The following is a 115343-nucleotide window of genomic DNA, read 5'->3' on the forward strand; positions in this document are numbered from 1 at the left end:
CACAAGATGAGATTTCTTTAAAGGGTCGTTGGAGATGACAACGTTGATAGGCTATAGGTGCAAGTGCAGTAATGCAGGTAGCCGAGTAGTACTAATTACCCGTAAGCTTATGTACTGATTCTTTTTCTTTTGTTGCTAAAACTTATAATTTTTATCTCAATATGTTACCTTATTAGAGTTGGCTACAAGTCAATCAAAGACTTAAGGTGGTTACAGCGGTGGGGCTCACCTCTTCCCATTCCGAACAGAGCAGTTAAGCCCACCAGCGCAGATGGTACTACGAAAGTGGGAGAGTATGTCGCCGCCTTCTTTTAGAAAACCCTTTATCACTACGATAAAGGGTTTTTTTATACCCGAAATCTAGCGATTACCCAGAGATCTTTTTAAATTGCACGGAAAGAACTGTGCCAATGAAACTTCACATCAATCTTTTCTTTATCCTTTTAACTGGTAGCTTAGGATTTGCTCAGGATCATTCTAAAGAATTAGTCTATAATACTCCAAATAGTCAGGGTCTTGATAGCGCCTATATTTATCATAAAGTAGATTCTATAATGACCAGGGGAATACATGAAAGAGCATTTCCGGGTGCCCAGCTCCTTGTCGCTAAAAACAATGCCATTATTTATCATGAAGCTTTTGGTTATCATACCTATGATAGTCTTCATGCAGTATCTAAAAAGGATCTGTACGATTTAGCTTCTGTTACCAAAATAGCCGGACCGCTACCTGTTTTAATGCAGCTTCACGATCAGGGAAAATTGGATTTAGATCAAAATTTTAGTTACTATTGGAAACCCTGGCGGCATAGAAAGGATAAAAAGGAGTTAACTGTACGTGAGGTTTTGGCTCATCAGGCAGGGTTAGAGCCCTATATTGTTTTTGCCTCGAAATTGATACGTAAAAATGGAAAATTGAAAAGAAGATTTGTCCGTCATCACTACAGCCACATATTTTCAGTTAAAATATATGATTCATTATACCTTCATAATAGATTCTATAGAAAAATGAAACGTATCATAAACAGATCAAATGTTTCTGATGAAAAGAAGTATAAGTATTCCGGATTGAGTTTTCTTTTGTACCCTGAAATTATTAAAAATATAACAGGTGTTGACTATGAAGATTATGTTACCGATAGTATCTACAGACCTATGGGAGCTAACACCCTAATGTTCAATCCTACAGGGAAGTATCCTGATAGCCTAATCGTGCCAACAGAGATTGATAACATATTTAGAAATAAAACGGTGCATGGATGGGTTCATGATGAAAATGCGGGTTTAATGGGAGGAGTATCCGGGAATGCTGGTTTGTTTGGCACAGCCCTGGATTTGGCTAAACTCATATATATGTACCAAAATATGGGAGTTTATGGTAACAAGCGCTATATTTCCGAGGCCACAATGAAAGAATTTACGAAAGCACAATATGCAGAGAATGATAATAAAAGGGCATTGGGATTTGATAAACCGTTATTGAACAATAGTGAATTGAGTATCTCCCAGGCATCCCCGGCACCCGAGGTAAGTCCTAATAGTTTTGGACATGGAGGCTTTACAGGAACTTATGTATGGGCAGATCCCGATAATAACTTGCTATTTATATTTCTAAGCAACCGGGTTTATCCCAACAGATCACATCGGGCTTTGTATAACTTGAATATTCGCCCCTCTCTACAGCAGGTATTTTATCGTGCCGATGAACATGAATGATGTATCTTTGTATCATGGATCAGACAAGAAAAGAGGAGTTTTGGAACGCGATGTCACATGGAGTAGGGATTATTTTAGGTATCATTGGCCTGGTCTTTTTACTCCTTACAGATTCTGATAAAACACCGTATAGTACACTCAGTATAATTTTATATGCGATTTCAGTTATCGTTTTGTTTTCTGCATCAACTATCTATCATGCGGTGGAAGATTTAGAGCTCAAACAAATGTGGCGGAAAGCAGATCACATCAGTATTTATTTTTTGATAGCAGGTACTTATACCCCTGTTTCCCTGATAACCCTTGAGAACGGATCGGGATGGTTGATATTCGGTGTGGTATGGGCAGTGGCCATATTAGGTACGGTTCTAAAGGTTTTTTTTACTGGTAAGTATGAAATCTTTTCTTTGTTATTATATCTCTTCATGGGATGGCTAATTATTTTCGATATACAGGATTTGATTGCAAATGTTTCCCAACTGGGTTTAAATCTATTAATGTTAGGTGGAGCCTTTTATACCCTCGGCACAGTGTTTTATGCCATAAAAAAAATACCATATAATCATGTTATATGGCATTTCTTTGTCTTGGGAGGTGCAGTGTCGCACTACTTCTTTATTTTACTTGAGGTTATTTAAAAATTGAAAAAGAAATCTTCAATATCTCTGCTGCCACACGAATCCTTTCGTGTGGTAGATTAAGCTAAAAAACCACGAAACATTTTCATTATATTTAGAGTATGAGCAGGAATTATAAATTTCATAATCCCGAAGGCTTATATTTTGTAAGTTTCGCGGTAGTAGGTTGGTTAGACGTTTTTACCCGTAATGAATACAAAAATATTTTATTGGATAGTTTGTCATTTTGCCAACAAAATAAGGGAATGGAAATTATAGCATGGTGCATCATGTCAATTCATGTACATTTAGTGTTTAGAAGTATAAATGGAGAAAAACCAGAACAGATATTAGGTGACTTTAAGCGCTTTACAAGCAAGACATTTGTTGAAGTTATTAAGGATAATATTCAGGAAAGCAGAAAAGAGTTTTTGATAAATGAATTCAAGAAAGTAGCAAAAAGGTCATCTAATGTTAAGAATTATCAATTTTGGAGACATGACAACAAACCTATTGAACTATGGAGTAACAAGGTTGTCAAACAAAAGATGAATTACATTCATCAAAACCCTGTAGAGGCTGGATTGGTATTTAGACCAGAAGATTATGTCTATAGCAGTGCGGTGGATTATGCGGGAGAAAAAGGTTTAATAGAAAATGTAGTTGTCTTTAAATCTTATGATTAAATTATAATTCAGCCCACACGAAAGGATTCGTGCGGTAGCGAGGAGGTATATATCCCATGTTAACAGTTATAAATAAAATTATGTTAAAGAAATTATTTAAGAAAAAACCTAAGACAATTAGAGAGTATTTAATTTTAGTAGAAAAGAAGCCAGCTTTAAATTTTCAATTAGATATTATTCGAAATAATTTAGTCGAAATTCAAATTACAAGGCAGAGGATGTTGAATAAGTTTGGTTTGAGTGAACAAATTTCTAATGGAATTGGAATTTCTATAGCATTTACTGATGATAGAAATCAAGATTTAGAAAGGTTTCAGAGGTCAGATTTAATGAAAAAAACTATTCATTTAAAAGAATTTCCTAGAGCTTATTTTTTCATGTGTGATAATGATTCTCAAAAGGTTATAAATTTATTAAGTGAAATTCAGAAAAAAGTGTATGGATATACAGATAAAACAATTTATGGATATAGATTTATAAGGCATTAATTTTCGGCCTCTATATCATTATGCGAAGTCTCCTGACTTAGCGGAGATTCGTGCGGTAGCGGAGTGGATTATGCGGGAGAAAAAGGTTTAATAGAGAATGTAGTTGTCTTTACACCTTATGATTAAGGTTTAATTCAGACCACACGAAAGGATTCGTGCGGTAGCGAGGAAGTGCTTAAAATTAAAAATAAAAAAGCAATTAGAAGGGTAATTCTTTTAGTCATACATTAGAACGATTAGTTTGCTCTAATATAGTACATTTTCGTTAAGATTTTATAAAGTCCTCAAAATCAGTATAGAATTCTTCGAATTTTTGCATGGTTTCATTTAAGAAAACCATAGTTTCCTGCCAGGTATTTTTATTATGTATACAGACATTATCTAACTGCACGTAGACTCTCGAAATTTCTTTGCCATTTTCTAAAAAATAAATGTCTTCATAAATGGCTTTTGGAAGGTAATTCTCGGTTAATACTTTTTTTAAAGATTCTAATTTTTCATAATATTTAATCCTGTTCTCAAGATTGTCATCTTCAATGTCAAGGGAAACGATTGCTTTTTTGGTATCGAAATGAAATTTAAATGAAAAGTCTTTGATTTTGGTATTATATAGAATCCATTTTCTGGGAAAGGATTTGCCAAATGAAATCCAGAACTCTTGTCTTATTTTTTTTGATTGTTCTCTGCTAAACATTGCCCCTAAATAATGTATGCTGTTAATATACCAATAATAATGACCACAAGTTTATTGGCATTGAACTTATGTCCTTCCGAACTTTCAAAAAGAATGATAGTTGATATATGAAAAAAGATACCTATAACCACTGCTGAGATCTGAGTATAATAGGTTTTAAAGAATGGTACTATCTCCGATAAAAAGGTTCCTATAGGGGTCATTAATGAAAATAATATTAGAAAGCCCGCTACCTTACCCTTTGATATCTGGGCTTCCAAAAAGAAGGTCGTTAAAATAATGGCAATCGGTAATTTGTGAACGATAATACCATATACCAAACTGTCATGACTATGTATAGGGAACCCTTCCAGAATGGCATGAATACTTAAACTGATAAATAATAACCAGGGAAAATGCAGCTTTTCACTCTGATGGTGCATATGTCCATGCTCAGCTCCCTTCGAAAAGAATTCCAGAAATATCTGGAGTAAAATCCCTGCCATAATGCAAATTCCAATCGTTTTTGCATTACCATGATGATAAACCTCGGGAAGGAGGTCAAATACTGTTAATGAAAGTAAAAATGCACCACTGAAGGCTAATAATAGTTTTAATGATTGTTTTAATTGAGGTTTAACTAATATTACAAAAGCAAAACCCGCAAGAACAGTAACGATCGGTAATATGTAATTCATTATATCGATAAGCTTCAGATGTGTAAGCAGTGTTTATTTATAAATGGAAAAACTAAACTATTTTAGAAGAACTAAAATAAGCAGCTAAATTAATGTATTTTTGCCTTTTTACAGACGATATTTATGAGTAATAATTATAAAATGGTAGCCAAAACACTTTTTGGCTTTGAAGAATTACTAGCCAAGGAATTGCGTAACCTTGGAGCGCTAAATGTAACCAAGGGGGTTAGAAGTGTGTACTTTGAAGGAGACAAAGGGTTTATGTACAAGGCAAATTTAAGTTTAAGAACAGCGCTTAAAATTTTAAAGCCCATAAAGAGTTTCAAAGTTTTTAATGAAAAGGATTTATATAATAAGGTGCAAAGTATAAACTGGAGCGAATACCTCTCTGCTCAAAATACCTTTGCTGTAAATGCTTCTGTTAATTCTAAGGCGTTTACACATTCTCATTATGTGGCACTAAAGGCCAAAGATGCTATCGTAGATAAATTCAGAGAACAGGAGGGAGTAAGACCTAGTATAGATCTCAAACATCCGGACTTAAGAATAAATGTACATATCCAGGAAAAAGAATGTACCATATCTCTTGACAGTTCGGGCACCTCATTACACCAAAGAGGTTACAGACTGGCTACTAATATGGCACCTATCAGTGAAGTTTTGGCAGCTGGAATGATCTTGATGAGTGGATGGGATGGGCAATCTGACTTTTTTGATCCGATGTGTGGTAGTGGTACATTGGCGATCGAAGCTGCAATGATAGCTTGTAATATACCTGCCAATATTAATAGAAGAGAATTTGGGTTTGAAAAATGGAGGGATTATGATGAGGAATTGTTTGAAAAAATCACAGAGAGTTGCCTGAATAAAACACGAGAGTTTCACTATAAGATATATGCCTCTGATAGCTCAGCAGCCACCTTGCTCAAAGCGAAAGCGAATGCCAAAAATGCTAACCTAAATGAATATATAACATTTGACAGGAAAGACTTTTTCAATTCTGAAAAGCCGACAGAAGAAAAGTTGCATATTGTATTTAATCCACCGTATGATGAACGTCTTGATGTAGATATTGAAACGTTTTATAAAAGTATTGGCGACACGCTTAAGCAAAATTACTCAAATACTGATGCCTGGTTTATTACCGGGAATATCGAAGCATTAAAACATGTAGGGTTGAGACCTTCTAAAAAGATTAAGTTGTTTAATGGTAAGCTGGAAAGTCGCTTGGTTAAGTACGAGATCTACGAAGGAAGTAAAAAAGCAAAGTATAATAAGTAATAGAAATAAGCAGTATGAAACTTAAAAATAAAGCACTCTTATACAACTTTATCGGATTTTTAATTTTCTTTTTGATCATACGATTTTCATTGCATGCATTTACCAGTATAAACTATATAGTTATAGCGCTGGTAGCTGGTTTTGGGGCTATTTTTTTAGCACCCAAATTTGCGGTGGTATACCATGGGAAAAAGGAAAAATTAATGATGAAATGGATTTTTATGAAAGGGGTAAAAGAGATTGAATAAATACTACTTTTTACCCTCTTTATCTTCTTTTTTACTTTTTTTCGCTTTTTTGAATATAGGAACGAAATAAGTCAAAGAATAGTTGTATCCGATTCCGAAATTACTACCATCCGTAACTTTGTTGAAACCCGGAATGTATAGGTTTGGGAATTGAGTTGCTTCGGTTTGGTTAACAAGGTAATTTAATCGTACGCTGGCTCCCAGATAAACATTCTTTAATACCTCGGCCTTAACACCAAATACAAGTTCAGCCCACTGGGCGGTTAAACCATCATATTCCCCAAGGAGGTTCTCACCTGAAGTGGTTCCTTCATTCCAGTATTGATCAACATTGTAGATTCTGTAATCTAATAATTCCTGGGTAAAGGTACTAACCCCAACTCGAAAACCTGTATAAATTAGATTTTGCATTCCATACCAGTTCTCATAGGTGTTATAATCTATTCCTGCTTTAATATATGAACCTGTGGTGTTGAAATTATAAAGGTCCTCTTCAGTAAACTTCTCTTCAGAGCCGATTTCAGCAGCAAGGTATAGCTTTCTTGAAATTCGGAAGTCTCCTACCAGTTCGAGGCCTTTATAATTATCATCAAGCATTGCTCGTACTGGTTTACTTAAATCTATTCCAACCCGAAGTCCATATTTATCTTTATGAACAACAGAATCTTTTTGAATTAATTTTTCTTCCTGAGCAGAAAGCAGGACACAACACAATAGAAAAGAAATATTAATGAAATATCTGTACATGCGCTTGATTTTGATTTTCTATATCTGTTGAAATAATACGAAGGCGAGAAACCCAGCCTTCAGTGCCACTGTCAGGTGTGTACCCTAAATTATTGTAATATGATACGTAGCCACAACCTCTTGAAATAAATACTTCTTCAGTCCCATAATTGAAAGTTAAGGTATCGATGACTCCGGTTTCACTACCTGTTTCATCAATCGCTGAATCCTTAATAAAGACAAACGAAGTACTGTTGGCAAAGGACTTCAAAGGAAGAACTACCGAGTCTGTTGTACTTAATGGCCAAGCATCAGTTTCTTGTCCAACTCCTATAATTCTTATATTGTTAACCAGTTTAGTTTCCTGAGGGTTGTCAGCATCGTAAAAGCGAATAACCAAGTTTGGTGTTATCGCTGAGTCAGGAGGACAAATATCATCTTTTTCACAACTTAGAACCCCAATAAAAATTAGAAGGATAATAAATGCAGGAAGGAAAATTTTCTTCATTTAAACACTTTTATATATTCTGCCTTTTTTCCAAAAGTACAACATTTTCTACATGATGTGTTTGTGGGAACATATCTACTGCCTGCACTTTAGTTACTTTATACATTTCATCCATTAGAGCCAGGTCTCTGGCTTGTGTAGCACTGTTACAACTCACATAAACCACTTTGTCAGGAGCTATATTTAAAATCTGTTGCACCACATCTTTATGCATCCCATCCCTTGGAGGATCGGTAATAATGACATCCGGCAATCCATGTGTATTTATAAACGCTTCGTTAAACACATTCTTCATGTCTCCCACAAAGAAATCAACGTTTTCGATACCATTTAATTGTGCATTAGCTTTGGCATCTTCGATGGCTTCCGGTACAGCTTCAACACCAATTACCTTCTTAGCATTTTTAGCTACGAATTGTGCAATGGTTCCAGTCCCGGTATACAGATCATATACCAACTCGTTACCTGAAAGGTCTGCAAAATTGCGAGCTACCTTGTATAGTTCATATGCCTGATCTGAATTGGTTTGGTAAAACGATTTTGCGTTTATTTTAAATCTCAGGCCTTCCATTTCTTCATAAATATGATCACGACCATGGTAAAGCACTACTTCTTGATCGTAAATGGTATCGTTGGCTTTCTGGTTAATAATGTATTGTAGGGAGGTTATTTCCGGAAATTCTTGTTTTAAATAATCCAGAAGCAGCTCTCTTTGATCTTTATTATCATCATAAAACTGGATCACGACCATGATTTCTCCGGTAGAAACAATCCGAAGCATTAATGAACGGAGTAGTCCGGCATGTTCTCTCGGATTAAAAAACGTCAGGTCATTTTCGTTTGCAAAATGTTTGACGATCAATCTAATAGCATTTGAGGGGTCTTCCTGTAAATGACATTTCTTCACATCGAGAATCTTATCCCAAGCTCCAGGAATATGAAAGCCTAAGGCATTCCTACTATCGATTTCATCTCCACTTTCAATTTCCTCTCGGGTAAGCCATCGCGCATTACTAAACGCAAATTCCATTTTGTTTCTGTAAAAATATTGCTTTTCAGAACCTAGAATAGGAGAAACTTCCGGGAGCTCTATATGTCCCAAACGCTTTAAATTATTCTCAACTTCTTTTTGTTTGAAGAATAGTTGATGCTCATATCCCATATGTTGCCATTTACATCCTCCACAAACACCGAAGTGTTCGCAAACAGGTTCTGTCCTTCTATCGGATAGAGAATGAAAATTAATGGCTTCCCCTTCTAAAAATCCACGACGTTTTTTGAAGATTTTAACATCTACTATATCACCTGGAACAGCATTTTTTATAAAAATAACGCGTCCCTCATCCGTTCGTGCAACTGCTTTTCCTTTTGCACCTGCATCAATCACTTCTATTTGTTCGAAAACAACGTTTTTATTTTTCTTTCTACTCATGCCGCAAAAATAGCAAAGTTTGAATGATAATCAGAGATAGTTAATAGAGCTTTTTCCGATTAAAGCGGTCTATATAATTTATATCTTTGAATTACTATGAACCGATTTGATCGCATTACTGCTATTTTAATTCAATTGCAGTCTAAAAAAATTATAAAAGCTCAAGACCTTGCAGAACGATTTGAGGTTAGCCTGCGTACCATTTACAGAGATATTAGAACTCTGGAAGAGGCAGGTGTTCCACTTTATGGAGAGGCAGGGATGGGCTATTCTATTGTGGAGGGGTATCGATTGCCTCCTGTTATGTTTAGTAAAGAAGAGGCAACCGCCTTTGTGGCTGCTGAGAAGTTGATGGAAAAGTTTTCTGATCATGCCATAAGAAGACATTTTCAATCGGCGATGTTTAAGGTGAAATCTGTTTTAAGAGGTACTGAGAAAGATTTGGTGCAAAGTTTGGAAGATCACATTCTTGTTAAACAGCGTAGAGAACAAAAGCCATCGGTTGATAATGTTCTTGAATTGCTGTTTAAAGCCATTGCGGAAACCAAGGTGTTGGAGATCTCATATGCCGGATTTGCCAAAGAACATATTGTAAATAGGGTTATAGAGCCTGTTGGGGTTTATCATGAGAATGAATATTGGTATACGTTAGCCTATTGCCAATTAAGGAATGACTACAGAAACTTTAGAATTGACAGGGTTAGAGATATAAGCATGTCTGAAATAAACAGGGTGTCAAAACAAATAACACTGGAAGAATATCAGGAAGCATACGCAAAGAAAAATCAAAAAAAGGATGTTCAAAAGGTAATTATTAGGGTTGAGAAATCGGCTGTTCCTTATATTCAAGATCAAAGGTGCTTTTATGGATATACTTCAGAGCGAGATTTGGGAGAAATGGTGGAGATGACTTTTTTTACACCCTGGGTGAAACAAGGTTTTCTGCGATGGTTTTTAATGTTTGCAGACCACGCGGAAATTGTTGAACCTCATTCATTAAAAGAAGATCTGAGTGTTACCATAGACAAGATTTCAGAAAAATTGAAAGCGTGTTAGTTAAATCTTAAAGGTGTTCTAAATTTGAAGTACAGACTATGGTGTTTCGAATAAGATTTACTAATTTGCACCCACTACAAAGGATGATTTCTCTCCAGAAGAAGGAATTGCTAAAGTATCACATTAAAAAATCAAGTAATGGCAGTAATGGAAAAATTAACCTCTCAAGATGCAATTGCTTTAGAAAATCAGTATGGAGCACATAATTATCACCCTTTACCAGTGGTGTTAAGTCGCGGTGAAGGCGTATTTATGTGGGATGTTGAAGGAAAAAAATATTATGACTTCTTATCTGCTTACTCAGCAGTAAATCAAGGGCATTGTAACCCAAGAATTGTCGGAGCTATGGTGGAACAGGCAAAAAAATTAACCTTGACTTCCAGAGCTTTCTATAACGACATGTTAGGTGTATTTGAAAAGTACGCCTCAGAATACTTTGGGTTTGACAAATTGTTGCCAATGAACACGGGTGCCGAAGGTGTTGAGACGGCTATTAAAATTTGTAGAAAATGGGCCTACGAAAAGAAAGGGATTCCGGAGCAAGAGGCTAAGATTATTGTTTGTGAGAACAATTTTCATGGAAGGACAACAACGATAATTTCTTTTTCAAATGACGAGGATGCCAGAAAGAACTTCGGACCCTATACACCTGGATTTATTAAAATACCTTATAATGATATAGAGGCTTTAAAAACAGCCCTTAAGAGCGAGAAGAACATAGCCGGATTTTTAGTTGAACCGATTCAAGGGGAAGCAGGAGTAAACGTTCCTGATGAAGGATTCTTAACAAAGGCTAAAGAAGCATGTACAGCGCATGAAGTGTTGTTTATTGCGGATGAAATCCAGACTGGAATAGCACGTACCGGGAAATTATTGGCAGTCGACCATGAAAATGTAAAACCTGATATGCTTATTCTCGGAAAGGCATTGAGTGGTGGCGTTTATCCTGTGAGTGCAGTATTGGCCGATGATGATATCATGAATGTGATTAAGCCCGGGCAACATGGAAGTACCTTTGGTGGAAACCCGGTGGCTGCTGCAGTAGCTATGGAAGCTCTAGAAGTCGTTAAAGATGAAAATTTGGCTGAGAGAGCAGAAACACTCGGGCAGCTCTTCAGAGAAGAACTTAATAACTACATAGAAAATAGTACTATTGTTAAACTCGTGAGAGGTAAAGGTCTCTTAAATGCTATTATTATTAACGACTCACCTGAAAGCTCGACTGCCTGGGATATTTGTATGGCGTTAAAAGAAAATGGATTGTTGGCAAAACCGACTCATGGGAATATTATACGATTTGCACCTCCTTTGGTAATGACCAAGGACCAGCTTCTCGATTGTGTTAATATTATTACCACGACATTAAAAACATTTGAAAAATAAGATTCATAACCGCCGAAAGGCGGTTTTTTTATGGAGCTAAATAATGAAATGGAGCCACTGGAATATTTCTAAATACCCAAAAAGAAAGAACAATAATTAATATAATTAGTGAAAACTTCGGGTGATCAAGAAGGTTTCTCTGAGGAGCTTTTTTATTTATTAGCTTAAAAAGGGATACATAAAAGTGATAGAGTAAAACAAAAGCTACCACAGGGATTAAAAGATTGTGTTTTAATCCATTCACCACGTTACCATTTAAATAATCATGAATAGCTCTTTGTGATCCGCAGCCAGGGCAATGGAGGCTGGTTAATGAATGAAACGGACATTTAGGAAAGAAGTCAATTTGACTCAAACTCGGATCGTAATAAAAATATAGGGATAACCCGCCAAGGCAGATAATCCCTATTAAACAATATATAACTATTCTTAGATTAGTAGTTGCCATTGGCCATAGCAGCAAAGAATGCGAATCCAAAAATTGCAATGTACAATACCCAGAATAACGCAGCAACGGCTATTGAAACGATAGCCCAGGTTTTGGCATTTTTAGAAGCGTTTGCAGCGCGATCGTATTCGCCCATAGCATAAGCAGAGTCAACTTTGGTTGCATAAACAATACTAACAATGCCAGCAGGCAAGCAACACAAAATGGTACTAATAATAGATAACGCTAGGTAATTTTTTGGTTTTTCAGGCTTATTTTCCATAAAATTGGTTTGTGTTTGTAAATACTCACGCAATATTAAGAATATTATTCTTAAAACTGTAGCATAATAAGTTTAAATGATAGTATGGAATGGTGGTAAATGCAGATGAGTTTGGGGAAGTGACTGGTAATCATAACGAAACTCAGTTCTCTTTGCTTTATGGGCAGAAGGACCTAAAAGTTTCTTTTAAATAGGAAATACTAGTTAATTTTAATCAGTATATTTATCATATGCAACACTTAGGTTTTTATATCATATTCGTTTTAGCAATGTTGAATTTCCCGACTGAGGAAAAGGTGTCTTTTGAGGTACTTCACCGAGATAAATCTATCGGTGTTCTTGAAGCTGTAAAGGAGACCTTTCATAAAGAAGTTGTGTATAATAATCATACCAGTATTGATACCCGAATTATTACAAAAATAGAGGTGAATTACGGCTACAATGTAACCTATGACAATAATGGATTGGTAGAGGCATCGGCTCAAATAAAATTTAATGGAAAAGAGCGTACCAATGCTCTTACAGAGAGAAAAGGGAAGAATTATTTATTCTTTAAAGATAATAATGAGCCGGAAAAGTTAGATCAGGAAATCGATTACAGTACAGTTAAACTCATTTTTGAGGAGCCAAAAAATGTGAATCGTGTATATGCAGAGGAACACGGTGAATTTCATTCTATAAAAAGAATTGCCTCAAACACCTATCTTAAGACGAGTCCTGATGGTAAAGAGAACACGTATTATTACAAAAACGGAATTCTGGAGAAGGCAGAAATTGACGGAGGTGTTATTAAATTTGTCATTAAGAGATTTCCCGATAGTTAGTCTTTAATATTCATTTTAGCTTGATGCAAGGGATCTGCACTTCGTGGTCCATTTCAACTCTTATTGTATACTATATTTATTTAAGTGATAATCAAGGTTACCGCGTTTATTACTTTGTTATTTTTTTGAGTTCGAATAAATCCGTTCTACGATCTTTTAAGTTACGCACGCTACCAAATTGATTTAACTCTCTTAGTAGATCAATATCTACATCGGCAATGAGTATCATCTCAGTATTAGGTGTGGCTTCGGCTTTTATTCCATTCGTAGGGAAGGCAAAATCACAAGGGGTAAATACCATAGATTGGGCGAATTGTATATCCATATTATGAACTTTTGGGAGATTCCCCACACTTCCGGCTATGGCAACATAACATTCATTTTCTATAGCTCTTGCCTGAGCGCAATGCCTTACCCTTGAAAAACCATTTTGTGTGTCGGTTAAGAATGGAACGAATAAAATGTCCATGCCTTCGTCAGCTAAAATTCTGCTTAGTTCCGGAAACTCAGAATCATAACAAATTAAAATTCCTATTTTCCCACAGTCAGTGTCAAAAGTTTTAATCTCAGATCCCCCTTGCATTCCCCATACTTTTTCTTCGTCTGGAGTAACATGTATTTTTTCATATCGTTCAATGGTTCCATCCCGTTTACATAAATAACCAACATTATAAAGTCTGTTGTTTTTAATTTCAGGCATGCTGCCGGAAATTATGTTGATGTTATAGCTTATGGATAATTCAGAAAACTTTTGAATAATGGTTTGGGTATGTTTAGCAAGCTCTCTTATGGCATCAGGTTCAGATAAATGATTGTTTTCGGCCATTAACGGAGCGTTGAAAAATTCTGGGAATAAGGCAAAGTCTGAACGATATCCTGAAACAGCATCTATAAAGTATTCTGCCTGCTGCATCAGCTCGTCAAGATTTTTATAAGGACGCATTTGCCATTGTATTAATCCCAACCGTACCACTTTTTTCCTTGTGGCCGCCTTTTTAGAGGGCTTTTCATAATAGATGTTATCCCATTCCAATAAAACGGCAAATTCATTCGACGCTTCATCTCCTTCTAAGTAGCCTTTCAATACTTTAGTCGGGTGAAAGTCATTTGAAATTTGAAAGTTCAGAACGGGGTCATGAATCTCTTTTCTTTTTACCTTTTCTATATATTCTTTTGGGGTCAGCTCCTCCTGGTATTTATGGTAATTTGGAATTCGCCCTCCGAAAGCAATACTTTTTAAATTTAACTTTTCACAAAGTTCTTTTCGGTAATCATAGAGTCGTCTACCCAGACGCATGCCCCGATATTCAGGTTTGATAAAAACATCGATACCATATAAAGTGTCTCCTTCAGCTGTATGGGTGTCAAAGGTGTAGTTCTTAGTGATATCTCTATAGGTGTGATTTTCGTCTAACTTATCTGAATCTATGATGATAGATAATGCGCAACCTGCTAGTTCACCATTGATTTTGATGACTACTTGTCCATCGGGAAACTTTTCAATTAAAGACTTAATATGGTGCTCTTTCCAATATGAGTCAGGCATTGTTTTATATGCCTCGATCATGGCCTCTTTGAGTTCCTGGTAATCTGAAAGACTTAAGTATTTTAGTTCAATATTTTCAATATCCTGCATTTTCATAACGCTATGTACTTACTTGAAGTGAACTTTAAAAATACGTAAATTTTGTCTCCAATCTACAGGCTCGATATAGCAAATATGAAACGTTCAGCATCTTTTTTTGTCTTGCCATGAATGAATGTAAAAAGAGCGTTATTTCTTTTTTGTTTTGCAGGTATTAATACCGAAGGGAAGATACAACGGGCATAAACTACAAAAGCTGGTCAGGACAAATATCCCAGCAAGAATCAATAGAATAATGCCAAGGGTACCGGTTATATATCCATTAAAATATAGTAAAGCAATAGCAATTGCTATTAATACTCTGATTAGCTTGTCAGTATTACCCATATTTCGTTTCATAATAAAATTATTGGTTAGATCTTTACAATTTAATGAAATTCAATTAAATAGTGTATTAAGGATGATCAATGATATTTCTAAACGTTAAATTTACTCTTGGTGTGAATTGTTTTTTAGTTGGAGGTAACCTGTGAAGCCAATGCTTTTGAGTAGTTCCTTTCATGAGCAATAGGCTTCCATGTTCTAAAATGATTGAAACTTTGTTGTTTTTTACTTTATGTTTAAATGAAAACCTCCTTTCTGCTCCAAAGCTTAACGAAGCGATAGCACCGTTCACTTTTAGTTCTTTTTCATTATCGCTATGCCAGGCCATTCCTTCACTACCATCATGATATAAGTTGGCGAGGCAGGAGTTATAGCTTTCACCTGTGATTTGTTCTGTTAGTTCTTTTATCTCCATCAAGACTTCATTCCAGGGGAGTGCTAATTTAGTGTTATTGGAGTAGGTGTATTTATATGGTCTATCCCCATACCAAGCTACTTTACGCTTTGTTTCTATTCGCTTTCCAAACATGACAACCAAATCGCGTTTCCAGGCAAGATGCTGGAGGAGCTTATCATAATACCTGTTTGCTTCGTCAAATGGGATGCAAACCCCATAATAATTTACGATGCCATCAAAGGGTAATATATTTTCTTTTTCATCCCTTATTTCAGAAAATAGATTCATGAATCGTGTAATTTGTGAAATGCTTAATTCTAAAATACAATAAAAAAAGCCCATCTAAAAAGATGGGCTTAGAAACATTATTTTTGTTTTTATTGTAATTGTTCTAACTGTTCCATGTATTGTTCCATTAATTCTTCATACATACCAGTGGACTTGGCGTAGATGTAAAAAGCAATGGCTAAAACACTCAAGACGATACCGATTATGGACAAAACTCTTCCAGTTTTAAGTTGCCCGTAGTTCGAATAGTTTTCTGGGTTTTCCCTATAGAGTTTTTCGTCCTTTTTGGCCAAGAATAAGCCAATACCACCAAGAACTAATCCCGCAAAACCATTTGTACAGCAGCATCCTATAAAGGATAAAATTCCGAGTACAAGGACAATGGTTGCGTTAGGTAATTTAGTCTGTTCCATAAATTAAAGGTTTATTAAGGTTATTAGATGAATTTTAAAATATAATTAGTGATAATAATGATAGCATTTATAATGGCTAAGGGGATTATAATTTTGGAAAAGTCTTTCTTTTTAGCCAGAATGTCTAAACCAATAAGTGTAAACATTAAAATTAAAGTGTAAATGGCAGGATACATTTTAAGAGCACCCAATAAATCACCTTCAAAAATTAATGAAACTGATCTTTGGATTCCGCATCCAGGACATTCAATGCCAAATAGTTTCTTGTTTAAACAAGGAAGCATGAATTCTTCAGGTGCTAAAAATATTAAGTTCATTCCCTTAACAATAATGATATTAATCAGGCTAAAGTTACTACTTTAATAAGAAAATTAGGCATGAAGGATTACAAATATAGGAGAGATGTTTAAATTTGGGATTTGAAAACAGCTCTTAAATTAATAAGGTTTTATGAAGTTTGAAGTTGGTGATTTAGTGGAGGTATTGGATGACGCTATTAAAGGAAAAGTGATAGCCGTACAAAATGACAATATTACAATAGAGACGGACGAGGGATTTGAAATAAGTCTAAAGGCAGGTGAGCTTATAAAGTTGAGTGAAGATTCTTATACCGTTTCCAATATTGAGGCTTTTCGGGCTCTGAACGAAAAGGAAGTTCAAAAAAGGAAACCTGTGAGGGTAAATAAAAGAGAAAAGCAACAACCTCCCATGGAGGTAGATCTTCATATTCATCAATTAACTTCTTCTACCAAGGGACTTACCAATCACGATATGTTGACCCTGCAGTTGGAAACTGCCAAACGACAATTAGAATTTGCCATCAGGAAGCGCATTCAGCGCATTGTTTTCATTCATGGGGTAGGTGAAGGAGTTCTTCGTACGGAGTTAGCTTATTTATTTGGCAGGTATAATAATATCAGTTATTATGATGCTGATTACCAAAAATACGGATTAGGAGCTACAGAAGTTTATATCTTCCAGAACACTACGGATTAAATGTGGGTGTGAATTCATCTACTTTTTCCCAACTTCCTCCATAGGTGCCATACAAATAGTTATCTACATCAAACTTAATCTCCTGGTTTTGATTTTCTAATTTAAAACCGTCGATCAAACTAATTTGATTGGTATATCTAAAGGAATAATCGTGAGGTCTGTATTGATTAATAACATTTTCTATAGCTGACTCTGTGGTTAAATAGGCAGGTACTTCTTCACCGTTTATTAATACTACATCATTTCCAGGTGCTAAATCTCCATTAGCATCCTCATTTCTTGTTAATACACCATCGCCATCGTCATCAGGATCTAAATAGTCAGGAGTGCCATCACCGTCAGTATCACGATATACATCACCTACTTTTACTGCTTCCGTACTTGTTAAAACATTATCACCATCATCATCAATATCCTTATAATCAGGAATACCGTCACCATCTGTGTCTGTTGATAATTCAGGATTTGAGACATCAAACCCTTCTTCTTCTGCACTTATTCCATCTTCGTCGTCTTCTTCAAGGGTATTCTGAATTTGTATAGTACCTGATGGGGCAGTCCATTCCTCAATAACCGTAGGTTCAATTGGGGGAATGGAGTTACAGAAATAATTTGATCCGGACACGCTGTTATTAAAAATTCGATAAACAACTCTGTTCGAAGTATTATTTATAGTGAATTCTTGAACTTGATCTGTGTTCGTTAAAATATCTTCATCAGTATCTATTTCTATGATCAAGGCTTCCTTGTTTTGATTTGCCAACTCATAAAAAACGTAATTGTTACATAATTGAACGGTTGAATCATCAAAATTTATGTCTTCTGTAATGAATTCGCCATCACTACAAGAGGTTATTACGATTCCTGTTAATATAGAAAAAATAGCAATGGCCAGAGGGAATCTAAGTGTCATAGTATAGTTGTTCAGAATTTTCATCAGCAACAAAAGTAACATTTTAAGGAATATTTATAACGTAATTGATTGCTAATAATTTTGTAATAATTAATTTTGGCCACTATGGAAAAGGTATATTTAGATAGTGCAGCAACCACTCAAGTGAGAGATGAAGTGATTGCTAAAATACAAGACTGTCTCGTTAACTGTTACGGGAATCCTTCTTCAACCCATAGTTTTGGAAGGGCAGCTAAGACTCGTGTAGAACAAGCACGAAAAACCATAGCCAAGCAACTAAATGCTAAACCGTCTGAAATTATTTTCACCTCTGGAGGAACAGAGGCAGATAATATGATTTTAAGATGTGCTGTAAGGGATTTAGGGATTCAAAAGCTGATTACTTCAAAAATAGAGCACCATGCTGTATTACATACTGCTGAGGAAATTGCCAGGGAGTATGGATTAATTTTACAGTTTGTTGAACTTGATGAAGAAGGTTCGCCAAGATTGGATCATTTAGAGGCGTTGCTTAAGGCAGATGATTCTAAGAAACTTGTGAGTTTGATGCATGTGAATAACGAAATCGGTAATATGATAGATATCGATGCGTTTGCTCAGGTGTGTAAAGATCATGGAGCGGTATTTCATTCAGACACAGTTCAATCTGTTGGTCATTGGGAATGGGATGTTCAGAAAACTCAGATTGATTTCTTAACGGCCGCGGCACACAAATTCCATGGGCCGAAAGGTGTTGGTTTTGCCTACATTAGAAAAGACTCAGGTTTGAGACCTTTTATTTTTGGTGGTGGTCAGGAGCGAGGTTCACGTGCAGGAACGGAATCTCTTCATAATATCGTTGGACTTGAAGAAGCTTTTACCCTGGCATATGAACATCTTGAGGAAGAGCGTAAATATGTTTCTGAATTAAAATCTCATTTTATTAAGAGGTTAAAGGAAGCATTGCCAGATGTTAAGTTTAATGGAAATTCAGCTGTTGAAGGTAAAAGTACCTATACTCTGGTGAATACCTGTTTACCTTTTTCAGCGGAGAAGGCGCAGCTATTATTGTTTCAATTAGACATGAAAGGGATAGCATGTTCTAAAGGAAGCGCTTGTCAGAGTGGTAGCAGTGCGGGCTCGCATGTACTTAGAGAAGTTCTTTCTGAAGAGGATCTACAAAAACCTTCGCTACGTTTTTCATTTTCTATGTTCAATACCAAAGAGGAGCTGGATTATGTTGTTGAGGTATTGAAAGAGTATGCGCATAGCTAGTCAATAAATTTAATAATATAAAAAATCGCAGAGCGAAGACGAATGTCTTCGCTTTTTGTTTTTAAGAGCGCTGGTGTTTTAGGGTGTTCCGTCAACCGGCTATGATGACCCTTTTAATTGATTTTAGGAGTTATGATGATCAAGAAGGGTATTATTAGCTGTTTTATCCATACACTATTCATACATTATCCATACTCTATCTATACTTTATCCATACTTTAGCACCGGGCCTAGACATCTTTTGGTATGGAGTAACTGTAATGTATTTACTCTGAGGGATTCCTCTTCAAATGGACAAGGGAAGTATGATTTTCAGGCTTACGCAGAGACACCATGATTCGCATAGACAGGCGTAACTTTTGTTATTTAAAAGTGCTAACAGGCTAGAAGGGAATAGAAATTAGTTCTTGAGTTAAACTGATGAAATCGCTTTGATTAGTTTATTTTGAACCTCAGAGGCTATTTCTTCCAGCTTGTCATTTTTTACAGCACTCATTGATTCGATAGGGTTGACCACTGCAACTTCAATATTTTTATTGTCTTGATCAATTATGATGACATTGCACGGAAGTAGTACCCCGATTTTATCTTCATTTTGAATGGCTTTATGAGCAAAATTTGGGTTGCAAGCCCCAAGGATTTTGTATTTTTTAAAATCAACGTCAAGTTTCTTTTTAAAAGTTTCTTTAACATCGATTTCAGTTAAAATTCCGAATCCTTCATTTTTTAATGCTTCTGTAACCAGGTCGATTACTTCATCGAATTCTTTTCCTTTTACTATGGTATTTGTGTAGTATCCCATAATCCAAATTTAAATTGTCAATTAAAAACAAGCTTGGTAAGGAATCGAGTGGGGGCACAATGATAGCTGATATCACTGTGGTGTAAAAGTATTAATAAATAGGCTATCAAATAAAGGATTTTAGATAAAGCCTAAAAATGTCCTGTGAACTACATCTGTATTTGACCTGGTTCATTAGGTATGAATAAAAAAAAGATTCTAATGTCTGTCGTAAGGGAACTTTCTGGCAGCTTTTTTCATCATAGTCTCAATAATAGCGATGGTGTTTTTACCAGATTTCCGTGTTATGGTATTTTCATATTTCCAGATAAGTTTACCTGTTGCTCCATCACTTACTTTGATTGCTATTTTGCCATAATCTGACTTTCCGGTAATAAAGGACATAAAATCATATGAAGTAGACACGCCTTCGGAAATAAGGGCACTTATTCTAAGATTACCATTGATAATACCATCCACCCCTAATATTTCAGCTAGTTCTTTAGTAGTGTAGATGTCGAGATTTTCATAGGTTATCCCGTTTTTTTCAAGAATTGCATTGGTGTTTTTTACGTTTTGGAAGCTAACACTAAAGTTCTTTCGCTTTTTACGTTTTAGAAAATAAGTTTCTAATGCATTTTGCACTGCGTAGGCTTCTTTTTCTTTAAGGCTAGCTGACTCTTCTGGTGTTAAATCATCGAAGTCAGTTATTTCTAAAAGGGTATCAAAGGGCAAGATTGCAAGAACTTTGTGGTCTTTGCTCAGATTTTCAAAAGTAGCACTCTGATATATCGTTTTTTGAGCACACACCGTTGTAGAAATTACAAAAATAAATACGTAAAAAAATGTTTTCAAGAGTTCTATTGTTTTTAAAAGTCTGCAATTCAGGCAGCGAAGCTACTATATCTTTTTATTAAATCCTGTTAATTAGCTATTAAATTTTAGTCATCATTCTTTTCTGAAGAAGGTGCCCTCCAGTGTGGTCGAATTTCCGGCATTATCGGTAACTTCAATAACCAGTTCATGTTTTGTTCCTTCAAGTTTCAGGTCGCTGAAATCGTAGGTAAGCAAGTTTTTCTTGTATTCGTATTCTGTTAAAATCCATTTTCCATCAATACTTGCTTTATAGTCTTTTATTCCGCTAAGATCATCGTAGATTTTGATTTTCAGGTACCGATAATTGGAAAGCCATTGTCCTTCTTTAAAATTATTGGGAATGATTCTGGGTGCAAGGCTGTCTCTAACCACTTTAAATTTACCCAGGTTTCGTGTTCTTGTACTTAACGTATTGCCCTTTCGATAGGTTGTTTGATAACCAGGCTGTCCATTTTTATCGAGATTTACGATAATTAAATCACTTTTATCTGCATCCGGATGATTGCTGATGTCAAAACTTAGGGTATATGTTTTTCGCACCGGAATCTGGTCATTGTGAATGGAGATAATGCCATTTTCTTCTTGTAAGTCAATAAAGAAGTTGTTGTAAAATGTATTTTGAGGAAAGAAAGCTTTGGCTTGTCCAATTTCATAGATATTATCTCTTCCGGCGATCAGGTAATGATCTGTTTGACTGTTTTCTGACTTATCTAAAACTTCCTGGTTTTTTCCTTCAATTGGGATCTTAATAAGGCTAATATTATTCTTGAAGTCTTTTACGGCTATTTCAACCATATAGTTCATTCCTTCTTTCACTTCGATGATGCCGTTATTAACCTTTTCATTGAAAATGCTTAACCTGGTATAAGGTTTTAAGAAGCATTGCTGTACTCTTTGTCCGTGAGTTGCATATCGCTCATAATCAATAAATGTATTGATATAGCGTGTTTCACTGAAAGAAAAGGTTTCGAAATCGTAACTGAAGTATGGGTTGCCATTAACTGTTAGATCGACGGCAAATACTCCATTCTTGTTATAGGTTTTATTTTGTCTGTCGTATGCGTTAAATCCAAACCCTATATTTCCGTGAGCACTTATTTTATCAGCTAAAAAACTACCATCCGGTTGTTTTGTGTAATTTAACTTGATAGGGTTGTTGGATTGATTGATGTTGCTTTTGTTGTCTAATGCATATCCGAAAAGTCCCAGGATTGTCGGTGGTTGATTATCTTCGACTTCCATTCCGAAATACATAGGGTTTATTGGCTTTTGTGAGGCGTCTCTTATTTCAAAGTGTAAATGTGGGCCTCCGCTACTACCTGAGTTACCACTATATCCAATTAATTCACCTTTATCTAATCTTAATTCTGAGGGTCTGGGAAAGGCTTCTACCTCATAAGATTGTTGGTTGTATTGAAGTTTTTTTACATAGGCTTCAATTTCGGGGGAGAATTTTTGCATATGCGCATAAACGGATGTGTAACCGTTAGGATGTTGTATGTATACCGCTTTACCATATCCATAATGTTGTATTTTTATTCTTGAAATATAACCTTCCCCAATAGCATGAACTGTTAATCCTTCTCGCCCCTGGGTTTTAATGTCTAATCCTGAATGAAAATGGTTGGATCGTAATTCTCCAAATGTCCCTGATAACAGGATGGGTATATCCAATGGGGACCTGAAGTAGCTTACAGGGTATTGGCGTTGGGCGAATAGAAATTGAGAAAATAATACAAATAGGGTAAGTGTTAAGCGCATAAGGTTTATTATTAGGCAGCTAATTTAATTAAATGGGTGAATTCAAAAAAAACGAACGTGTTAAAACCTTAATTAGTTTATTTTAGTTAATAAAAAATTAGATTCTTATTGCGAAGTATCAACAGGTATGTTAACTTTGTAAAGTTGTGTATTGAAATTTGTGTGCATGAGTGAGCTTATCGAAATAGTTGATTCTCTTGAAAATAAGGTCAGTAAACTGCTCCATAAAATGGATGTTTTAAAGCAGGAAAATCAGTCTTTAAAAGAGGAATTGGCCATAGCAGAGAAATCGAAACACTCCCTACAGAGAACCATAATTGAGTGGGAGGAAAAATATAATTCGCTCAAAGTCGCAAGTTCAATGCTTGGCAGTAATGAACATAAAACTGAAACGAAACTTAAAATAAATACTTTAATTCGGGAAATAGATCATTGTATTGCTCAGCTTTCCGAATAACGTTCTAAGCATAATGGATCAAAAACTTAAAATTAAGTTGACTATAGCAGACAGAGTGTATCCTCTAACGATAGATCCAAGCCAGGAAGAAGGTTTGAGAAAGGCTGCAAAGAATATAGAAGACTTAATTAAAAAGTTTGAAAAGAATTATGCCGTGCGTGACAAGCAAGATGTACTCGCCATGTGTGCATTACAATTTGCTTCTCAGCTGGAACAACAAAGTATCGATGAGGATAATGATAATGTTGAAGCTATAGATCGTTTAAAATCGCTAAATCAAATATTACTTCAGCATTTCAATTCATAAAAATGTTCTTTTAAATAAAAAGTATTGTTACTGCCTACATTGGAGATAATTTTTTTGACGAACTCAACACTATACAATTAAAAAAGGTGAGTTTCTGTTGTAAAAGCATGCCGTCCTAGTAACGGATCCTTGATCAGCGGGGTAGCCTTAAACCTGTTTTTCAGGAGTTTGTACAAAAACATTCCGATGTAGGCTTTTTTTTTAAACCAAAATTAAAGATGGATAGCACGTTAACACTCGCAATTATAGGCGTAGTAGGACTAGTATTAGGATTTGTAGTGGCAAAGATGATGGAGAAGAGCAATGCTTCAAAAACACTAAGCAATGCTAAAAAAGAGGCAAATACTATTATTAAGGAAGCCACTACGGAAGGAGAAAGTATTAAAAAAGATAAAATACTTCAGGCCAAAGAAAAGTTTCTGGAATTAAAATCCGAGCATGAGAAAGTAATTATTTCCAAGGATAAAAAAATAGCAGAGGCGGAAAAGAGGGTCAGAGATAAAGAATCACAGGTGTCTAATGAGATCGCTAAGAATAAGAAGTTATCTGATGAGTTACAGCAGAAGTCAAATGATTATGATTACAGATTAAATCTTCTTGATAAAAGACAGGCTGAGGTAGAAAAGTTACATAAAAGTCAAGTAGAACAGCTAGAGGTAATCTCAGGTCTTTCTGCAGAGGATGCCAAGTCGCAATTAATGGAGTCTTTAAAATCAGAAGCTAAGAGCGATGCGATGACTTTCATTCAGAACACCATGGAGGAGGCGAAGCTTACTGCTCAGCAAGAGGCTAAAAAAATTGTTGTAAATACGATACAACGTGTTGGGACGGAAGAAGCAATAGAAAATTGTGTTTCTGTATTCAACCTTGAGTCTGATGATGTTAAGGGAAGAATTATCGGTAGAGAGGGAAGAAATATCCGAGCCTTAGAATCTGCCACCGGTGTTGAGATTATAGTAGATGATACACCAGAAGCCATAATCCTTTCTTGTTTTGATTCTGTTAGAAGAGAGGTGGCGAGATTATCATTGCACCGATTGGTTACGGATGGACGTATACATCCTGCGAGAATTGAAGAAGTTGTTAATAAAGTATCTAAACAAATCGAAGAAGAAATTATAGAGGTTGGTAAACGTACTGTAATTGATCTTGGAATTCACGGATTGCATCCTGAATTAATCAAGGCCGTGGGTCGTATGAGATACCGTTCTTCTTATGGTCAAAACTTGTTGCAACACTCCAGAGAGGTTGCGAAGTTATGTGGTACTATGGCAGCGGAGCTTGGACTAAACCCTAAACTAGCGAAGAGAGCTGGTTTATTACACGACATAGGTAAGGTTCCGGAAAATGAAACTGAGGTGCCTCACGCTATTTTAGGTATGGAATGGGCTGAGAAATATGGAGAGAAACCTGACGTGTGTAATGCTATCGGAGCCCACCATGATGAGATCGAAATGAAATCATTGATAGCTCCTATTGTTCAGGTTTGTGATGCTATTAGCGGAGCACGACCTGGTGCCAGAAGACAGATTTTAGATTCATATATTCAACGTTTAAAAGAACTGGAGGAGACGGCCTTTGCTTTTAACGGTGTTAAAAAGGCCTATGCAATACAAGCAGGTAGGGAATTAAGAGTTATTGTAGAGAGTGAGAAGGTGTCTGATGATAAAGCTGCAGAACTTTCGTTTGAAATATCTCAAAAGATTCAAACTGATATGACCTATCCAGGACAAGTAAAAGTAACGGTTATCAGAGAAACCAGAGCTGTGAATATAGCTAAATAACAAGAGGGTTTTTATTTATAACCATTAAAAAAATAACGGAAAAAGCATCGAATCATCGATGCTTTTTTTTGTATAATATCTTTCCTATAACCTTTTTTGATATCAAAACAATGGCTGGATTTTAAGTGTCGAGCTATTTTTTAAATACAGCTTATCTAATAGTTGTTTATCAATGATTATTGGTTTGTGTATTTTCTTTATCAACCAGTAAGTAAATATTTTTTTAAAGCGATGGTGTACGTTAGTTGTTCGTATTGATATTGGTAGATTCGTTTGTAATAATTAAAAAATTTAGTTAAAAGAATAACAAATGCTAAGTATTTGGTATATTCGTGTGTACTTATTATGGTGCTAATAGGATCAGTGTGAGAAAAAGAATATTAGACATTAATAACCAAAACTTTATTAATTTACTCAAGGAAGGAGATATTGAAGCTCATGAACTTTTATATCGCCTATACTACGAGAGATTGCTGTATGTCGCTAATTCTTATCTCAATAATAAAGAAGACTCAGAGGAAATAATTAATGATGTATTTGTAAAGCTTTGGAAGCGAAAAAATAAGCTTTCTATTAAATCTTCTTTAAACGCTTATCTATACAGAATGACTAAAAACTTTTGTTTAGATCATTTGAGAAAGCATAAAAAAAGACTTTCCAAGACAGATAATACCTTGCAATTAGAGGCATTTGTGCATTTTGAGGCACTTTCTGATACTGCCTCAACGAAGTTTATTGAAGAAGAGTTAGGTCAACAAATTCAGTTAGCCATTGCAGCTCTGCCTGAAAAATGTCGTGAGGTTTTCACCAAGAGTAAAGTTCAGGGGTTACGATATAAAGAAATATCAGAAGAATTAGATATTTCAATCAAAACTGTAGAAAATCACATGTCTAAAGCTCTTAAGCATATGCGACTTTATTTAAGAGAGTATATGCCTTTTCTTTAAAAAAATTAATTAGCAATAGGGGTAAATTATTATTTGTACGTCTTATGGGTAAAAAGACGTATCAAATGCATAACAAGCTATTGGATCGATTTATTAAAGGAGCTGTCACAGAGGATGAACGAAAAAGTGTATTAGAGTGGCTCCGTCAACATCCAGATAATCAAAAGAAATTCAACAGGCTGAAGGCCTCACATGTTGCTTCAGGAATAGATAAAACTGAAACACTATCTGCTTTTCAGGCTGAAGGTAGTGGTTTCAAGCAACGATTAGAGCAGCTAGATAAGAAAAAAAGCAATCGCTCCGTAGCATTAAGAGCCATGGCCATAGTTATTCCAATTGTTATTTCGTTTATGGTTTTTCAGCTGGGCGGTAATGAATTGTCTTCTGATCCCGCTTCCATTGTTAAGGAACAAACCGTGGTAGGAGAGAAGAAGGAAATTATATTACCGGACGGTTCAAAAGTAATATTAAATTCAGATAGCCATATCAGGTATCCTGATCAATTTCGAGGGGATAAAAGGTTAGTCTATCTGGAGGGGGAGGCTTTGTTTGACGTAACACATGATGAGACTAAGCCATTTATTGTGAAAACAAATGGTATTGATATTAAGGTATTGGGAACTTCCTTCAATGTGAAGTCTTATGAGGAAGATGAAAATATTGAAACTACCTTGATTACGGGGAAAGTTGAAATTTTAGAAGAAGATCAAGAGGAGTCAATCTTTTTAAAACCATCACAAAAAGCCACCTTTAATAAGGTATCTACCGAATTAGTTGTTGCAGAAGTTAAATCAGATGAGATTATAGCATGGCAGAAGGGGGTGTTGGTGTTTAATGAGACGCCTATGAAGCAAGTAATTTCAGATCTGGAAAGGAAGTATGATGTGGTTTTTGAAATTGGTTCACCATCACTTTTGGAATATAAATATACTGGTACATTTAATAACCTGACTATAGAAGAAGTCGTTAAACTTTTAAAATATTCTTCTCCGGTCAATTATGATATGAAAGGCAACCAAATACTATTATCTATGGAAAAATAAACTTAAAACTAACTTAAAAACTATTAAACTATTAAACAAAAAAGAGCGTGCTCCACACACGCTCCAATTTTAACGATTCCTTAAAAAAGTTAAAAACCATTAAACTATGTAAAATTATGAAAAAAAACAGTTCCATTGGATCTTTATCCAAAATCCCAATCATTAGGATTATGAAAATATATACAGTCCTTCTGTGTTTTACTATGGTGAAGATTTTTGCATTAGATGCTAATGCCCAAAATATCTCTTTAGACCTTAAAAATGCGGAATTAAAGAATGTTCTTCTTGAGATTGAAAGCAAAAGTGAATTCAATTTCTTTTATAACAATAGCCTTATAGATGTTTCAAAAAAAGTGTCTGTAAGAGCAAATAATGAAAATATAAATAATGTTTTAAAAGCTATTCTGAGTAATACAGAAATAGATTTTAGGGTAATAAAAAAGCATGTAGTGCTATTCCCTAAAAATCAAAAATCTGCTTATAAGGAACTCAAAAACTTATTAAGAGAAGAAGAAGAGGAGCGAAATAAAACGTCTATGATAGCAACCGCTTCTTCCAGGGATTTACAAGAGGCATTTGCTTCTATTATTCAGGAAACGGTTAGTGGTACCGTTGTAGATGAAGATGGAATTCCATTACCAGGTGTAGCTGTTCTGATTAAAGGAACCTCCACTGGGACACAAACAGATTTTGATGGTAAATATTCTATAGAAGCAAGTGTAGGGGAAACACTTGTATTTTCTTATGTAGGTCAGAAGACTGTTGAAAGAGCTGTGGGATCTTCCCGTGTTATTAATGTTCAAATGGTTACAGATGCTCAAGCTCTTGAAGAGGTTATTGTTACTGCTTATGGTCAAACCACCAAGGAAGCTTTTACGGGATCTGCTGATGTTGTTGGTTCTGAGGATTTAGCATTACGTGTGGCCACTTCACCTATTTCTGCAATTGAAGGTACTGCAACGGGTGTTCAGGTGATATCTGCATCTGGTCAACCAGGCTCTTCTCCGGAAATTATTATTAGAGGTGTGGGAACCTTGAATGGATCAACAGATCCACTTTATATAGTTGACGGGATTCAGTTTGAGGGAGGATTGAATAGTATTAATCAGGATGATATTGAGTCTATGACCATTCTAAAAGATGCGGCATCGACTTCATTATATGGATCCAGGGCTGCAAATGGTGTTGTTTTAATTACAACGAAGACAGGGAAGAAAGGATCGCCAGCAAGAATTAACGTAACCTCTCAGTATGGTATTGTGACTAAGGCTGTTGAGGAATATAAGGCAGTTAATCCGGGTCAATATTATGAATTGATGTGGGAAGCGTACAAGAATTCCTTAAGTGGTGCTGATGCTGCGACTGAGGCGTCTGCTACTATTTTTAACCGTCTTGGGTATAATCCTTTTAATGTGCCCAATGATCAAATTGTTGGAACTGATGGGCGTTTAAACCCAAATGCAGGTGTTATATACAAGGGATTAAGCTGGTATGACGCTTTAGAGCGGACTGGTCAAAGGATAAATCACTCTATGAGTGTTACTGGTGGTGGAGAAGACCATCAGGTGTTTTTTTCAGCCTCTTATTTGAAAGAAGATGGTTATGTGATCGAAAGTGATTATGACCGAATTACGTCTCGTTTAAATGGAGATTTCGATCTTACGGACTGGTTGTCTGTTGGAGGTAGCGTTAACTTATCATTATCAGACTCTCATGGTCCGACCGGGGTTGGAGAGAGTAGCATTGTGAATCCGTTCAACTGGGCAAAAGATGTAGGTTCTATTTATCCGGTTTATGTAGTTGATAACGATGGGAACTTTGCGTTGAATGCTGCAGGTGAACGTCAGTTTGATTATGGTGAAGGATATCCGGAATTTGGTATACAGTCAAGACCTTATAGTCCGGGTCGTCATGGTATTGCTGAAGCAATATTTAATGAAGAGCTTACTAAAATTAATAATTATGGATTCAGATACTATGCAGAGTTCACTTTATTGGAAGGTTTAAATCTAAAATTTAATTACGGTCAGGATATTCAGGATTACATAAATAAGAGTTATGAAAATAATATCGTAGGTGATGGAGCTCCAACCGGAAGGTATGGTGAAACGCGTTTTAGAAGAACTGTTGAGAACTTCAACCAAATTTTAACCTACAATAATACATTCAATGATGTTCATAATTTGGATGTTACCCTGGGTCATGAGAGTTTTGACAGAAACTATTCGGAAAATGATGGTTTAGCGACAACTCAGACTGCCGAGGGGATATATGAGTTTGATAACTTTTCGACGCCTGTTAGGTTAGGAGGTTATAGCTCAGATAAAAGAACTGAGGGGTATTTTGCCAGAGTGAATTATAACTTTGACAATAGGTATTATTTAAGTGCATCTGCAAGGAGAGACGGTTCTTCTGTATTTAATTCGGATGTTCGCTGGGGTAATTTTTATTCTATAGGCGGATCCTGGAGAATTGACCAGGAGAGTTTCATGGATAATGTTTCATTTATTGACCGTTTGAAATTAAGAGCGTCATATGGGGAAGTAGGTAATGATAACTTACTAGATTTTTACATATCTCAACCTAGATATTCTCTTACCTCTAATGCTGGAGACCCTGCTATTTACTGGTCTGATTTGGGTAATAATGCACTTACATGGGAAACAGTAGAGAGTTGGGATATTGCGTTAGAATTTGGATTGTTTAATAACTTCCTTGATGGTTCAGTCGAATACTATAAGAAAAATTCGTCTGATTTACTTTACAATTTGCCGATTGCATTGTCGAATGGTTTGGATGAAAAACCGGATAATATAGGAACCATGTTTAATGAAGGGTTTGAAGTTGCTCTTACAGGGCATTTAATTGACAATGGTGATGTTAAATGGGATTTAACACTACAGGCTTCGACCTTAAACAATGAAATTACTGATCTTCCTGCACCATTTGTAAATGGATCTAAACGTTGGGATGTGGGACGTTCACGATATGATTTTTATATCTATGATTACGCTGGTGTTGATCCGGATAATGGAGATGCTTTGTATTATAAGTATGAAGGGGATATTAATGCCGGAGAAAGACAGGCTGTTTTGAATCCTGATGGAACTCATGCCACGACTAATGATTGGGATGATGCCGGTAGAGCATATGTAGGAGAGAGTTCGATTCCTGATTTAATTGGATCTGTTCAAAATAGATTTAGCTATAAAGGGTTGGCTTTTGATTTTATGTTTACTTTTTCACAAGGTGGAAAAATTTTAGATAATGGTTATTCTGCAATGATGCATACTGGAGACTATGGAGAGTCGTTACATGAAGATGCTTTGAATGCATGGAGAGTACCAGGGGATGTAACCAGTGTTCCAAGGTTAGAAAATGGGAACTCAAATCAGGTTCAAAGGCAATCTACTCGATTTTTAACAGATGCTTCTTATATAGCACTGAAAAATGTGAATCTTTCCTATACGCTGGATGATGACGTATCTGAAAGATTAGGGGTTTCAAATTTAAGATTCTTTTTAGCGGGTGAAAATTTATTCATCAAAAGTGAAAGAACCGGATTGAACCCACAGTATAACCTAGCAGGTACAGGATCAGGGAATGATTACAATCCTTCAAGAGTTGTTTCCCTTGGTATTAATGTATCTTTCTAATATCTATTAAAAATGAAAAATATGTTACGAAAAATTAATATAATATTGATGTCATTTTTAATGATGACATTAACCGGATGTTCAGAAGATTTTCTGGAAACCAAACCGACAGATGCTATTTCTGCAGGTGATGCATTGGCATCACCGGCGAATATGAAATTAATCTTAAATGGATTACACCGATATATGTATGCTCAGACCGGTTCCTTACCGGGAGGATCTAATACATTTGCGGGGGAGCATTATTTTATTCCTATGTTTGATGTGATACCAGGGGTGTTGATTCACTCGGCTCCGGCTAATGGCTGGCATCAAGCTGAATTACGTTGGATAGCACATACGGTTCCAACTGATGCAATGAATGAACAACTTTGGTTTCAGCGTTATCATTTTATTGCAAGCTGTAATTCGATAATTAAAAAGGTAGCCGATGATAATTTGGTTATTGATGAAGATATGAGTGAGATACTTGGGCAGGCATATGCCTACAGGGCATGGGCTTATCTTAAGCTGGTAACCTCATTCGGTAAAGGTTATTTAATAGGAAACCCTTCAACAGATCCTGGAGTTCCTTTATTGTTTTCTACGGAGGCACCCTATGAGAGTCAGCCCAGATCAACTGTTCAAGAAGTGTATGATCAGATAGAGCAAGATATAAATCAATCCATTGCATATTTCCAGAATGCAACTGCTCGTCCTACTGGTGATCCGAAGCATAAGTCTCAAATTAATATTAATGCGGCTTATGGAATAAAAGCGCGTATGGCCTTATCTAAGGGAGATTGGCAAACAGCTGCTGACGCTGCTGTAATGGCAAGAGATGGGTTCCCATTGATGGATGAAGCTGATTGGTTGTCTGGTTTCAATACCAATAATTTATCGGAGGTTATCTGGGGAGGAAATGTTATTCAAACAGAGACTACATTTTTCCGTTCCTATTTTTATTTAGTATCACCTACCTTTAATGGAAGTCAGAACAGGGGTAATCCAAAGCTTTTTAATAAAGAAATATACGAGCTGATACCTGATACCGATTATCGTAAGAAAAGTGTGTTACCATTAGCTCCTAATACAAATTCTTCGGCTTCTAATGGCGAGGGAGGAAGTTTTGAAACTGATCCAAATTACGATAATGAGGCTGATTTTGAAGCTGCGTATGATGAGATTATTGCTACCTATGGGATGACAGACAGGCATAATACACATCCATATATGCATGTTAAGTTCTTACAAAAGAATCCAGGAACTATTGATCCTGATGATGTAATATATATGCGTTCTTCGGAGATGTATTTAATAGAGGCAGAAGCTAAAGCTATGATGAACGACATTACAGGGGCTCAAGATGCTTTAGGGATGCTTGCGGGAGCAAGAGACTCTGCTTTTGATAAAACGGCATATGGTACCCAACAAGCGTTAATGGACCAAATTAAATTTCAGTGGTATGTAGAGCTTTATGGTGAAGGTTTTGGTTATACCAATCATATTCGATGGGATGAAGGTATAGATCATACCAATTCTGGTGCCTCTGAGGTTTTATATCAAAATGGTTTTATGCAAGAAAGACCTTCAGTTAATGATGAATGGATCTTTAAAATTCCACAGGCGGAAATAGATGCAAATCCAAATTTAACAGAAGCGGATCAGAATTAATTTTAAGAAGTATTTATTTAGAAAGAAAATGGGGTATTAAACAATACTCCCTTTTTCTTTTTGTACGGTTAGCTTCCGGAAAATAAAAAAAGCCACTGGAAAGTGGCTTTTTTTTTATTCTATTCGGATATTTATTCTCCTGAAGGATCTTTATCTGATGACTCTTCCACGTTTTGTTCTTCTACATCTTCTTCCAGATTAATATTTCTAATCTCTTTTAATTTGGCTTTCCATATATCTAAAGATTGTTTGTGTTTATCAATGTTATCAACAACATCTTTTACTATAGGATTCTTTTTATCTGTATTAAAGAAGGCTAGATTGTTCTCTAATTGTCTGATTTCGCCTTTGAGTTCATCAATCTTTCTTCTTATGAAACGTTTTTCATCGTAGATGAGATTTTCGTCATTGGCTTGCTCTAATTGGTCAATTTTATTACCGTATTTGATCAGTTCAGCTTCTTGTTTATCGATGTTTAATTTTCTGAAGAGTGCATCAATAATTTTAAAGAATTTGGCTTCTACTCCTCTTTTGTTAAATGGTACTTTGCCAAAGCCGTTCCATTCAGCGATAAAGTTCTTGATGGTTTTCAAGTCTTTTTCCTGATCATCACCCAGCTCAAAAGTTTTCAGTTCGTCTAAGAAGGCCTTTTTCTTATCCAGTGCTTCAAACTCAACTTTATTAGCTTTATTCTGATGTGCATGATATCTATCAAAATATTTGTTACAAGCCGCTTTAAATTCGTCCCAAATTTTATCTGAGTATTTTCGAGGAACATGACCTATTTTCTTCCAATCAGACTGAATTTTTTTCATGATTGGGGTGGTATCGTTCCAGTCTTCACTTTCTTGCAAAGATTGGGCAATTTCTACCAATTTTAGTTTCTTTTCCAGGTTGACATGCTGCTCTTTTTTGAGCGTTTTGTAGAAAGCATTTTTACTGCGATTGAAGCGTCTTACCGTTTCTTTAAAAGAGGACCAAGTTTCTTCATTAAATTTTTGAGGAACCTTGCCTGCATTAAAGAATGCTTCGCGTAAGCTTTCAATTTCTTTTATTTTCTTTTGCCACTCGGAATGTGATTTATAATTTTTCGAAGAAATTGCTTCAATTTCGGCAATTATGTTTCTTTTCTTCTCTAAATTTAGTTCACTAAGTTCATCTAATTTTTTATAGTACTCTTGCCTTCTTTTATGGATTTCTTTTGTTGCTTCACTGAAACGATTCCAGATATCTTCTCTGTGTTCTCTATCTACCGGTCCAATATCTTCTTTCCATATCTTATGTAGCATTTGAAGTTCTCTGAAAGCTTTTACAACATCTTTTTCATTTTTTAAAGCCTCTGCTTTGGTAACGAGCTTTTCTTTTTCTTCCAGGTTATGTTTAAAGTCCAGATCTCTAAGGTCTCTGTTAAGATCGAGAAAATCATAAAACCTTTCTACATGAAAATGATATGTTCTCCATACATCGTTATAGCTTACCCTAGGCACAGGACCGGCATGTCTCCAAATGTCCTGTATTTCTTTAAAGCGCTTGAAGGTTTCATTAATGTTTTCATCAACGTTAATAAGTCCTTTTAGTTCTTCAATCAGGTGAAGGCGTTTCTCAAGATTTCCTTTTAAGGTTTGCTCAAGATTTTTATAGTAGGCATTTCTTTTAGCGCGATACTCACTGTAGAGTTCGTCATATTTTTTCTTAGTAGGGGAGGTGAAGGAAAAATCAATTTCATTTCCGCCGTCATTGATGAAGTCTTCTTTTCTTTGTTCTAACTCTTCCTGATGCTTTAATTCAAATTCGTATTTTATTCCATCAACATGGTTTTTGATGGCTTGAATTTTATGATTGTTGATGAGTTCTTGCAGTTCGGCAACCAACTTTTCCATGCTCAAAGCATGATAGTCTGGCATTGGTATACTGTGGCGCTGTTGATTATCTTCATCTTCAGCATCCTCGGCATTTGACTTATCTATTTCATCAATAGCTTCATCATCTTGCTGATCCTGATTGATGTTTTCAATGTTATCGTCTGAAACTTTCTCTTCTTGCTCCTCGGCATTTGTAATCTCAACAGTTTCTTTATTCTGTCCGTCTGCTTCGTGCAGGTTATCCTTTTTTTCTTCGTCTAACATTTCAAGAATGTTTAAGGTTCATCACTACTTTAAAGTCTGAAAGATACTAACAAGTCTTAAGATAGCCAAGTATTTTGATAAACACCCCTTAAAATAAATCAGTCAGAAGTTAATTTTTATTCATTCCATATTTTCCAAGCCTTTTCTGCTTGAAATTCTAACATTTTCAATCCATTACATATGGCAGCTCCTTTTTCCTTTCCTAATTTTAAAAAGGCAGTTTCTTCCGGGTTGTAAATAAGATCATATAATAAATGTTTTTTGGTAATGAACTCGTAAGGGATTGGCGGTTTATCTTCAATATTAGGATAGGTACCTAAAGGAGTACAATTAATAATAATTGGATGATCTTCAATGATATACTTGGTTAGGATCTTATATGTAAAATCAGCATTACTTGATGATCTGGAAACAAAGTTGTAATCAATTCCCATTTTTTTAAGTGCAAAGGCAATGGCCTTAGAGGCACCTCCGGTTCCAAGGATAAGGGCTTTGGTGTGATTTGGCTTTATAAACGGTTCAATTGATTTTTTGAATCCATAGTAATCGGTGTTATAGCCTTTTAACTTCCCTTTTTTCGTGATTTTTATAGTGTTTACAGCTCCAATTGTTTTGGCATTTTTGTTCAAGCTATCCAAAAAAGGAATTACGGCTTGTTTATATGGAATTGTAACGTTCATTCCTTTAACTTCGGGGTGTTCTTTAAGAATATTGGGGAACTTTGCAATGTTCTCAAGGTCGAAGTTAACGTAGGAACAATTGGATAGCTGAAGCTCTTCGAACTTTTTAGAAAAATACGTTCGTGAAAAGGAATAAGAAATGTTTTTACCAATAAGTCCGAACAGTTTATGTTTATTTTGTTGTGCGTTTTCCATACCAATCTAATGCTAAGACAATTAATATACCAATGCAAATAAACCCCAGGGCAGTCCAGGTTTCTACCGATTCAAAGTTAGGAATGTATCGCTGGTAGTTTAAAATAATTTTTTCACCTTCACTGTCTAAAATATAATTTCCGGTTTCATTTAACTTGTATATGGTTTGTTTCCATGGCCAAACCACACCCAAGGAGCCCGTTATGAACCCTATGATTACTGCGGTGGTAACAAATTTATAATGTTTTAGTACATAATTCAGGAGGTGGGATAGTGTTACAAGTCCGGTTGCTGAACCGAGGGTGAATACAGCTAGTATTTTCAAAATATGAAGTCTTTCTCCGTTGTTGATAAAACTAAAATCACCTTTGAATACTTCTGCAATAGTGTTGTAAAGGGCGTTAACCGAATCAACCAATAATAGAACGTAATTACCTAAAAGGATTAAAATAAAAGATCCTGACAGTCCCGGGAGGGTCATTCCGGAGACACTGATAATGCCACAAAGAAAAATAAATAACAGGTTGTCATTTTCTTTTGCCGGGCTCAGGAAACTAATGGAAACACCTAATATCAGGCCAGCTAATGCTGATAAAATGGTGTTTTTTTTCCAATGATGAAAGTCTTTGTATATGTAATAAATAGAACCTAATATCATTCCAAAAAAACAAGCCCAAACATAGAGTTCTTTTCGTTCGAGAAAATAATCAAGAATTTTAGAAACACTAAAATAGCTGGTGAGCATTCCTAATAGAAGTAGCCCCAAAAACCGACCATTGATGTATTGGTAGAAGCTCTTAAAACCTCTTTTGAATAATAGCGTAAATGCTTTTCCGTTGATACGCTGTAAAGAGAAGATGAATTCTTCATAAAAGCCTGCAACAAAGGCAACAATACCGCCTGAAACGCCTGGAACTTTATTTGCAGCACCCATCGCTAATCCTTTTATGAAAAGGAATATTTTATCTTGAATGGTGCGCGTTTTTTGCAGCATATATTAGTTAGATTTAACAGCTACTCTTTCTAAAATGTAAATGGTAAGAAAACCACAAATTGCCAGTAATACTGACCATAATAACTGCGGATCTCCTGTATAATTACCTGGCAATATACTTTGCTGTAATAAGGGAACTTCATGGCCTTTGGAGTTGGTGTACCATGTTAGGGTTTCTTTCCATGGCCATATTTTGTTTAATGAACCTAAAATGAACCCGGTTAAAATGGCCAAAGTAAGATTTTTATAATGGTTGAACATCCATTTTAATATGCGGGCGAAGCTTAAGATACCGAATATGGCACCAATTCCCAAAATACCAATTGTTTTCAGATTCTTTTCATCAATAGCTTCCAAAACCACTTTATAAGCGCCTAGTAGTACTAATATGAAGGCACCGGATATACCTGGTAAAATCATGGCGCAAATTGCCAAAGCACCGGCTAAAAACAAAAATAAATTACTTTCTGTGTTTTGCATTGGGGGAATCGTGGTAATGTAATAGGCTACAATAGTTCCAATGATAAAAAATGAAATAGTGCTTAATTGCCATCTTTTAATTTCTTTAGCAACAAAAAGGATACTTGCTAAAACCAGTCCAAAGAAGAATGACCAAAGTAAAATGGGTTCATTTTCCAGTAACCATTTGATACCTTTGGCCAGGGATAGCACACTAATTGCGATCCCTAAAAGGAGGGCAGCAAAAAAGTTTCCATTTATCTGTTCCCATGTTTTGGCAATTCCCTCTTTCCTCAAGGTTTTTAAAGCGGAAAGATTGATCTTATTAATTGATGAAATAAGTTCTTCGTATATTCCTGAGATGAAGGCGATGGTGCCTCCAGAAACGCCAGGAACAACATCAGCTGCTCCCATGGCAATTCCTTTAAGAGTTATGATTAGGTAATCTAAAAATGATCTTCGCATACTTTGTTCTTAACTCGAACAAAAGTATATAATTTTAATTTGAGGTCTTTTGAAAATTTGTTATAATATTCTTAACAGTTTTTCTACTAAAAACAGAGGGGAATGATTCTGTCATATTCTTTAAATGACGATAGCCGGTTTTTAGGGCAGCCTTTAGATGCTGACTACCTTCGAGGGCGTCTCCTATGGTATAATAGATCGCTGAGAGTCTGTATTCCAGTGTTGCTTCTGATGGGTGAAATTCTAATCCCTGCGTCAGGCATTGGATAGCAGAATTGTATTCCCCAAGTTTTATGAGAATATCTGCCCAGGCTGTCCAGGTGTCTAATTCATAATTACCAAGTTCAACAGCTTTTTTGTAGGCTAAATCAGCTTCTTCGTAAAAATGTAAGTTACTATGAATAAGAGCACTTCTTTTCCAATATTGCACATTTTCAGAATCGATGTTTATTGCCTTGTTAATGTAGTGCAAAGCTTTGCGATAATTTTCCTGTCGGATGTAAAAATCAGTAATAGCAATCCAACCTTTATCGAGTAAAGGATCTTCATGAACCGTTTTATAAAAATATTCTTTTGCAAGGTCCAGATTTCCTAACTTTTCGTGGCATTTTCCAATTCTTAATAAGGCAAAAGAAGTTGGATCTTCCAATTTGAGTGTTATTTCGTAATTCTCGATGGCTTCATTATAACGTTTAAGTTTTTCAAGTACTTTTCCTTTTTCGATATAAGCACCAATAAAAGCATCATCTGAGTAGATAGCAAAGTCAAATGCAGCAACGGCTTCTTTAAATCTTTTATCTTTAAAAAATTGTTTTCCGATCTGATGCCATGCGACCTCACAATATGGATTTTTATCGAGGTAGATGTTGAGAAATTCAATAGCGCCCTCTGTGTCACCTAAATTATCAAAACAATAAATAGCATTATATAAGGCCGGATAGTCTTCAGGATCTTGTTCAATGCACTTCAGAAAGCTGTTTTTAGCTTCGACGTAGTCATCAAGAAATAAATATTCCATTCCTAACAACGAATGAATGTCGGAACTTTCATCAGAATAGGTCAATGCTAATTGCAGCATTTCTATGGCAAGCAAATGATTTTCTTTTTTAGAAAAGATATTAGCTTTTTGAATATATACTTCTTCATTTGTGACTTCAATAGAGGCGATTTCTGATAAAAGTTGTTCAGCATCATCCAGGCGGTTTTCAAATACCATAACCTCTACTTTTAAAAGCTTCAATTCTGAGGACGTTGGATGTTGTTCTAAACCGATAGCAATAGCCTTTTTGGCTAAACTAACTTTACCATTGTTTAAATAATGGTGTATAATGTCTTCAAAGTCTTCAGTATCAAAGAAGTAGACATCATTCGTTTTTAGCATAGACTCGAACTTTTCGAGCGGGAGGTTTTGTTCATTGTGAGCACTAAATTGCATAAGCGATGCGGTTTTAGATTTCTACATTTATAAAGTTAGGGCTTGATGGCTACGATTTGATTCATAGTCATGATTGTTATTAACAAATTAGTTAACAGTTTAGACGTTATATTGGTTTAATACTTTCAATATGATGTCACACCCTTGTTTAATTTCGTCATTACTGATGGTTAGGGGAGGCGTTATTCTAACGGCACGGGTCTCTACCAGAAGCCAGAATAAAACAAGTCCGTGCTTCATACTTTCCATAACCAAATGATTTGTTATTTCTTCATTTTTCATGATCAGGGCTAACATTAATCCTTTACCTCTGATTTCATTGATAAGTGGATGTATTAACAATTTTCTAAATAACTGTTCTTTTTCCAGTGTTTTTTCCTGAAGGTCTGAATTTATTACTTCTTTAAGGGTGGCCAGGCAAGCTGCAGCTATTACAGGGTGTCCACCAAAGGTTGTAATATGTCCTTGCTTTGGATGGTCTTTCAATAGATTCATCAGTTTGTGTGAGGCCGTAAAGGCACCGACCGGCATTCCTCCACCCATTCCTTTTCCCATCACAATAATATCCGGAACAATTCCATAGTTCATAAAACCAAAAAGTTTACCTGTTCGTCCAAATCCCGGTTGTATTTCATCCAGTATTAATAGCGATCCTGTTTCGTCGCAACGTTGACGCACCTTTTTTAAGTAATCATTTTGAGGTTCGATAAACCCAGCTCCGCCTTGAATTGTTTCCAAAATGACAGCTGCAGTTTTATGTGTTATTTGATTTAATTCATCCGGCTTATTGAATTCGATAAATTTAACTCCGGGAATGAGGGGTCTAAATGCTCTTTTGCGGCTTTCTATTCCCATGACACTCATTGCACCCATAGTATTACCGTGATAGGCGTTTTTTGCTGAAATTACAGTGGCGCGACCAGTAGCTCTTTTAGCCAATTTAATAGCGCCTTCAATCGCTTCGGTACCGGAATTAACTAAATAGGTAGCTTCTAGCGGGGCGGGAAGTTCACTGGCCAGTAATTTTGTCAAGGCAACAGCCGGTTGTTGGATATATTCACCATATACCATCACATGCATATACTGATCAACTTGTTGCTTTATAGCTTCTATAACTTTTGGATTAGAATGTCCAAGGGTATTTGCCGAAACCCCAGCTACAAAGTCAAGGTATGCATTATTGTCAATGTCATATATATAAGACCCTTCGGCTTTTGAAATTTCTAATGCCAACGGGTGAGGCGATGTTTGCGCCTGATATTTGTAAAAATCATCTAAGTTTGACATTCCTTTAGTTTGTTTTGCTACTCTTTTTGACTACAATAGTGTCCTGCTTTTTTGCTGGTGTGGCTTTAGGCTTTGGCTGGACATTGGTCGGGTTTTGCTTTGAGGGATCATTTTCTTCATCGCTCTTCTCATCAATTTTCTCTTCTCCGGGAGCAAGGTTAGGATTGTCAATATCAATAGGGTTTGTAACTCCTTTAATTTCAGGTAATATAATATTGTTGTCGTCTTCGTCAAATATATCATCCTTCGTTAAGATCATCTGATCGCCATACCATTTTAATCCTCTCAATTTCCTGCCATTAGGGGGGAGTTCCTTGTCCGGATATATGTTACCATCTACTTCATTTCTCGATATTACATCATCAATTTCATTTTCAGAAAAAATAAATTCAATGCTTCCGCATTTTCTCTTATCAATTCCTATAAACTCAGTCTCGTTCCAGAGGTAATAAATCAGTTCGGCATTTTTTACAACATCAACTTGTTTTAGTTTATTATCTATAAATTTTCCAAACAGATCTTTGCCTTTTATCTGATTGAAAGCGTTTTCACTCAATGTATCCTTTTGAACGATAAATGCATTATTCAGTACTTTTAATGAATCAAGCTTTTCTGTTTCAAGATCTGAGGTTATCAGGATGCTGTCGCCAGTCATTTGTGTTTTGCCACTCCATAAAATAGGGTCTTTAATAAGGCGTGTAATTCCCGATTTTTCATCAGAGGTAATAGAGTCGCATTTACCACTCATATCACTTTTAAAGAATTTTGCGTTATGAAAGGCCTTAATGATCCGTTCATTTTCCTTACCTGTAACCATTAGTGTGTCTCCATGAATATACATGGAGTCTTTTTCTACAATACTGATAGCTACAGCTCTTTTTGTAACAAAAAGGGAATCTTTTGCTTTGTAAACTTCTGCATAATGACCTTTTACAACTCCTTTATTTATGGTGTCAATAACTCTAATATTGTTCGTGGCAGAGGCAAATTCCCTGGCTTTATCGAAATAAACGCTATCTCCTCGTATAATTCTGTTATTATAGTCGATGCGGGTGTTTTTAATACCATAGCCATTTTCAACTTTGGTATCGTAAAAGCCTCTTTCACAGTACAACTTATAATCTTTACCTGTAATCGTTGAAGGGCCGTACATATAGGCGTTTCGCGAGTTGGTATAATAATCTAAACGCGCTGATTCGATGTTGTAATCAGGGTTTACAATTTTCACATCGCTTTTAAACTCGTATTTTTTGATTGTAAGGTAATAGCGTCCCTTGTTGCTTGTTAGTGTATTAACGCTGTCCTTAACGGTTCCAAAGGTGTTGTAATAAGCTTCTTGTATTGCTCTGTCAAACCACACTTTCTCAGAGGTTAACTCCATCGAGTTATTACGGAGGTTAACAGCTCCTTCTGCCACAGCAATTTTTGTGTTACCGTTATACTCAGTTCGATCACTATTCATCTTGATAGAGTCTCCCTGTTGGAAAAAGACATCTCCGTAAGCCTTTATGGTATTATCTTCTTGATAAAAAACGGCAACATCACACCAAAAGTCTACGCCCTCATGCTCAAACTGAACTTGTCTATCTCCGGCTTTGCTAAATATAGCAGCTCCAGGATACTTTGCTTCATCTTTAGAAAAGTCACCTCCATAAACAATTTTAATACGTTTGCCTTGTGGTTCTTGAGCATTCGAATAAAAGCTTAAAAGGACTAAAATGTAACAGCATGTATTTAATATAAATCTCAATACTTTAAAATTTTTTATAAAATTAAAAATTTTACTCACTATGTAAGATTAAAAATAAGCCTGTGCTTAAAAAGTTTTATTTCTACAGGCAAAATTGACTTCTATATTATTTGGAAGTCAGTTTAGGTATCCAGGGACGATTCTGGTTTTGGTTCATCCATTTCCAATGCTGAACGATGCATTGGAAGAGTTAACAATTTGATATTAGGTGTACTTTGAACAAAGCAATTAGTTTAAGCAAAAACGCTTTGGTGATTTAACCAAAGCGTTTTTGTTATTTATAGGTGAATGGTTTGTTTTCTGTCCGGACCGACCGAAACAATTTTAATTGGCACCTCAAGTTCTTTTTCCAGGAAGCTAATATATTCATTCAGTTCTGATGGAAACTCTTCAGCGGAATTAAGTCCTGTAAGATCTTTAGACCATCCTTTCATTTCAATGTATACTGGATTGACATTTTCAGGTTCAATATTGTAAGGAAGGTGGTTCACTACTTCACCGTTATACTCATATCCGGTACATACTTTTAAGGTTTTAAAACCACTAAGTACATCAGCTTTCATCATCATAAGTTGGGTTACCCCATTTACCTGTACTGCATAACGCAAGGCTACCAGGTCTAACCAACCACAACGTCTTTTTCTACCGGTTGTAGCTCCGAATTCATTACCTACCCGTCCTAATGTTTCTCCGTCTTCATCAAACAATTCGGTAGGGAAGGGGCCACTACCTACTCGGGTAGTATAAGCTTTAAAAATACCTAAAACCTCGCCAATTTTATTAGGAGCAACTCCTAAACCGGTACATGCACCTGCCGCCGTTGTATTGGAAGAGGTAACAAATGGATAGGTTCCAAAATCAATATCCAATAAAGATCCCTGTGCACCTTCTGCTAAAATAGTCTTACCTGATTTCATTGCCTGAAAAACAAATTCTTCACTGTCGATAAATGTAAGTTGTTTTAGCGCGTCAATTGCCTCAAAGAAATCTTTCTCTAATTCGGCTAAATCGTATTGAATATCAACATTGAAGAACTTAATCATTTCTTCATGCTTATTAGCCAGAGATCGGTATCGTTCTTTCCAGTCTTCTAATTCAAGATCTCCAACCCTGATCCCATTTCGCCCAGTTTTATCCATATAAGTTGGACCAATTCCCTTAAGGGTCGAACCTATTTTAGCCTTACCTTTTGATGCTTCAGAAGCAGCATCCAATAACCGGTGTGTTGGTAAAATAAGGTGGGCTTTTCTCGAAATCAGGAGCTTTTCTTTAATATTGATTTCAAATTGACTAAGATTGTCAATTTCCTTTTTAAATATTACCGGATCAATTACAACACCATTTCCAACAACATTGATGGCATTTTTGTGAAAAATACCTGAAGGAATAGTATGAAGGACATGTTTAATGCCATCAAACTCTAGTGTATGTCCAGCGTTGGGTCCGCCCTGAAAACGAGCGATAATATCATAATCTTTGGTGAGAACGTCAACAATTTTACCTTTTCCTTCGTCTCCCCATTGTAATCCTAGTAGTAAATCTACCGCCATTGTGTTATTTATGTGTAGTTAATTAATTGTCTTTATTTTTTGTGCCGTAAAAATACAACGAATGGTTTTGAATTTTAATATCAAAAACCTCTTCAATTGTTTTTTTTATGGTTTGGATGCGTGGATCGCAGAATTCTAACACTTCACCAGTATCTGTTAAAATTACATGATCATGCTGTTTATCGAAGAATGATTTTTCGTAATGAGCCTGACTTTGACCAAACTGATGTTTACGTACCAGATTACATTCTAAAAGAAGTTCAATGGTGTTATACAGTGTAGCACGACTTACACGATAGTTTTTATTTTTCATTTTGATATAAAGACTTTCTATATCAAAATGTTCTTCGTTATCATATATTTCCTGAAGTATAGCATAGCGTTCAGGTGTCTTACGGTGCCCGTTTTCTTCTAAAAATTTAGTAAAAACGTTTTTTACAATCTCTTGATTTTTATTGTCATTCATTATCGAAAATTCAAAATCAGCTACAAATGTACGGTTTAATATTAAATTCGAGTTACTTTATCTATTCCGTTAACTTTTTTTAGGTTTTCTATTAGTTTTTTAAGGATGATATTGTTTTTTACCTCAAGGGTGATATTTCCTGAAAACACCCCATCATTGGTGTCGAATTTAATATTCTTCATATTAACATGCATATTGTTTGAGATCACTTTGGTAACATTACTAACCAGTCCTATTTTATCAATACCTGTTAATCTAATATTGGCTGTAAAGTTTTGTTGTGAAGAGTCGACCCATTTGGCTTGAATGATACGATATGCAAAATTAGATTGTAAAGCTAAAGCATTTGGACAGTCTTTTTTATGTACTTTGATTCCTTCGTTTACGGTTACAAAACCAAAGACGTCATCTCCCGGAATAGGGTTACAGCAGTTAGCGATTTTATAATCTAGTTTTTCTTCTTCTTTTCCAAAAACTAACAGATCGTATTTATTTGTTATTTCATCTTTGTGAATTTCTTCTGCTGCGGTCCCTTTCTTCATTCTATTTTTGAAGAAATTGATGAACGTATTTGTTCGCGAAGCCGCAAAGTCTTTTAGCATTTGGTTGTCAATTTTACCAATACCCACCCGGTAAAACAGATCTAAGCTTGTTTTCAGTTTAAAGTAGACCACCAATTGGTTGACTGTCTTTTCATTCAGAGTTATTTTAAGCTGCTTTAATTTACGACGTAGAATTTCTTTACCATCTTCAGCAATACCTCTTTTTTCTTCTCGTAAGGCTGATTTAATCTTAGAGCGAGCTCGGGCTGTAGTGGCATAATCGAGCCAGTTAGCATTCGGTTTAGAGCTATCTGAAGTTATAACTTCGACCTGATCACCGCTTTTTAAGGGATGGCTCAGCGGGACTAATTTACCATTGACTTTTGCACCACGGGTGTGTAATCCTACTTCGGTATGAATACTGAAAGCAAAATCAAGAGGTGTAGCGTCTTTAGGCAGTGATTTTAAATCTCCTTTTGGCGTAAAAACAAATATCTCTTTTGCGTAAAGATTTAGTTTAAACTCTTCGACAAAATCGACGGCATTCATTTCAGGATTTTCCAAAGCTTCCTGAAGCCTGTTCAACCAGACTTCAATTCCTTGCTCTTGCTGTTTACCGTGTTTATATTTAAAGTGAGCCGCATATCCTTTTTCTGCAATTTCGTGCATGCGCTCACTTCTTATCTGCACTTCAACCCAGCGTCCTTTTGGCCCCATAACGGTTATATGTAGGGCTTCATACCCAGTGGATTTGGGTGAAGATATCCAATCTCTAAGTCTTACAGGGTTTGGTCTAAAGTGATCGGTAACCACGGAATATATTTTCCATGCCAGGAATTTTTCGTTGGCATAGTCACTTTTATAGATGATTCGAATAGCAAACTTATCGTAGACTTCATCAAAGCTAACATTTTGAGCAAGCATTTTTCTTCTGATAGAGAAGATTGATTTCGGTCTTCCTTTAATGGTGTAATTAAGGCCTTCGTTATCCAGGGTTTCTTTAATTACATTGCTAAAGGTTTCGATGTATTCATTTTGCTCTTCTTTGCTTTCTTCTATTTTTCCGAGAATGTCATTATAAACATCAGGCTCGGTATATTTTAACCCGAGATCCTCCAGTTCTGTTTTGATATTGTAAAGCCCAATTCGGTGTGCTAAAGGAGCATATATGTATAAGGTCTCGGATGCTATTTTCACTTGTTTATGCTCCGGCATTGACTCCATGGTTTGCATGTTGTGCAAGCGATCGGCTATCTTTATTAAAATTACCCTAACATCATCATTAAGGGTCAGGAGCATCTTTCTAAAGTTCTCAGCTTGGAGTGAGATATCTTGTTCAGAGCTTATCATGGAGATTTTGGTCAGACCATCTACAATTTTCGCAATGGTTTCACCAAATAATCTTTCAAGGTCTTCAAGTGTGTAATCCGTGTCTTCTACTACATCATGTAATAGGGCTGCTGCAATGGCTGTCGCATCCAATCCTATTTCACGAGCGACTATTTTGGCTACTGCGATTGGGTGGAATATATAGGCTTCCCCACTTTTTCTCCGTTGTTCCTTATGGGCATCAACAGCTGTATCAAATGCTTTTCTAATGAGCTTCTTATCGTCATCTGAAAGCGCTTGATAACTTATGCGCAACAGTTCTTTATACTGTTTGGCAATTTGTTTATTCTCTAATTCCGTATCAATTACAGCCATATATTAAATTTAACACAATCTTTATTATTTAACAACAAAATCTATGCCTTAAGTTTACGCATCCGTTGCAAAAGCGTTGGATGTGAATAATGGACAAATACATAAGTTGGATGTGGGGTAAGATTACTTAAATTATTTTTAGATAGTTTTTTTAACGATGTGATAAGAGGTTCTGCTTTATAAGTGTCTTTAGCATAATGATCTGCCTGGTATTCAAATTTTCTGGAAATGAAATTCATGATCAGTCCTGTAAGCTCTGAGATAGGCGTGTACAGGATACCGAAAGCAATTAATCCTGCATGGAAACTTGGCTGACTCACCCCAATAGCCATGGAGAATTCGGGAATGTTTATAAACAGGGATAAGATATATAATGTAATTCCCGTAAGCAGAATTGAGGCAATGAGGTTAAATATGATATGCTTGTGTTTGTAGTGACCTACTTCATGCGCTAAAACTGCCAAAATTTCATCTTCTTCCAGGTCGTTTATAAGGGTATCATATAAGGTAACTTGTTTCTGAGAACCAAACCCAGAGAAATAAGCATTAGCTTTTGTAGATCTTTTTGAGCCGTCTATCACAAATATCTTATTGATATTAAACCCAATTTTTGAAGCATATGCTTCTATTTTCTTTTTGAGGGATCCATCCTCTAAGGGTGTTTGTTTATTGAACAGGGGTACAATTAACCTGGTATAAAACATATTCATGAAAATTGTAAATACAGCAATCAAGCCCCATGCGTATAGCCAGAAGTTCGCTCCGGTAACCTTATAAAACCAAATGATAATGGCTAAGATGCCTCCTCCCAGGATCACTGTCATTATCCAACCTTTGATCTTATCTATAAAAAATGTTTTTTTAGTGGTTTTGTTAAATCCGAATTTCTCTTCAATAACAAAGGTGTGATAATATGAAAACGGAGTGCTAAGAATATCTGAAGCAAACATGATAATCCCAAAAAAGACAAGAGCAATCACAATTTCATTATTTGAGCTATTACGGGCTAACCTATCTACAAAATCGAATCCATCGAGAAAGAAAAAAGCTAGTGTGGCAACGATTGAAATTGTAGAAGTGAGGGTGCTGAATTTATAATTTGTGGTTTTGTATCGTTGTGATTTTTCATATTCTTCGTTATCGTATACATCTTTTAAATCATCAGGAACCGGATCATTGAAATGATTTGCATTCAAGCGATCAAGAATCTTATCGAAGATAAAATCAACAATTAATATGGTGATGATAATATAAAACAAGGTGTCAGGATTCATTGTATGAATGATGTTTTGGAGTTATTGTGAGCTTATCTAGTTAAAGGAACGTTGTCTTTTAGCTTCAAAAATAATAATAGCTGCAGATACAGAAACATTCATTGAGTCTATTTCTCCTTGCATTGGAATTATTATGTTACGGGAGGCATTTTCTAGCCATTCATCGCTTAATCCTGTAGCTTCGGTTCCCACTACAATGGCAGTAGGGTTCGTGTAATCGATCGTATGATAATTAACGGATGCTGTTAGTGCTGCACAATTAATCTGAATGTTACGATCTTTAAGAAATTTTATTATTTCCTGGGTTGTTCCAGCGGCAATTTGATTGGTGAATACACATCCTACACTTGATCTGATAATATTGGGGTTGTAGAGGTCTGTTTTTGGATTAGCAATTATAACCGCATCAACAGCGGCGGCATCTGCTGTTCTCAATAATGCTCCTATATTTCCCGGCTTTTCAGGTGCTTCGGCAACAAGAATTAATGGGGTGTTATTTTTAAAACTAAGTTCTTCCAGCGAATGTTTTTTAGTATTTGCAATAGCAATAATTCCTTCGGTGGTTTGTCTGTAGGAAATTTTTTGGTAAACTTCTTTTGAAATTTCTATTAAATCAGGGGTGAAATTACATGTTCTTACCAACTCTTCAATCTTAACAACAGGACATATGTCATTATAAAATAGTATCCTATTGAGCTGATAACCGCCTTTAAGCGCAAGTTGTACCTCTCTAAGCCCTTCAATGACAAAGGTGCCTGATTTTCTGCGTTCTCGCGACTTTTCTTTTAATAAAACGATTTCCTTAATCAGGGAATTCTGTGTACTAGTAATCTTTTTCAATGCTAGAAATTTTAGCAAAATTAAGCAAAAAAGCGTGCCATCAGGCACGCTTTTATTTTCAATGTAGATCGTATTATTTATTTACCATTAATCTTTGAGTTATACCTATGGTATAATTCAGTTTGATGGCTTTCGAGACTAATGTCTCTTCCTTGAATGAATGCTTTAGAAAGCTTATTAGTTCGCATGTCTAATGCATCTCCTTCACTTATAAATAAGGTAGCATCTTTACCAATCTCGAGGGAACCTGCTAAATCATCAATTCCTAAAATTTTAGCAGCATTTAAGGTTAAAAGAGCTATAGCTTGTTCTTTGTTTAAACCATATGCTGCAAAGGTTCCTGCATAGAAGGGTAGGTTTCGGGTATTCATACGCTCCATGCTACCGCTGGGGTCAATACTAACTAATACACCTTTTTCTGTTAATAATGCAGCTAATTTATAAGGCTGCTTTACATTAGTATCCTCTCCGGCCGGGAGGCTATGCGGTCTGCCAACCAAAACAGGGATATTGTTTTCAGCAAGCATGTCGGCAACTTTATAGGATTCCCGGCCACCAACAATTACAATTTTTATATTATTTTCTTGGGAGAAATTAATAGCATCCAATATTTCCTTTTCACCGTCTACATGGATATAAAGTTTTTGAGTACCATCGATTAATCCGGATAAGGCTTCATATGGCAAATTTCTGGGGGTCTGATCTCCTTTTAAGTATGCTTTGGCTTCATTTATAAAAGAAACTACATCATCAAGATCTTCCGGGTATTTTTTATTTGGCTTCATACCCGGGTCTTCACCTAGCCACCAACGACCCCTGGTAAAGCTGTTCGGCCAATTAAGGTGAATAGCATCGTCTACTTTTATGGCGGCATCTTCCCAATTCCAGGCATCCAACTGCACTACAGAAGAGGTGCCGGATATTCTTCCTCCTCTTGGTGTTATTTGTGCCATTAACACCCCATTAGGTCTCATGGACTCTACGATTTGAGATTCAGCATTATAGGCAATTAAACTTCTTATATTAGGAATCATGCCTCCAATCTCATCTTCGTCATCTGTGGCACGTACGGCATCTATTTCCACCAAGCCCAGGGTCGCATTACATGCAATGAATCCGGGATAAACGTGTTTTCCAGCGGCTTCAATAATTTCATCATATGCCTGTTGATCTAACTTGCTTGTGGTGGCATCTGCAACCAGAGATAGTTTACCATCTTTAAATCCAATTAGACTGTTTTCTATAACTTCTCCATTCCCTAAATGGGCGGTAGCGTTCATTATTAGTATCGATTTGGATTGCTTCGGTGCCGGTGTTTGTTGTGCCATTATCGAGGTAATGGCAAAAACACATGCAGCAATATTTAGTATTGTTTTTTTCATCTGTTTAAATTTTTATAATGAATCACAGTGAAAGTGTTTTTCTTCTTTTTTCACGGGAGCTTGTGTTTTCATGCCATTATTTTTTGCGGCAATCATCATGTTGATAAGCTCGTTACGTTCGGTATTGATACTGTTTTGCATTTCCTGCATGGTTTCATAGTCGTAGTAAACAGTACCTTCAATCATTGTTTTTTCTGCTATGGCATAGATAGAAAGTGGATGATCACTCCAAAGCACTAAATCTGCATCTTTACCTTTTTTAATGCTTCCAATTCTATCATCTAAATGCAGTAATTTTGCCGGGTTCAGCGTTACGAACTTCCAGGCATCTTCTTCTGAAACCCCTCCATATTTAATGGTTTTAGCAGCCTCCTGGTTTAGTCTTCTCGACATTTCTGCATCATCAGAATTGATTGCTACAGTAACCCCTGCATCATGCATTATGGCTGCATTATAAGGAATCGCATCTTTCACCTCATATTTATAAGCCCACCAGTCAGAAAAAGTAGATCCTCCTACACCGTGTTCTACCATTTTATCGGCTACTTTATATCCTTCAAGGATATGCGTGAATGTATTAACATTAAAGTTGAAATTGTCAGCGACTTTCATCAGCATATTAATTTCACTTTGCACATAGGAATGACAGGAGATAAATCTTTCTTTATTGATGATTTCAGCAATAGTTTCCATTTCAATATCATACCTTGGAGCTTTTGAATTGGCTTTCGCTCTTCGTGAAAGTTGGTTATAATTATTCCAGGATTCTTTGTATTCTTTTGCTCTTTGGAAGTAGTCCGTAAAAACTTGTTCTACACCCATTCTGGTTTGAGGAAAACGAATGGTTTGCGTAGTTCCCCAATTCGATTGCTTAACATTCTCTCCCAATGCGAACTTTATAAATTTCGGGGCATTATCGATTAACATATCTTCAGCACTTCCTCCCCATTTTAATTTGATCAAGGCAGAACGTCCTCCAATAGGATTAGCAGATCCGTGAAGAATCTGAATGGTAGTTACTCCACCTGACAAATTTCTATAAATGTTGATGTCATCCGGGTTTACAACATCTCCGATATTGACTTCAGCTGATGAATTATGACCTGCTTCATTAATGGCATCAGCAGCAATGTGAGAATGCTCATCTATTATACCAGTAGTTAGGTGTTTACCTGTGGCATCGATCACCCTAGCTTCATTTGAGGATAAGCTAGTTCCAATCTCTGCAATTTTACCATTTTTGACTAAAACATCAGTGTTTTTTAAAACACCTTCATTTTCATTAGTCCAGACGGTAGCATTTTTAAATAAAATTGTTTCTTGCTGCGGGGTGTTTTTAAATCCGTAAGCTTTGTTAGGGAAAGAAACCGGGAATACTTTAGGTTGTACCTCGTTTTTATCTTGTTTCTTTTTAGACTCAAAATCGGAAGTTTTGGTTGCATACCAATTCACTGAAGTTCCATTGGCTAATACACCAGAGCCATTAAGGTTGTCTGATTTTGTTACCTTGGTGGTTAATCTTGTATAGGTTTTACTGCCATCAGTTTCGGGTGCAAAAAAGACATTAACCCATCCATTATTATATTCTAATTTTGAAGCAATTTTTAAGGTGTCTTTTTTAATTTCGATTGAAGGGCTTTCTATTTTTCCTTTTATACTTAAGTTGTATTCGGTACCATTCACCTTTAAATTATAATCGCCACGAATATCTTTAATATTCATATTATTTATAATATGTTTCTGACCTTGAACCCAGTTCTCATATAGCGTGGTTGATTTCTCAAATAAAGGTCCGGATGTAATTAAGAAATTAGCATGTGTTCCATTTTTCAAAGATCCCATTTCGTCACTTTTACCAAGTAATTTTGCCGGAACTTCTGTCAATGCAGCTAAAGCAATCTCAGGCGCCAAACCATATTCAATAGCCTTCATCAAGTTACTTTTAAATTCTGAGACTTTTTTATTTTCTGCAGTAGTTAAAGCGAACGAAATATTATTGCTTGAGAGTACTGAAAGATTTGTCGGTGCCTGATTCCATTGACGCATATCTGATAGCGAAACTTTAGAAGCCTGATAGGGGTCTGTTACATCATAAGCATTCGGAAAGTTCAGGGGGATAATTAAAGGTGAATTGAGGTTTTTAATTTCATCAATTCGCTCATATTCATACCCACTTCCCTTAATGATATACTTTATATCAAATTCATTTCCAATCTTGTTTGCTCTAAGCGCATTAAGTTTGTTGTTTCCGGCATCAAAAATTTGTGGAAGTTCCTGATTCTTAATCAAGGCTTCAATAGCCATGTCTTTATTGTCAGCATTTCCTTTAGCATACCAGTCAGCATCATGGTAAAGTTGTCTCAGTAAAGCCATTGCCCCCATTAATGATGTTGGGTAGGATTGGTTAGAAGCAGCACTTTTGTCAAATGATAAAAACTGAGATGATTTTTGCTCTAATATTCTTTCACTGTTATTGGCTTCTGAATTTAGTGCCACCAAAACTCCTGAACCTCTCACGATACCATCAGCAATATGAGTGTTCACGACCCCAAATCCATTTTCAACAAGTTCTTTAGCTTTATTAGTGTCGAATTTAAACTTGTTAACTGCATCCTGATCCGGTATGATATGGTCATTCCAGTAATAACCTTTACGACTTGCATCATACTGCGGGCCGGAACTTCTTTGTCTTTTTGGTTTTTCGACACCAAATTCGGAATAAATATCAATGAATGAAGGGTAAATGTATTTTCCTTCCAGGTTTATTGTTATTGAGTTGTCTGGTACTTCAATTGAAGTCCCGGCAGCAATAACCTTTCCTTTTTGAATAAGAAGTGTTGCGTTTTCCAGCACTTCAGTAGGGGTCACATAAATTTTTGCATTTGTAAACGCGGTATAACTATTTTTTGAGGTTTTAACGCCGTCATTTTTCGGAAAATATTCTTGAGAAAAGACCGAAAAACTTAACCATAGCATACATAGCGATAGTAGTTTTACTCTCATGTATTAATTAATTTAGATTAGCTTTCTAAAATTATAATAACTTTAAGAAGAATAGGGGGTGTTAAGTTTTTTTTAACGTTTTAAAAAGGGTTCTTTTTATAATAGTTAATTAATAGCGCCACTACATAGCTGTAGGTTTTAATGCCATCTTTTTGGTTGTTTGCTTTCAAGAAGGTATTGAAGGTTTGTTTAAAAGCCGGCTCTGCTTTGGTTTTATGTTTTCGCCAGAAATTAGCAACTTCGACATAATTCTTAATAATTCCGGAATTTATTTTGGTATTGTATTCTTCGAATAATTCAGGATCGTTTCGTTTAATCTCACCTAAAAAATAGCGCATTACATATAAGTATCCCGAATATTGGAAATAAATATCGTCATTGTGAACTGCGGCTAAATATCCTATGAAGTTAGCTTCATTTTCTGCTGAATAACCAATTTGATGAGCTTCCTCATGACAACTAACTGTCGGGTATTTAAAATCAACCTGCAGGCCGTTTACCTGTGCTTCATTGGTGAATGGATTCAGGTATCCACTGTACCCCATATAGGTTAGGGCCGTACTATACAATGATGTTTTAATACTTTTCGGAGAATACTGAAGATCCGGGATCTTTTCAGAGAGATTTTGATACCCATTTTTGGTCATTCTGTACATCTCATTTTTGGAGTAAGGAATCTTAACCAGAACCGTGTCATTGTTTGTTATTTGCAGATGGAGCTCATTACACTTAGCAACGAGTTGATCTGTAAAATTCAGAAGTTCTTCATAAGAGTATTCATTGCCAATATTTAAAGATTCATGAATTGGTTTTCTGTAATAATTCATGCCCCAAAAAAGATGGAAAGTAAAATACAGGAAAGAGATAAGAACGAACATTTCTCTAAAAAAATTTCGAGTTTGTTCAAAGAACATCTTTCCTCTTAATATAAGAAAGCGCATAATTAATATGGTTGCTATTGTATAAAAAACATCTCCAACAGAGAATGGGATCCAGCCAAATGTATAGCGTAAAGATTTGGATAAGAATGGATAAAAGCCATTGCTATAATAGGTTTCTATCCAATCAGGGTGACTCCCCAGCCATTTTACCAGTAAAATTTGTGGGAAGATTGAAAGGGCCAGAATCGTTTTTAATCTTTTAGACATGAATTCAAATTTAACCAAATTAATGACATTCTTGATAAGATGGTTACTTTTGTAGCGATAAAAAACACTAAAGACATGAGTAAAGAAATAAGAACACTTGCGCCTCAATCAGTTTGGAATTGTTTTGCTGATTTAAACGCTGTACCCAGAGCATCTAAAAAAGAGGAGGAGGTCATCGCTTTTATGATGGATTTTGGTCGTAAATTGGGATTAGAAACCCTAAAAGATGAAGTAGGAAATGTAATCATACGAAAGCCTGCCACAAGTGGTATGGGAGACAGGACTCCTATCGTTATGCAATCCCATCTAGATATGGTACATCAAAAAAATGCAGGAACTAATTTTGATTTCAATACGCAGGGAATAGATATGTATATTGATGGAGAATGGGTTAAAGCTAAGGGGACTACTTTGGGTGCTGATAACGGAATGGGAGTGGCCGCTATTATGGCGATTCTTCAGAGTAATGATATTCCACATCCGGCATTAGAGGCTTTATTTACGATTGATGAAGAAACTGGTATGACGGGTGCAATGGGATTAAAAGGGGGTGTGCTTAAAGGTGAGATTTTATTGAACTTAGACACGGAAGAAGATGATGAAATAGATATAGGATGTGCAGGCGGCGTAGATATTACAGCCAGCAGAACCTATAATGAAGAACCAGTTCCGGAAGGGACCATTGCATATCAGCTATTGATAAAAGGTCTTCAAGGGGGGCATAGTGGTATGGATATTCATAAAGGATTGGGTAATGCCAATAAGATCATGAATAGGATGCTTTTTGCAGGATTTGAAAATTATGGGTTGCGAGTAGCTGAAATTAATGGAGGAGGTTTAAGAAATGCGATTCCGCGTGAGAGTACTGGTATCGTGGTCATTGATAAGGTGCATAAAGAGGCATTTGAATATGAATTTAACCAACTCGCTGAGGTTGTTAAGTCAGAATTAAAGACTATGGAGCCTGATCTATCTATCACAGCTCAACCAACCAATATCCCTTCTAAGGTAATGTCTTTGGGTGTGCAAGAGGGTGTTATTAACGCCATATATGCAGCACATAATGGGGTATACAGGATGAGTGCTGATATGGATGATTTGGTAGAGACTTCCAATAACCTGGCAAGGGTTACCATAAAAGATGGTAAAGTTGAAGTTATGTGTCTGACCAGATCGTCTGTAGAATCTTCCAAAGAAGATCTGGCAAATACGCTTAGAGCTACTTTTGAATTAGCGGGATTTGAAGTGTTATTGAGTGGCGCTTATCCGGGATGGACTCCAAATGTAAACTCGCCTATATTAGAAGTTTTAAAAGAAAAGTATGCGAAGCTTTTTAATGAGGAACCAGAGGTTGTGGCTTGCCATGCCGGATTAGAGTGTGGTATTTTAGGTCAGAATTATCCGGATATGGATATGATTAGTTATGGTCCTACGATTCGAGGGGCTCATTCACCAGATGAACGGGTAAATATAGCCTCGGTTCAAAAGTTCTGGAAATTTACTCTAGAGATTTTAAAAGACATACCAAAAAAATAATTGGATTTAAAAAAGCCTCGCATCGCGAGGCTTTTTTATTATTCTTACTGCTAAATTTTATTCCTGAGGTTTGGTTATTTGAAGATCAAAAACCAAGTCGGTATTTGGAGGAATTGGTCCGGAACCTGTTGTCCCGTATGCTAAATGAGAAGGGATGAACAAGCGGATTTTATCTCCATAATTCATTAAAAACAAACCTTCTTTAAATCCGGCAACTAATTGAGCATCTAAACTTAATGCCGTAGGGAATGGCTGATACCCGTTACGTCTTAACTTACTTTGTTGTACAGCATTCATTTTTTCAGCAACATCTAACCAACTTGTGTCAAAAAGAAGTCCATCTGTGAAATAACCTGCATAGTTCACCAATACTGTATCCCCTTCCTTTGGTTTTTCGTCGGTTCCTTTTTCAAGAACAATATATTTAAGTCCAGATTCGGTTTCTTCTGCTTCCGGCAATTGGGCTTCTATCTCTTTTGCCAGATCTTCGGCTGCTTTTCTAGCCTCCTCAGCTTTTTTATTCGCTTCTTCAAAATAATCGGTAAAAACCTGAACGGCATCAAAGCTTTTAGCCTCTTTACCGTTTCTTATAATTTTAATGTTATTCATTACGATACTATCAAGCGGTCGATCTTGAGGGTTCGTTTCAGTGGTTGCTATCGAGTCAATTACATCAAGTCCTTTAACCACTTCTCCAAAAACAGCATGACAGCTTACTCTAGGGTTTTCACAAGGCTTAATATTTCCTCTTTCATCGTATGCATCTAAAAACTTAGTTGCTTTATGGGTGATGAAGAACTGGCTTCCGTTTGTGCCAAATCCTGCATTAGCCATAGAAAGTATTCCTTTTTTATCATGTGATAAACTTTTGTCGAATTCATCTTTAAATTTATAGCCTGGGTTACCATTCCCTTGCCCCGTAGGATCACCGGATTGAATCATAAAATCTTCAATTACACGGTGAAAAATTACGCCATCATAATACTTTTTTCCTTTAATTGAATCTGTCACAAAAGGATTAGTTCCTTCTGCCAGCGTTACAAAATTGGCAACTGTTACCGGAGTTTTGTCGTAGGTAAGTTTTACAATAATCTCTCCTTTTGTGGTTTGGATATCGGCAAACAGACCGTCGCCAAGCTCACTGTATTTAGAGGAACAACTGGCTACTAACAAGCCAAGCATTACAATAAGTAAATTTATTTTTTTCATGTTTAATGTATTTATAGGTATGATTTAGTTCTTGTTATTTTTTAATGAGTCACTTGCAGCTTCAATGATGTCTATTAACTTGATGGTACTAATCAGTGGCTGGTTGGTGCCTATTTTTTGATCATCACCGTGGTATCCATACCCCATAACTGATGGGAATAGAAAAGTGATTTCCTCCCCTTTTTTCATTAGTTTAATTCCAGTTCTTAAGCCCGGGAAATAGTCTTCTTTGTCTACTTTGAATCTTATATTCCCAATTTCTTCACTGGTATATATGGTGTCATTATTCAGGGTGCGAATATTGTAATTAATCAGAACGACATCATCTTCTTTTGGCATGTAAGATGCCGTGGTGTCTTGTTTATTGTAATAATACCAGTACCCATTAGATGAGTTGTAATAGGTGTTTATTGTATCACTTTCAATAATACTTTTAATGTAAGTTTCTTCTTTTTGTAATAGATCTTTATTTCGATCGATGGACTCTCTCATAAAAGAACCTGTTTTACGTGCCACTGGTTTTCTAGGTTCAGGCTCATTACAGGACAGCATCAGAAACAATCCGAATAATAATAGTATGATACGTTTCATTTATTGCAACTCTTTTTGATAAGATGGTAAAATTTCGTTCAATTTATTAATGGTATCTTCCATGTTCATATCGCTTCTTCCCCCTGCAGCGTTTATATGTCCTCCACCATTAAAGTGTTTTCTAGCCATTTCATTTACTGAGAAATCACCTTTCGAACGCAACGATATTTTGATGTAATCACCATCGTTATTTTCGATAAATATAATAGAAAGTTTTACACCTTCAATAGAAAGGCCGTAGTTAACAAATCCTTCGGTATCTCCTTTTTTAAAATTATGTTTTTCAAGTTCTGCTTTAGTCAGGGTTATATAGACCATGTTGTACGCTTCTAAAAAAACTAAATTGTTAAGTGCTACTCCTAAGAGATGTAATTTGTCGATAGAATTGCTATCAAAGATGGCATTGTGAATTTCGGTGTTTTTAGCTCCTTTGTCTATCAGGTCTGCAATAATTCTATGGGTAGTACTGGTTGTTGAGGAAAATCTAAAGGAACCTGTGTCGGTCATTATTCCTGCATAAAGGCATGTTGCTATATCGGCATCAATTTGATCAAGATCCCCTAAATAAGAAATGAAATTGTAGATCATCTCACAGGTAGCACTCATCGATACATCAGAATACGTATACTTCGCATAGCCATCGGGTTGTTGATGATGGTCAATCATTGCAAAATCGACGTCAAGACTTTCAAGGTAGGGCTTCATTTCTTCTATTCTACTTAAAGAATTGAAATCAAGTGTAAAAATCAGGTCTGATGCTTTTAGTGTTCTTTTAGCATAATCTTCCTGATAATCAAACTTTATGACTTCATTATTGCCCGGCATCCATTTTAGGAAGTTCGGATACTCATTTGGTGAAATAACATGTACCGTATGTCCCAATTTCTTCAAATAATGCATTAATCCCAGTGAAGATCCTATTGCATCTCCATCCGGATTTTTATGTGGTATGATTGAAATTTTTTTGGGGCTGGATAGAAACTCTTTTATGTCTTTAATTTGGTTCTCTTTCATGGGGCGCTAAGATACAATTTAATAACGTAGCAATTTTAAAAAGGAATATTACTTTTGTATCAGATCAATATCGTGTTTATGCTAAGATTAATTTGTGCCTTAGGTGCCCTCACTTTGTTCTCGGGCTGCAGTAGTGCTAAGCAAAAAAGCTCTAAGGTAAAGTTCGATAAGGAACTTGTAATTGCTTTCGGCTCGTGTGATAATCAGAAGATAGAAAATCTTTTATGGGATGATGTTCTTAAAAACAATCCGGATGTATGGATTTGGGGTGGAGATAATATTTATTCCGATCCTTATAACAAATACAAAATGATTGGGGATTATGATACACAACTAAGGGGTGATGATTACCGTGAACTGATGAAATCGACAGAAATCATTGGGGTATGGGACGATCATGATTATGGATTGAATGATGGAGGGGTTGAGTTTGAGCACAAAAAGGAATCAGAGCAATTGTTTTATGATTTCTTCAACGAGCCTAAGAACAGTGCACTTCGAAAAAGGGAGGGAACATATAGTTCCAGAACCTACACGAGTAATGCGGGTTCGGTTAAAATAATTTTATTAGATACAAGGTATTTCAGAAGTCCGCTTACTAAAGATTTTGGTTCATCAAAACGTTACATGCCAAATGCTTATGGAGATGGAACTTTACTGGGTGCGGAGCAGTGGAAATGGTTGGAACAGGAGCTTATCAGTAGTAAGGCTGATTTTAATGTTATAGTTAGCAGTATTCAGGTACTTTCAAATAAACATGGTTATGAAATGTGGGGTAATTTTCCTCATGAAGTTGATAAGCTATTTAATTTAATTACAACGAGTAGGGCGAAAGGGGTCATCTTTTTATCGGGAGATCGACACATTTCTGAATTTTCCAAAATCAACATCAATGGATTGGGGTATCCGGTTTATGATTTTACATCCAGTGGGTTGACTCATAGTTATGATAAATTTAATGGTGAAGAGAATCCGTTCAGGGAAGGAAAAGTCATTAAACAACGAAGTTTTGGACTTTTAAAATTAAATCTGGAAACCAGGAAAGTTAAGATGCAGATGGTAGGAGATGGAAATATTTTGCTTCAAGAGTTAGATCAGGTTTATTAAACTCTTGTCAGAATAATTAAAAACACTACTTTTGCACCCAAATTTAAAAACACACATGGCAACAAACAGAACATTTACAATGATTAAGCCTGATGCTGTTGAGAACGGACACATCGGAGCTATTCTAGAAAAAATTACAGCTGCAGGTTTTAAAATTGTAGCATTGAAGTTTACGCAGTTAAGCAAGCGTGATGCTGAAGAATTTTATGCAATTCACAGCGAGCGTCCATTTTTTGGAGAGTTAGTTGAGTTCATGACAAGAGGACCAATAGTTGCTGCAATTTTAGAAAAAGACAATGCAGTTGAGGATTTCAGAACTTTAATTGGGGCTACAAACCCAGAGGAAGCTGCTGAAGGAACAATTCGTAAATTATATGCTACATCCATAGGTGAAAACGCTGTTCACGGTTCAGATAGTGATGAAAATGCAGCTATTGAAGGTGCGTTTCATTTTTCAGGAAGAGAAATTTTCTAGTTTTATCATATATTCAAAACTTGAAAAGCCCCATTTAGGGGCTTTTTTTATTTTCAATCTTTAAGTTCTTCACAATAGAACCCTTCCTTAATTAATGGATTGATGATCTCTTCCGGAGCTACATTTTGTGTTTCAACTCTAAGAATGTTATCGCAATCCTCAAGATCAAAGTTCCAGGAATCAGGATTTCTCGTAATGTTGTTTAAAAGATGTTCAACCTTTTGTTTTATGGTCAGTTCACTATTGATAGATGTTTTAAAGACTAAAACAGTTTTCATAAGTGTCGATTTAATTTTTATCCCAAAACATTGGAGGTTCAATACCAAGCGACCTTAAATAAACATATGCTTGTCCACGGTGATGGATTTCGTTATCAATAAAGTATAGGATTGTAGATTGTACAGTTCCTTCGTATAGGCCAAATGCCAAGATTTCTTTTTGAAAATCTTCTAGAGGGATTTTACTCCAGTAGTTGTTGATTTTATCGGTAAGAGTGTCCCATGCTTTTAAAAGATCTTTTTTGGAGTTCAGGTTGAGGTCTTCATTGTATTCTTGCCATTTATCTGTAACCAGGCCTTCGATGCCTGGTCCTGCTATTGCCAGAAGTTCTTGGATCATTATGGCAAATGGTCGCATTCCGCCTATGGAATGATTAAGAAGTTTTTCTTCCGGAAATGCTTCGATTGTTTTTCTGGTTAGTCTTCTGTGGCCTTGCCAATGTTCTAATAACTGTGCGGGTGTAACGACAGTTTTTGTGATTGCTTTGTGATTTGTTTCACTGCTCATAACGTATATTTTAAATGATTTTTTGTTTGTTATGAGCAAAATTAATCCGGTGTAGTGACAACCCTATGTCAGTAGTACTTTCAAATTTTCCAGTTTTTTAATCAGGGAGCAGCATTCATTTTCAGATGCGGAAATAAATTCAGCTTAATTAGTTAATAATGTCAGTAAATTGAGTCTTTCGCTCAAGGATATCAGTCATCATTTTTTGGGTTCGGTTTACTTGTTATCCTTAAAATCGTATATCCAAGAAGTGCAGACAACATGGATCCGGCAAGGATACCAATTTTGGCTGAGTCTACATAGATAGGTGTATCCGAAAAGGCCAAACTAGCAACAAAAATCGCCATGGTGAAGCCGATTCCCGCCAGACAAGCAACTCCTAGGATCTGTGCTTTACTGATATCTTCCGGAATTTCTATAATTTTTAATTTATTAGTGAGTAATACTAAGGTTGTAATACCAATGCTGTTACCAAAAATAAGACAAAGGGTAATGTTAAGGGCGAGCGCTGTATCGATTCCAGCGTCGCTGCTTAATGAAACACCTGCATTGGCCAATGCAAATATTGGAATGATAAAATAAGCCACCCAGTCGTGTAGTTTGTGTTCCAGGTGTTGTAAGGGTGATTGAAATTTATCGGTCCATTCTTCCAGGTTATCGATTTCGGCTATTTGTTCTTTGGATAATACCGGTTCATCTTCGATCACTCCCTTCTGAATTTTATTGGTAATACTCGAGAGGTTTGAAACAAAAGTTTTTGTACTAATGCGTTGTCTGATTGGTACAGCAAAGGCCAATAATATGCCCGCAATGGTAGGGTGTACTCCAGACTTTAAGAACAGCACCCAAACGATGATACCCGTACCGAATAAGAAATATTTAGAGTAGATTCCTTTATAGGTCAGGTAGTATAAGACTAATAGTAAAACAGCTCCATATATTAACATGTCTATTGCAATATTGTTGGTGTAGAAAACAGCTATAACTAATACAGCTCCGATGTCATCAACGATTGCAAATGCTGTCAAAAATATTTTAAGACTAAGTGGGATACGATTCCCTAACAGTTTTAGTACTGCTAAAGAAAATGCAATATCCGTTGCCATGGGGATTCCCCAACCATTTGAAGTTTCCGGATTAGCATTTAGAAACATAAAAAAGAACATAGGGATTAACATTCCTCCTAAGGCAGCTACAAAGGGAAATGCCATTTTTTTAACGGAGTTTAATTCACCTATGAGTAATTCTCTTTTAATTTCCAGACCTATTAAAAAGAAGAATATGGCCATGAAACCATCATTTACCCATAATAGTAATGGTTTTTGAAGCTCAAAATTTTCTGAGCTGATGCCTATTTTGAAGTTCCATAAATCGGTATAGCTTTCAGAAAACGGGGAGTTAGCCCAGATAACAGCAATGACGGCTGCACAAAAAAGCAAAATACCACTTAAACTTTCAATTTTAACGAATCTTTGAAAAGGACTAATAAAAACTTTTTGGATCATAAGTTATACGGGATGGTAATTTAAGGGATGAAGATAAAAAATAAAACTGATTTATGACGCTTCACAAGTACGGTTCTATGGGGGGTAGGGGATAATTTTTTGAAAAATGGCCAGGTGATTGATGCGTAACAAAAGCTTAATCAAATATTTTTAGTTTAATTAATTGAGGTTTGTTACTTTTGCCTAGCTAAAATATACAACTGCTCATTATGAATTTACACGAATATCAAGGAAAAGAAATATTAGCAAGTTTTGGTGTAAAGGTTCAGCGTGGTATTGTAGCACACAATCCACAGGAAGCTGTAGCCGGTGCCAAGCAATTAACAGAAGAAACCGGAACAGGTTGGCATGTAATTAAAGCCCAAATTCACGCAGGTGGTCGTGGAAAAGGTGGCGGAGTAAAGCTTGCTAAAAACCTTAAGGAAGTAGAAGATATAGCAGATCAAATCATCGGAATGGATTTGGTTACTCCACAAACTTCGAAAGAGGGTAAAAGGGTACACCAGGTATTAGTAGCCGAAGATGTTTATTATCCGGGTCCAAGTGAAACTTCAGAATTTTATATGTCGGTACTTTTAGACCGAAGTAAGGGACGTAATATGATTATGTACTCTACTGAAGGAGGAATGGATATTGAAGAAGTTGCAGAAAAAACACCTCATTTAATTTTTAATGAAGAGGTTGATCCAGCTATCGGTTTAATGCCTTTCCAGGCGAGAAGAATAGCTTTTAATTTAGGCCTTTCAGGTAATGCCTTTAAAGAAATGGTGAAGTTTGTTAGTTCACTATATACAGCTTATGTAAAGTCTGATGCTTCATTATTTGAAATCAACCCTGTGTTAAAAACATCGGATGACAAAATTTTAGCTGTTGATGCTAAAGTAACTATTGACGATAACGCATTGTATCGTCACGCTGATTATGCAGAGATGAGAGACCTTCGAGAAGAAGATCCGATTGAAGTAGAAGCAAAGGCTGCCGGGTTAAACTTTGTTAATCTTGATGGGAATGTTGGATGTATGGTTAATGGAGCTGGTCTGGCTATGGCTACTATGGATCTAATTAAGATGGCTGGAGGAGCTCCTGCTAACTTTTTAGATGTAGGAGGGACTGCTGATGCTAAGCGTGTTGAAACGGCTTTCCGTATCATTTTAAAAGATACTAATGTGAAGGCGATATTGGTAAATATCTTTGGAGGTATTGTACGTTGTGATCGAGTTGCTCAAGGTATTGTAGATGCATACAAAAATATGGGTGATGCTATCAATGTACCAATTATTGTTCGTTTACAAGGAACCAATGCTGAGATAGCTAAGGAACTTATCGATAATTCTGGATTAGCTGTACATTCGGCGATTGAATTCCAAGAAGCTGCTGATAAAGTTCAGGAAGTATTAAAGTAATTGATTTTAATATAAATCTTATAGAAAGTCCGGCCTTGGTGCCGGACTTTTTTTGTTATGTCAGTGTAAAGTAGTGGGGGATGAAGGCATGAATTGTAAACTTAATGTTAGTTAGCCTTTGTGTTCATTTATTGAACGAATTGGAGGCTTTTTTTTAAGGTTATAGCATGATTTTAGGGCTAACTTTTAATTAAATTCAATAGTGTACGTTCTTTTTATTAAAGTCGTTAATCCTATGATGTATCTTCTGTTAAAAGAGCACTTAATCGATTAGGAGTTCATTCGTTTGGGGTTCAAGGGGCTTACGTTCTTTTGTTGTCGTAAGTTACTGTTTTTCAGGTGTATTAGGTTAATGTAAAGAGGTTTAAATGTAAGTTAAGGATGACAGAAAATGGTGATTATTTTGTTGATGTGGGCTACATTTGTATTGTAATCAAAAAACAACACAAAAGACTATGAAAGCATTAACAAAAATCATCGCAACTGCCGTTTTAGTTTTATCGGCAAACATGGCAACGGCCAATGTAGAACCAAAGACTTCTGAGGATGAAGTTACCAAGGAATTGAAAAGTTTACTTGGCACTCCCGGTGTTGAGTTTAAAAATCGTGAGCTTACTGCAACTGTTTTCTTCATTATTAACAAGTCTAATGAAATAGTAGTTTCAGATGTTGAAGCTGAAAATGAACTTGTGGAGTATTATATTAAAAGCAGGTTAAACTATCAAAAAGTAGAAACTCAAAAGTTAGTTAAGGGTAAGAGTTACAAAGTATCCGTTACCGTTAAGGGGGAATAGTAGCATATACTTTGGTTGTTAAAAGCTCGCGGATTGCGGGCTTTTTTATTTTTAATAATAGCCTTTTAAAAGCCATTTATAGGCTTTTGGAAATTCCTTTCCCCAAAAGTGTTCATTGTGCTTTTGATTCTTGACAATGTAGTGTTTTATGTTTTTTTGGGGAATGTGTTTTTCTAAAAGTAGTTTCACCATTTTCTCCTGATCGGGTATCATGTTTTCCCCTTCCTCGGCGCCAGTAGCAAAATAGATTTTTACATTGGGTACGTTTTCCATGTTTTCTATCATAGAAAATATTTGATCCGAATACCAAAAACTTGGTGAAAACACTCCTGCCTGACCAAAGGTGTCCTGGTATTGAAAAATAGCATAAAATGAAATCAGGCCACCCAAAGAGCTGCCGAAAATTGTAGTGTGTTCGCGATCTGGTAAGGTCCTGAAGGTCAGGTCGATGTGGGGTTTGACGGTTTCTACTATAAAATCTAAATAATCATTTCCTTTTCCACCTTTATAATCTGGATGTTCAAAAGGAGTTAACTCATCAATTCTTTTTTTGTTTCCATGTTCTATTGCTACAATAATGGTCTCCGCATTTAAATGGTCTAAACTCTCGTCAACATGCCATTCACCGGCATAGGAGGTGTTAATGTCAAACAAGTTTTGTGCATCATGCATATAAATTACCGGATACCTTTTGGTTGAAGTATTGTAATTTTTGGGTAGGTAGATCCAGATTCTTTTATTGGTTTTTAGTTGAGGTGCCTCAATGACGAAATTCGAAACTTGTATCGAAGCAGTTGTTTGCGCGTTAATTTGAACGATAAATAATAATATAAAACCAAGAATATATGGTCGCATCTTGAAACTTTTTATATTTTTAATACTTAAATATAGTAAATATGAGCAACCAATCTGAAAAATTAAGTTTACTGTCCGAATTAATCGCGTTAATTAGGGCTGATCATAAGATCACCGAGAAGGAGGTTGGGTTTTTGAAGATGATTGCGGCTAGTCTGGGGGTTGCTGAAAGTGATTTGGACAAATTGTATCAATCTAATGTTCCATTCGTTCCTCCTGCCTCGGAGGCCCAAAGGATTCTTCAGTTTCACAGGATGATACTCTTAATGAATGTTGACCAGCAGGAACATCCTGATGAGTTAAATAAAGTTATGGAGTTGGGGGTTCGGTTAGGATTAAGTCCATTTGCTATTCATCAGGTATTAAAGGTTATGCATCAATATGAAGATAAGGTTGTGCCTCCGGATATACTAATTAATATTTTCAAAGCACAATATAATTAGTGATCCATCATGCCATTTATTTTACTCCTGAATTCTATGAATAATTGGGAGGAACTAACATATTCTTGTCAGGACTTCTTTTCCATATTATGAACTGCATTTTTATTACTTCTGTTGGCAGGATCATTTTTTAAGTTTTTGATTTTTCTAAAATATGCTAACATATCTGTTTTTCAGGGTGGCGTTTCAATTCTTCTGTTTTCTTTAATATTAATAGCTATTGAATTGGGTTTTGCCATTCATTTTCAGATAATTTATTGTTGGCTTGTTAATGGGAAGATGACAAAATTGTTAGAATTAATCATTTCACACAGGTTGATGCGACATTATGTCATTTACTAGAAGATTTAAAATGACATAATGTCGTTATTTTATGTTTGGAATTAATTTTGACTTAAGCACAATGAATTAATAATAGAAGTCGAATCAAAAAGATTATAAAAATGAACTTAGTGAAAAGAAACCCAAACGTATTATTTCCTTCATTGCTAGACGAGTTATTTAAGAATGATTGGTTTGAAGGGAAAGAGGTAAGGAATTTTAATGCACCAGCTGTTAATATCAGAGAAAGTGAAAGTGGTTATGCTTTAGAGTTGGCAGTACCTGGTTTGAAGAAGGAAGACTTTAATATTGCGATTGATGAGAACGTTTTAACTATTTCTTCAGAGACTAAATCTGAAAAGGAAACCCATAATGAAGAAGGTAAGTATACCAGAAAGGAATTTAACTATGCCTCATTCAGCAGATCATTTACGCTGCCTGAAACTGTTGATGAGGAAAGTGTGAATGCTAGTTACTCTGATGGAGTTTTAACCATCGCATTGCCTAAAAAGCAAGAAGCATTACCAAAGCAAAAGAGAATGATTTCAATTTCTTAAATAGAAGTAGTGTAGTTTTTTCATAATTAGATTATTGGTTAGTTAGTTAATGAAAACGCCCCTATTGAGGGGCGTTTTTTTATTTTTTTTCCTGGAGTGTCTTTATATCATCTCGCAGCTTTGCTGCCTGAATGAAATCAAGATCTTTGGCTGCTTTTTCCATTGCTTTGCGCTTTTCTCTTATCAGTTTCTCTATATCTTCTTTTGTTAAGTAAGTCAATTCAGCTTCCGCAGCCTGACCTAGCCCATTGTTTTGTTCGTAATCATCCGGAGCACTTTTCGTAAGGATGTTTTGGAAGTTTTTCTTTAAAGCAGTTGGAGTGATGTTGTTAGCTTTATTGTAGCTAATTTGTTTTTCTCTTCTATAATTAGTTTCATCGATAGTTTTTTGCATGCTATTGGTAATCTTATCCGCATACATTATGGCTTTTCCGTTTAAGTTTCTGGCAGCCCTTCCTACTGTTTGCGTTAATGATCTGGCACTTCTCAAAAAACCTTCTTTATCGGCATCCAATATTGCAACCAGAGAGACTTCGGGTAGATCCAATCCTTCTCTTAACAGGTTAACTCCTACCAATACATCGAATAATCCTTTTCTGAGGTCCTGCATTATTTCTACACGTTCAAGGGTGTCAATATCAGAATGAATGTAGCGGCATCTTATGCCTGTCCGTGTCAGGTATTTTGTTAGTTCCTCAGCCATGCGTTTAGTCAAAGTGGTCACCAATACCCGTTCGTCTTTTTCTACCCTTTGTTGAATTTCTTCCATCAGGTCGTCGATCTGATTTTCGCTTGGGCGCACTTCGATTTCCGGATCCAAGAGTCCAGTTGGACGAATAACCTGTTCGACATAAACGCCATCACTTAATTCCAGTTCATAGTCAGCAGGGGTTGCTGATACGTATATTACCTGATTTTGAAGCGCTTCAAATTCTTCAAATTTAAGTGGACGGTTATCCATTGCTGCCGGCAATCTAAACCCATAATCGACCAAAGTTTCTTTTCTACTTCTGTCTCCTCCGTACATCGCATGCACCTGAGGTATTGTCACATGGCTTTCGTCAACAACCATTAAATAATCATCAGGGAAATAGTCCAATAGGCAGAAAGGTCTTGTTCCTGGTTCTCTACCATCCAGATATCTGGAATAATTCTCAATACCTGAACAATATCCTAGTTCCCGGATCATTTCCAAATCAAAGTTAGTGCGTTCTTCAAGACGTTTAGCCTCTAGATGCTTACCTATCTCTTTAAAATAATCCACTTGTTTTACCATATCATCCTGAATCATATGAATTGCGTTTTGCAACACATCAGGAGAGGTTACAAACATATTGGCAGGATAGATATTCAGGCGATCATATTTCTCAATCAGGGCATTGTTGGTGGGGTCAAATGCTTCAATTTCTTCTATCTCATCTCCGAAGAAATGAATTCTGTATGCGTGATCAGCATAACTAGGGTATACATCGACCACATCTCCTTTAACCCTGAAATTTCCATTTACAAATTCAGCAGTAGTCCTGGAATAGAGGCTTTGCACTAATTGATGAAGAAATTTTGTTCTTGAGATTACCTGATCACGTTCAATTTTAATGACATTTTTTTGAAACTCTACGGGGTTACCGATTCCGTACAAACATGAAACTGAAGCTACGACCAATACATCTCTTCGTCCTGAAAGTAAGGCAGAAGTGGCACTAAGCCTAAGCTTTTCAATTTCATCATTTATGGACAAGTCTTTTTCTATATAGGTTCCGGTAACAGGGAGGTATGCCTCAGGTTGGTAATAATCGTAATAAGAGACAAAATATTCTACCGCGTTATCCGGGAAGAATTGTTTGAATTCTGAGTACAATTGGGCAGCAAGTGTTTTGTTGTGAGCAAGAACCAATGTAGGTCGTTGAACATTTTCGACGACATTTGCGACTGTAAAGGTTTTCCCTGATCCAGTTACCCCCAGGAGTGTTTGAAATCGTTCGTCGGTTTCTATACCAGCAGCTAATTGTCTGATAGCTTCCGGCTGATCTCCTGTAGGTTGATATTCTGATACTATTTTAAATTTCACAGCTATAAGCTTCTATTAATTAATAGGTTCCCTCATTATGCAGGATGGGTATACAAAGCTAATAAACTGTATAAGAAAAACTGTTTAAGTAATTATAAATTTAATACTTATTGCTATTGAACAATTTGGATGATACACATTAAAATTCGTTTACAAGTCTCTCTTTTTTAAGATCAAATAAGACCAGTAAACGAAGAGTGCTGTCCATACTAAAACAATTAAAATCTCATACCATTGCACGCCAAAATCGTAAGATATATCTTCTCCTATTTGTTGTGCGACTGATTTAACCGCTCCAAGTCTTGTGAAAGGTTCTTTAATTAAATTGCTCATCGCATTTAATGGGAGGAAAGTCAGTACGTTTGAGGCAAAATTCTCATCGAATTTCCATCTAAGAACCAGGTATATCATTCCTTCGATAAATTGCCACAAGATCAGAAAACCCAGTGCAAATGCCGATCTCTTTACCAGCATGCCTAAAAAAAGACAAAACGAAAAGAAGCCAATAAGCTTTATGAAGAAGGCAAACAAGAATTCTAAATCTGATAAAATGATCGATATTTCATTGAAGTCAGAATATATTAATCCTAAAATCAGAGAAACAACAAAGATGAATACGGTTGAAATTGCTGAAAAGCCTACTACGGTCAAGAACTTTGACAGCACAAATTCTCTCTTGCTCAGGCCGTCGATCAGGTTTTGTTTAATGGTTTTGTTGCTATATTCGTTCGCCATCATCGAAACAATAACTATGGCCAGGAAAAGCTTGAAAAAGGCTGCTACAAAGGTGTTAAAATGCCAGATATACGGAAAATTAAAGATCCCTTCCTTCGCTAAATGAAATTTAATGGGACCAATGTCAAATTTAATTGCAGCGATCAGAGCTATAGAGGTTAATAGAAAGAAGTAGGCTATAATTAAAAACTTACTCACTCTACTGTTCCACAGTTTAATAAATTCTATTTCTAAAAGACGTAACATATGGTAGTTTGATTGATGATGATTATTTAGATTCGTTGTTGGTTAGCGCTAAGAATTGTTCTTCCAGACTTTCTTTCCTTTTTACTAAATGGGACAGTACAAAACCTTCTTTGAACAGATATTCGTTAAAGGTGGCGGCATCCATTGGTTCGTTAAGAAAAGCGGTAATAGTTCCATTTTTTGCAATCACATCTTTAATGGAGGGATGGTTCTTTAAGAAGGTCGATAGTTTCTTGTTGTCTTCTGTTTTTAATTCAAAGAATCCATGACTTGCAATCATTTCATCTACACGGCCTGAGTATAGTTTAACACCTTTTCTCAAAACGACCACATGGCTACAGACTTTTTCAACTTCGTCGAGTAAATGAGAGGCTAGTAAAATAGTTGTCCCTGTATTTGCAATTTTGGTTATTAACTCTCTTATCTGGTGTATTCCTTGTGGATCTAGCCCATTAGTGGGTTCGTCTAAAATTAAAATCTCCGGATCGTTAAGTAGTGCTGAAGCGATGGCCAGACGTTGCTTCATACCGAGGGAATAAGTGCTGAAATTACTATCTTTTCGATCCCACAGTCCAACGAGTTCAAGTTTTTCACGAATCTTACCGGTAGCGACTCCTTTGATCTTACAGACCAGCTTGAGATTCTTTTCTGCACTCATATACGGATAAAAATTTGGTCGCTCTATAATGGCGCCAACTTTCTTCAAGGCTTCATGAGTACTGGTTTTTCCATCAAACCAGCTAAAATTACCACTGGTTTTATTAACTACATTCAGTACAATGCCAAGGGTGGTTGATTTACCACTACCGTTTGGTCCCAGGAGTCCGTAAACATTTCCTTTTTCTATTGTAAAGGAAAGGTCATTGACAGCAACAAGCTTCCCAAATTTTTTAGTGAGGTTGTTAATTGTAAGTATGGTATCCAAAAGAAATTTGTTTTTTGATTGTATTTACTTGACGATCTAACTTAGATTTTGTTACAATATAATGTAATTTTGATGAAAACGACTTTATAGATGAGTGAGAAATTAATGTCTAAGAAGAAGCCTGCCTTTCCGATATCGGATAAGTTGCATGCGTATTTAAATGAATACAGCAGGAATACCCAAATTCCAATTTTCTATGAAGACTTGTTGCGCTTTGCCGGATCTACAGTGCTTTATGATAAAAATGATGAAGATACTTTATGGATCAGGGTTTTTTATAATGAGTTTGACAGGCAGGAGATTGATATGAGTTTAAAGCGGGTATACTCTAGTCTTCATTCTGATGGAAGTGACCGGATATTACAGTTTCTAAATGTGGATGCTATTGATTTCTGTACATTTGGTAATTCTCAGCCTTTTAGGGTGAAAGTGAGAAACATCCTCAATGATAACTATACTTATTTCTATGTGAAAAAAGCAGATGCCTCCCGGATTTATGGATTGGAATTAGAGCATATGCTTTCTCCTTATAATTTAAACTTTTTGGTGTATAAGGATACTTTGATAGAAGAGCATATTTCAGGTATACCGGGGGATGTTTTTATAAAAGAAATGCTACCTGATTGCACCGAACCTGAAAAGGCTCAAATAGCTAAGGAGTTTGTGAAATTTAACGAACGTTGCATGATTCGTCTGCTGGGGGATATGCGATCTTATAATTATGTTATAGTTCCAACTCACGACTTTGATCACGTTGTATATCGAATACGGGCCATAGACTTTGATCAGCAATGTTTTGAAGGGAAATTTAAGGTTTACAGGCCTCAATTTTTCAAAGAAAACAGAGTCATGGTTGATATGGTTAGGAATAAGTTACAGCGGAGCTCTGTAGATCAATATAAGGTAGAGGAGCGATCGATAGTTGCTAAAAGACTTATTGGTTATCACGAGCGGATTGAGGAACTTTTAGATTGTGCAAAGAACGATACTATATCTTATGAGGACCATGTAGAGCATTTAAAAATGGAACTGCTGGAATTTGTACAGGATGTAGAATTTAAAAAAGCTCAAAATATGGGGGAGGTATTAGAAGCTGCTCTTGATTTTGTTAAAAGGAATTATGAAGATGTTAGTATGAAACGTCTGTTGCATGGATCAAAAGGGATGAAATAAAAAAACTCCTCTGATGAGGAGTTTTTCTTCTTAATTTATTGTTGTATTTAACTTTTTTGTTCTTTGTTGAAGTAAACAAGGTAGTAATACATTTGCTTTTCTTCATCCCAGCCTTTTTCTACAAATTTTTCCGCAGACTCCGGATTGATAAAATCCATTTTAATCTGAATATTTGTGTCTAGCTGAATTAGGTTTTTTACTTTTTTACGTGCATCAGAAACTGCTTTGTTGGCAATTGGGAAATTGGCAACGTCTTCTATACTATATTTAGGACCTTTTTCTACCTTGTAATGTTTGAATTCCGGAATTAGGTCCGGATTATCAATTACCTCATTAAGGAAATTTGTTTCTTCGAAATCGTCGTTTTTGGCAAAATAATTCATTGATCGATTCATGAACATCACCTCTTCCTTTTTGTCTTCAGCTGGTAATACTACATCTTTGGCAAAATCCTGGCAGAACTTCAGGTATTTTTTAGTGAAGAAGTTTTCATCTGCTAACACATCGACACCCAAAAAGTTCTCAAGCCAGTATTTGGTGTCGTATTTATTACTGTCGACAGACAACACCTTATAGCCTTCCTCTTTTTTTACATTGAATATTAAGCAACCTTTATCTAATTTATTGATATTAATTCCCTGTTTGATCAGGATATCTAAATTACTGCCTTTCTCTTCAAATTGCAGGAAATCGTGTTTTAGTTCGGATTTAAAAACTCCTATAGCATCTACCTTTTCATTATCAAGCATTACATTCGACAAGTATGCTACATACAGCTCACCACTTTTAATGTGTGGGTGGCTACTTTGATCGAACAGGTGAGAGGCTATGCTCTTGGAATGTTCATGTATGGAGGACGGGTTGGAAAATGCTTCAGAGACAATTTTATAGAGTTCATTAAACTCGACATCAACTTCATTGTGAAAGCGATAGTAGTTTTCTTCTTTTTCTCTAAATGGTTTGAAAAAGTATTCTTTTAGAATGGCGGTAATCTCATCATTCAATTTATATGGTTCTTCAGAGAGAAAGACTCCTTCATTCTTACTTTTGTTACCTACTCGATGAATCGAAAGGCTGTCTAATTGCGTTGGATATAAGTTAATCATATATTAATTCCAGTTTTCGTCAAAATCAAAATCGTCGTAATCGTCTAAGTCAAATCCCTCTTCGAGATCATTTTTTAAGGTTTCTCCTTCAAATTCTTTTTCAGGTGGAGCGTCGGGTAGCTGTCCGTGAGCAAAAAGTAAATTAGGATATATTCTACCTTCTTCTTTCTCGGCTATTTCAGCTAATTCAACAAAGAATGTCCACATGGTTAAAAAATCATAAATGTAGATAAGCTTTGTGTTATTCTCATCCAGAATGCTATCTAAAGATGTTTCATTCATTAGTCTTACATCAGATCCTCCTTCACTCATGTCGAATAAAGAGATCTCCTCTCCCTGGTTCCACTCTTCATCACTTAGATAGAATGAAGCCATTTCGCTTCCTTCAAAACCAAAAGCCTGAATAATAGCATTGTGCAATTCCTCCACAGTGTTTTCAGCTTCTATTTCAATATCTCTAAAGATATCTTCCTCTGCATCTAATATAACTCTAAACTTATAAATCATTTCGAAAATTTTTAAAAAAGGGTTCAAAAGTACAATTATTTACCTGATTAACGAGATTTAATTGCTTTGATACTTGACGCTTTTATTAGCGTCTATTTTGGTTTTTAATTCGTAGCCAAATGATAGGGCCCTTGCGTATTTTATCTAAAACGGTGTAATGTAAAAGTCATTGCGCTTAACAGGAAAAATGCACCAACCTGATGTACAACGCCCAGCCACACCGGAACTGCAAGAATTAAGGTAAATACTCCAAGGACAAACTGAAGAATCACTATGCCAAGGAGGGCAATAATACTATTTTTCTGGGGTGTTGTAAGTTTCATTTTACGAGCCTTATAGGCAATCAGGCCTATGATAAAAACCACAATATACGCCAAATAGCGATGGACAAACTGAACTCCACTTCTTCCTTCTGTTAGATTTTTCCATAGTGTTTCTCTTTCAATGAATACAGTGTCGTGTATTAGTTTACCTTCTGACATCAATGGCCAATGATTGTGAACCCATCCGGCATCTAATCCAGCAACAAATGCTCCCCATATTATCTGGATTAGTAAAACAACGGTACCTAAAATTATTAAATTTCTAAATGGTTTATTGACCGGATTACGATTTGGGTATATAATATCCAAGGCTACCCAAAATGTTGCAGCGAAGGTGATGAACGCAGCTATCAGGTGAATGGCCAAGCGATAATGACTTACGTCAGGTCTGTCAATTAATCCACTCTTCACCATATACCAACCTAGAAAACCCTGGAACCCACCCAGGAACATTAAAAATAATGATTTGTAGGTAGTTTTTCTTGTTAGTTGTTTGGTGAGTAGAAAGTATATAAAAGGGATGAAAAATACCAGTCCGATGATTCTGCCTATTAAGCGATGCAACCATTCCCAGAAATAAATGTCTTTAAAGTCTTCAAGAGTGAAGTGATAATTGAGTTTTTGGTATTCGGGGAATTGCTTATAGATTTCAAAAGCGTCATGCCATTCCTGTTCATTCATTGGAGGTAGCATATCGGTAACCAGCTTGTATTCAGACATGGATAAACCTGAATGTGTAAGCCTGGTTATTCCGCCCACGATAACCATGATAAAAATTAAAAAACAACCGAGTAAAAGCCAGTAAATGACTTTTTTAGAATCTTTTTTCACACGTTTCAATTTTAGTATTTATTTTGTCATGAGTTAATTATAAAATTAAGAACGTGTGCAATTACTCCGATGCACTGCGTTCTCTCATTAAGAAGGTTAAACATCTCTTATTATGAAGGAATGTTTAAATTTCTTAATGTTCGTTTCATATGCGTTTTTTTTATTGGTATGGTCGGTTGGTTTATTATTTGATTAGTTATTGATTTTTAATCCTAATTGTTCTCCTTTTTTAATCATAAACTTGTGTGCCGCATTATATTCATTTGGAATTTCTCCTTCAAGAATCGCCTCTTTAATCGCTTCTTTAATTATGCCAATTTCTCTTGAAGGTTTTAGGTTAAAAGTATCCATAATTTCCTGTCCATCTATAGGTGGTTGAAAGTTCCTGATGTGATCACGTTCCTCAACTTCAGTTATTTTATTTCTTACAATCTGAAAGTTGTTATGATATTTTTTAAATTTTTTAGGATTTTTGGTTGTGATATCTGCTTCACAAAGTGTCATTAAGTCTTCTATATGGTCGCCTGCATCAAAGATAAGTCTTCTTACAGCAGAATCGGTCGCTATATCCTGAGCCAAGACTATTGGTCTCGAACTTAACAGTACCATTTTTTGAACAAACTTCATTTTATCATTTAATGGCATTCGTAAACGTTTAAAGAGTTTAAATACCATTTTAGAACCAATAAATTCATGTCCATGAAATGTCCAACCTATTTTTTTGTCGAATTTTTTAGTTGGAGCTTTACCGATGTCATGTAATAGCGCAGCCCATCTGAGCCATAGGTTATCAGTATTTTCACTGATATTATCTACTACTTCCAGGGTATGCCAAAAATTGTCTTTATGACGTTGTCCTTCAATTTCTTCAATGCCCTGAAGGTTAGTGAGTTCGGGTAGAATATATTTTAGTAGTTCTGTTTTTAATAGCAACTTGAATCCAAGAGAAGGTTGAGGCGACAATAGTATTTTATTAAGTTCATCAACTATTCTTTCTTTCGAAATAATTTTTATTCGTTCTTTATTTCGCTTAATAGCCTCGAGGGATTCGTCTTCAATTATAAAACTTAATTGTGTAGCAAATCTTATAGCGCGCATCATTCGAAGCGGATCATCAGAGTAAGTAATGTCCGGATCCAGCGGAGTTTTGATAATTCCGTTTTCCAAGTCTTGTACCCCATTGAAAGGGTCAAGTAACTGACCGAAATTTTCTTTTGATAATGATAGGGCCAAGGCGTTGATAGTAAAATCACGACGATTTTGATCATCTTCCAAGCTACCATCTTCAACAACTGGTTTTCTGCTGTCTTCGTTGTAGCTCTCTTTCCTTGCTCCAACAAACTCAATTTCGAGATCATCAGTTTTGATCATTGCGGTGCCAAAATTCCTGAATACCGAGACCTTAGGGTTTTTAGGGAGTTTTTTGGCTACGGCTTTTGCTAATTCAATACCACTACCTATGGCAACAATATCAATGTCTTTAGGGGTGCCTCTTTCCAATAAATAATCACGAACAAAACCACCAATGACGTAGCTCTTAAGGTTTAATTCTTCGGATGTTTGAGAAATAAGCTCAAATATAGGGTGCTCAATTGCCTTTTTATGATTCTCTGTTGCCACTAAGTAATTTTTTTCAGGAATATATCTTTAAAGAGGATTTTAAAAATCCAACTTTATTATTTACGGATAATTTTAAACACCCCATCATTTCCAATTTTGATAATGGTGGAGGGTTTGTTACATTTTTTATCGCGGTGCAAATTTACTACATAGTCAACACCTTTTAAAATTTCCTGATTTATTTCTGAAAAGGATTGTGGAGTAGGGTATCCACTAATGTTAGCGGAAGTAGAAACTAATGGACGTTTAAACTGTCTGACCATTCTTTGGCAAAACTCATCCGAAGCGACCCGTATCGCAAGTGTATTGTCAGAAGCTACCAAATTACCAGCAACATTAATGGGGTTGTCATAGATGATTGTAGTGGGTTTGTCAGAGGCATCTAACAGTTGATAAGCCACTTCCGGAACTTCGTAAATATATTTTGCCAACATTCTGGTATCTGAAACCAAACAAATGAGTGCTTTAGAGTCTTCCCGCTGTTTCAGGTCGTATACTTTTTTAACAGCTTCCGGATTCGTAGCATCACAGCCTATACCCCAAACGGTATCAGTGGGATATAGTATGAGTCCACCTTTATTTAAAACTTCCAGTGATTTTTCAATTTCAGATTGAAGCATAGAAAACTTTTTTAAATCGAATATTGTATTTCTTTTTGGTTTTTCACTTTTTTAATACAAGTTTGTCCGCCGATCAATTCTGGTAACTCTATCCAGTCTCCAATTTTTTTATTGTAGGAATCAGGGCTGAATTCAATCCTTCCATCTCCGGGGTAAAAAGTCATTTCTCCAAAAATAATCTTTTCTTCCAGCGCATACATGTCGATTCGAACAAAAGGAAAGTTTTTTCCTAATTTTTCAGCCAGTTGAATCATTTTTGCCAGCGCTTTTGGTTTTTCAATTGATTTGTCGAGAGGCGTGCAATGTGTGCCTTTTGTGAATGGTTGTTTGTTCCATTCAACGTCATAAAAGGCCCTAGTGAAATTATTGTATCGATCCAGGTCAACTTGTATCAATTTAACTTTTCCATTAAAGCAATATAATTTATAATCATTTAATGAATCATTATTCAATTCACACAGGTATTTTTCACAAATGATTCTTGGCTTAATGTCTTTATAAGCCCATTCCTGACCGCTTTTATAGTAGTAATTCTGATTGAGCCATTTATGGATTTTAAGTTTAGCTTTAGGTATATTTAGCCTCTTTTTGTCTTTAACGATAAGGTTGTAATTACATCCGTGTACACCTTTAAGAACAAATTGATCAGGGAGGGCATTGAAGTCTATTTCGCTAACTTTGTTATAGACACCCAGACAATCGTTAAGATATTCTTTTCCGATGGTTTTTTCAACATAGTCCCGTACCGCATACTTATCTACCAATTTATTAAGTATGGGGGGTCTGTAGTAAGTTTTAATCCATTGGATTTTTTCATTAAATTCTTTAGGGTTTGCTAAATCGAGTCTTTTACCCGTGTAATATTCATAATGAATTTTAGCGTACGTATCCGCTGGAAGAAACTTTAATTTTTTTGCAGCACCAAGCATTATTCTTTTGAACATGAGATAAGGGGGGATTTTTATTTCATTCGTGCAAAGATATATAAATTATCATTTATACTTTTGTATACCAAAATATTAAGGTAGATGAATGAAATAAGCATTTCCGTTATCATAAGTACTTATAACGCTGAGGCATGGCTTGAAAAGGTCTTGTGGGGATATCAAACGCAGACTCTTGAAAATTTTGAAGTGGTAATTGCCGACGATGGATCGGGCCCAAAAACGAGGGAATTATTGGAAAAGATGCAGAAAGAGGTAAAGTATCCAATAGTTCATGTTTGGCAGGAAGACGACGGTTTTCAAAAATCCAGAATATTAAATAAAGCAATTGTAGCAAGTCGAGGGAATTATATTTTAATGAGTGATGGTGACTGTATTCCCAGAGCAGATTTTTTAGAGGTTCACGATCGCTATAAGGAAGAAGGGTATTTTTTATCTGGAGGGTATTATAAGTTGCCAATGGATATTTCCAAAATGATTACCAAAGAGGATATACTTACGGGCAGGTGTTTCGATATGGAGTGGCTGAAAGAAAATGGTATTAAATCTACCTTTAAAAATAACAAGCTTACGGCCAGCGGGAATAAATCAAAATTCTTAAACTTTATAACCCCTACCAATGCCAGTTGGAACGGTCATAATTCATCGGGTTGGAAAAAAGATATTTTGGCGGTTAATGGTATGGATGAACGCATGCAGTATGGAGGACAAGACAGGGAGCTTGGAGAGCGTTTGTTTAACTACGGTATAAAGTCTAAACAAATACGTTATAGTGCTGTCTGTGTACATCTCGATCATAAAAGAGGTTATAAGAATCAGGAGTCTATTGATAAGAACAATGCGATTCGTAAGCATACGAGAGACTCTAAACAACCCTGGACGCCATATGGAATTGAAAAAAGAGCTAAATAAAAAGAGCCTCCATCAGGAGGCTCTTTTTATTTATTCTAAAATCATTAATTATACAGCTACGTCGTATTCACGAAGTGCATTGTTTAACGATGTTTTCTTATCTGTACTAGGCTTTCTTTTGCCAATAATCAAAGCGCAAGGAACCTGATACTCTCCCGCGGCAAATTTCTTGGTATAACTACCAGGGATCACAACGGATCTTGCAGGCACTCTACCTTTCATTTCAATTGGTTCTTCACCGGTAACGTCAATAATTTTTGTCGATGCAGTCAGAACCACGTTAGCTCCTAAAACAGCTTCTGATTCCACTCGAACACCTTCAACAACAATACATCTGGATCCGATAAAAGCATTATCTTCAATTATAACCGGTGCTGCTTGTAAAGGTTCTAAAACACCTCCAATACCTACACCTCCACTAAGGTGTACATTTTTACCAATCTGAGCACAGCTTCCTACGGTAGCCCAAGTGTCTACCATCGTGCCTTCATCCACATAAGCTCCAATGTTTACATAACTTGGCATCATGATAACACCAGATGAGATGTAAGCACCATGTCTTGCAACGGCATGAGGTACTACTCGTATTCCTTTTTCGGCATAATTTTTCTTTAAAGGGATTTTATCGTGAAACTCTAAAGGACCAGCTTCAATAGTTTCCATTTTTTGTATAGGGAAGTATAAAACCACCGCTTTTTTCACCCATTCATTCACTTGCCAACCATCGTTTGTAGGCTCTGCAACACGCAGTTCTCCTTCATCTAAAAGCGAAACTACTTTTCTAATAGCAGAAGTCGTGGTTTCTTCTTTAAGTAAGTCTCTGTTATCCCAGGCTTTTTCTATGATATCTTGCAATTCTTTCATTTAAAATAAATTTTCAACAAAGATAATTTCTTCTCGCCAAATAACCTTTCAAATTTACAGGTATAACATTTTATACCGTATTTTTGCTAAAAATGAAAGGTATGGCAAGAATATTGGCTTTAGATTATGGAACAAAAAGAACGGGAATTGCTGTGACTGATGAGCTAAAATTAATTGCTTCAGGTTTAACAACGGTTGAAACTTCTGAACTTTTATCTTTTTTAACGGATTATTTGTCAAAGGAAAAAGTTGAACTCATCGTGGTGGGAGAACCTAAAAGGTTGCATAATGAAGCCTCAGAGGTCGAATCAAAAATCGAAAAGTTTTTGGTGAAGCTTAAAAATGTTTTACCGGAAATACCGGTAAGTAGAATTGATGAGCGATTTACTTCAAAGATGGCATTTCAGAGTTTATTGGATACCAAACAAAAGAAAAAAGTACGTAAAAATAAGGGTTTGATCGATGAAATCAGTGCTACCATTATTTTACAAGATTATTTAGCGAGTCATTCTTAAAATATACCATTTAAGTTTATCGTTAAAGCATTTTGCGAGTTTTTAAAGTAAAAAATTAATGTACTTTTGCACCTTAAAATGAAAAAAGATGATTATACCTATTAGAGCATATGGAGATCCGGTACTAAAGCAGGAAGCAACAGATATAGCTAAAGATTATCCAGCTCTTGAAGAGCTTATTGCAAATATGTTTGAGACGATGTACAATGCATATGGCGTTGGGTTGGCAGCTCCTCAAATAGGGTTATCGATACGTTTATTTATTGTAGATGCTTCTCCTTTTGCTGAAGATGATGATTTAACCGAAGAAGAGCAAAATGAACTTAAGGAGTTTAAAAAGGTATTTATCAATGCTAAAATTGTAGAAGAAACCGGATCAGAATGGGCTTTTAATGAGGGCTGTTTGTCAATTCCTGATGTTCGTGAGGACGTTACTCGTAATGAAACTGTAACCATGGAATATTACGATGAGAATTTTGAGAAGCACGTCGAGACATTTAGTGGTTTGGCAGCCAGGGTAATCCAGCATGAATACGATCATATAGATGGTATTCTGTTTACCGATAAGTTGTCATCATTAAAAAAGCGTTTGATCAAAGGGAAGTTGGCGAATATAGCCAAAGGGAAAGTTAAAGTGGATTATAAAATGCGTTTTCCGCTAGCTAAAAAAGGCCGTTAATTTTTTTGATATAAAACCGAAAGAATCCATATTTGCGTCGTAAAAAATAATGAGTATGAGTTTAGATAAAATATTGTCAATATCAGGCAAGCCGGGTTTGTATGAATTGAAAACCCAAACCAGAACAGGATTTGTAGCTGAGTCGTTGGTTGATGGAAAAAAAATAACTGTAGGATTAAGAAATAATGTAAGCTTACTTTCTGAAATAGCTATTTACACTACTACAGAGGAAATTCCATTGAGAGAAGTCTTTAAGAAAATTCAGGAGAAAGAAAATGGATCTGCGACTTCAATAAGTCATAAAGATGATAAAATTAAGCTCGAGGAGTACTTTTTTGAAATTCTACCCGAATACGATGAAGACAGAGTTTATGCCAGCGATATTAAGAAAGTTATCATGTGGTATAACATTTTACAAGGAAAGGGTCTAACAGACTTTGAAGAGGTTGAAGAAGAGACTTCAGAAGATCAGGCAGAGTAAATAATTTCCAAAATATTAGCATTTAAAAACCCTCACATTGTTGAGGGTTTTTCTTTTTTATTAAATTTATGAACGTAAGGAAATGAAAAAACAACGTCTATATATATGTAAAATATAACTATGATTATAGAAGCCACCTGCCAAAACCTAACCAAGCTTAAAAATCAAATATCTCTTTTATCAGAAGATCAGTATGTAAAACCTATGGAAGTTTTAAATAATTCAACCATAGGGATGCATGTAAGACACGTTTTAGAGTTTTACCAATGTTTGATAGCAAGTAAGAATTCCAAAATTTTGAATTATGATTTAAGAAATAGAGATATTTCTATAGAGACAAGAATTAAAGTCTGTTTAGCTCAAATTGAAACTATTTTACAGGTAGTTTGTGAGGAAAAAGGGGATTTTCAGATTACTTTGGAAGCAGACTATTGTGAGTCTGAAGAAAAAGAGTGTATTTCATTGCAAACAACTTATTTTCGAGAGCTTCTGTATAATATAGAACATGCTGTTCACCATATGGCTATTATTAAAATTGGAATGAAAGCATTAGGGATTGAGGGAATTGATGATAATTTTGGCGTGGCTGCTTCAACCATTAGGAATCAAAAGATATGTGCACAGTAAGTTTTATACCAAAACATTCAGGTTATATATTAACATCTAACCGAGACGAGAGTCCAAAACGGAAAACTTTTTCTCCCCAGCAAAAGCTTTTAAAGGGTGGAATTAAAGTTACAGCTCCAATTGATGCGGAAAAAGGAGGAACCTGGATCGCTACTGACGGAGCATATAAAACTGCGTGTATAATGAATGGTGGGTTTGTGAAACATAAGCGAGAGTTGCCTTATCGTAAAAGCCGTGGACAAATTGTTTTTGAAGCCTTTGAAGCGGATTCTTTTTGGGGTTTTATTAAAGAATCAAATTTCCATAATATTGAACCTTTTACTTTAGTCTTAGTGGACGATGAGAATTTATTGGTGTTGGTTTGGGATGGTAAGGAGAAGCGTATACAGGAATTGGATAATTCTAAAAGTCATTTATGGTCTTCGAGCACATTGTATAATGATGAAGCTCACCTTGAAAAGTTGAAATACTTTGAGGGTTTTTTAAAGAATAACCAATCAACTGCTGAAAACTTGCTTAGGTTACATGGAGTGGAAGCGGATAATTTATTTGTGCTGGATCTACCTCATGTAAAAACCGTAAGTACTACTCAGGTCATCGTTAAGAATGGAGAAAGTGACTTAATCTATCGTGAAAAAGTTTTTAGTCATGAACAATAAAAAATTTTACATAGAGCGAATAGCAGCCTGGATTGCAGCTGTTATTTTATTACAGACATTGTATTTTAAGTTTACAGGTCACCCGGATAGTGTGATGTTGTTTGAACAACTAGGTGCGGAGCCTTTTGGTAGGATTGGACTTGGAATAATTGAATTATTAACGGTTATATTTTTAATTCTTCCAAAGACTTCTCATTTAGGTGCCATTTTAGGTATAGGGATCATGCTTGGAGCTGTTTTTTCTCACATTTTTGTAATTGGTGTAAATTATAATCATGATGGAGGGGTATTGTTTTCTCTGGCTCTAATCACTTTGTTATGCTCCATAGTTGTTTTGGTATTAAGAAAGGATAAGCTATTGGGGTTATTAAAAAAATAATACAAGATGGCAAGCCTGTTTAAAAAGAACACATTTACAATAAAAATAAAAAGCTGGGAATACTGGCCGATGTGGATCTTGTATGTTCCGGTATTTATACAGCATTTTTGGCTGGCTATAAAGGCAAGGAGTCTTTTCTTCTTTTTAAATACAAATCCGGGAATCGAAGGGTTTATATTAAGCGATTCTAAGTATAAGACCTTAAAATTAGTGCCACGTGAATTTGTTCCTAAAACCATTTTAGTAAGACCTGAATCAAGTTTTGAGGAAGTATATGGAATGATGGGGGAAGAACAAATTTCATTTCCCATTGTATTAAAACCAGATATTGGCTATCGAGGTCTTTTAGTATCTAAAATTGATAATCAAAGTGAGCTTAAAGAAAAGCTGAAGAATGCTAATATTAATTATGTCATTCAGGAGTATATTGATTACCCAATTGAAATTGGAGTTTTTTATTACCGATTACCCAATAACATCTCAGGAAGTATTCCTTCAGTAACGTTAAAAGATTTTTTATCACTCCATGGAGATGGTCAAAGAACATTTCAAGAGCTTGTATATACTAATTCCAGAGCGTATTTGCAAAAGGACAAACTAGAGGAAAAATTTAGAGCGGAATGGGGTACCGTTATACCAAAAGGGAAGACAATCTTGTTAGAAGCTATAGGAAATCACAATAGGGGTACAAAGTTCATAAATGGAAACCATCTTATAACAGAGAATCTTCAGCAAGTATTTGATGAATTATGCAAGTCCATGAATGGATTCTATTTTGGAAGGTTCGATATTAGAACCAGGTCTATTGAAGATTTATTACTGGGCAGGGAATTCAAAGTGCTGGAAGTAAATGGAATAGGCGCAGAGCCTACTCATATTTACGATCCTGAGTATAAACTTTATCAAGGTTGGAAGGATATGCTTTCCATATGGAAAATCAGTTATGAGATTGCTATGGTCAATAGAAAAAAAGGTGCTGCATTTCCGAAATATGCAGAAGCCAAAAGACGATGGGATTCATACAGGGATTATAAACGGAATGCTTTTTTAGCTTCTTCGTGATATGCAGTTAAATAAAGGTTCTTTTTAGTGAGCATAAGAATATATCGAATTGTATTTTTGTTCGTGTAAAACTTCAAATATGAATTCAAGAGAAAAACAATTACAAGCTTTCGATCGGTTATTAACTATAATGGATGAGTTGCGGGAACAATGTCCGTGGGATAGAAAGCAGACTATGCAAACATTAAGACATCTGACCATTGAAGAAACCTATGAATTAGGTGATGCGATTTTAGATAATGATCTTGAAGAGGTAAAAAAGGAATTGGGAGATGTTTTGCTTCATATAGTGTTCTATGCCAAAATAGGGAGCGAAAAAGACAGTTTTGATATCGGTGATGTTGCAAACTCGATTTGTGACAAGTTGATTGACAGGCATCCGCATATTTATGGAGATGTTGAAGTGAAAGATGAAGAAGAGGTGAAGAAAAATTGGGAGAACCTAAAACTGAAGGAAGGAAAAGAGAGTGTTCTGGAGGGGGTTCCTAAAAGTTTACCGGCATTGGTAAAGGCTAATAGAATTCAGGATAAAGTTGCAGGTGTTGGTTTTGACTGGGAGGAGCCAGAACAAGTATGGGAAAAGTTGCATGAAGAGCTTAATGAGTTTCAGAATGAGATAAAGGCAGGTAATCAGGATCAAATAGAAGCTGAATTTGGAGATGTTATGTTTAGTATGATTAATTATGCCAGATTTCTTAAGATCAATCCTGAAAATGCTTTGGAGCGCACGAATAAAAAATTTATCAAGCGCTTTCAATATTTAGAAAAAAAGTCGAAGGAATTATCAAAGTCTTTAAAGGATATGACCTTAGCGGAGATGGATGTATTTTGGGAAGAGGCAAAGAAATTGTAGGCAGTTATTAAAATTTAATAACTGTCATGTTCACTTTTATATCAGGTGATCAAAGGATCCTTTGATCATGAATTAATGATTCACTTTTTTGAAAATTTAACGATCATTAGCATTGCGATTAAACATCCAATCCAAATGAAGGCTATTATGTCTGATGGGTTCATAAGGGTTATTTTTGATGAACTTTAATTTAATTAATTAAGGCTGGATTCTGCTAAAAATCAGGTCTATGGTACTTTATTAAGGTTATTTTACAATTATAGATGCATTCTATACAGAGGGCTTTTTCTATCTTTGCGCACTCAATTTCAGTACTTCATGTTAAAAGAATACACAAAAGAGTTTGCTTATAATTTAAAATTGGCATCTCCGGTAATGCTTGGAATGCTAGGACATACCTTTGTTGCTTTCGCTGATAATATCATGGTGGGTCAGCTTGGTACTGCTGAATTGGCTGCAGTATCTTTGGGGAATAGTTTTATTTTTATTGCAATGTCTTTAGGAATTGGATTTTCTACGGCCATAACACCTTTGATAGCGGAAGCAGATGCTTCAGGAGACATTCAGGGAGGTAGATCGGCTTTTAAGCATGGTTTGTACTTATGTACCAGTCTAGGAATCATATTGTTTCTACTTCTTTTACCTGCAAAACCCTTAATGTATTTAATGGATCAGCCTGGGGAAGTTGTTGAGTTGGCAATGCCTTACCTTGATTTGGTCGCCTTCTCTTTGGTGCCTCTTATTATTTTTCAGGCTTTGAAACAATTTTCGGATGGATTATCCAAGACTAAATACCCTATGTATGCTACCCTTGTAGCCAATATTGTTAATATTACTCTTAATTATCTATTGATTTTCGGTCATTTTGGTTTTCCAAAATTAGGAATTATTGGTGCTGCTATTGGGACCTTAGTTTCTCGGATTTTAATGGTTCTGTATTTGTGGTGGTTGCTTAAAAAGAATGATAAGTGCAGCCCCTATATTACCAACTTCAATTTCAAGGTTCTTCATAAGCGTACTATTAAAAAGATTTTGAATTTAGGGTTGCCTTCTTCCATGCAAATGTTGTTTGAGGTTGCTGTTTTTACTGCAGCAGTATGGTTAAGTGGCGTGCTAGGGAAAAATCCTCAAGCGGCGAACCAAATCGCGTTAAACCTTTCGAGTATGACATATATGGTAGCTACAGGCTTAAGTGTAGCCTCCATGATTCGGGTTGGGAACCAGAAGGGCTTAAAGCGGTTCAGAGATTTGCGAAGGATTGCTTTCTCTATATTTTTATTAACCTTCTTTATTGATGTGGTGTTTGCAACTGGTTTTACGTTACTGAGGGATTGGTTACCTACCATATATCTGGATGAAAATGATCTGTTAAATCAAGTTGACAATTTTGAGGTAATATCGATTGCTTCTGAATTATTGCTCATTGCGGCTATATTTCAAATATCGGACGGTATTCAGATTGCTGTCTTGGGTGCCTTAAGAGGATTACAAGACGTTAAAATTCCGACTGCTATAACTTTTGTGGCTTACTGGATCATAGGTTTTCCAATTTCGTACTATCTTGGATTAAAGACAGATCTGGGTGGAATGGGAATTTGGATTGGTTTGTTGGCTGGACTGACTATAGCAGCCATCTTATTGTATATAAGGTTTAACTATCTTACAAAAAAACTGATTTTAAAATCCGAATTTGAATCGAGCCAAATAAAGTCAGTTTCAACTCCTTCTATTGATAAATAGATTGTACTTTTGATTATCATAAAATGAAGTTATATGAAACTACCTAGATTTTTAATGGGGGATAATACAGATCATCCTGATGATATATTTGTTATTCATACAGAATACCCGAGATTTATTATAAATCTTATCAATGATGAGGTAGAATGGTTTGAGGAATTCAGTAAAGACGACGAACAAGATTTGCAATCTGAAATGGGGAGTTTGATTGAAGCGGCATCTGAATTCTACGACAGAGAAATAAGTCGTTACGAAGATTAATCCTAAAACCTGATTTTGACTTCCGTTATGTTGGATAAACTAGTTCACCTTGATCAACAGTTATTTTTGTATTTAAACAATTTAGGGTCACCTGAATGGGATGGATTTTGGTTGTTTATGACCAATAAGTTTTCATCGATACCTCTGTATGTTGCATTACTGGGCTTTAGTATCTGGCGTTTTAGGTGGAAAAAAACACTCCTGATTTTAATAGGTGTAGCGTTAATGATAGCAGCAACAGACCAATTAGCTAATTTGTTTAAGTATGGAGTAGAAAGGTTACGACCTTGTCATGATGAAGATATAAACGCTTACATGAGATTAGTTAAAGCGAGTTGCGGTGGTAAATTTGGATATTTCTCTGCTCACGCGGCAAATTCATTTGCTGTGGCTACTTTCTTTAGTTTACTTTTTAAGGATATCATGAAATGGTTGCCGCCTTTTCTGCTTATATGGGCTATTATAGTAGCCTATAGCAGAATATATATTGGTGTGCATTATCCCCTGGATGTGATAACTGGGATTAGTATAGGGTTATTGATGGGATGGATCTTTCAATCTCTCTATTTAAAGCTTACATTAAAGCTTAACTACGCTTAAATAAAATGTTATTGAGTGGATTAAGAAAAATAAGTAAAAAGATAACACCAAACGCCAATTCGTATACTTCCCATTTTCTGCTCGCAGGAATCAAAGTAACTAAAATAGTACTGCTTATAAAAGCGATCGTGTGATGCCATTTTACAACAGGAACCGCGAATTTTTTAGTGATGTTTTTCACCCATTCTTTTTTACGATATAAAAAAGGAACGATCAATAAGTAAGTTACCATAGCAAGCATTAGTAGCTGGCTGAACACAATTTTATTAACTTTTTTACCACTTACTACGAGATTGTGTAGATTGGTTTCTTTTTGAGCGTTATTTTCAAGGAAAAAATCACTGGATTCAATTCCAAAGATTCTTTGACCCCAAGAGACTTCCTCACCTGCGCCAAAGAAGAACAATATGGCAAAAAATAATACTCCTATTTTCCATAAAGCTGGTTTTGATCCACCTAATAGAAAGAGTCTATAGAGACATAAAATACTTATGGATAAAAGCATGAATGCTGTTCCATACTCTACGGCCCCGTCTTCCACGGCAAAATTGTTATTAAAATAATCTGGATTGGTAAAGCCAAAATAAAGTGAAAGGATAAATACGAAAATCAAGAATAAATATCCAATTTTATCGGTTCTTGTAAGTTGATTCATTTTATGTGTGTTATTGAGGGGTTAAAGCTAATAATAATTTTAATTATAAACTATTACCCGAAGTTTTAGCAGTTAGAATATAATAGTTGGCAACAAGCCTACTCTTATGTTTCTTTTGATCGGGAGAGGCCGTATAATTTACGTCATATGTATCTATGAGTTTAACATCAAAAAATTCGGAGAAATGATCTTTAAATAAGTCCTCTTTTTTAAGGGTGACCAATACACCGAAGTTATTTTTTGTAGGGGTATTAATCATTCCATTAACGTCAAGTCTGGGTACCTCTCTTCCATAAAGCCATACCATTTCCGGGGCAAGTTCTCCAAAGGAATAGATGTTTAAGTTCTGATAGTTTGAAGAGGCAGCAAGGGTATCTACATTTTTAAATGAAGTATTGGTATTAAAGACTTTTGAGATTGGAAAACCAAAAGTCATTATGGTCATGATAAAACCAATGGTTAAAAGGAAAACATTGCTGATGTTTTTTTGTTTTAACCCTTTTAAGATAAACAAACCTATGGTGAAGAGCAGGACTGATGTGGTAATAAAATATAGCCACATTGACCCTTCTAATTTGTCATTGAAAAGTACATATCCCCCGATTGGGAAAGCCAATCCGATAAGGGCTATTAATCCAAAATTGAAATAAACAGGATAGGTTTCTTTTTTGTTTTTTAACTCTTTAAAGTGATTGATTAAGTATTCGATGTAAAAGGCCGTATTCATTGCCATAGGAATAAGAACCGGGAGTAAATATCTCGACTTTTTTTCCGGAATCATTGATAAGAGTATAACAGCGCTTATGGTCCACCAGAAGCTAAGTTTATATGCTTTGGGGTTGCTTACTTTGTTTTTCAAGTAAGGATATAATAATGCTATAAACGAGGGGATTGTCCAAATTCCACTTTGGGTAAAGAAGCTCCAATAATAATAGAATGGTCTTACATTGTAACTACTCCAATTAGCAGTTTCTTCTGTAGTAATGGCTAAAAATGCTTCAGGATCTGCTAAACGAACATAAATAAACCAGGAAGCTCCCAATCCTAGCCCGATGAGCAGGAAAACCATTATGGGACCTATTTTATTTTTAATTCCGGTAAATTTGTATGCAATGCCATAGGCAATTATAAATGGCAACCATAAAGCATAAGGAGAAACCGGTCCCTTACTTAAAAAGGAAGCTCCGAAAAAAAGACTTGCCAGAACTGTATGAATCCAGACTTTATTTTTTTGCTGAAATAGCAGGAAAAGATAATAGATAGCTGCGATCATGAATCCGTGGGTAAAAATATCCCATTGCCCGTTTCTACCTGAAAAAATAATATAAAAAGAAGATGCTAAGATTAAGCTGGTAATAAAGCTTAATCTTTTATTATTATGAATCTTTATGCCTAGTTCGTAACACATCCAGATTAAGAAAGTAACTATCAGGGCAGCAGGTAATCTTAAGCCAAATAAGCTTTTCATTCCAAAAATACTCCCTGTTATAGCTGTTAACCATGTAGGCAAGGGTGGCTTTTCATAGCGTGGTAAGCCATTCATGGTTGTTAAAAGCCATTCATTATTATTAATGATTTCACGAGCTGTAATAAAATTTCTCGCTTCCATGATATTGATATACAAAGTTCCCAAATGAGAAAAGAATATGGAAGCACATACTAACAGGATTAGTATGGGGTAGTTATTTTTCAGTGCGTTGAGCATTTTCTTTTTTTAAGATAAATAAGTTTCTAGTATAAATAAATGTTCCTGCCAGGTGTCCTACTAAGAGAACGGGGTCTTTCCTTAAAACAGCATAAATTAATATGAGTATGGCACCTGCTAAGCTTAGTATCCAGAATCCTTTCGGTAGGGTTGATTCTTTACGTCTTTCACTATAAATCCATTGATATATAAATCTAAACATAAATACAATTTGGGCAACACTTCCTAATGTTAATAGCCACAAGGGGATGTCATCATTCTTAAAGAAATCATTAAGGTCATAAGCATTATTGTTATAACCGTAGATGACAATAATTAATGGGAAAAACCATAAAAAAATACGAAATAGTCTAGGGAATTTTGTCCATTCTCCCTGAAGTTGCATATTTCGGATGTAAATAAAGTAGGTAAGAACCTGTCCTAAAATAATTGCAAAATCGTCTCTTAACCATCCATAGACAAAAAGTAGGAAAGAGGCGAGTAGACTTAATTGCCAAAATAATCTTGGCGTTAGAATTTTTTGATGTTTTTCGGATAAGATCCATTGTAAAATCATTCTCCCGGAAAACAGCATTTGGGCGACAAAGCCTATGGAGTATATAATCCAGTCTTCCATTAACCTCGTTTAGCAACGCTATAATTAATGTATTTTTTCTTCATCCACAGATAAGCGAAACAATCCATCAGTGGTCCTAGAAGACGATTCCATAAACCAAATTTGGCAGTGCCGGCCATTCTTGGGAAGTGTCTCACAGGAACTTGTTTGATTTTTCCATTTTGAAGTAAAATCATAGCAGGTAAAAATCTATGAAGTCCCTTAAACATAGGGATACGCTTAGCATAATCCGTTTTGATTACTTTTAACGGGCAACCGGTATCATCCATTCCATCGTGTGTGAATGCACGTCTGATGCTATTTGCAATGGTTGAAGACATATTTTTAACGAAGGAATCTTTTCTATCGGCTCTTACTCCTGTGACTAAATCAAATTCTTCGATTTCTTCTAACAGCAAATTAAAATCGTCAGGAGCTGTTTGAAGGTCAGAATCAATATAGCCCACCAATTCGGTGTCCGCAAAGTCAAACCCTGCCTTGATTGCAGCACTCAGACCTCTATTTTCTTCAAATAGTAAATAAGAGAAATCGGGACTGCGTTGACAAATTAGTTCTATTAATTTTTGGCTATTGTCTTTGGAGCCGTCGTTAACAAAAAGAACCTTGGTCTTTTTGGTTGACTTGGCTATATAATCGGAAAGTTCTTTTTCTACTCGTTCCAGGTTTTCTTCTTCGTTATAAACCGGGACAATGATAGTAAATTCGTAACTCATTAATTTGTTGCATTAATATGCAAATGTATCATTTTTCGGGAAGGTAGGCACATCTTACTCTTGAATATATATTTTGAATAAGTATTCTGCGGCAGCGAATGGAGAAACTTTGTTGTTTTCCAATAAATCTAATTGGTTTTTAAGACGCTCTTTAATTGTCGGGTGGTTATAAAAACTTGATTTCAGGCGTTCATTAATTGTTTGAAGTAGCCATTGTTTGTTTTGTTGTGCTCTTTTCCTGTTGAAAGAATCGTTACTTTGTGAATGATTGATAAACTTTACTATCAATTGCCAAGTCTTTTCGATACCTTTATTTTCAATGGCAGAAGCTGTAAGTACTTTGGGGATCCACCCATTTTCTTTTGGGGGGTATAGGTGAAGTGCTCTTGTAAACTCAATTTTGGCTTGTTTTGCCCTGCCGATATTATCTCCATCAGCTTTATTAATCAGTATGGCATCGGCCATTTCCATTATACCTCGTTTTATTCCCTGTAATTCATCGCCTGCGCCTGCAAGTTTTAAAAGCAAGAAGAAGTCTACCATACTATGTACAGCCGTTTCGCTTTGCCCAACTCCTACAGTTTCAATGATGATAGTGTCAAAACCGCATGCCTCACAAAGAATAATTGTTTCTCTTGTTTTACGAGCAACCCCTCCAAGAGAATCTCCAGATGGAGAAGGACGTATGAAAGCATTTTCGTTTTTAACCAGTTCTTCCATCCGTGTCTTATCACCCAGAATACTACCTTTTGAAATTGAACTACTAGGGTCTACTGCCAAGACAGCCACTTTTTTGCCTTTGGTAGTGAGGTAAGAACCAAAACTTTCGATAAAAGTACTTTTACCTACCCCAGGAACACCAGTTATTCCTAGCCTTACAGAGTTGTTAGCGTAGGGCAAACATGCTTCAATAATTTTGTTCGCTTTTTGAGTGTGATCGGGATTGGTGCTTTCGATTAATGTAATTGCCCTACTTAAGGCAACTTTATCACCGCTAATAATAGCAGCCGAAAGTTCTTCAGGTGTAGGTTGTTTTTTTCTTTTATGTTTCAGTTTAGAAATGGAATTATCACTGATGTTTTCAGGGTTAGAAACACCTTCTTTTTCTGATAATGCCGATTTCTTCTTTGGTTTTGTCATGATCTAATATCAAACTCAAAGATACTATGATTCGTATACTTTTCACCTTTTTTTAATAAAGTTGAAGGAAATTCAGGTTGATTTGGTGCATCTGGATACCCTTGGGCTTCAAAGCATATAGACGAGAATTCTGAAAATGAATTGTTATAATTGCCTGCAGGAAGATTTTGAGGTGTATAAATAACAATAGCAGGTTGGTTCGTTTTAACCTTCATTTCAATTCCTGTCGATTCAGAATAGAGTGTTGCCACAGGTTCTGGATTGTTAATAAGAAAACAATTGTCAACCCCTTTAAAATCCTTTTTATCCATCAATTTTTCTTCTTTGGAAAAATCGTAAGGAGTTCCAGTTGTATTTAAAATGTTACCAGAAGGTAACTTATCGGGTGTAAATTCAAGAAATTGATTGGTATTTACCTTTAGGCAATGATTGCGCACTGAGCCTTTTCCATTCAGGTTGTAATAATTATGGTTGGTAAGATTGAGGTGTGTGGTTTTGTCGGTTTCAGCTTCATAAAAAATAATAAAAGACTTTCCATTTAATTTATAGGTAACAGAAACTTTTAAATTACCAGGGTAACCTTCTTCACCATCCTTACTGTAATAGGTATATTTGATAAAGGGATTTTCGCCGTTTTTTATTTCTTCAACCTCCCAGTTTTTTGCTGAAAAGCCTTCTTTACCACCATGTAAGTGAACACCTTCCTCGTGGTACAATGGATAATAATCGCCATTAATAGTGAATCCCTTTTTAAGTCTACCGGCATATCTTCCAATACTATTACCAATAAACGCGGGGTTGTTTAAATAATCGTCTGGATTTTTGAATCCTAAAACGACATTTATTTCTTGATTATTTACGTCTTTAAAAAAAAGTTTTTGAACTGAAGCACCATGGTTAATCGTTACTAATTTCAGGTGCTCGTTGGCGATTGTATGTTGTTGTATCAAATTAAAAAATTTCATCGAAATTAAAAAAATATTATCTTTTTGCAACACTGGTAGGTTTTACTCGTCTTTAAGATGAACAACAATTGTAACCAAAACCAAACCGAAACAAGCCGGCATGTTTCAAATTGATCTCGTTGAGAAATGTAAAAAGAACGACAGGAAAGCACAGATGCAGCTTTACAAGCAGTATTGTGATGCCATGTTCTGTGTGTCGATGCGATATTTAAAAAACGTAGATGACGCACAAGATGTTACGCAGGAAGCTTTTATACGTGCTTTTCAAAAAATTGACCAATTTAAAGCTGAAGTAACCTTTGGTGCATGGTTGAAAAAGATCGTAGTAAATAAATGTATTGATTTTTTGAAACGTAAGCACCAGTATTATTTAGCGCTTGATGAAAACATATTAAATGTCGTAGATGAAAATGATTGGAAAGTGGATGACCAGGTGAGTATAGAGGAGGTTAAATCGGCCATTGAAAATTTGCCTGAAAAATACAAATATGTTGTTATGCTTTATTTGATTGAGGGGTATGATCATGCAGAAATTTCAGAAATTCTTGACATCACCCAAACAGCATCACGAACACAATTATTGAGAGGTAAAAATCAATTAAGAGAATTGTTAAAAGACAAACGTTATGGCACAAGATCTTAGAGATTTATTCAAAAACAACGAAAGCTTTAAACCTCATAAAATGCCGGAAAATCATGAAAAGCGTTTTATGGGGATGCTTGATGAGCAATTGCCAAAGAAGAAGCGAAATAGTACTTATTTGTTTTTAAAAATTGCAGCATCATTGCTATTGCTTTTAAGTTTAGGGACTATTTTTTATGATTCGTCAGATACTGTAGCGTCTCAGGTGGTTGATGTTCCTGAAAAGTCGGATAATACGAATGACAAAATTACTTTGGGTGATATATCTCCAGATCTAAAAAAGATAGAAAACTATTATATAGCCAATATTAATGTCGAGTTGGCAGAGGTTGAAATCACCGAGGAGAACCAGCAATTGTTTGATGGTTATATGAATCGATTAGAGGAGTTGAATTCGGAATATCAAAAACTTACAGAAGAGCTCAATGAAGTTGGGCCAAACGAACAGACAGTGTCTGCGTTAATAGATAATTTACAATTAAGGTTACAATTGTTGTATCGATTGAAGGATAAATTAGAAGAACTTAAACAAGCTAAAAATGAAAAGTTTAATGACCAACAAGTGTAAATTTTTTCTAGCTGCTTTTACTTTAACAGCATTCGTTACGTATTCACAAAAGCAGGCTAAAGATTTCAAAGAAAGCTTTAATGTTAATCCAGAAGTGTCCATTAACATTAACACCAGTTATACTGATGTTGAATTTGAAACCTGGGACAAAAATACTGTAGAGGTAATTGGTACCATAGAGGTCGAAGGAGTTTCGAAAGAAGAGGCAGATAAAATATTTAAAAACTGGAGTTTTGAGGCTAAAGGAAATAGTAGCGAGATTACGATTTCTACCCAGCCGGCTATTCATTTTGCATCTGGTAATGTTATGGTTTTTAGTGATGATCAGGAGTTTGAATTTAGAATTCCGGAATTACCAGAAATGCCTGAGATGCCTGAGATGCCGGAAGTACAGGCTTTTTCTTTCAGAATGCCCGCAATGCCTCCGATGCCGCCTATGCCAATGAATATGAGTGATTTGGAGTTTGATTATGAAGCATATAAAAAAGATGGGGATAAGTATTTGAAAGCCTGGAAAAAAGAGTTTAATAAGAACTTTGATGAGGATTTTAAGGAAAACCTAGAGGCCTGGAAAGAGGATATGAAACGTTACCAGGAGGATAGGGAAAAGATGAAGGTGGATAGAGAGAAGATGCAAGAGGAAATTGAAAAACATCGTCATGAAATCGCAAAAGTTCGCGAAGAGGCGAGAAAGGAAATTGTGATTCGCAGGAAAGAGATAGCAAAGGAAAGGTCTGAAGCTGAAAAAGCGCGTAGGGAAGCCATCATAGAATGGGAAGGGACAAGAGTACGTTCAAACGGTGATGCGAATACTTATTTTATCAGATCCAAAGGCGGTAACGAGAATTTGAAAGTGAAAAAAACGATCAAGATCAAAATGCCTAAAGGGGCTAAGCTTAAAATGAATGTAAGGCATGGTGAAGTAAAAATAGCTGACGCCACAAAGAATATAAATGCAACCTTGTCTCATACAAGGTTGCATGCCTACCAGGTAGATGGTGAGCAGACGTTTATTAAAGCGTCGTATTCTCCAATTGTAGTTGATCACTGGAATTACGGAGAGCTTAATTTAAACTATGTGAAAAATGTAGATTTGAAAAATGTTAAGAGTGTAAAGCTTTCTTCAAAATCATCGGATGTCGTTATAGGAACTATCTCCAAAGATGCGATTATCAATGGAAGTTTTGGAGATCTTTTGATAGCCAATGTCAATCCAAGTTTTAAAAATCTTTCAATTATTCTGGATAATTCAGATGCCATTGTCAATTTACCTAAAACCGCGTTTGATTTTTATTGTAATGCTACAGATTCCAGTATTGTTTACCCTAAGGATATGGTCCTGGATGTTTCTAATAACTATAACTCCAAGATGGTAAAAGGTTACCGTGCTAAAAAGAACGGATATAAAACAGTAAATATAGTTGCTACCTATAGTGATATAGAGGTACAGTAATTAATGCTTATTTTTGGTTTCTTTTTTTAAAAGAAATGGACATTGTTCCTTAAATCTATTCAATCTCGGAACTGATACATTCTTTATATAAGGATTATTAGGATTTTTGGCTTCATAGTCCTGGTGGTAGTCTTCAGCGGGCCAAAACTTTTCAAAGGGAATAACCTCTGTTACAATTGGTTTTAGGTATTTTCCACTCGTTTCCAATCTTTGAATATATTTTTCTATGATTTCTTTTTGTTTGTCATTTTGATAAAATGCAATAGATCGGTATTGTGTGCCGACATCGGGTCCTTGCCTGTTTAGTGCGGTTGGGTCGTGAGATTCGAAAAAAGCCTGCACTAACTGCTCAAATGAGACTTTATCAGGATTATAATAGATTTCTACTGCCTCTGCATGCCCCGTATTTCCGCGACTAATATCGTAGTAGGTTGGGTTTTTAGTTTTTCCGCCGGAATAGCCGCTAACCACTTCCTTAACACCGTCAATACTTTCAAAAATAGCTTCTACACACCAGAAGCAACCACTGGCGAAATATGCCTTTTGCATATTTTGATCGATTTGTGGTTGGGGTTCCAAATCTTTTAAAGAAGAGGTTTGGTCTTTTTTAGTTACAGCCTGGCAACTTATGGTAAATAATAAAGTAAAAAATAAGGAACCTAGTTTTAAGACTTTCATAATAAACGAATTTGTTTAGTAGGTCTTAAGATAACTAAATTCCTTACAATGATTGGAAAAGAAAATGAAGATTGTTATTCTAGTTTTTGCGCAATTTTAAAACCGGCTAAAAGTCCTAGTCCTCCAAAGATAAAGGTGCATCCAAGAACCAAAACGGCTTCGTTATATGGGCTAAGAACATTTGTTAGAGAGTGTGCAGAAATGATTCCTGTTCCAATCCCAGTAAATAAACATCCGATATTGATCACAATGATTTTCCACATTGGCGTGATTCGTTTTTTAGCGCTGTAAAAAATTGATGCATCCGCTCCTTTTTCAATTAGTGACATGCGCTCTTTGTTTCTTGCAGTAATGAATAAGTAATACATTCCAAAGACAGTGGCAAAAAGAAGGCCGAAAAAGATAACTACTTCCATAGTGAATTTAATTTTGGTTAATTGTTTTTGATCGAGAATGAACTCGTTTGTTGGTAAGACTTTATTAGTTTCGGTTTGGTTACAAAAAATCTTAAAAATTTTTTTTCAGTATAAAGTGTAACCATTTCCATATTTTTAAAGTCATATATCCAAATGACTAACCTAACCGACCATAATTATATTGAGAAAACCTTACAAGGGGATACCCTTGCATTTTCAAACCTGGTAGAAAAATACCAGGATATGGTTTTTTCAATTGCTTTTAAGTTATTGAGAAATCGAGAAGAAGCTGAAGATGCTGCTCAGGACGCCTTTGTTAAATGTTATCATTCACTGCCTAAGTTTAAAGGTGAAGCAAAGTTTAGTTCGTGGTTATACCGTATTGTTTATAATACAAGTTTGGATAGACTAAAGGCCAATAAGAAGAGCTTAGGTGATATGGTTGTGGATGAGATATCTGAGGGGGAATTGGAAAGCGTAGAAACTACGCTAAATTATATTGAAGGTAAGGAGCGATCGGCAATTATTAAAGCCGCGGTAGAAAAATTGCCTTCGGAGGAACAGGTTTTAATCTTGTTATATTATTTTGAAGAGTTATCTTTAAGAGAAATTACAGAGGTGGTTGATATTTCACTTGAGAATATAAAAGTGCGGTTGTTCAGAAGTAGAAAAAAGCTTTTCAAGTTATTGAAAAATGAGGTTGAATTTTTAAAAAGATCAGTATGAGTATTGAGGAAGAAAAAAAATTAGAAGCTATTACAAGAAGGATGATCCAAGACTCTGGTTTAGAAAAGCCTTCAGCTGGTTTTATGAATCGTGTTATGCTGAGTATACAGAAAGAGCAACAATATGCCTATACACCATTGATTAAAAAGTGGGGATGGTATATTATAGCATCTTTGCTAACGGCAATTACCGTAATACTAATTAAGTTTTCTGATCGGTCTACATTCTTAGAACACCTGGGAGTTGTCAAAAAAATAGATTTTAGTAATTTAGATATTGTTTCAAAACTTCAATTTTCAGATACAACATCTTTTGTGTTGATAATGGCTTTTTCTCTTATACTGTTTCAGATGTACCTTATTAAGAAAATGTATTTTAAGCAGTTCAAATAGTGGGTATTAATATACAAATGCGGGATATTGGGAGCATGTGGACTATGTGATCCGCATATACGGGGAGTTGATATGGATGCCAGAGTGGTAGGGAATAACATGGGAATATACGGGATATCCATAAAGAAACAACGGAGTTTCAACGGACTTTGACGGGGTGTTTGATGTGTGTATAGTGCAATTTCTGCTCTTTTTTATAAACCATTAATTTTTTAAGGAGAAAGAGATTAAATGTAAAAAAAAATGTACTACGAGTCCATTTATTCAGGTAAAATATTGAGATATGAAAGTGGGCTATGGAATTGTTAGAATAAACCACCTCAAATTAGCGATGTCTAGTTCATACTTCTTTGTTCAGCATAGGGATATTTAATTGCTTCTGTTTTAACGGTTGTTTAGGTTGTGTTGATAGTGTATTCAAATCGGTATGACGGATATATTAAATATTAGCAAGTTAGATTGCCTTTAAATGTTCCTTATAGCAATGGTGTGTTTTAAACGGTTTAAATAGTTTTTTTAAGATTAAGTAGCTGCTTCTTTTGCAAGGAGGAAAAGTACCATCCACCTAAAAGGGTGATTATAAAGTATAATAAAACAAGAGAACTTCCGATCTCCAAATAATGGTTCAATCCAAACCAATCTCCGGATATTACAATAAAAAGAATTCCTGCGATACTTCTGAGGGCTTCGATAAATACTGCATAAGTTTTACCGTCCATTAGTGAGGTATAGCCAAAGATACCTGTAAATACAAACAGTCCACATAGAAACAATCCATTTAGACCCATGTCACTATAATTGTAAAACATGAACATCATAAGGATGGTGTTGCATATTAATTGAAATGCCACATAGCAAGTGAAGTATTTATCATTATATGTTTGATACTTTTTAAAACTATAAACGTTTTCAATGATCGAGTAGGGGTGTTTATCTATCATATCTGCCGGTCGCCATCCTGTAGGCATGAACCAAATACGAATCTTATCTTTCCAGTTTTTGGTATACCATGCATCTTTCATCAGGCGCCAGAGATGTTGAAAGTTTATTAATATCGGATTCCAGGTTGAGGCTGGTTTTAAGACTCCATAAACGGGAGGGGTATTTTGTAGTTCCTCCTGGAAGGTTCCAAACATTCGATCCCAAACACAAAATATTTGTCCGAGGTTTTTATCAATATATTCCGGATTTATGGCATGATGAACCCGGTGCTGGGAAGGGGTTACGATTATATATTCCAGCCAACCTAACTTTCCTATATACCGGGTGTGATACCAAAACTGTAAAAATAAGTGAATAGGAGCGAGTATGTTGATCACTTTTGCAGGGACTCCTAATAAGGCTGCCGGTATTAGAAGCAATGGAAAGTAGCCTAAAATATTAGAAATGGATTGTCGGAGCGCACATGCTAAATTGAACTCTTCGCTACTGTGGTGAATGACATGCTGGTTCCAAAAGAAATTTATTTTGTGACTCAGGCGATGATTCCAATAGCCTGCAAAGTCTAAGGTAATAAAGCCTATGACATAGGTGAGCCAATTAGCTTCGATATGAATTAAAGCGATACTTTTTAATAGGGTGGGATACGATACGAATATTATGACCAATGGTAATGAGTCTTTAATAATATTTGTGAGTCCGGAGCTTAAACTTGAGATCGTATCAAGCGGTTTATGTGTGTGTTTTTTTACTATATATCCATAAAGTATTTCTAAAAGTACGAGTACTATAAAAAGAGGAATGGCATATAATAAAGCTTGGGCGTAGGTTTCCATAAATAGTTTTTAGTTGTATATAAAAATAAAAAAATCCTGCATATAGCAGGATTTTAACTATTTATGGAATCATTTATTATTCATTTTCAACCAGAACCCATTCTCCTTTTTCAATAAGTGGAATTGCTTGTTTATATTTCAATTCTTTGCTTTCACCGCTCATTACATTTTTAATGGTAACACGTTCATTTCTTCCAATCTTTGGTTTATCCCTAACAACAGTTTCAGTAACCTGAGGTCTTTGTTGCGTTTGACCAGCCGCTCTGCTTTCAGCTGCTCTTTCATCAAGGTTTGGGATCTCTTCTTTAGAAGTTTTATAGCTTTCTTTTCTCTTAACATCTCTTGCTTCACTAATATTGCTAGAGTCTTGTGTTGGTAGTTCACCTTTGAATAAGAACGAAATAACATCTTTATTCACTTTATCAACCATTTCCTTAAAAAGTTCGAAAGCTTCAAACTTATATATTAGTAACGGGTCTTTTTGTTCGTGAACTGCTAACTGAACTGATTGTTTTAGCTCATCCATTTTGCGAAGATGATTTTTCCATGCATCATCTATAATGGCTAAAGAGATATTCTTTTCAAAATCAGATACGAGTTTTCTACCTTGAGAATTATATGCTTCTTCCAGATTTGTTACTACGTTTAATGTTTTAATACCATCTGTAAATGGAACAACGATACGTTCAAATCTATCCGATTGGTTTTCGTAAACATTTTTAATTACAGGGAAAGCCGTAGCTGCAGTACGTTCAATTTTTTCTTTGTAATGCTGGAGTGTTGCCTGATATACTTTTGAAGCAATCTCCATGTAGGTAAGTTTTTTAAATTCTTCCTCTGAAATTGGAGATGTAAGTGAAAAGTATTTAATGAGTTCGAACTCAAAATTCTTGAAATCGTCAGCCAATTTATTGGTCTCGGCAATATTTTCACAAGTATCGTACATCATGTTAGCGATGTCAACTTTCAAACGCTCTCCTTCGAGTGCATGGCGACGACGTTTATATACAACTTCACGCTGAGCATTCATTACGTCATCATATTCTAATAAGCGCTTACGAATACCAAAGTTGTTTTCTTCTACTTTTTTCTGAGCTCTTTCAATGGATTTGGTCATCATAGAGTGTTGGATAACTTCACCATCTTCTAGCCCCATTTTGTCCATTAGTTTAGCTACCCTGTCTGAACCGAATAAGCGCATTAGGTTATCTTCAAGGGATACATAGAATTGAGAACTACCTGGATCTCCCTGACGTCCTGAACGACCTCTTAACTGTCTGTCTACGCGTCTTGAATCGTGTCTTTCTGTACCAATGATAGCAAGACCACCGGCATCTTTAACTTCCTTAATTAATTTAATATCCGTACCACGACCTGCCATGTTTGTAGCTATAGTTACTACCCCAGGTTGGCCTGCTTCAGCAACGATGTCTGCTTCCTTTTTATGTAGTTTAGCATTTAGTACGTTGTGCTTAATCTTTCTGATATTAAGCATTCTACTTAGCAATTCGGAGATTTCTACCGAGGTGGTACCCACTAATACAGGTCTTCCTTCATTTACCAGGCGAACAACCTCGTCGATAATAGCGTTGTATTTTTCTCTTTTTGTTTTATAAATCAGGTCTTCCTTGTCTTTCCTTGCAATAGGTCTGTTGGTAGGAATTTCGACAACATCCAGTTCATAGATTTCCCAGAATTCACCTGCTTCCGTTATTGCTGTACCTGTCATACCAGATAACTTATTGTACATACGGAAGTAATTTTGAAGTGTAACGGTGGCGAAAGTTTGCGTTGCCGCTTCGATTTTTACATTCTCTTTAGCCTCAATAGCCTGGTGTAAACCATCGGAATATCGACGTCCATCCATTATACGACCGGTTTGCTCATCGACTATCATCACCTTGTTGTCCATTACTACATATTCCACGTCTTTTTCAAAAAGGGCATATGCTTTAAGTAGTTGGTTCATGGTGTGTATACGTTCACTTTTCACACCAAAATCTTTGAATAACTCTTCTTTTAGTTCAGCTTCTTCTTCAACCGGAAGGTTTTGATTTTCAATTTTAGCAATTTCAGTACCTATATCAGGCATTACGAAGAAATCTAAATCATCAGTATCTTTGGATAGATATTCAACTCCCTTATCGGTAAGTTCAATCTGATTGTTCTTTTCATCGATAACAAACAATAACTCTTCATCAATCTTAGGCATTTCGCGGTTATTGTCTTGCATATAGAAGTTCTCTGTTTTCTGAAGCAATTGCTTGATCCCTTCTTCACTTAAGAACTTGATTAGCGCTTTATTTTTTGGTAATCCTCTATGTACTCTTAGTAATAGAAATCCGCCATCCTTAGTGTTCCCTTCGGCAATTAATTTTTTTGCTTCAGCAAGGACGCCAGTTAAATATTGACGCTGTTTGCTAACAAGATCTCCAACTACGGGTTTTAATTCGTTAAATTCGTGTCTGTCACCTTGAGGGACAGGACCGGAGATAATTAGGGGTGTACGAGCGTCGTCAATTAATACAGAATCGACCTCATCGACTATGGCATAATTATGTGGTCTTTGAACCAGATCTTTAGGAGAATGCGCCATATTATCACGCAAATAATCGAAACCGAATTCATTATTCGTACCGTAGGTTATGTCTGCCTTGTAAGCATTTCTACGTGATTCTGAATTGGGTTGGTGGTTATCAATACAATCTATTGATAGTCCATGAAACTGAAATATAGGAGCCATCCATGCACTATCTCGTCTTGCCAGATAGTCATTAACCGTCACGAGGTGTACTCCTTTGCCTGTCAGTGCATTTAAGTATACCGGGAGTGTAGCTACTAATGTTTTACCCTCACCAGTTTGCATTTCTGCAATTTTACCTTGATGAAGAGCTACACCACCAATAAGCTGAACATCATAATGAATCATATCCCAGGTAACTTCTTTACCAGCTGCATTCCAAGAGTTGTTCCAAACAGCTTTTTCATTGTCTAAAGTGACATAGTCATGAATTCCAGAAAGTTCGCGATCGAATGGAGAAGCAGTTACAGTGATTGTTTCGTTATTAGCGAATCGTTTAGCAGTTTCTTTAACTACTGCGAAGGCTTCTGGTAAAATCTCATTAAGGGTATTTTCATCAATCAGATTGGCTTCCTCAAGGAGTTGATCTATTTGATTGTAAATATCTTCTCTTTTATCAATGTCTTCGTTTGTTTCAGCTTCCTGCTGTAAACTTTTAATTTGTTCATCTATTGAAGCACGAGCGTCTTTTATCTGCTGCTTAAAAGCTTCGGTTTTTGCTCTAAGCTCATCATGTGACAAGTCCGAAAGCGATTTCTCAACAGCTTTTATTTTATCTACTATGGGTTGTATTTCTTTAACGTCTTTCTTCGCTTTATCTCCAATAAAGACCTTAATCAGGGAATCCATTAAACTCATAACTGCTTCTATTTTAGTTCAAAATTACGCAAAAAAAAAGCCTCAACTGAGACTTTTTGCGTTTAAATAATGATAATGTTTGTTAATATTCGTCTTCATTCCAGAGGTAATCTTCCTCCGTGGGGTAATCTGGCCAAATCTCTTCAATCGATTCATACATATCTCCTTCATCCTCAATTGCTTGTAGATTTTCGACCACTTCGAGAGGTGCACCGGTTCGGATGGCATAGTCTATCAATTCGTCTTTGGTAGCCGGCCAAGGGGCATCATCTAAATAAGATGCTAATTCTAAAGTCCAATACATCTTTCTATAATAATTTTAATTTCTTGCAAAAATAATTTTTAAATGTAAAAAGTCAAGTAAAAAATGCACGAATTACATAATTTTTAAGAACGTAATCATTTTTTGATGAAATAATTGACTTTTTAATGTTAAAATCTTATTAAAATAAGGTCAACTCTCCTTTTCGGGAATCCATTTTACCTCATCAATTTTTAAGTCATACGACAACTTTCGTGCCAGTACAAAAAGATAGTCGGACAGACGATTTAAGTACTGAATTACTTTTTCGTCAAAAGGTTCATTTTCAAATAGATGAGAGGCTAAGCGTTCAGCTCTTCTGCATACAGTTCTGGTTATATGACAATATGACACCGATTGATGGCCACCGGGAAGCACAAAATGTGTCATAGGCGGTAGGTTTTCATTCATCTTATCTATTTCATTTTCCAATAACTTAATGTCGTTATCAGCTATTTTTGGGATATTTAAGCGCGGTTTACCGTTTTTCAAGGTTTCTTTTTCGGGTGGTGTTGCCAAAATGGCACCAATGGTAAATAAGCGATCCTGAACGTGTATTAAAAGCTTTCTAAGTTCTTTTTCTATATCCTGATCGCGAAGCAGCCCTATCCATGAGTTGAGTTCATCTACGGTACCGTAACTTTCTATGCGAATATGATGTTTTGGCACTCTGGTACCTCCAAATAGCGAGGTTTGTCCTTTGTCTCCTGTTTTGGTATATATTTTCATGGTAACTTCTTTGGTATTAGCGAAGGTACAAACAGCATTGTTTAAACCCTAATGATAAAATGTTCTTTTTGTTGTTCTTTTCTAATGAATAATAATCCACAGTGGTATGTATCGATACTGACATTAAAATCTTCATCACGGGTTATGTTTTCCCAGATATTAAAGGATTTTTCTGATGAATGAATCCCGTCCAATAATATCAAGGTGTCATTATGAATAAGGGGCTTTACAGCGTTTATTTCCTTTGGTAGCTGATCATTTAAAATATCAATATGACTGAAATAAACCAAATCATACGTTTTTTGTTGTTCAGTTTGGTTAAAGGGCTTTATGCCGAGGTAGTCTGACAAATTAGAATTGGGTTTTTCAAGATTGCTTTTATAAGCTACCTCAGTTATTTTTGAGGCAGCCAGTGCGCTGGTAAATGCGTTTATTTCCGGTGTGCCAATATTCAGAATTTGTTTTGGATTAAAGTATTGTATTAGTCGATAGTATAGTTTGGCTTTTTTTAAGGAAGATGAATTACCGTTTATGCCTTTTTTTATTACACCCATCAACTCTTTTGAAATATCCTCGGATGTTTTCCGATAAAAGCATTTAGTGATCATGCTGTAAACAAAAGGTGAGTGGACGCCGTGTTGGTTGGTCGACTTAATGAGGAATTTGAAATAATTAAACAAAGAAGACAAAATTGTTGATTTATAGAGACAAAAATAAACTAAAAACTTCACTGTTGCCAGTGAAGTTCTTACATGTGTAAAATCAAATTAATATGAGAATAAAAAGTGGTTGCTATTAGAATTAATAGCAATCGGTACGATTATCTTTTATGATCTGTGTACCATAATTTGTTTCGAGATCACAAACAGGTTGTGGTATTCCAAACAAAAAATTTCTTTGAATGTTAAGAGTTTTTAGGTTTGTAAGGTTTCCTAATTCTTCTGGTATTAAGAATAATCTATTACGATAAAAGGAGGCGGTTTCTAAATTATTCATGTCGCCTAAAGTTGCTGGAACTGTTTGCAAGTCATTCCCATCGAACAGAATGTTCTTTAGGTTGTCCATTTCGATTAATTGAGATGGGAATTGTTGAAAATCATTATAGGCTAAATCAACCGTTTCAATTTGGGTCATATCGATTACGGAGTTATTAAGGCTAATTAGTTTGTTAGTCCTTAATCTCAGCACTTTAATTTCTTTTAAGTTACCCAGTTCTTCAGGGATCTCCTGTAGCTGATTATTATTTAAAAACAATTCTGTCAGGCTGGTTAGATTTCCGACACTGATTGGTAAAAACTGAATGTTGTTGTCGCTTAATATCAACCATTTGAGGTTGGTTAAGTTGCCCAGCTCTTCAGGCAGCCATGCAATCCGATTTGAATTTAAAGCTAATCGATCTAATTGTGTTAAATTACCTATAGATGCAGGAATAGAATTAATGTTGTTACCATTTAAGAACAATGACCTTAGATTAGTCAAGTTTCCAATCTCTTCAGGGATAGAATTCATCTTTAATGCGCTATCGGTATTTTGGACAACCAGATCTGTTAATTGAGTAAGCTTACCTATTTGAGGTATGAGGTTCTCTATATTTTTATTAGTAAGATCAATTTGAGTAACTCTTTGGTCGTATAGGGTAATACCTTCCCATTCAGCAATATTCAATGAGGTAATGTCCCAATTAAGTAAGTTTTCCAAATTGGCCTGATATAAATCAATCAGTATTTTACGCTCATTAGGTGTGTATTCAATGATAAGAGAATAGGTGTTGGTATCTCCATTTTCTGCTGTGACTGTGTAGTTGACTCCTTCTACTAAGACATCTTCCGGGGATGGGGTGATTGTAGCTCCAACTGAAAATTCGATACTTGGAATTAACCCACTGTCTATACTTCCTTCCGGGATTGTAAGTTTAATGGTCTTATTAGTTTCGTCAATATTAGCTTCAATATCGTAGTAAATTTGATTACTGTCTGTTCCATCACTATTTATGGACGTAAGCAGGTTGAAGCTAGTGACTTTTGCTTCTGAACTTTTTGCGACCTCTATATTTACATTGTAAATAATAGACGTTTCGTCTTCAGCTGTTACGGCGTATTCAACTGCCTGGGTAAAATCAATACGAGTTTGGTCACTTGGTGTAACTTTCGATAATGGGGAGCTTTGTATTGAAGGTTTAAGATTTGAAATATCAGTGCCAACAGGCATGGTAGCTGTGATAAGCTTTTCACTTTCATCAATGGAAGCTACAACGTCAGTATCGAGGCCTTCATTATCTGAAGCCAAGAATTCAAAACTTTCTATTTCCTTTAAGTTGCTTTTTGGGATTTCTTCTCCTGAAGAAGAATCATCCTTACTACAGGAGAAAACGATCACCGTAGCAACTAGTAGGTTAAGTAGTTGTCTCTTCATATAAAGTCAACATTTAGGTTAATTTTGGTTGAACTACATTTAAGAAACTTGGGGCAGTTCAAAAAGGTAGCTTGGGGTTCAAAAGAGTAAGGATTAACTTATTCTTAAGAACTAAATTACTGATTAATTTTATTTAATCGATAAAAAGCTCTAAAAATTCGATGAAATGCACAAAGATTTTATTAACAAGGTTTGTTAATATATTTTGTAAGAAAAAAGAAAGAGAATTATTCTAATTTCATAGACAATTCAAACCAACGTTCAGTTTTTTCTTCAATTTGACTGGTTATTTCTTGTAATTTTATAGACTGTTCATTGATCTCTTCCCCTGTTAAATTTGGATCAAGGAACAGAACTTCAATCTCACTTTTCTTTTGTTCCAGCTTTTTTATTTCTTTTTCGAGTCTGTTGTATTCTTTTTGTTCATTATAGTTTAACCCGCTATTGGCGTCCTTTTTCCAGCTTTTCTTTTCTTTCTTTTCGGTGGTATTATTTTCTTCCGGTGTAGCACTGTCTTCATAAACCCTAAAATCACTATAATTTCCGGGAAAATCTTCAATTATTCCATTGCCTCGGAACACAAACAGATGATCGACGATTTTATCCATAAAATAGCGATCGTGTGACACTACAACCAGACAGCCTGGATAATCCAGTAAAAAACTTTCCAATACATTAAGTGTAACTATATCGAGGTCATTGGTAGGTTCATCCAAAATTAAAAAATTCGGATTCTGAATTAAGACGGTGCATAAATAAAGTCGTTTTAATTCTCCACCACTCAGTTTTTCTACAAAATCATACTGTTTCTTTCTATCGAAAAGAAATCGTTCCAGTAACTGGGCTGCAGAAATCGTCCTCCCTTTAGTAAGTGGGATAAACTCACCAAATTCTTTTATAACATCAATTACTTTTTGCTCAGGTTTAGAGTGAATACCACTTTGCGTATAATATCCAAACTTAACTGTTTCTCCAACTACTACTTTTCCGGCATCTGGCTCTAGGGCTTTGGTAAGAATATTTAAAAATGTGGATTTTCCAGTTCCATTTTTTCCTATTATGCCAATACGTTCCCCTTTAATAAAGTTGTAATTGAATTTATCAGCAATTATTTTTTCACCAAAAGATTTGGAGATGTTGTGAAGCTCCACAATTTTGCTTCCCAGGCGTTCCATGTTGATCTCCAGGGTAACCTGATGTTCTTTTCTTCGTTGATGTGCTTTTTCTTTTATCTGATAAAAATCGTCAATACGAGATTTAGACTTGGTCGTTCTTGCTTTAGGCTGTCTACGCATCCAGTCGAGTTCCTTTCTAAAAAGATTTTTAGCTTTCTCTGTACTCGCTGCCTCCGATTCTATTCGTTGTTCTCTTTTTTCAAGATAATTCGAGTAACTGCCTTTGTATTGGTATAATTGGCCATTGTCTAACTCTATGATCTCATTACAAACTCTTTCGAGAAAGTAGCGATCGTGCGTTACCATAAAAAGCGTAATCTTCTCTTTGGCAAAATAGGATTCTAACCATTCAATCATTTCGAGGTCTAAATGGTTGGTGGGTTCATCTAATATGAGAAGATCGGGTTTGCTAATTAAGATCGTGGCTAAAGCAAGTCTCTTTTTTTGTCCTCCGGACAAAGAAGAAACTTTTTGGTCTAGATTATCAAGCTTTAGTTTAAAAAGTATTTGTTTGTATTGCGTTTCGAAATCCCATGCCTGATGAATTTCCATTTGTTCAAAAGCTTTTTGATAGGCCTCTTCGTTTTCCGGATTTTTTAAAGCTTTTTCGTAATTGTGAATTACTTTTAAAATTTTATTCTCCGAAGCAAAAATGGTTTCTTCAATTGTCAGGGACGGAATTAAATCCGGTTCTTGTGAAAGAAAAGCAATGTTCAGGTTATTTCGTGTTACCACCTGACCTTCATCTGGTGTGTCTTTACCGGTAATAATATTTAGTAATGATGTTTTTCCGGTACCATTTTTTGCAATTAGTGCAATTTTTTGATCCTTATTGATGCCAAAGGAAATATCCGTAAACAATACACGTTCTCCATATGATTTGGCAATATTTTCAACAGAAAGGTAATTCATCAATGTGTTTTCAAAGATTCAGAAGTTCATACTTCAAATATGAGGCAAGGTACGATCAAGATTTTTTACGGGCAATAGCAAATAGTATAATTAATCCTGCTATTAATACAGCAATTCTTGCAATGTAATCGCCGTATTGCACATAAAAGGTCTTTTTATCATTAATTGTAATGACACCTTTCAGGGTGCCTTTAATTTCGTAGGCGAGGGTGCTCATGACTTCACCTTTCTCATTAATAAATGCAGAGACCCCAGTATTGGCACTTCTGGCAATACTTCTTCTGGTTTCAATGGCCCTCAATTTGGCATAACTCAAATGTTGCATGTGACCTTGTGTTCGATCCCACCAGGCGTCGTTAGTGATTATGGTTAAAAAGTTTGCCCCTTTTTTAATATATCCGGTAACAAATTCACCATACACTGATTCGTAACATATTATTGGAGCAGCAACAAATTCTCCGGTATTTGAGGTGAACACACCCCTTTCTTTTTGGATGCTTCTGGTTGCAATAGTTCCTCCCAGGTCTAGCATGATATTACCAAGTAAAGGCTCGAGAATTGGTTTAAAAGGAAAATTTTCTACTCCAACTACTAATTTTGATTTAATGTAGAATTGTGACTTTCCTGTTTTGTTAATTTGAGCTGCTGCGTTGTACCAATCCACCCAGTCACCTCGCTGTGTGCGGTTAGCTGTGGAGGTAGGTCTTTCATCTTGCTGATATAATCTATAGAAGTCTGCTCCTACAATAATATTCAGGTTGTCGTTATTCTTTGATAGAGTGCTTAACATGTTCTTTTGCTGGCTTCTATCAAATTGATCAATAGGAAACGTATCAGAGAAAACAGTTTCAGGGGCGATTAAATAATCGGTGTTTTCATCTAGTTTATCTTTGGCTTGCTGAATGAGTCCGGCGGCTATTTCAGTGTTTGATTGACCGTACTTCTCAGTATAAGGATCAACATTGGGTTGAATTATAACAGCTTCAATGGTTTTATTACCTTCTTCATAATTATTGAGGATTAAAAAGGAAATAATTATAGGGATGGCTATACACAGGACATTTTTACCAACTCCAACAGATAAGATTTTTGTGCTTTTGTGCTCTTGATACTTTTCATAGGTTTTAAATAGACCGATATTCACGATCCAAATCCAGAGAGCCCCTCCGAAAGTTCCAGTGAACTCATACCATTGAATCCAAGAGGTGTATTCTGAAAAAACGTTACCCAGGTTTAACCAGGGCCATGAGAAATCCCAGTTGAGGTGAAACTTTTCAAAGGCCATCCAAATGGCGGGTAAAAATACCAGGTGTATTTTGGAAGGTAATTTATTAGCGACTTTATGGTACATCAGGAATACCAATGCCATTAATAAGGAATTCACCAGGATAGCAAAGAACATTCCAAAAGCGCTTGAATACCACAACCACCAGGTGGTTATAGAATTCCATACCAAGAAGGCCAGATATGATGTGACCAGTGTTTTTAGTCCTTTTCTTTTAGTGTCTGAAAGGCGAATGTTTTTCTCTGCAATTAAAAGTGGTATGAATCCTAAAAAGGCTAAAAGAGGAAGTCCGTATGTAGGCCAGGCTAAGGCAAGTAGTAAGCCGGAAAAAATCGCAAGTAGGTAATTCTTCATCAGGTTTATTGTCAATTCAAGCTGTGAAATATGAAATATTCAGTTTCTACAAATATCTCATAATTTTATAAATATATTCTATTATCTATTAAACAGAATAAATAATCGGGTTAAATGTAGTATTACTCATCGTTATAAAAACCTTATTTTTACACAAAATATTTTAAAGATGAAGAAACATATCCCTAACCTGATAACCTTATTAAATCTATTTTGTGGATCAATTGCAGCAATCTTTGCAGTGAAAAATCAGCTTGAAGTGGCTGCTGTTTTTGTGTTCTTGGGTATATTTTTCGATTTTTTTGATGGTTTAACAGCCAGGTTACTCAAAGTACAGAGTGATTTGGGTATTCAATTAGATTCTTTAGCAGATATGGTTACCAGTGGTCTGGTTCCGGGAATTGTGATGTATCAACTGTTGCACATGAGCAGTGGAATTGGAAGTTGGGAAGTTGCGGATAGTCCAGTTGAAGTAGTTTCGTTGTTTGGGGGGGATGTAAAAGCACTTCCTTTTCTTGGTTTATTGATTACCCTGGCCTCTGCTTACAGGCTGGCCAAGTTCAATATAGATGAAGATCAGGCTACTTCATTTATTGGGTTGCCGACACCTGCCAATGCTCTTTTTATTTTATCCCTTCCGTTGATATTGTTTTATCAGGGAAACGATTTGGTAAATGGTTTTATTCTGAATAAGTGGTTTTTGATTGCTATAACCTTATTGAGTTCTTATATGCTCAATGCACGGATTCCGTTATTTGCTTTAAAGTTTAAAGATTGGAAGTTAAAAAGTAATGCTACACGATATAGCTTTTTGTCACTAAGTGTAATATTATTAATTCTCCTTCAATTTATAGCGATACCAATTGTTGTGGTATTATATGTTTTGATGTCTGCTATGGATACTATGATGAAAAAAAAGCAACCTTAATTAAGGTTGCTTAGCTTTAAAATCTAATTTCTTTTTACGGAGTTCGAAATTTTGTCCCAGATATACTTTTCGTACCATTTCATCTGCAGCAAGTTCTTCAGGTTCACCTGCTTTTAGAATGTTTCCTTCGAACATGAGATAGGAGTGTTCTGTGATGGCTAAGGTTTCCTGAACGTTATGATCGGTGATGAGGATCCCAATATTTTTATCTTTCAAATGCGCTACAATGCGTTGAATGTCTTCAACGGCCACCGGGTCAACTCCGGCAAAGGGTTCATCTAATAAAATAAAGCTTGGGTCAGTTGCCAATGCACGGGCTATTTCGGTACGTCGTCTTTCGCCTCCTGAAAGCAAATCTCCTCTGTTTTTTCGAATGTGTCCTAAACTAAACTCATCTATCAGTGCCTCCATCTTCATATGTTGCTCCTTTTTAGAAAGCTTAGTAAGCTGAAGAACACTCAATATGTTATCTTCTATGCTTAGCTTTCTGAAAACAGAAGCTTCTTGTGCCAAGTACCCAATTCCGTGCTGGGCGCGTTTGTACATAGGGTAGCTTGTAATTTCCTGGTTGTCTAAAAATATCTTCCCTCCATTCGGTTTAATCAGGCCGACTATCATATAAAAGGAAGTGGTTTTTCCAGCACCATTAGGTCCGAGTAAACCAACAATTTGTCCTCGGTTTACCTCCAGGGAAATTCCTTTAACTACTTTTCGTCCTTTATAGGACTTCATAATGTTCTCAGCTCTTAGCTTCATGTTTTAGCTTTCAGAAATTCAAAAATAGACAAATACTCCAGAAATAAATATCTTTTAAGAAACATTATGAATTTGCTTTTTGTTCTTCCAGGGCATCCCAATATTCGTATGCTCTTCTTAAATGGGGGATAACGATGGTTCCACCCACCAGTGTAGCAATACTTAAGGCTTCAAAAACCTCTTCTTTTTTAAGTCCTTCTTTATGGGAGGTTTCCAAATGGTATCTTACACAGTCATCGCAACGCAGTACAGCTGAGGCTACAAGGCCAAGTAACTCTTTGGTTTTTACATCCAAGGCACCCGGCATGTAGGCATTCGTGTCTAAATTGAATATGCGTTTTGTTACTTTATCAGCGTCCTCTAAAATGCGCTTATTCATTTTAGCGCGATACTCGTTAAATTCTTCTACTTGATTAGCCATTTTTTGTCAGTGATTTTTGTTCTTCTTCTCTCTTTTTCTCTTTTTTTAATACGATTCTGGAGATGATAATACTGGCTTCATATAGAATGGCGATCGGGATGGCTACAATAATCTGGCTAGCCACATCCGGAGGTGTAATTACAGCTGAGAGTATTAGTACTATCACCAAAGAAATCTTACGATATTTCTTTAAAAACTCTGGAGTTACGATCCCTATTTTGGTTAGAAAGAATATAAGAATTGGAAGTTCAAATATAATTCCACAGGCTAAAACAGAAGATCGAACCGTTGATATATATGAAGCTAAATCAATGTCATTAAAAACCTCTTTACTTACGGTGTAATTAGCAAGGAAGTTAACTGATAAAGGAGAAATAATATAGTAACCAAAAAGTACACCGGTAAAGAATAACATAGAGGCGACAAAGATGAAGCCTTTGGCATGTTTTCGTTCATTTTCGTATAGCCCCGGGCTGATGAATTTCCATAATTCATACAATATATATGGGAAACCTAAAATGATTCCGGCCCAAATAGAGGTCCAGATGTGCGCTGAAAACTGTCCTGCCATTATTCTACTTTGCACCCTAAACTGGGGTCCTTCACAAAAGGATTCGTTTAACCCCAATGTTTTAGCAATGTTACAGAAAAAGCGATAAGTTACGAAATCGGCCTTTTTGGGACCGAAGATGATTGTATCGAATATAAAATCTTTTGCGATGAAAGCGATAACACCAATTATTAAAATAGCTGCTGTCGATCTTATTAAATGCCATCTTAATTCTTCTAAATGATCCAGAAATGACATTTCCTGAGCGTTCTTTTTAGCCATTATATAATACCTTCTTTTATTAAATCGTGTAGGTGTATAACACCTGCGTATTTACCTTTTTTTTCTACTAGTAGTTGAGAGATGCCATTCGCTTCCATATGCTCCAGGGCATCTACAGCCATGGCATTAGCCTCAATTGTTTTAGGATTTTCAGACATGATGTCGCAGGCTTTTAAACCGTTTATTTCATCATATTTGTTAAGCATCCTACGAATGTCACCGTCGGTAATAATACCTACAATTTTACCGTTATCATCGGTAACCGGTGCAACACCAAGTCTTTTTTCAGTAATTTCTACAATGACATCTTTAATTGGAGTTTCCGTTTTCACCTGAGGTTTCATGTTGGCCTCTGAAATATCGTGTACTCTTAGGTATAATTTTTTTCCTAGGGCACCTCCCGGATGGTATTTAGCGAAATCTTTACTACCAAATTCTTTAAGTTCCAGTAAGCATATTGCTAAAGCGTCACCGATAACCAACTGTGCTGTGGTACTAGAAGTAGGCGCAAGATTGTTAGGGCATGCTTCTTTTTCTACATGAGCGTTCAATATAAAATCTGCTTGTTGACCCAGGAATGAATCTTTATTTCCGGTTATAGCAATAAGTTTATTCGGACCATTTTTTAACAAGGGAACCAGTACCTTAATTTCAGGAGTATTTCCACTTTTAGAAATACATATTATAACATCGTCTTGTTGTATAGTTCCTAAATCACCGTGAATGGCATCGGCTGCATGCATAAATATTGCAGGGGTTCCGGTGGAATTTAAAGTAGCTACAATTTTAGTGGCAATTATTGCGCTCTTGCCTATACCTGTAACCACTACACGCCCTTTGGAGTTGTAGATGAATTCGATGGCATTGGCAAAATCTTCATCAACCAAACTACTAAGATGTTGAATTGCTTCACATTCTGTGTCAATAGCTTTTTTTGCTGTAGCTATGATTGTATCTTTGCGTTTCAAACTTTGTGTTTTATATGGTTTGTAATAAATAAAGAATGTATTATCTTTAGTTGTGCAAATGTATGTAAAATAGTAAAACGATAGGATGGATACAGCTGAAATTGACTTACACGCGGCGCTGAAGCAGTATTTTGGATTTGGTCAGTTTAAGGGATTACAGGAAGGTGTTATAAAGAGCATCGTTAATAATAAGAATACTTTTGTTATTATGCCTACGGGAGGAGGAAAATCATTGTGTTATCAGCTTCCCGCCTTAGTTAAAGAAGGAACGGCAATTGTGGTTTCCCCATTAATCGCATTGATGAAGAATCAGGTTGATGCCATTCGAGGTATCTCGGAAGACAGTGGCGTAGCGCATGTTTTAAATTCTTCTTTGAACAAAACTGAAGTAAAAAAAGTAAAGAGCGACATTAAAAGTGGTGTTACAAAATTGCTTTATGTGGCACCGGAATCACTTACGAAAGAAGAGTATGTTGAGTTTTTACGCTCTGTGAAGCTATCTTTTGTAGCTGTGGATGAAGCGCATTGTATTTCCGAATGGGGACATGATTTTAGGCCCGAGTACAGAAATCTTCGAATGATTATTAAGCGTTTAGGGGACGATATACCTATAATAGCGTTGACAGCAACCGCAACACCAAAGGTTCAGGAGGACATAATCAAAAACCTCCAAATGTCGGATGCCCAGGTTTTCAAAGCTTCATTTAATCGACCTAATCTTTATTATGAGGTTCGGCCGAAGACCAAGAACGTTGATGCCGATATCATACGATTTGTAAAACAAAATTCTGGGAAGTCCGGAATTATTTATTGTTTAAGTCGTAAAAAGGTAGAAGAGCTGGCTCAGACCTTACAAGTAAATGGTATTAAAGCTGTGCCTTACCACGCAGGCTTAGACGCTAAAACCCGCGCTAAGCATCAGGATATGTTCTTAATGGAGGATATCGATGTGGTAGTTGCCACTATTGCCTTTGGAATGGGAATAGATAAACCCGATGTACGTTTTGTAATTCACCATGATATACCTAAAAGTATAGAAAGTTATTACCAGGAAACAGGAAGAGCCGGTAGGGATGGCGGTGAAGGACATTGTCTGGCATTTTATTCATACAAAGACATTGAGAAACTTGAAAAGTTCATGAGCGGTAAACCTGTTGCTGAGCAAGAAATTGGTTATGCTTTACTTCAGGATATGGTCGCTTATGCAGAAACCTCGATGT

Annotated in this window: 113 protein-coding genes, 2 rRNA genes and 1 other RNA gene (1 of these 116 running past the window's edge); 48 read left to right on the forward strand and 68 right to left on the reverse strand. The window is 35.8% G+C overall.

Translation table 11 applies throughout. The annotated features are described in order from the left end of the window. The 6 genes from BM361_RS02500 to BM361_RS02525 all read left to right on the forward strand — a co-directional run. Positions 1-115, forward strand: a 23S ribosomal RNA gene (locus BM361_RS02500); the annotation flags it as partial. Positions 116-202: 87 nt separating this feature from the next. Continuing rightward, positions 203-310: ribosomal RNA gene (gene rrf / locus BM361_RS02505) — 5S ribosomal RNA — on the forward strand. A 100-nt stretch (positions 311-410) separates the two neighbouring features. Then, positions 411-1715, forward strand: coding sequence for a serine hydrolase domain-containing protein (locus BM361_RS02510; protein WP_074976727.1), 1305 nt, complete (start codon positions 411-413; stop codon positions 1713-1715). A gap of 14 nt (positions 1716-1729) precedes the next feature. Beyond that, on the forward strand, positions 1730-2353 hold the full coding sequence (trhA, locus tag BM361_RS02515; RefSeq protein ID WP_038265568.1) for a PAQR family membrane homeostasis protein TrhA: 624 nt from the start codon (positions 1730-1732) through the stop codon (positions 2351-2353). Between the two features lie 101 nt (positions 2354-2454). Then, positions 2455-3018: an REP-associated tyrosine transposase gene (locus BM361_RS02520; RefSeq protein ID WP_074976729.1), complete on the forward strand. Its 564-nt coding sequence runs from the start codon at positions 2455-2457 to the stop codon at positions 3016-3018. Between the two features lie 80 nt (positions 3019-3098). Continuing rightward, positions 3099-3506 (forward strand): hypothetical protein, encoded by a 408-nt coding sequence (locus BM361_RS02525; RefSeq protein ID WP_139226591.1) that lies wholly within the window; start codon positions 3099-3101, stop codon positions 3504-3506. Positions 3507-3771: 265 nt separating this feature from the next. On the opposite strand, the gene BM361_RS02530 is transcribed toward BM361_RS02525, so the two are convergent. Both BM361_RS02530 and BM361_RS02535 read right to left on the reverse strand, forming a co-directional pair. Next, entirely contained in the window at positions 3772-4200 is a 429-nt protein-coding gene (locus tag BM361_RS02530) for a DUF4268 domain-containing protein (RefSeq protein ID WP_074976733.1), read from the reverse strand. Between the two features lie 5 nt (positions 4201-4205). Further along, on the reverse strand, positions 4206-4877 hold the full coding sequence (locus tag BM361_RS02535) for a ZIP family metal transporter (RefSeq protein ID WP_038265183.1): 672 nt from the start codon (positions 4875-4877) through the stop codon (positions 4206-4208). Positions 4878-5000: 123 nt separating this feature from the next. Here BM361_RS02535 and BM361_RS02540 point away from each other — a divergent pair, with 123 nt between their 5' ends. Further along, a complete protein-coding gene (locus BM361_RS02540; RefSeq protein ID WP_235444268.1) occupies positions 5001-6158 on the forward strand; it encodes a THUMP domain-containing class I SAM-dependent RNA methyltransferase in 1158 nt (385 codons plus the stop codon). A gap of 14 nt (positions 6159-6172) precedes the next feature. Then, complete coding sequence (locus tag BM361_RS02545; RefSeq protein WP_038265180.1) at positions 6173-6406, forward strand: hypothetical protein; 234 nt, start codon at positions 6173-6175, stop codon at positions 6404-6406. A 3-nt stretch (positions 6407-6409) separates the two neighbouring features. Here BM361_RS02545 and BM361_RS02550 read toward each other — a convergent pair whose 3' ends face one another. From BM361_RS02550 to rlmD, 3 genes are read right to left on the reverse strand one after another with little or no spacing between them, the layout of a single operon-like run. After that, a complete protein-coding gene (locus tag BM361_RS02550; protein WP_038265178.1) occupies positions 6410-7153 on the reverse strand; it encodes a DUF6048 family protein in 744 nt (247 codons plus the stop codon). Further along, entirely contained in the window at positions 7134-7640 is a 507-nt protein-coding gene (locus BM361_RS02555; protein WP_074976734.1) for a DUF6452 family protein, read from the reverse strand. Before BM361_RS02555 ends, BM361_RS02550 begins: the two co-directional genes overlap by 20 nt. A 10-nt stretch (positions 7641-7650) precedes the next feature. After that, a complete protein-coding gene (gene rlmD / locus BM361_RS02560; protein ID WP_074976736.1) occupies positions 7651-9072 on the reverse strand; it encodes a 23S rRNA (uracil(1939)-C(5))-methyltransferase RlmD in 1422 nt (473 codons plus the stop codon). A gap of 96 nt (positions 9073-9168) precedes the next feature. Here rlmD and BM361_RS02565 point away from each other — a divergent pair, with 96 nt between their 5' ends. Together BM361_RS02565 and rocD are read left to right on the forward strand one after the other, a co-directional pair. Then, positions 9169-10128 (forward strand): helix-turn-helix transcriptional regulator, encoded by a 960-nt coding sequence (locus BM361_RS02565; protein ID WP_074976738.1) that lies wholly within the window; start codon positions 9169-9171, stop codon positions 10126-10128. Between the two features lie 138 nt (positions 10129-10266). Next, positions 10267-11511, forward strand: coding sequence for an ornithine--oxo-acid transaminase (rocD, locus tag BM361_RS02570; RefSeq protein ID WP_074976740.1), 1245 nt, complete (start codon positions 10267-10269; stop codon positions 11509-11511). 28 nt (positions 11512-11539) lie between these two features. Here the strand turns inward: rocD and BM361_RS17230 are convergent, their stop codons facing one another. Both BM361_RS17230 and BM361_RS02580 read right to left on the reverse strand, forming a co-directional pair. Continuing rightward, entirely contained in the window at positions 11540-11959 is a 420-nt protein-coding gene (locus BM361_RS17230; protein ID WP_074976742.1) for a DUF2752 domain-containing protein, read from the reverse strand. After that, a complete protein-coding gene (locus BM361_RS02580; protein ID WP_074976744.1) occupies positions 11946-12221 on the reverse strand; it encodes a CD225/dispanin family protein in 276 nt (91 codons plus the stop codon). Before BM361_RS02580 ends, BM361_RS17230 begins: the two co-directional genes overlap by 14 nt. Positions 12222-12451: 230 nt before the next feature. Between BM361_RS02580 and BM361_RS02585 the strand changes: the two genes are divergently transcribed. Beyond that, positions 12452-13045 carry a DUF6134 family protein gene (locus tag BM361_RS02585; protein WP_074976746.1) on the forward strand — a complete coding sequence of 198 codons (594 nt, stop codon included), beginning with the start codon at positions 12452-12454 and terminating at the stop codon, positions 13043-13045. 109 nt (positions 13046-13154) lie between these two features. On the opposite strand, the gene BM361_RS02590 is transcribed toward BM361_RS02585, so the two are convergent. The 5 genes from BM361_RS02590 to BM361_RS02610 all read right to left on the reverse strand — a co-directional run bounded on the left by BM361_RS02590 (position 13155) and on the right by BM361_RS02610 (position 16429). Further along, complete coding sequence (locus BM361_RS02590; protein ID WP_074976748.1) at positions 13155-14687, reverse strand: bifunctional GNAT family N-acetyltransferase/carbon-nitrogen hydrolase family protein; 1533 nt, start codon at positions 14685-14687, stop codon at positions 13155-13157. A 132-nt stretch (positions 14688-14819) separates the two neighbouring features. Further along, a complete protein-coding gene (locus BM361_RS02595; protein WP_074976749.1) occupies positions 14820-15029 on the reverse strand; it encodes a YgaP family membrane protein in 210 nt (69 codons plus the stop codon). A gap of 55 nt (positions 15030-15084) precedes the next feature. Continuing rightward, entirely contained in the window at positions 15085-15699 is a 615-nt protein-coding gene (locus BM361_RS02600) for an alpha-ketoglutarate-dependent dioxygenase AlkB family protein (protein ID WP_074976750.1), read from the reverse strand. An 89-nt stretch (positions 15700-15788) separates the two neighbouring features. Then, on the reverse strand, positions 15789-16112 hold the full coding sequence (locus tag BM361_RS02605) for a CCC motif membrane protein (protein ID WP_038265151.1): 324 nt from the start codon (positions 16110-16112) through the stop codon (positions 15789-15791). 23 nt (positions 16113-16135) lie between these two features. Then, the gene (locus tag BM361_RS02610; protein WP_074976751.1) at positions 16136-16429 is read right to left on the reverse strand and encodes a DUF2752 domain-containing protein; all 294 of its coding nucleotides are present in this window, start codon (positions 16427-16429) and stop codon (positions 16136-16138) included. Positions 16430-16562: 133 nt separating this feature from the next. Between BM361_RS02610 and BM361_RS02615 the strand changes: the two genes are divergently transcribed. Next, positions 16563-17108, forward strand: coding sequence for a Smr/MutS family protein (locus BM361_RS02615; protein ID WP_074976753.1), 546 nt, complete (start codon positions 16563-16565; stop codon positions 17106-17108). On the opposite strand, the gene BM361_RS02620 is transcribed toward BM361_RS02615, so the two are convergent. Continuing rightward, complete coding sequence (locus tag BM361_RS02620) at positions 17098-18021, reverse strand: hypothetical protein (RefSeq protein ID WP_074976755.1); 924 nt, start codon at positions 18019-18021, stop codon at positions 17098-17100. The two genes, BM361_RS02615 and BM361_RS02620, sit on opposite strands and share 11 nt — an antisense overlap. A 105-nt stretch (positions 18022-18126) precedes the next feature. Between BM361_RS02620 and BM361_RS02625 the strand changes: the two genes are divergently transcribed. Next, on the forward strand, positions 18127-19275 hold the full coding sequence (locus BM361_RS02625) for a cysteine desulfurase family protein (protein WP_038265141.1): 1149 nt from the start codon (positions 18127-18129) through the stop codon (positions 19273-19275). A 412-nt stretch (positions 19276-19687) separates the two neighbouring features. Here the strand turns inward: BM361_RS02625 and BM361_RS02630 are convergent, their stop codons facing one another. The 3 genes from BM361_RS02630 to BM361_RS02640 form a co-directional block, all read right to left on the reverse strand. Continuing rightward, positions 19688-20077 carry a DUF302 domain-containing protein gene (locus tag BM361_RS02630; RefSeq protein WP_074976757.1) on the reverse strand — a complete coding sequence of 130 codons (390 nt, stop codon included), beginning with the start codon at positions 20075-20077 and terminating at the stop codon, positions 19688-19690. Positions 20078-20275: 198 nt separating this feature from the next. Then, a complete protein-coding gene (locus BM361_RS02635; RefSeq protein ID WP_038265134.1) occupies positions 20276-20911 on the reverse strand; it encodes a hypothetical protein in 636 nt (211 codons plus the stop codon). A 93-nt stretch (positions 20912-21004) separates the two neighbouring features. Beyond that, positions 21005-22693 carry a M23 family metallopeptidase gene (locus BM361_RS02640; protein ID WP_074976759.1) on the reverse strand — a complete coding sequence of 563 codons (1689 nt, stop codon included), beginning with the start codon at positions 22691-22693 and terminating at the stop codon, positions 21005-21007. A gap of 166 nt (positions 22694-22859) precedes the next feature. Between BM361_RS02640 and BM361_RS02645 the strand changes: the two genes are divergently transcribed. From BM361_RS02645 to BM361_RS02685, 8 genes are all read left to right on the forward strand, one after another. Continuing rightward, positions 22860-23150 carry a hypothetical protein gene (locus tag BM361_RS02645; RefSeq protein ID WP_038265128.1) on the forward strand — a complete coding sequence of 97 codons (291 nt, stop codon included), beginning with the start codon at positions 22860-22862 and terminating at the stop codon, positions 23148-23150. A gap of 13 nt (positions 23151-23163) precedes the next feature. After that, positions 23164-23457: a cell division protein ZapA gene (locus BM361_RS02650; protein WP_038265125.1), complete on the forward strand. Its 294-nt coding sequence runs from the start codon at positions 23164-23166 to the stop codon at positions 23455-23457. A gap of 61 nt (positions 23458-23518) precedes the next feature. After that, positions 23519-23627: non-coding RNA, 6S RNA (gene ssrS / locus BM361_RS02655), on the forward strand. A 48-nt stretch (positions 23628-23675) separates the two neighbouring features. Continuing rightward, the gene (gene rny, locus BM361_RS02660; RefSeq protein ID WP_038265122.1) at positions 23676-25241 is read left to right on the forward strand and encodes a ribonuclease Y; all 1566 of its coding nucleotides are present in this window, start codon (positions 23676-23678) and stop codon (positions 25239-25241) included. Positions 25242-25606: 365 nt separating this feature from the next. Then, positions 25607-26188, forward strand: coding sequence for an RNA polymerase sigma-70 factor (locus tag BM361_RS02665; RefSeq protein WP_161808355.1), 582 nt, complete (start codon positions 25607-25609; stop codon positions 26186-26188). Positions 26189-26253: 65 nt separating this feature from the next. Further along, complete coding sequence (locus BM361_RS02670; RefSeq protein ID WP_038265120.1) at positions 26254-27231, forward strand: FecR family protein; 978 nt, start codon at positions 26254-26256, stop codon at positions 27229-27231. A gap of 170 nt (positions 27232-27401) precedes the next feature. Beyond that, on the forward strand, positions 27402-30887 hold the full coding sequence (locus BM361_RS02680; RefSeq protein WP_175496539.1) for a TonB-dependent receptor: 3486 nt from the start codon (positions 27402-27404) through the stop codon (positions 30885-30887). A gap of 21 nt (positions 30888-30908) precedes the next feature. After that, the gene (locus tag BM361_RS02685; protein WP_074977360.1) at positions 30909-32540 is read left to right on the forward strand and encodes a RagB/SusD family nutrient uptake outer membrane protein; all 1632 of its coding nucleotides are present in this window, start codon (positions 30909-30911) and stop codon (positions 32538-32540) included. 131 nt (positions 32541-32671) lie between these two features. Here BM361_RS02685 and BM361_RS02690 read toward each other — a convergent pair whose 3' ends face one another. From BM361_RS02690 to BM361_RS02760, 15 genes are all read right to left on the reverse strand, one after another. After that, a complete protein-coding gene (locus BM361_RS02690; RefSeq protein WP_038265117.1) occupies positions 32672-34666 on the reverse strand; it encodes a DUF349 domain-containing protein in 1995 nt (664 codons plus the stop codon). A gap of 116 nt (positions 34667-34782) precedes the next feature. Continuing rightward, entirely contained in the window at positions 34783-35541 is a 759-nt protein-coding gene (locus BM361_RS02695) for a shikimate dehydrogenase family protein (protein WP_038265114.1), read from the reverse strand. Then, a complete protein-coding gene (locus BM361_RS02700) occupies positions 35519-36535 on the reverse strand; it encodes a DUF368 domain-containing protein (protein WP_038265109.1) in 1017 nt (338 codons plus the stop codon). The genes BM361_RS02695 and BM361_RS02700 overlap by 23 nt, the downstream gene beginning before the upstream one ends. Positions 36536-36538: 3 nt before the next feature. After that, positions 36539-37459, reverse strand: coding sequence for a polyprenyl-phosphate transporter (locus BM361_RS02705; RefSeq protein ID WP_038265107.1), 921 nt, complete (start codon positions 37457-37459; stop codon positions 36539-36541). 34 nt (positions 37460-37493) lie between these two features. Further along, on the reverse strand, positions 37494-38894 hold the full coding sequence (locus tag BM361_RS02710) for a tetratricopeptide repeat protein (RefSeq protein WP_038265106.1): 1401 nt from the start codon (positions 38892-38894) through the stop codon (positions 37494-37496). 99 nt (positions 38895-38993) lie between these two features. Continuing rightward, positions 38994-40181 carry an aspartate aminotransferase family protein gene (locus BM361_RS02715; RefSeq protein WP_074976762.1) on the reverse strand — a complete coding sequence of 396 codons (1188 nt, stop codon included), beginning with the start codon at positions 40179-40181 and terminating at the stop codon, positions 38994-38996. A 4-nt stretch (positions 40182-40185) separates the two neighbouring features. Beyond that, a complete protein-coding gene (locus BM361_RS02720) occupies positions 40186-41931 on the reverse strand; it encodes an OstA-like protein (protein WP_275126035.1) in 1746 nt (581 codons plus the stop codon). A 278-nt stretch (positions 41932-42209) separates the two neighbouring features. Then, a complete protein-coding gene (locus BM361_RS02725; RefSeq protein ID WP_074976764.1) occupies positions 42210-43481 on the reverse strand; it encodes an adenylosuccinate synthase in 1272 nt (423 codons plus the stop codon). Between the two features lie 22 nt (positions 43482-43503). Then, on the reverse strand, positions 43504-43947 hold the full coding sequence (locus BM361_RS02730; protein WP_038265093.1) for a Fur family transcriptional regulator: 444 nt from the start codon (positions 43945-43947) through the stop codon (positions 43504-43506). Between the two features lie 41 nt (positions 43948-43988). Further along, positions 43989-46193: a RelA/SpoT family protein gene (locus tag BM361_RS02735; protein WP_074976766.1), complete on the reverse strand. Its 2205-nt coding sequence runs from the start codon at positions 46191-46193 to the stop codon at positions 43989-43991. 41 nt (positions 46194-46234) lie between these two features. Further along, positions 46235-47467 carry a M48 family metallopeptidase gene (locus BM361_RS02740; RefSeq protein WP_074976768.1) on the reverse strand — a complete coding sequence of 411 codons (1233 nt, stop codon included), beginning with the start codon at positions 47465-47467 and terminating at the stop codon, positions 46235-46237. A gap of 36 nt (positions 47468-47503) precedes the next feature. Beyond that, a complete protein-coding gene (locus tag BM361_RS02745; RefSeq protein WP_038265084.1) occupies positions 47504-48307 on the reverse strand; it encodes a TrmH family RNA methyltransferase in 804 nt (267 codons plus the stop codon). Positions 48308-48384: 77 nt separating this feature from the next. After that, positions 48385-49689 (reverse strand): amidohydrolase family protein, encoded by a 1305-nt coding sequence (locus BM361_RS02750; protein ID WP_074976769.1) that lies wholly within the window; start codon positions 49687-49689, stop codon positions 48385-48387. Positions 49690-49701: 12 nt separating this feature from the next. Further along, a complete protein-coding gene (locus BM361_RS02755) occupies positions 49702-52692 on the reverse strand; it encodes an amidohydrolase family protein (RefSeq protein ID WP_074976771.1) in 2991 nt (996 codons plus the stop codon). Between the two features lie 80 nt (positions 52693-52772). Then, positions 52773-53840, reverse strand: coding sequence for a DUF3810 domain-containing protein (locus BM361_RS02760; protein WP_074976772.1), 1068 nt, complete (start codon positions 53838-53840; stop codon positions 52773-52775). 75 nt (positions 53841-53915) lie between these two features. Here BM361_RS02760 and BM361_RS02765 point away from each other — a divergent pair, with 75 nt between their 5' ends. Next, positions 53916-55376: an aminoacyl-histidine dipeptidase gene (locus BM361_RS02765; RefSeq protein ID WP_074977366.1), complete on the forward strand. Its 1461-nt coding sequence runs from the start codon at positions 53916-53918 to the stop codon at positions 55374-55376. Between the two features lie 57 nt (positions 55377-55433). Here the strand turns inward: BM361_RS02765 and BM361_RS02770 are convergent, their stop codons facing one another. From BM361_RS02770 to BM361_RS02780, 3 genes are read right to left on the reverse strand one after another with little or no spacing between them, the layout of a single operon-like run. Then, complete coding sequence (locus BM361_RS02770) at positions 55434-56585, reverse strand: peptidylprolyl isomerase (RefSeq protein WP_074976774.1); 1152 nt, start codon at positions 56583-56585, stop codon at positions 55434-55436. Positions 56586-56609: 24 nt separating this feature from the next. Then, positions 56610-57176, reverse strand: a complete 567-nt coding sequence (gldI, locus tag BM361_RS02775; RefSeq protein WP_074976776.1) for a gliding motility-associated peptidyl-prolyl isomerase GldI — start codon at positions 57174-57176, stop codon at positions 56610-56612. Continuing rightward, complete coding sequence (locus tag BM361_RS02780) at positions 57177-58190, reverse strand: DHH family phosphoesterase (protein ID WP_074976778.1); 1014 nt, start codon at positions 58188-58190, stop codon at positions 57177-57179. A 78-nt stretch (positions 58191-58268) separates the two neighbouring features. On the opposite strand from BM361_RS02780, the gene BM361_RS02785 reads away from it, so the two are divergent. Together BM361_RS02785 and BM361_RS02790 are read left to right on the forward strand one after the other, a co-directional pair. Next, positions 58269-59297 carry an alkaline phosphatase D family protein gene (locus tag BM361_RS02785; RefSeq protein ID WP_074976780.1) on the forward strand — a complete coding sequence of 343 codons (1029 nt, stop codon included), beginning with the start codon at positions 58269-58271 and terminating at the stop codon, positions 59295-59297. 55 nt (positions 59298-59352) lie between these two features. After that, positions 59353-59772, forward strand: a complete 420-nt coding sequence (locus BM361_RS02790; protein WP_038265064.1) for a nucleoside-diphosphate kinase — start codon at positions 59353-59355, stop codon at positions 59770-59772. Between the two features lie 53 nt (positions 59773-59825). Here the strand turns inward: BM361_RS02790 and BM361_RS02795 are convergent, their stop codons facing one another. The 3 genes from BM361_RS02795 to nhaA all read right to left on the reverse strand — a co-directional run bounded on the left by BM361_RS02795 (position 59826) and on the right by nhaA (position 62063). Next, positions 59826-60050 (reverse strand): hypothetical protein, encoded by a 225-nt coding sequence (locus tag BM361_RS02795; RefSeq protein WP_074976781.1) that lies wholly within the window; start codon positions 60048-60050, stop codon positions 59826-59828. A gap of 10 nt (positions 60051-60060) precedes the next feature. Then, on the reverse strand, positions 60061-60558 hold the full coding sequence (locus BM361_RS02800) for a DinB family protein (protein WP_074976783.1): 498 nt from the start codon (positions 60556-60558) through the stop codon (positions 60061-60063). 191 nt (positions 60559-60749) lie between these two features. After that, on the reverse strand, positions 60750-62063 hold the full coding sequence (nhaA, locus tag BM361_RS02805) for a Na+/H+ antiporter NhaA (RefSeq protein ID WP_074976785.1): 1314 nt from the start codon (positions 62061-62063) through the stop codon (positions 60750-60752). A 209-nt stretch (positions 62064-62272) separates the two neighbouring features. On the opposite strand from nhaA, the gene sucC reads away from it, so the two are divergent. Together sucC and BM361_RS02815 are read left to right on the forward strand one after the other, a co-directional pair. After that, positions 62273-63466 carry an ADP-forming succinate--CoA ligase subunit beta gene (gene sucC / locus BM361_RS02810; RefSeq protein WP_038265051.1) on the forward strand — a complete coding sequence of 398 codons (1194 nt, stop codon included), beginning with the start codon at positions 62273-62275 and terminating at the stop codon, positions 63464-63466. 455 nt (positions 63467-63921) lie between these two features. After that, positions 63922-64260 carry a hypothetical protein gene (locus BM361_RS02815; RefSeq protein WP_038265050.1) on the forward strand — a complete coding sequence of 113 codons (339 nt, stop codon included), beginning with the start codon at positions 63922-63924 and terminating at the stop codon, positions 64258-64260. Positions 64261-64311: 51 nt separating this feature from the next. On the opposite strand, the gene BM361_RS02820 is transcribed toward BM361_RS02815, so the two are convergent. Beyond that, positions 64312-65115, reverse strand: a complete 804-nt coding sequence (locus tag BM361_RS02820; protein WP_074976787.1) for an alpha/beta hydrolase — start codon at positions 65113-65115, stop codon at positions 64312-64314. 41 nt (positions 65116-65156) lie between these two features. On the opposite strand from BM361_RS02820, the gene BM361_RS02825 reads away from it, so the two are divergent. Together BM361_RS02825 and BM361_RS02830 are read left to right on the forward strand one after the other, a co-directional pair. Then, a complete protein-coding gene (locus tag BM361_RS02825; RefSeq protein WP_038265047.1) occupies positions 65157-65558 on the forward strand; it encodes a hypothetical protein in 402 nt (133 codons plus the stop codon). 443 nt (positions 65559-66001) lie between these two features. Continuing rightward, the gene (locus tag BM361_RS02830; RefSeq protein WP_038265045.1) at positions 66002-66436 is read left to right on the forward strand and encodes an Hsp20/alpha crystallin family protein; all 435 of its coding nucleotides are present in this window, start codon (positions 66002-66004) and stop codon (positions 66434-66436) included. A gap of 79 nt (positions 66437-66515) precedes the next feature. On the opposite strand, the gene uvrB is transcribed toward BM361_RS02830, so the two are convergent. The 3 genes from uvrB to BM361_RS02845 form a co-directional block, all read right to left on the reverse strand. After that, positions 66516-68504 carry an excinuclease ABC subunit UvrB gene (gene uvrB / locus BM361_RS02835; RefSeq protein ID WP_074976788.1) on the reverse strand — a complete coding sequence of 663 codons (1989 nt, stop codon included), beginning with the start codon at positions 68502-68504 and terminating at the stop codon, positions 66516-66518. A gap of 150 nt (positions 68505-68654) precedes the next feature. Beyond that, the gene (locus BM361_RS02840) at positions 68655-69485 is read right to left on the reverse strand and encodes an ABC transporter permease (RefSeq protein WP_074976790.1); all 831 of its coding nucleotides are present in this window, start codon (positions 69483-69485) and stop codon (positions 68655-68657) included. 22 nt (positions 69486-69507) lie between these two features. Continuing rightward, positions 69508-70410 carry an ABC transporter ATP-binding protein gene (locus tag BM361_RS02845; RefSeq protein WP_074976792.1) on the reverse strand — a complete coding sequence of 301 codons (903 nt, stop codon included), beginning with the start codon at positions 70408-70410 and terminating at the stop codon, positions 69508-69510. A 90-nt stretch (positions 70411-70500) separates the two neighbouring features. Here BM361_RS02845 and BM361_RS02850 point away from each other — a divergent pair, with 90 nt between their 5' ends. Further along, entirely contained in the window at positions 70501-71583 is a 1083-nt protein-coding gene (locus BM361_RS02850; RefSeq protein ID WP_074976795.1) for a hypothetical protein, read from the forward strand. A gap of 47 nt (positions 71584-71630) precedes the next feature. Here the strand turns inward: BM361_RS02850 and BM361_RS02855 are convergent, their stop codons facing one another. The 6 genes from BM361_RS02855 to BM361_RS02880 form a co-directional block, all read right to left on the reverse strand. Beyond that, positions 71631-72689: a nucleoid-associated protein gene (locus BM361_RS02855; RefSeq protein ID WP_038265026.1), complete on the reverse strand. Its 1059-nt coding sequence runs from the start codon at positions 72687-72689 to the stop codon at positions 71631-71633. Between the two features lie 3 nt (positions 72690-72692). Beyond that, entirely contained in the window at positions 72693-73196 is a 504-nt protein-coding gene (locus tag BM361_RS02860; RefSeq protein WP_038265024.1) for an IS1096 element passenger TnpR family protein, read from the reverse strand. Between the two features lie 140 nt (positions 73197-73336). Then, complete coding sequence (locus tag BM361_RS02865) at positions 73337-74350, reverse strand: COX15/CtaA family protein (protein ID WP_038265543.1); 1014 nt, start codon at positions 74348-74350, stop codon at positions 73337-73339. A gap of 192 nt (positions 74351-74542) precedes the next feature. Next, on the reverse strand, positions 74543-75970 hold the full coding sequence (locus BM361_RS02870) for a CCA tRNA nucleotidyltransferase (RefSeq protein WP_038265022.1): 1428 nt from the start codon (positions 75968-75970) through the stop codon (positions 74543-74545). A gap of 56 nt (positions 75971-76026) precedes the next feature. Next, positions 76027-76590, reverse strand: coding sequence for an L-threonylcarbamoyladenylate synthase (locus BM361_RS02875; RefSeq protein ID WP_038265019.1), 564 nt, complete (start codon positions 76588-76590; stop codon positions 76027-76029). An 11-nt stretch (positions 76591-76601) separates the two neighbouring features. Then, the gene (locus BM361_RS02880; protein ID WP_074976797.1) at positions 76602-77534 is read right to left on the reverse strand and encodes an ATP-grasp fold amidoligase family protein; all 933 of its coding nucleotides are present in this window, start codon (positions 77532-77534) and stop codon (positions 76602-76604) included. 84 nt (positions 77535-77618) lie between these two features. On the opposite strand from BM361_RS02880, the gene BM361_RS02885 reads away from it, so the two are divergent. Continuing rightward, positions 77619-78446 carry a glycosyltransferase family 2 protein gene (locus BM361_RS02885; protein WP_038265015.1) on the forward strand — a complete coding sequence of 276 codons (828 nt, stop codon included), beginning with the start codon at positions 77619-77621 and terminating at the stop codon, positions 78444-78446. 48 nt (positions 78447-78494) lie between these two features. On the opposite strand, the gene BM361_RS02890 is transcribed toward BM361_RS02885, so the two are convergent. Continuing rightward, positions 78495-79310, reverse strand: a complete 816-nt coding sequence (locus BM361_RS02890) for a 2,3,4,5-tetrahydropyridine-2,6-dicarboxylate N-succinyltransferase (protein ID WP_038265013.1) — start codon at positions 79308-79310, stop codon at positions 78495-78497. A 101-nt stretch (positions 79311-79411) separates the two neighbouring features. On the opposite strand from BM361_RS02890, the gene ruvX reads away from it, so the two are divergent. The 11 genes from ruvX (at position 79412) to BM361_RS02945 (ending at position 87166) form a co-directional block, all read left to right on the forward strand. Continuing rightward, complete coding sequence (ruvX, locus tag BM361_RS02895; RefSeq protein ID WP_038265541.1) at positions 79412-79825, forward strand: Holliday junction resolvase RuvX; 414 nt, start codon at positions 79412-79414, stop codon at positions 79823-79825. Between the two features lie 88 nt (positions 79826-79913). Further along, on the forward strand, positions 79914-80504 hold the full coding sequence (gene def / locus BM361_RS02900; protein WP_038265010.1) for a peptide deformylase: 591 nt from the start codon (positions 79914-79916) through the stop codon (positions 80502-80504). A gap of 55 nt (positions 80505-80559) precedes the next feature. After that, positions 80560-80985 carry a DUF5606 family protein gene (locus BM361_RS02905; protein WP_038265007.1) on the forward strand — a complete coding sequence of 142 codons (426 nt, stop codon included), beginning with the start codon at positions 80560-80562 and terminating at the stop codon, positions 80983-80985. A 120-nt stretch (positions 80986-81105) separates the two neighbouring features. Beyond that, a complete protein-coding gene (locus BM361_RS02910) occupies positions 81106-81612 on the forward strand; it encodes a hypothetical protein (protein ID WP_074976798.1) in 507 nt (168 codons plus the stop codon). After that, positions 81600-82271: an NRDE family protein gene (locus BM361_RS02915; RefSeq protein WP_074976800.1), complete on the forward strand. Its 672-nt coding sequence runs from the start codon at positions 81600-81602 to the stop codon at positions 82269-82271. The genes BM361_RS02910 and BM361_RS02915 overlap by 13 nt, the downstream gene beginning before the upstream one ends. After that, on the forward strand, positions 82261-82650 hold the full coding sequence (locus BM361_RS02920; RefSeq protein WP_051413479.1) for a DoxX family protein: 390 nt from the start codon (positions 82261-82263) through the stop codon (positions 82648-82650). Before BM361_RS02915 ends, BM361_RS02920 begins: the two co-directional genes overlap by 11 nt. A 6-nt stretch (positions 82651-82656) precedes the next feature. Beyond that, on the forward strand, positions 82657-83712 hold the full coding sequence (locus BM361_RS02925) for an ATP-grasp domain-containing protein (protein ID WP_051413478.1): 1056 nt from the start codon (positions 82657-82659) through the stop codon (positions 83710-83712). A 79-nt stretch (positions 83713-83791) separates the two neighbouring features. Then, positions 83792-84565 carry a nucleoside triphosphate pyrophosphohydrolase gene (gene mazG / locus BM361_RS02930; RefSeq protein ID WP_074976802.1) on the forward strand — a complete coding sequence of 258 codons (774 nt, stop codon included), beginning with the start codon at positions 83792-83794 and terminating at the stop codon, positions 84563-84565. A 318-nt stretch (positions 84566-84883) separates the two neighbouring features. Further along, positions 84884-86305 carry an MATE family efflux transporter gene (locus BM361_RS02935; RefSeq protein ID WP_051413477.1) on the forward strand — a complete coding sequence of 474 codons (1422 nt, stop codon included), beginning with the start codon at positions 84884-84886 and terminating at the stop codon, positions 86303-86305. Between the two features lie 33 nt (positions 86306-86338). Then, positions 86339-86566: a hypothetical protein gene (locus BM361_RS02940; protein WP_074976804.1), complete on the forward strand. Its 228-nt coding sequence runs from the start codon at positions 86339-86341 to the stop codon at positions 86564-86566. A 27-nt stretch (positions 86567-86593) separates the two neighbouring features. Further along, positions 86594-87166, forward strand: a complete 573-nt coding sequence (locus BM361_RS02945; protein WP_074976806.1) for a phosphatase PAP2 family protein — start codon at positions 86594-86596, stop codon at positions 87164-87166. On the opposite strand, the gene BM361_RS02950 is transcribed toward BM361_RS02945, so the two are convergent. Genes BM361_RS02950 through BM361_RS02975 form a run of 6 tightly spaced genes read right to left on the reverse strand, consistent with a single transcriptional unit; the run spans position 87153 to position 92960 of the window. Then, a complete protein-coding gene (locus BM361_RS02950; RefSeq protein ID WP_074976808.1) occupies positions 87153-87821 on the reverse strand; it encodes a hypothetical protein in 669 nt (222 codons plus the stop codon). The genes BM361_RS02945 and BM361_RS02950 overlap by 14 nt on opposite strands. A 43-nt stretch (positions 87822-87864) precedes the next feature. Next, entirely contained in the window at positions 87865-89526 is a 1662-nt protein-coding gene (locus tag BM361_RS02955) for an ArnT family glycosyltransferase (RefSeq protein ID WP_074976811.1), read from the reverse strand. Further along, complete coding sequence (locus BM361_RS02960; RefSeq protein ID WP_038264991.1) at positions 89504-90142, reverse strand: lipid-A-disaccharide synthase N-terminal domain-containing protein; 639 nt, start codon at positions 90140-90142, stop codon at positions 89504-89506. The genes BM361_RS02955 and BM361_RS02960 overlap by 23 nt, the downstream gene beginning before the upstream one ends. Continuing rightward, complete coding sequence (locus BM361_RS02965) at positions 90142-90855, reverse strand: glycosyltransferase family 2 protein (RefSeq protein ID WP_038264989.1); 714 nt, start codon at positions 90853-90855, stop codon at positions 90142-90144. Before BM361_RS02965 ends, BM361_RS02960 begins: the two co-directional genes overlap by 1 nt. A 54-nt stretch (positions 90856-90909) precedes the next feature. Beyond that, complete coding sequence (meaB, locus tag BM361_RS02970; RefSeq protein WP_038264986.1) at positions 90910-91995, reverse strand: methylmalonyl Co-A mutase-associated GTPase MeaB; 1086 nt, start codon at positions 91993-91995, stop codon at positions 90910-90912. Further along, positions 91992-92960 carry an aldose epimerase family protein gene (locus BM361_RS02975; RefSeq protein WP_051413476.1) on the reverse strand — a complete coding sequence of 323 codons (969 nt, stop codon included), beginning with the start codon at positions 92958-92960 and terminating at the stop codon, positions 91992-91994. The genes meaB and BM361_RS02975 overlap by 4 nt, the downstream gene beginning before the upstream one ends. A gap of 100 nt (positions 92961-93060) precedes the next feature. Here BM361_RS02975 and BM361_RS02980 point away from each other — a divergent pair, with 100 nt between their 5' ends. Genes BM361_RS02980 through BM361_RS02990 form a run of 3 tightly spaced genes read left to right on the forward strand, consistent with a single transcriptional unit; the run spans position 93061 to position 95624 of the window. Further along, the gene (locus tag BM361_RS02980) at positions 93061-93603 is read left to right on the forward strand and encodes an RNA polymerase sigma factor (protein WP_038264983.1); all 543 of its coding nucleotides are present in this window, start codon (positions 93061-93063) and stop codon (positions 93601-93603) included. Then, entirely contained in the window at positions 93587-94171 is a 585-nt protein-coding gene (locus BM361_RS02985; RefSeq protein WP_074976813.1) for a hypothetical protein, read from the forward strand. Before BM361_RS02980 ends, BM361_RS02985 begins: the two co-directional genes overlap by 17 nt. Further along, positions 94155-95624, forward strand: a complete 1470-nt coding sequence (locus BM361_RS02990) for a DDRGK domain-containing protein (RefSeq protein WP_139226593.1) — start codon at positions 94155-94157, stop codon at positions 95622-95624. The genes BM361_RS02985 and BM361_RS02990 overlap by 17 nt, the downstream gene beginning before the upstream one ends. Here BM361_RS02990 and msrA read toward each other — a convergent pair whose 3' ends face one another. Both msrA and BM361_RS03000 read right to left on the reverse strand, forming a co-directional pair. Next, positions 95625-96302, reverse strand: coding sequence for a peptide-methionine (S)-S-oxide reductase MsrA (msrA, locus tag BM361_RS02995; protein WP_074976817.1), 678 nt, complete (start codon positions 96300-96302; stop codon positions 95625-95627). It abuts the gene before it with no gap. A gap of 74 nt (positions 96303-96376) precedes the next feature. Continuing rightward, entirely contained in the window at positions 96377-96718 is a 342-nt protein-coding gene (locus BM361_RS03000) for a DUF6249 domain-containing protein (protein ID WP_074976818.1), read from the reverse strand. A 153-nt stretch (positions 96719-96871) separates the two neighbouring features. Here BM361_RS03000 and BM361_RS03005 point away from each other — a divergent pair, with 153 nt between their 5' ends. Further along, the gene (locus tag BM361_RS03005; RefSeq protein ID WP_038264972.1) at positions 96872-97444 is read left to right on the forward strand and encodes an RNA polymerase sigma factor; all 573 of its coding nucleotides are present in this window, start codon (positions 96872-96874) and stop codon (positions 97442-97444) included. Further along, positions 97441-97836, forward strand: coding sequence for a hypothetical protein (locus BM361_RS03010; RefSeq protein WP_038264969.1), 396 nt, complete (start codon positions 97441-97443; stop codon positions 97834-97836). Before BM361_RS03005 ends, BM361_RS03010 begins: the two co-directional genes overlap by 4 nt. A gap of 503 nt (positions 97837-98339) precedes the next feature. Here the strand turns inward: BM361_RS03010 and BM361_RS03015 are convergent. The 8 genes from BM361_RS03015 to lnt form a co-directional block, all read right to left on the reverse strand. After that, positions 98340-99611, reverse strand: a complete 1272-nt coding sequence (locus tag BM361_RS03015) for a sterol desaturase family protein (protein WP_074976820.1) — start codon at positions 99609-99611, stop codon at positions 98340-98342. A 76-nt stretch (positions 99612-99687) separates the two neighbouring features. Continuing rightward, positions 99688-103050, reverse strand: a complete 3363-nt coding sequence (gene secA / locus BM361_RS03020) for a preprotein translocase subunit SecA (RefSeq protein ID WP_074976822.1) — start codon at positions 103048-103050, stop codon at positions 99688-99690. Between the two features lie 82 nt (positions 103051-103132). After that, complete coding sequence (locus tag BM361_RS03025) at positions 103133-103354, reverse strand: DUF2795 domain-containing protein (protein WP_038264961.1); 222 nt, start codon at positions 103352-103354, stop codon at positions 103133-103135. Between the two features lie 150 nt (positions 103355-103504). After that, entirely contained in the window at positions 103505-104080 is a 576-nt protein-coding gene (locus tag BM361_RS03030) for a cob(I)yrinic acid a,c-diamide adenosyltransferase (RefSeq protein ID WP_074976824.1), read from the reverse strand. Between the two features lie 41 nt (positions 104081-104121). After that, a complete protein-coding gene (locus tag BM361_RS03035) occupies positions 104122-104634 on the reverse strand; it encodes a hypothetical protein (protein ID WP_074976826.1) in 513 nt (170 codons plus the stop codon). 247 nt (positions 104635-104881) lie between these two features. Then, the gene (locus tag BM361_RS03040) at positions 104882-106492 is read right to left on the reverse strand and encodes a leucine-rich repeat domain-containing protein (RefSeq protein WP_074976828.1); all 1611 of its coding nucleotides are present in this window, start codon (positions 106490-106492) and stop codon (positions 104882-104884) included. Positions 106493-106719: 227 nt separating this feature from the next. Next, a complete protein-coding gene (locus BM361_RS03045) occupies positions 106720-108579 on the reverse strand; it encodes an ABC-F family ATP-binding cassette domain-containing protein (protein WP_038264949.1) in 1860 nt (619 codons plus the stop codon). A 55-nt stretch (positions 108580-108634) separates the two neighbouring features. After that, complete coding sequence (gene lnt, locus BM361_RS03050; RefSeq protein WP_254785728.1) at positions 108635-110218, reverse strand: apolipoprotein N-acyltransferase; 1584 nt, start codon at positions 110216-110218, stop codon at positions 108635-108637. A gap of 169 nt (positions 110219-110387) precedes the next feature. Between lnt and BM361_RS03055 the strand changes: the two genes are divergently transcribed. Next, complete coding sequence (locus BM361_RS03055) at positions 110388-111146, forward strand: CDP-alcohol phosphatidyltransferase family protein (protein ID WP_038264947.1); 759 nt, start codon at positions 110388-110390, stop codon at positions 111144-111146. On the opposite strand, the gene lptB is transcribed toward BM361_RS03055, so the two are convergent. The 4 genes from lptB to BM361_RS03075 all read right to left on the reverse strand — a co-directional run bounded on the left by lptB (position 111147) and on the right by BM361_RS03075 (position 114123). Continuing rightward, the gene (gene lptB, locus BM361_RS03060) at positions 111147-111902 is read right to left on the reverse strand and encodes an LPS export ABC transporter ATP-binding protein (RefSeq protein WP_038264944.1); all 756 of its coding nucleotides are present in this window, start codon (positions 111900-111902) and stop codon (positions 111147-111149) included. It abuts the gene before it with no gap. Between the two features lie 64 nt (positions 111903-111966). Then, positions 111967-112323: a carboxymuconolactone decarboxylase family protein gene (locus tag BM361_RS03065; RefSeq protein ID WP_074976829.1), complete on the reverse strand. Its 357-nt coding sequence runs from the start codon at positions 112321-112323 to the stop codon at positions 111967-111969. Next, on the reverse strand, positions 112316-113155 hold the full coding sequence (tatC, locus tag BM361_RS03070) for a twin-arginine translocase subunit TatC (RefSeq protein ID WP_038264939.1): 840 nt from the start codon (positions 113153-113155) through the stop codon (positions 112316-112318). Before tatC ends, BM361_RS03065 begins: the two co-directional genes overlap by 8 nt. Further along, positions 113155-114123, reverse strand: a complete 969-nt coding sequence (locus BM361_RS03075) for a KpsF/GutQ family sugar-phosphate isomerase (RefSeq protein ID WP_038264935.1) — start codon at positions 114121-114123, stop codon at positions 113155-113157. The genes tatC and BM361_RS03075 overlap by 1 nt, the downstream gene beginning before the upstream one ends. An 85-nt stretch (positions 114124-114208) precedes the next feature. Here BM361_RS03075 and recQ point away from each other — a divergent pair, with 85 nt between their 5' ends. Further along, positions 114209-115343 carry the 5' portion of a DNA helicase RecQ gene (gene recQ, locus BM361_RS03080; protein WP_074976830.1) on the forward strand. The gene runs 1067 nt beyond the window's last position, so the window shows 1135 of its 2202 coding nt (coding positions 1-1135); the start codon lies at positions 114209-114211; its stop codon lies beyond the right edge, outside the window.

The organism is Zhouia amylolytica (assembly GCF_900116365.1).
In the GTDB taxonomy this organism is placed as follows: domain Bacteria; phylum Bacteroidota; class Bacteroidia; order Flavobacteriales; family Flavobacteriaceae; genus Zhouia; species Zhouia amylolytica.

Bases quoted from the DNA above. Each gene is read 5' to 3' on its own strand.
- BM361_RS03025 (WP_038264961.1), bottom strand. From the start codon at position 103,354: ATGTATTGGACTTTAGAATTAGCATCTTATTTAGATGATGCCCCTTGG.
- BM361_RS02790 (WP_038265064.1), top strand. From the start codon at position 59,353: ATGGCAACAAACAGAACATTTACAATGATTAAGCCTGATGCTGTTGAG.
- BM361_RS02985 (WP_074976813.1), top strand. From the start codon at position 93,587: ATGGCACAAGATCTTAGAGATTTATTCAAAAACAACGAAAGCTTTAAA.
- BM361_RS03030 (WP_074976824.1), bottom strand. From the start codon at position 104,080: ATGAAAATATATACCAAAACAGGAGACAAAGGACAAACCTCGCTATTT.
- meaB (WP_038264986.1), bottom strand. From the start codon at position 91,995: ATGACAAAACCAAAGAAGAAATCGGCATTATCAGAAAAAGAAGGTGTT.
- BM361_RS02540 (WP_235444268.1), top strand. From the start codon at position 5,001: ATGAGTAATAATTATAAAATGGTAGCCAAAACACTTTTTGGCTTTGAA.
- BM361_RS02840 (WP_074976790.1), bottom strand. From the start codon at position 69,485: ATGTTACGTCTTTTAGAAATAGAATTTATTAAACTGTGGAACAGTAGA.
- BM361_RS02730 (WP_038265093.1), bottom strand. From the start codon at position 43,947: ATGAATGACAATAAAAATCAAGAGATTGTAAAAAACGTTTTTACTAAA.
- BM361_RS02800 (WP_074976783.1), bottom strand. From the start codon at position 60,558: ATGAGCAGTGAAACAAATCACAAAGCAATCACAAAAACTGTCGTTACA.
- BM361_RS02885 (WP_038265015.1), top strand. From the start codon at position 77,619: ATGAATGAAATAAGCATTTCCGTTATCATAAGTACTTATAACGCTGAG.
- trhA (WP_038265568.1), top strand. From the start codon at position 1,730: ATGGATCAGACAAGAAAAGAGGAGTTTTGGAACGCGATGTCACATGGA.
- BM361_RS02950 (WP_074976808.1), bottom strand. From the start codon at position 87,821: ATGAATCAACTTACAAGAACCGATAAAATTGGATATTTATTCTTGATT.
- tatC (WP_038264939.1), bottom strand. From the start codon at position 113,155: ATGGCTAAAAAGAACGCTCAGGAAATGTCATTTCTGGATCATTTAGAA.
- BM361_RS02855 (WP_038265026.1), bottom strand. From the start codon at position 72,689: ATGATTAACTTATATCCAACGCAATTAGACAGCCTTTCGATTCATCGA.
- BM361_RS02760 (WP_074976772.1), bottom strand. From the start codon at position 53,840: ATGTCTAAAAGATTAAAAACGATTCTGGCCCTTTCAATCTTCCCACAA.
- BM361_RS02750 (WP_074976769.1), bottom strand. From the start codon at position 49,689: ATGAAAAAAACAATACTAAATATTGCTGCATGTGTTTTTGCCATTACC.
- BM361_RS02890 (WP_038265013.1), bottom strand. From the start codon at position 79,310: ATGAAAGAATTGCAAGATATCATAGAAAAAGCCTGGGATAACAGAGAC.
- BM361_RS02605 (WP_038265151.1), bottom strand. From the start codon at position 16,112: ATGGAACAGACTAAATTACCTAACGCAACCATTGTCCTTGTACTCGGA.
- BM361_RS02725 (WP_074976764.1), bottom strand. From the start codon at position 43,481: ATGGCGGTAGATTTACTACTAGGATTACAATGGGGAGACGAAGGAAAA.
- BM361_RS03015 (WP_074976820.1), bottom strand. From the start codon at position 99,611: ATGGAAACCTACGCCCAAGCTTTATTATATGCCATTCCTCTTTTTATA.
- nhaA (WP_074976785.1), bottom strand. From the start codon at position 62,063: ATGATCCAAAAAGTTTTTATTAGTCCTTTTCAAAGATTCGTTAAAATT.
- BM361_RS02815 (WP_038265050.1), top strand. From the start codon at position 63,922: ATGAAAGCATTAACAAAAATCATCGCAACTGCCGTTTTAGTTTTATCG.
- BM361_RS02770 (WP_074976774.1), bottom strand. From the start codon at position 56,585: ATGAAAAAAATAAATTTACTTATTGTAATGCTTGGCTTGTTAGTAGCC.
- BM361_RS02585 (WP_074976746.1), top strand. From the start codon at position 12,452: ATGCAACACTTAGGTTTTTATATCATATTCGTTTTAGCAATGTTGAAT.
- rlmD (WP_074976736.1), bottom strand. From the start codon at position 9,072: ATGAGTAGAAAGAAAAATAAAAACGTTGTTTTCGAACAAATAGAAGTG.
- BM361_RS02820 (WP_074976787.1), bottom strand. From the start codon at position 65,115: ATGCGACCATATATTCTTGGTTTTATATTATTATTTATCGTTCAAATT.
- BM361_RS02710 (WP_038265106.1), bottom strand. From the start codon at position 38,894: ATGCAATTTAGTGCTCACAATGAACAAAACCTCCCGCTCGAAAAGTTC.
- BM361_RS03005 (WP_038264972.1), top strand. From the start codon at position 96,872: ATGACTAACCTAACCGACCATAATTATATTGAGAAAACCTTACAAGGG.
- BM361_RS02980 (WP_038264983.1), top strand. From the start codon at position 93,061: ATGTTTCAAATTGATCTCGTTGAGAAATGTAAAAAGAACGACAGGAAA.
- BM361_RS03055 (WP_038264947.1), top strand. From the start codon at position 110,388: ATGAAGAAACATATCCCTAACCTGATAACCTTATTAAATCTATTTTGT.
- BM361_RS02600 (WP_074976750.1), bottom strand. From the start codon at position 15,699: ATGAATCTATTTTCTGAAATAAGGGATGAAAAAGAAAATATATTACCC.
- BM361_RS02740 (WP_074976768.1), bottom strand. From the start codon at position 47,467: ATGAATCCTGACACCTTGTTTTATATTATCATCACCATATTAATTGTT.
- BM361_RS02795 (WP_074976781.1), bottom strand. From the start codon at position 60,050: ATGAAAACTGTTTTAGTCTTTAAAACATCTATCAATAGTGAACTGACC.
- gldI (WP_074976776.1), bottom strand. From the start codon at position 57,176: ATGAAACGTATCATACTATTATTATTCGGATTGTTTCTGATGCTGTCC.
- BM361_RS02555 (WP_074976734.1), bottom strand. From the start codon at position 7,640: ATGAAGAAAATTTTCCTTCCTGCATTTATTATCCTTCTAATTTTTATT.
- BM361_RS03040 (WP_074976828.1), bottom strand. From the start codon at position 106,492: ATGAAGAGACAACTACTTAACCTACTAGTTGCTACGGTGATCGTTTTC.
- BM361_RS02945 (WP_074976806.1), top strand. From the start codon at position 86,594: ATGTTGGATAAACTAGTTCACCTTGATCAACAGTTATTTTTGTATTTA.
- BM361_RS03010 (WP_038264969.1), top strand. From the start codon at position 97,441: ATGAGTATTGAGGAAGAAAAAAAATTAGAAGCTATTACAAGAAGGATG.
- BM361_RS02915 (WP_074976800.1), top strand. From the start codon at position 81,600: ATGTGCACAGTAAGTTTTATACCAAAACATTCAGGTTATATATTAACA.
- BM361_RS02670 (WP_038265120.1), top strand. From the start codon at position 26,254: ATGCATAACAAGCTATTGGATCGATTTATTAAAGGAGCTGTCACAGAG.
- BM361_RS02705 (WP_038265107.1), bottom strand. From the start codon at position 37,459: ATGCGAAGATCATTTTTAGATTACCTAATCATAACTCTTAAAGGAATT.
- BM361_RS02530 (WP_074976733.1), bottom strand. From the start codon at position 4,200: ATGTTTAGCAGAGAACAATCAAAAAAAATAAGACAAGAGTTCTGGATT.
- BM361_RS02735 (WP_074976766.1), bottom strand. From the start codon at position 46,193: ATGGCTGTAATTGATACGGAATTAGAGAATAAACAAATTGCCAAACAG.
- BM361_RS03065 (WP_074976829.1), bottom strand. From the start codon at position 112,323: ATGGCTAATCAAGTAGAAGAATTTAACGAGTATCGCGCTAAAATGAAT.
- BM361_RS02535 (WP_038265183.1), bottom strand. From the start codon at position 4,877: ATGAATTACATATTACCGATCGTTACTGTTCTTGCGGGTTTTGCTTTT.
- BM361_RS03000 (WP_074976818.1), bottom strand. From the start codon at position 96,718: ATGGAAGTAGTTATCTTTTTCGGCCTTCTTTTTGCCACTGTCTTTGGA.
- BM361_RS02765 (WP_074977366.1), top strand. From the start codon at position 53,916: ATGAGTAAAGAAATAAGAACACTTGCGCCTCAATCAGTTTGGAATTGT.
- BM361_RS02925 (WP_051413478.1), top strand. From the start codon at position 82,657: ATGGCAAGCCTGTTTAAAAAGAACACATTTACAATAAAAATAAAAAGC.
- BM361_RS02685 (WP_074977360.1), top strand. From the start codon at position 30,909: ATGTTACGAAAAATTAATATAATATTGATGTCATTTTTAATGATGACA.
- BM361_RS02960 (WP_038264991.1), bottom strand. From the start codon at position 90,142: ATGGAAGACTGGATTATATACTCCATAGGCTTTGTCGCCCAAATGCTG.
- BM361_RS02940 (WP_074976804.1), top strand. From the start codon at position 86,339: ATGAAACTACCTAGATTTTTAATGGGGGATAATACAGATCATCCTGAT.
- ruvX (WP_038265541.1), top strand. From the start codon at position 79,412: ATGGCAAGAATATTGGCTTTAGATTATGGAACAAAAAGAACGGGAATT.
- BM361_RS02525 (WP_139226591.1), top strand. From the start codon at position 3,099: ATGTTAAAGAAATTATTTAAGAAAAAACCTAAGACAATTAGAGAGTAT.
- BM361_RS02615 (WP_074976753.1), top strand. From the start codon at position 16,563: ATGAAGTTTGAAGTTGGTGATTTAGTGGAGGTATTGGATGACGCTATT.
- BM361_RS02650 (WP_038265125.1), top strand. From the start codon at position 23,164: ATGGATCAAAAACTTAAAATTAAGTTGACTATAGCAGACAGAGTGTAT.
- BM361_RS02905 (WP_038265007.1), top strand. From the start codon at position 80,560: ATGAGTTTAGATAAAATATTGTCAATATCAGGCAAGCCGGGTTTGTAT.
- BM361_RS17230 (WP_074976742.1), bottom strand. From the start codon at position 11,959: ATGGCAACTACTAATCTAAGAATAGTTATATATTGTTTAATAGGGATT.
- BM361_RS02640 (WP_074976759.1), bottom strand. From the start codon at position 22,693: ATGCGCTTAACACTTACCCTATTTGTATTATTTTCTCAATTTCTATTC.
- BM361_RS02590 (WP_074976748.1), bottom strand. From the start codon at position 14,687: ATGAAAATGCAGGATATTGAAAATATTGAACTAAAATACTTAAGTCTT.
- BM361_RS02700 (WP_038265109.1), bottom strand. From the start codon at position 36,535: ATGCTGCAAAAAACGCGCACCATTCAAGATAAAATATTCCTTTTCATA.
- BM361_RS02595 (WP_074976749.1), bottom strand. From the start codon at position 15,029: ATGAAACGAAATATGGGTAATACTGACAAGCTAATCAGAGTATTAATA.
- msrA (WP_074976817.1), bottom strand. From the start codon at position 96,302: ATGAAAGTCTTAAAACTAGGTTCCTTATTTTTTACTTTATTATTTACC.
- BM361_RS02825 (WP_038265047.1), top strand. From the start codon at position 65,157: ATGAGCAACCAATCTGAAAAATTAAGTTTACTGTCCGAATTAATCGCG.
- lptB (WP_038264944.1), bottom strand. From the start codon at position 111,902: ATGAAGCTAAGAGCTGAGAACATTATGAAGTCCTATAAAGGACGAAAA.
- BM361_RS02920 (WP_051413479.1), top strand. From the start codon at position 82,261: ATGAACAATAAAAAATTTTACATAGAGCGAATAGCAGCCTGGATTGCA.
- BM361_RS02830 (WP_038265045.1), top strand. From the start codon at position 66,002: ATGAACTTAGTGAAAAGAAACCCAAACGTATTATTTCCTTCATTGCTA.
- BM361_RS02785 (WP_074976780.1), top strand. From the start codon at position 58,269: ATGCTAAGATTAATTTGTGCCTTAGGTGCCCTCACTTTGTTCTCGGGC.
- BM361_RS02550 (WP_038265178.1), bottom strand. From the start codon at position 7,153: ATGTACAGATATTTCATTAATATTTCTTTTCTATTGTGTTGTGTCCTG.
- BM361_RS02565 (WP_074976738.1), top strand. From the start codon at position 9,169: ATGAACCGATTTGATCGCATTACTGCTATTTTAATTCAATTGCAGTCT.
- BM361_RS02680 (WP_175496539.1), top strand. From the start codon at position 27,402: ATGAAAATATATACAGTCCTTCTGTGTTTTACTATGGTGAAGATTTTT.
- BM361_RS02875 (WP_038265019.1), bottom strand. From the start codon at position 76,590: ATGCTTCAATCTGAAATTGAAAAATCACTGGAAGTTTTAAATAAAGGT.
- BM361_RS02850 (WP_074976795.1), top strand. From the start codon at position 70,501: ATGAGTGAGAAATTAATGTCTAAGAAGAAGCCTGCCTTTCCGATATCG.
- BM361_RS02715 (WP_074976762.1), bottom strand. From the start codon at position 40,181: ATGTCAAACTTAGATGATTTTTACAAATATCAGGCGCAAACATCGCCT.
- BM361_RS02690 (WP_038265117.1), bottom strand. From the start codon at position 34,666: ATGTTAGACGAAGAAAAAAAGGATAACCTGCACGAAGCAGACGGACAG.
- sucC (WP_038265051.1), top strand. From the start codon at position 62,273: ATGAATTTACACGAATATCAAGGAAAAGAAATATTAGCAAGTTTTGGT.
- rny (WP_038265122.1), top strand. From the start codon at position 23,676: ATGGATAGCACGTTAACACTCGCAATTATAGGCGTAGTAGGACTAGTA.
- BM361_RS02860 (WP_038265024.1), bottom strand. From the start codon at position 73,196: ATGATTTATAAGTTTAGAGTTATATTAGATGCAGAGGAAGATATCTTT.
- lnt (WP_254785728.1), bottom strand. From the start codon at position 110,218: ATGAAGAATTACCTACTTGCGATTTTTTCCGGCTTACTACTTGCCTTA.
- BM361_RS02975 (WP_051413476.1), bottom strand. From the start codon at position 92,960: ATGAAATTTTTTAATTTGATACAACAACATACAATCGCCAACGAGCAC.
- BM361_RS02580 (WP_074976744.1), bottom strand. From the start codon at position 12,221: ATGGAAAATAAGCCTGAAAAACCAAAAAATTACCTAGCGTTATCTATT.
- def (WP_038265010.1), top strand. From the start codon at position 79,914: ATGATTATACCTATTAGAGCATATGGAGATCCGGTACTAAAGCAGGAA.
- BM361_RS03045 (WP_038264949.1), bottom strand. From the start codon at position 108,579: ATGAATTACCTTTCTGTTGAAAATATTGCCAAATCATATGGAGAACGT.
- BM361_RS03035 (WP_074976826.1), bottom strand. From the start codon at position 104,634: ATGGGTGTAATAAAAAAAGGCATAAACGGTAATTCATCTTCCTTAAAA.
- BM361_RS02510 (WP_074976727.1), top strand. From the start codon at position 411: ATGAAACTTCACATCAATCTTTTCTTTATCCTTTTAACTGGTAGCTTA.
- BM361_RS02910 (WP_074976798.1), top strand. From the start codon at position 81,106: ATGATTATAGAAGCCACCTGCCAAAACCTAACCAAGCTTAAAAATCAA.
- BM361_RS02935 (WP_051413477.1), top strand. From the start codon at position 84,884: ATGTTAAAAGAATACACAAAAGAGTTTGCTTATAATTTAAAATTGGCA.
- BM361_RS02880 (WP_074976797.1), bottom strand. From the start codon at position 77,534: ATGTTCAAAAGAATAATGCTTGGTGCTGCAAAAAAATTAAAGTTTCTT.
- BM361_RS02630 (WP_074976757.1), bottom strand. From the start codon at position 20,077: ATGGGATACTACACAAATACCATAGTAAAAGGAAAAGAATTCGATGAA.
- secA (WP_074976822.1), bottom strand. From the start codon at position 103,050: ATGAGTTTAATGGATTCCCTGATTAAGGTCTTTATTGGAGATAAAGCG.
- BM361_RS02545 (WP_038265180.1), top strand. From the start codon at position 6,173: ATGAAACTTAAAAATAAAGCACTCTTATACAACTTTATCGGATTTTTA.
- rocD (WP_074976740.1), top strand. From the start codon at position 10,267: ATGGCAGTAATGGAAAAATTAACCTCTCAAGATGCAATTGCTTTAGAA.
- BM361_RS02965 (WP_038264989.1), bottom strand. From the start codon at position 90,855: ATGAGTTACGAATTTACTATCATTGTCCCGGTTTATAACGAAGAAGAA.
- BM361_RS02625 (WP_038265141.1), top strand. From the start codon at position 18,127: ATGGAAAAGGTATATTTAGATAGTGCAGCAACCACTCAAGTGAGAGAT.
- BM361_RS02780 (WP_074976778.1), bottom strand. From the start codon at position 58,190: ATGAAAGAGAACCAAATTAAAGACATAAAAGAGTTTCTATCCAGCCCC.
- BM361_RS02695 (WP_038265114.1), bottom strand. From the start codon at position 35,541: ATGGAAAACGCACAACAAAATAAACATAAACTGTTCGGACTTATTGGT.
- BM361_RS02990 (WP_139226593.1), top strand. From the start codon at position 94,155: ATGACCAACAAGTGTAAATTTTTTCTAGCTGCTTTTACTTTAACAGCA.
- BM361_RS02755 (WP_074976771.1), bottom strand. From the start codon at position 52,692: ATGAGAGTAAAACTACTATCGCTATGTATGCTATGGTTAAGTTTTTCG.
- BM361_RS02620 (WP_074976755.1), bottom strand. From the start codon at position 18,021: ATGACACTTAGATTCCCTCTGGCCATTGCTATTTTTTCTATATTAACA.
- BM361_RS02955 (WP_074976811.1), bottom strand. From the start codon at position 89,526: ATGCTCAACGCACTGAAAAATAACTACCCCATACTAATCCTGTTAGTA.
- mazG (WP_074976802.1), top strand. From the start codon at position 83,792: ATGAATTCAAGAGAAAAACAATTACAAGCTTTCGATCGGTTATTAACT.
- BM361_RS02610 (WP_074976751.1), bottom strand. From the start codon at position 16,429: ATGAACTTAATATTTTTAGCACCTGAAGAATTCATGCTTCCTTGTTTA.
- BM361_RS02645 (WP_038265128.1), top strand. From the start codon at position 22,860: ATGAGTGAGCTTATCGAAATAGTTGATTCTCTTGAAAATAAGGTCAGT.
- BM361_RS02520 (WP_074976729.1), top strand. From the start codon at position 2,455: ATGAGCAGGAATTATAAATTTCATAATCCCGAAGGCTTATATTTTGTA.